105 protein-coding genes, 2 tRNA genes and 1 pseudogene (2 of these 108 running past the window's edge) are annotated in these 115343 nt (G+C 39.1%); 67 read left to right on the top strand and 41 right to left on the bottom strand.

Annotated elements, in window-relative coordinates; genetic code table 11:
• Positions 1-1039 carry the 3' portion of an amidohydrolase gene (locus PS1M3_RS09005; protein ID WP_203983657.1) on the top strand. 344 nt of this gene lie to the left of the window's left edge, so only the last 1039 of its 1383 coding nucleotides appear in the window; the start codon falls outside the window, past its left edge; the stop codon is at positions 1037-1039.
• A 12-nt stretch (positions 1040-1051) separates the two neighbouring features.
• Positions 1052-2293 (top strand): amidohydrolase family protein, encoded by a 1242-nt coding sequence (locus PS1M3_RS09000; protein ID WP_138740829.1) that lies wholly within the window; start codon positions 1052-1054, stop codon positions 2291-2293.
• 145 nt (positions 2294-2438) lie between these two features.
• On the opposite strand, the gene PS1M3_RS08995 is transcribed toward PS1M3_RS09000, so the two are convergent.
• Complete coding sequence (locus PS1M3_RS08995) at positions 2439-4661, bottom strand: NADP-dependent isocitrate dehydrogenase (protein WP_010556375.1); 2223 nt, start codon at positions 4659-4661, stop codon at positions 2439-2441.
• A gap of 512 nt (positions 4662-5173) precedes the next feature.
• The gene (gene cspD / locus PS1M3_RS08990; protein WP_006792879.1) at positions 5174-5392 is read right to left on the bottom strand and encodes a cold shock domain-containing protein CspD; all 219 of its coding nucleotides are present in this window, start codon (positions 5390-5392) and stop codon (positions 5174-5176) included.
• Between the two features lie 208 nt (positions 5393-5600).
• Between cspD and clpS the strand changes: the two genes are divergently transcribed.
• Positions 5601-5909: an ATP-dependent Clp protease adapter ClpS gene (clpS, locus tag PS1M3_RS08985; RefSeq protein WP_021032429.1), complete on the top strand. Its 309-nt coding sequence runs from the start codon at positions 5601-5603 to the stop codon at positions 5907-5909.
• A 68-nt stretch (positions 5910-5977) separates the two neighbouring features.
• Complete coding sequence (gene clpA, locus PS1M3_RS08980) at positions 5978-8239, top strand: ATP-dependent Clp protease ATP-binding subunit ClpA (protein WP_010556376.1); 2262 nt, start codon at positions 5978-5980, stop codon at positions 8237-8239.
• 192 nt (positions 8240-8431) lie between these two features.
• On the opposite strand, the gene infA is transcribed toward clpA, so the two are convergent.
• The 4 genes from infA to trxB all read right to left on the bottom strand — a co-directional run bounded on the left by infA (position 8432) and on the right by trxB (position 11203).
• Complete coding sequence (gene infA / locus PS1M3_RS08975) at positions 8432-8650, bottom strand: translation initiation factor IF-1 (protein WP_002962494.1); 219 nt, start codon at positions 8648-8650, stop codon at positions 8432-8434.
• A gap of 90 nt (positions 8651-8740) precedes the next feature.
• Positions 8741-9445, bottom strand: a complete 705-nt coding sequence (locus tag PS1M3_RS08970) for an arginyltransferase (RefSeq protein ID WP_203987298.1) — start codon at positions 9443-9445, stop codon at positions 8741-8743.
• Positions 9438-10154, bottom strand: a complete 717-nt coding sequence (gene aat, locus PS1M3_RS08965; protein WP_008128404.1) for a leucyl/phenylalanyl-tRNA--protein transferase — start codon at positions 10152-10154, stop codon at positions 9438-9440. Before aat ends, PS1M3_RS08970 begins: the two co-directional genes overlap by 8 nt.
• A 98-nt stretch (positions 10155-10252) precedes the next feature.
• Positions 10253-11203, bottom strand: coding sequence for a thioredoxin-disulfide reductase (trxB, locus tag PS1M3_RS08960; RefSeq protein ID WP_006792874.1), 951 nt, complete (start codon positions 11201-11203; stop codon positions 10253-10255).
• A gap of 289 nt (positions 11204-11492) precedes the next feature.
• Here trxB and pssA point away from each other — a divergent pair, with 289 nt between their 5' ends.
• Positions 11493-12818 (top strand): CDP-diacylglycerol--serine O-phosphatidyltransferase, encoded by a 1326-nt coding sequence (pssA, locus tag PS1M3_RS08955; RefSeq protein ID WP_203983655.1) that lies wholly within the window; start codon positions 11493-11495, stop codon positions 12816-12818.
• 69 nt (positions 12819-12887) lie between these two features.
• Here pssA and ald read toward each other — a convergent pair whose 3' ends face one another.
• Positions 12888-14009 carry an alanine dehydrogenase gene (ald, locus tag PS1M3_RS08950; protein ID WP_006792872.1) on the bottom strand — a complete coding sequence of 374 codons (1122 nt, stop codon included), beginning with the start codon at positions 14007-14009 and terminating at the stop codon, positions 12888-12890.
• A 142-nt stretch (positions 14010-14151) separates the two neighbouring features.
• On the opposite strand from ald, the gene lrp reads away from it, so the two are divergent.
• The 6 genes from lrp to serS all read left to right on the top strand — a co-directional run bounded on the left by lrp (position 14152) and on the right by serS (position 20932).
• The gene (lrp, locus tag PS1M3_RS08945; RefSeq protein ID WP_006792871.1) at positions 14152-14631 is read left to right on the top strand and encodes a leucine-responsive transcriptional regulator Lrp; all 480 of its coding nucleotides are present in this window, start codon (positions 14152-14154) and stop codon (positions 14629-14631) included.
• Between the two features lie 157 nt (positions 14632-14788).
• Positions 14789-17287 (top strand): DNA translocase FtsK, encoded by a 2499-nt coding sequence (locus tag PS1M3_RS08940; protein ID WP_008127237.1) that lies wholly within the window; start codon positions 14789-14791, stop codon positions 17285-17287.
• A complete protein-coding gene (gene lolA, locus PS1M3_RS08935; protein WP_008127235.1) occupies positions 17284-17910 on the top strand; it encodes an outer membrane lipoprotein chaperone LolA in 627 nt (208 codons plus the stop codon). Before PS1M3_RS08940 ends, lolA begins: the two co-directional genes overlap by 4 nt.
• Positions 17903-19246 (top strand): replication-associated recombination protein A, encoded by a 1344-nt coding sequence (locus PS1M3_RS08930; protein WP_008127233.1) that lies wholly within the window; start codon positions 17903-17905, stop codon positions 19244-19246. Before lolA ends, PS1M3_RS08930 begins: the two co-directional genes overlap by 8 nt.
• Positions 19239-19619 carry a fluoride efflux transporter CrcB gene (crcB, locus tag PS1M3_RS08925; RefSeq protein WP_010556384.1) on the top strand — a complete coding sequence of 127 codons (381 nt, stop codon included), beginning with the start codon at positions 19239-19241 and terminating at the stop codon, positions 19617-19619. The genes PS1M3_RS08930 and crcB overlap by 8 nt, the downstream gene beginning before the upstream one ends.
• 8 nt (positions 19620-19627) lie before the next feature.
• Positions 19628-20932, top strand: a complete 1305-nt coding sequence (gene serS / locus PS1M3_RS08920) for a serine--tRNA ligase (protein ID WP_008127231.1) — start codon at positions 19628-19630, stop codon at positions 20930-20932.
• A 228-nt stretch (positions 20933-21160) separates the two neighbouring features.
• On the opposite strand, the gene PS1M3_RS08915 is transcribed toward serS, so the two are convergent.
• Both PS1M3_RS08915 and PS1M3_RS08910 read right to left on the bottom strand, forming a co-directional pair.
• Positions 21161-22123, bottom strand: a complete 963-nt coding sequence (locus PS1M3_RS08915; protein ID WP_203983647.1) for an integron integrase — start codon at positions 22121-22123, stop codon at positions 21161-21163.
• A 221-nt stretch (positions 22124-22344) separates the two neighbouring features.
• The gene (locus PS1M3_RS08910) at positions 22345-22638 is read right to left on the bottom strand and encodes a hypothetical protein (protein WP_203983645.1); all 294 of its coding nucleotides are present in this window, start codon (positions 22636-22638) and stop codon (positions 22345-22347) included.
• Between the two features lie 107 nt (positions 22639-22745).
• Here PS1M3_RS08910 and PS1M3_RS08905 point away from each other — a divergent pair, with 107 nt between their 5' ends.
• Complete coding sequence (locus PS1M3_RS08905) at positions 22746-23267, top strand: DUF6882 domain-containing protein (RefSeq protein WP_203983643.1); 522 nt, start codon at positions 22746-22748, stop codon at positions 23265-23267.
• A gap of 880 nt (positions 23268-24147) precedes the next feature.
• On the opposite strand, the gene PS1M3_RS08900 is transcribed toward PS1M3_RS08905, so the two are convergent.
• Both PS1M3_RS08900 and PS1M3_RS08895 read right to left on the bottom strand, forming a co-directional pair.
• A complete protein-coding gene (locus tag PS1M3_RS08900) occupies positions 24148-25191 on the bottom strand; it encodes an IS110 family transposase (RefSeq protein ID WP_203983636.1) in 1044 nt (347 codons plus the stop codon).
• Between the two features lie 477 nt (positions 25192-25668).
• Entirely contained in the window at positions 25669-26823 is a 1155-nt protein-coding gene (locus PS1M3_RS08895; protein ID WP_138740772.1) for an IS110 family transposase, read from the bottom strand.
• Positions 26824-26963: 140 nt separating this feature from the next.
• Here PS1M3_RS08895 and PS1M3_RS08890 point away from each other — a divergent pair, with 140 nt between their 5' ends.
• Both PS1M3_RS08890 and PS1M3_RS08885 read left to right on the top strand, forming a co-directional pair.
• Positions 26964-28211 carry a hypothetical protein gene (locus PS1M3_RS08890; protein ID WP_008130145.1) on the top strand — a complete coding sequence of 416 codons (1248 nt, stop codon included), beginning with the start codon at positions 26964-26966 and terminating at the stop codon, positions 28209-28211.
• 124 nt (positions 28212-28335) lie between these two features.
• Positions 28336-28698, top strand: coding sequence for a hypothetical protein (locus PS1M3_RS08885; protein WP_008130143.1), 363 nt, complete (start codon positions 28336-28338; stop codon positions 28696-28698).
• 82 nt (positions 28699-28780) lie between these two features.
• On the opposite strand, the gene PS1M3_RS08880 is transcribed toward PS1M3_RS08885, so the two are convergent.
• Positions 28781-29041, bottom strand: a complete 261-nt coding sequence (locus PS1M3_RS08880) for a hypothetical protein (protein WP_033025520.1) — start codon at positions 29039-29041, stop codon at positions 28781-28783.
• Positions 29042-29142: 101 nt separating this feature from the next.
• Here PS1M3_RS08880 and PS1M3_RS08875 point away from each other — a divergent pair, with 101 nt between their 5' ends.
• Entirely contained in the window at positions 29143-29478 is a 336-nt protein-coding gene (locus tag PS1M3_RS08875; RefSeq protein ID WP_033025517.1) for a hypothetical protein, read from the top strand.
• Positions 29475-30128: a hypothetical protein gene (locus tag PS1M3_RS08870; protein WP_008130140.1), complete on the top strand. Its 654-nt coding sequence runs from the start codon at positions 29475-29477 to the stop codon at positions 30126-30128. Before PS1M3_RS08875 ends, PS1M3_RS08870 begins: the two co-directional genes overlap by 4 nt.
• Positions 30129-30623: 495 nt before the next feature.
• On the opposite strand, the pseudogene PS1M3_RS08865 reads toward PS1M3_RS08870, so the two are convergent.
• Both PS1M3_RS08865 and PS1M3_RS08860 read right to left on the bottom strand, forming a co-directional pair.
• Positions 30624-31394, bottom strand: a pseudogene (locus PS1M3_RS08865) (IS110 family transposase); the annotation flags it as partial.
• Between the two features lie 114 nt (positions 31395-31508).
• Entirely contained in the window at positions 31509-32690 is a 1182-nt protein-coding gene (locus PS1M3_RS08860; protein WP_008127250.1) for a PQQ-dependent sugar dehydrogenase, read from the bottom strand.
• On the opposite strand from PS1M3_RS08860, the gene PS1M3_RS08855 reads away from it, so the two are divergent.
• Positions 32675-33127 carry a hypothetical protein gene (locus PS1M3_RS08855; RefSeq protein ID WP_008127252.1) on the top strand — a complete coding sequence of 151 codons (453 nt, stop codon included), beginning with the start codon at positions 32675-32677 and terminating at the stop codon, positions 33125-33127. The two genes, PS1M3_RS08860 and PS1M3_RS08855, sit on opposite strands and share 16 nt — an antisense overlap.
• Before the next feature lie 80 nt (positions 33128-33207).
• Here PS1M3_RS08855 and PS1M3_RS08850 read toward each other — a convergent pair whose 3' ends face one another.
• A complete protein-coding gene (locus PS1M3_RS08850) occupies positions 33208-34407 on the bottom strand; it encodes an Nramp family divalent metal transporter (RefSeq protein WP_008127254.1) in 1200 nt (399 codons plus the stop codon).
• A gap of 281 nt (positions 34408-34688) precedes the next feature.
• On the bottom strand, positions 34689-35951 hold the full coding sequence (locus PS1M3_RS08845; protein WP_008127256.1) for a valine--pyruvate transaminase: 1263 nt from the start codon (positions 35949-35951) through the stop codon (positions 34689-34691).
• Positions 35952-36186: 235 nt separating this feature from the next.
• Between PS1M3_RS08845 and PS1M3_RS08840 the strand changes: the two genes are divergently transcribed.
• A complete protein-coding gene (locus PS1M3_RS08840; protein ID WP_138741004.1) occupies positions 36187-37227 on the top strand; it encodes an endonuclease/exonuclease/phosphatase family protein in 1041 nt (346 codons plus the stop codon).
• Between the two features lie 158 nt (positions 37228-37385).
• Positions 37386-37805: an MAPEG family protein gene (locus PS1M3_RS08835; protein WP_008127262.1), complete on the top strand. Its 420-nt coding sequence runs from the start codon at positions 37386-37388 to the stop codon at positions 37803-37805.
• A gap of 58 nt (positions 37806-37863) precedes the next feature.
• Here the strand turns inward: PS1M3_RS08835 and PS1M3_RS08830 are convergent, their stop codons facing one another.
• Both PS1M3_RS08830 and PS1M3_RS08825 read right to left on the bottom strand, forming a co-directional pair.
• Positions 37864-39711: an ABC transporter ATP-binding protein gene (locus PS1M3_RS08830; protein WP_033025012.1), complete on the bottom strand. Its 1848-nt coding sequence runs from the start codon at positions 39709-39711 to the stop codon at positions 37864-37866.
• A gap of 141 nt (positions 39712-39852) precedes the next feature.
• Complete coding sequence (locus PS1M3_RS08825; protein ID WP_138741002.1) at positions 39853-40686, bottom strand: hypothetical protein; 834 nt, start codon at positions 40684-40686, stop codon at positions 39853-39855.
• A gap of 285 nt (positions 40687-40971) precedes the next feature.
• Here PS1M3_RS08825 and PS1M3_RS08820 point away from each other — a divergent pair, with 285 nt between their 5' ends.
• Positions 40972-41376, top strand: a complete 405-nt coding sequence (locus PS1M3_RS08820) for a GFA family protein (protein ID WP_008127269.1) — start codon at positions 40972-40974, stop codon at positions 41374-41376.
• On the opposite strand, the gene PS1M3_RS08815 is transcribed toward PS1M3_RS08820, so the two are convergent.
• Positions 41377-42180 carry a hypothetical protein gene (locus tag PS1M3_RS08815; RefSeq protein WP_138741001.1) on the bottom strand — a complete coding sequence of 268 codons (804 nt, stop codon included), beginning with the start codon at positions 42178-42180 and terminating at the stop codon, positions 41377-41379. It lies immediately after the preceding gene.
• Positions 42181-42472: 292 nt separating this feature from the next.
• Between PS1M3_RS08815 and PS1M3_RS08810 the strand changes: the two genes are divergently transcribed.
• From PS1M3_RS08810 to PS1M3_RS08800, 3 genes are all read left to right on the top strand, one after another.
• Positions 42473-42886: a hypothetical protein gene (locus PS1M3_RS08810; protein ID WP_138741000.1), complete on the top strand. Its 414-nt coding sequence runs from the start codon at positions 42473-42475 to the stop codon at positions 42884-42886.
• Between the two features lie 527 nt (positions 42887-43413).
• Entirely contained in the window at positions 43414-44802 is a 1389-nt protein-coding gene (locus tag PS1M3_RS08805) for a M28 family peptidase (RefSeq protein WP_008127277.1), read from the top strand.
• A gap of 117 nt (positions 44803-44919) precedes the next feature.
• Positions 44920-45363: a DUF4826 family protein gene (locus tag PS1M3_RS08800; RefSeq protein ID WP_006792842.1), complete on the top strand. Its 444-nt coding sequence runs from the start codon at positions 44920-44922 to the stop codon at positions 45361-45363.
• A 42-nt stretch (positions 45364-45405) separates the two neighbouring features.
• Here PS1M3_RS08800 and PS1M3_RS08795 read toward each other — a convergent pair whose 3' ends face one another.
• From PS1M3_RS08795 to mnmA, 5 genes are all read right to left on the bottom strand, one after another.
• Positions 45406-45864, bottom strand: a complete 459-nt coding sequence (locus PS1M3_RS08795) for a GNAT family N-acetyltransferase (RefSeq protein ID WP_008127279.1) — start codon at positions 45862-45864, stop codon at positions 45406-45408.
• Between the two features lie 16 nt (positions 45865-45880).
• Positions 45881-47038, bottom strand: coding sequence for a cupin domain-containing protein (locus tag PS1M3_RS08790; protein ID WP_008127281.1), 1158 nt, complete (start codon positions 47036-47038; stop codon positions 45881-45883).
• Between the two features lie 87 nt (positions 47039-47125).
• Positions 47126-48496, bottom strand: coding sequence for an adenylosuccinate lyase (purB, locus tag PS1M3_RS08785; protein ID WP_006792839.1), 1371 nt, complete (start codon positions 48494-48496; stop codon positions 47126-47128).
• A gap of 31 nt (positions 48497-48527) precedes the next feature.
• The gene (hflD, locus tag PS1M3_RS08780; protein ID WP_008127287.1) at positions 48528-49130 is read right to left on the bottom strand and encodes a high frequency lysogenization protein HflD; all 603 of its coding nucleotides are present in this window, start codon (positions 49128-49130) and stop codon (positions 48528-48530) included.
• On the bottom strand, positions 49130-50230 hold the full coding sequence (gene mnmA, locus PS1M3_RS08775) for a tRNA 2-thiouridine(34) synthase MnmA (RefSeq protein ID WP_008127289.1): 1101 nt from the start codon (positions 50228-50230) through the stop codon (positions 49130-49132). The genes hflD and mnmA overlap by 1 nt, the downstream gene beginning before the upstream one ends.
• A gap of 343 nt (positions 50231-50573) precedes the next feature.
• On the opposite strand from mnmA, the gene PS1M3_RS08770 reads away from it, so the two are divergent.
• A complete protein-coding gene (locus tag PS1M3_RS08770; RefSeq protein ID WP_008127290.1) occupies positions 50574-51845 on the top strand; it encodes a sensor domain-containing diguanylate cyclase in 1272 nt (423 codons plus the stop codon).
• A 192-nt stretch (positions 51846-52037) separates the two neighbouring features.
• Here the strand turns inward: PS1M3_RS08770 and PS1M3_RS08765 are convergent, their stop codons facing one another.
• From PS1M3_RS08765 to PS1M3_RS08735, 7 genes are read right to left on the bottom strand one after another with little or no spacing between them, the layout of a single operon-like run.
• Positions 52038-52475 (bottom strand): NUDIX domain-containing protein, encoded by a 438-nt coding sequence (locus PS1M3_RS08765; protein ID WP_008127293.1) that lies wholly within the window; start codon positions 52473-52475, stop codon positions 52038-52040.
• Positions 52468-53151 (bottom strand): pseudouridine synthase, encoded by a 684-nt coding sequence (locus tag PS1M3_RS08760; protein ID WP_008127295.1) that lies wholly within the window; start codon positions 53149-53151, stop codon positions 52468-52470. Before PS1M3_RS08760 ends, PS1M3_RS08765 begins: the two co-directional genes overlap by 8 nt.
• Complete coding sequence (locus tag PS1M3_RS08755) at positions 53151-53480, bottom strand: TusE/DsrC/DsvC family sulfur relay protein (protein ID WP_006792832.1); 330 nt, start codon at positions 53478-53480, stop codon at positions 53151-53153. Before PS1M3_RS08755 ends, PS1M3_RS08760 begins: the two co-directional genes overlap by 1 nt.
• Before the next feature lie 3 nt (positions 53481-53483).
• Entirely contained in the window at positions 53484-53750 is a 267-nt protein-coding gene (locus PS1M3_RS08750) for a DsrH/TusB family sulfur metabolism protein (RefSeq protein ID WP_006792831.1), read from the bottom strand.
• Entirely contained in the window at positions 53747-54103 is a 357-nt protein-coding gene (locus tag PS1M3_RS08745) for a DsrE family protein (RefSeq protein ID WP_008127297.1), read from the bottom strand. The genes PS1M3_RS08750 and PS1M3_RS08745 overlap by 4 nt, the downstream gene beginning before the upstream one ends.
• Positions 54100-54453 (bottom strand): sulfurtransferase complex subunit TusD, encoded by a 354-nt coding sequence (gene tusD, locus PS1M3_RS08740; RefSeq protein ID WP_006792829.1) that lies wholly within the window; start codon positions 54451-54453, stop codon positions 54100-54102. Before tusD ends, PS1M3_RS08745 begins: the two co-directional genes overlap by 4 nt.
• Before the next feature lie 55 nt (positions 54454-54508).
• Positions 54509-55174 (bottom strand): Bax inhibitor-1/YccA family protein, encoded by a 666-nt coding sequence (locus PS1M3_RS08735; protein ID WP_008127301.1) that lies wholly within the window; start codon positions 55172-55174, stop codon positions 54509-54511.
• Positions 55175-55423: 249 nt separating this feature from the next.
• Here PS1M3_RS08735 and PS1M3_RS08730 point away from each other — a divergent pair.
• The 26 genes from PS1M3_RS08730 (at position 55424) to PS1M3_RS08605 (ending at position 88144) form a co-directional block, all read left to right on the top strand.
• Positions 55424-55514 (top strand) — tRNA-Ser (locus tag PS1M3_RS08730).
• Between the two features lie 51 nt (positions 55515-55565).
• Positions 55566-55656, top strand: a tRNA-Ser gene (locus tag PS1M3_RS08725).
• A 270-nt stretch (positions 55657-55926) separates the two neighbouring features.
• A complete protein-coding gene (locus PS1M3_RS08720) occupies positions 55927-56766 on the top strand; it encodes a LytTR family DNA-binding domain-containing protein (RefSeq protein ID WP_203983633.1) in 840 nt (279 codons plus the stop codon).
• A gap of 118 nt (positions 56767-56884) precedes the next feature.
• Positions 56885-57688 (top strand): CPBP family intramembrane glutamic endopeptidase, encoded by an 804-nt coding sequence (locus PS1M3_RS08715; protein ID WP_203983631.1) that lies wholly within the window; start codon positions 56885-56887, stop codon positions 57686-57688.
• A gap of 20 nt (positions 57689-57708) precedes the next feature.
• A complete protein-coding gene (locus PS1M3_RS08710; protein WP_006792825.1) occupies positions 57709-57957 on the top strand; it encodes a hypothetical protein in 249 nt (82 codons plus the stop codon).
• Between the two features lie 170 nt (positions 57958-58127).
• Positions 58128-58508: a hypothetical protein gene (locus tag PS1M3_RS08705; protein WP_008127308.1), complete on the top strand. Its 381-nt coding sequence runs from the start codon at positions 58128-58130 to the stop codon at positions 58506-58508.
• A gap of 128 nt (positions 58509-58636) precedes the next feature.
• Positions 58637-59095 carry a GAF domain-containing protein gene (locus tag PS1M3_RS08700; protein WP_010556413.1) on the top strand — a complete coding sequence of 153 codons (459 nt, stop codon included), beginning with the start codon at positions 58637-58639 and terminating at the stop codon, positions 59093-59095.
• Positions 59095-59373 (top strand): hypothetical protein, encoded by a 279-nt coding sequence (locus tag PS1M3_RS08695; protein ID WP_058405538.1) that lies wholly within the window; start codon positions 59095-59097, stop codon positions 59371-59373. Before PS1M3_RS08700 ends, PS1M3_RS08695 begins: the two co-directional genes overlap by 1 nt.
• 15 nt (positions 59374-59388) lie before the next feature.
• The gene (proQ, locus tag PS1M3_RS08690; RefSeq protein ID WP_006792821.1) at positions 59389-60036 is read left to right on the top strand and encodes an RNA chaperone ProQ; all 648 of its coding nucleotides are present in this window, start codon (positions 59389-59391) and stop codon (positions 60034-60036) included.
• A gap of 25 nt (positions 60037-60061) precedes the next feature.
• Entirely contained in the window at positions 60062-62086 is a 2025-nt protein-coding gene (gene prc, locus PS1M3_RS08685) for a carboxy terminal-processing peptidase (protein ID WP_006792820.1), read from the top strand.
• Positions 62087-62265: 179 nt separating this feature from the next.
• Positions 62266-63729 (top strand): Na+/H+ antiporter NhaC, encoded by a 1464-nt coding sequence (nhaC, locus tag PS1M3_RS08680; protein ID WP_006792819.1) that lies wholly within the window; start codon positions 62266-62268, stop codon positions 63727-63729.
• 46 nt (positions 63730-63775) lie between these two features.
• On the top strand, positions 63776-66370 hold the full coding sequence (pepN, locus tag PS1M3_RS08675; RefSeq protein ID WP_203983629.1) for an aminopeptidase N: 2595 nt from the start codon (positions 63776-63778) through the stop codon (positions 66368-66370).
• Positions 66371-66592, top strand: a complete 222-nt coding sequence (locus tag PS1M3_RS08670; protein ID WP_008127316.1) for a DUF2835 domain-containing protein — start codon at positions 66371-66373, stop codon at positions 66590-66592.
• A 253-nt stretch (positions 66593-66845) separates the two neighbouring features.
• Positions 66846-68942: a DUF1302 domain-containing protein gene (locus tag PS1M3_RS08665; protein ID WP_203983627.1), complete on the top strand. Its 2097-nt coding sequence runs from the start codon at positions 66846-66848 to the stop codon at positions 68940-68942.
• 13 nt (positions 68943-68955) lie between these two features.
• Positions 68956-70320 carry a DUF1329 domain-containing protein gene (locus tag PS1M3_RS08660; RefSeq protein ID WP_008127319.1) on the top strand — a complete coding sequence of 455 codons (1365 nt, stop codon included), beginning with the start codon at positions 68956-68958 and terminating at the stop codon, positions 70318-70320.
• 128 nt (positions 70321-70448) lie between these two features.
• The gene (locus PS1M3_RS08655) at positions 70449-71444 is read left to right on the top strand and encodes a YCF48-related protein (protein ID WP_008127321.1); all 996 of its coding nucleotides are present in this window, start codon (positions 70449-70451) and stop codon (positions 71442-71444) included.
• Complete coding sequence (locus PS1M3_RS08650; RefSeq protein WP_008127323.1) at positions 71444-73765, top strand: RND family transporter; 2322 nt, start codon at positions 71444-71446, stop codon at positions 73763-73765. The genes PS1M3_RS08655 and PS1M3_RS08650 overlap by 1 nt, the downstream gene beginning before the upstream one ends.
• Before the next feature lie 208 nt (positions 73766-73973).
• Complete coding sequence (locus PS1M3_RS08645) at positions 73974-78815, top strand: NAD-glutamate dehydrogenase (RefSeq protein ID WP_138740992.1); 4842 nt, start codon at positions 73974-73976, stop codon at positions 78813-78815.
• Between the two features lie 120 nt (positions 78816-78935).
• Positions 78936-79946: a quinone-dependent dihydroorotate dehydrogenase gene (pyrD, locus tag PS1M3_RS08640; protein WP_138740991.1), complete on the top strand. Its 1011-nt coding sequence runs from the start codon at positions 78936-78938 to the stop codon at positions 79944-79946.
• A 122-nt stretch (positions 79947-80068) separates the two neighbouring features.
• The gene (locus PS1M3_RS08635) at positions 80069-80599 is read left to right on the top strand and encodes a cell division protein ZapC (protein ID WP_008127330.1); all 531 of its coding nucleotides are present in this window, start codon (positions 80069-80071) and stop codon (positions 80597-80599) included.
• 90 nt (positions 80600-80689) lie between these two features.
• Positions 80690-82807: a bifunctional 23S rRNA (guanine(2069)-N(7))-methyltransferase RlmK/23S rRNA (guanine(2445)-N(2))-methyltransferase RlmL gene (gene rlmKL, locus PS1M3_RS08630; protein WP_203983625.1), complete on the top strand. Its 2118-nt coding sequence runs from the start codon at positions 80690-80692 to the stop codon at positions 82805-82807.
• Positions 82800-83039, top strand: coding sequence for a glutaredoxin family protein (locus PS1M3_RS08625; protein WP_006792808.1), 240 nt, complete (start codon positions 82800-82802; stop codon positions 83037-83039). Before rlmKL ends, PS1M3_RS08625 begins: the two co-directional genes overlap by 8 nt.
• Positions 83040-83054: 15 nt before the next feature.
• On the top strand, positions 83055-84968 hold the full coding sequence (locus PS1M3_RS08620; protein WP_203983616.1) for an ABC transporter ATP-binding protein: 1914 nt from the start codon (positions 83055-83057) through the stop codon (positions 84966-84968).
• Between the two features lie 11 nt (positions 84969-84979).
• Positions 84980-86725, top strand: coding sequence for a DUF3466 family protein (locus tag PS1M3_RS08615; protein ID WP_203983614.1), 1746 nt, complete (start codon positions 84980-84982; stop codon positions 86723-86725).
• 76 nt (positions 86726-86801) lie between these two features.
• A complete protein-coding gene (locus PS1M3_RS08610) occupies positions 86802-87302 on the top strand; it encodes a transposase (protein WP_203983612.1) in 501 nt (166 codons plus the stop codon).
• The gene (locus PS1M3_RS08605; RefSeq protein ID WP_138922293.1) at positions 87212-88144 is read left to right on the top strand and encodes an IS3 family transposase; all 933 of its coding nucleotides are present in this window, start codon (positions 87212-87214) and stop codon (positions 88142-88144) included. Before PS1M3_RS08610 ends, PS1M3_RS08605 begins: the two co-directional genes overlap by 91 nt.
• 75 nt (positions 88145-88219) lie before the next feature.
• Here the strand turns inward: PS1M3_RS08605 and PS1M3_RS08600 are convergent, their stop codons facing one another.
• On the bottom strand, positions 88220-88723 hold the full coding sequence (locus PS1M3_RS08600) for a DUF2062 domain-containing protein (RefSeq protein ID WP_058428833.1): 504 nt from the start codon (positions 88721-88723) through the stop codon (positions 88220-88222).
• Here PS1M3_RS08600 and PS1M3_RS08595 point away from each other — a divergent pair.
• Genes PS1M3_RS08595 through tcdA form a run of 7 tightly spaced genes read left to right on the top strand, consistent with a single transcriptional unit; the run spans position 88703 to position 96194 of the window.
• Positions 88703-90970: a DNA internalization-related competence protein ComEC/Rec2 gene (locus PS1M3_RS08595; RefSeq protein ID WP_203983610.1), complete on the top strand. Its 2268-nt coding sequence runs from the start codon at positions 88703-88705 to the stop codon at positions 90968-90970. The two genes, PS1M3_RS08600 and PS1M3_RS08595, sit on opposite strands and share 21 nt — an antisense overlap.
• A gap of 60 nt (positions 90971-91030) precedes the next feature.
• A complete protein-coding gene (msbA, locus tag PS1M3_RS08590) occupies positions 91031-92776 on the top strand; it encodes a lipid A export permease/ATP-binding protein MsbA (protein ID WP_203983608.1) in 1746 nt (581 codons plus the stop codon).
• A 27-nt stretch (positions 92777-92803) separates the two neighbouring features.
• Positions 92804-93784: a tetraacyldisaccharide 4'-kinase gene (gene lpxK, locus PS1M3_RS08585; protein ID WP_203983606.1), complete on the top strand. Its 981-nt coding sequence runs from the start codon at positions 92804-92806 to the stop codon at positions 93782-93784.
• On the top strand, positions 93774-93971 hold the full coding sequence (locus tag PS1M3_RS08580; protein ID WP_006794732.1) for a Trm112 family protein: 198 nt from the start codon (positions 93774-93776) through the stop codon (positions 93969-93971). Before lpxK ends, PS1M3_RS08580 begins: the two co-directional genes overlap by 11 nt.
• Positions 93959-94720: a 3-deoxy-manno-octulosonate cytidylyltransferase gene (gene kdsB / locus PS1M3_RS08575; protein WP_203983603.1), complete on the top strand. Its 762-nt coding sequence runs from the start codon at positions 93959-93961 to the stop codon at positions 94718-94720. The genes PS1M3_RS08580 and kdsB overlap by 13 nt, the downstream gene beginning before the upstream one ends.
• Positions 94721-94727: 7 nt before the next feature.
• Positions 94728-95396, top strand: a complete 669-nt coding sequence (locus PS1M3_RS08570) for a TIGR01621 family pseudouridine synthase (protein WP_203983601.1) — start codon at positions 94728-94730, stop codon at positions 95394-95396.
• On the top strand, positions 95397-96194 hold the full coding sequence (gene tcdA, locus PS1M3_RS08565; protein ID WP_203983599.1) for a tRNA cyclic N6-threonylcarbamoyladenosine(37) synthase TcdA: 798 nt from the start codon (positions 95397-95399) through the stop codon (positions 96192-96194).
• Between the two features lie 6 nt (positions 96195-96200).
• Here the strand turns inward: tcdA and PS1M3_RS08560 are convergent, their stop codons facing one another.
• From PS1M3_RS08560 to PS1M3_RS08550, 3 genes are all read right to left on the bottom strand, one after another.
• A complete protein-coding gene (locus PS1M3_RS08560; protein WP_203983597.1) occupies positions 96201-96617 on the bottom strand; it encodes a SufE family protein in 417 nt (138 codons plus the stop codon).
• Between the two features lie 33 nt (positions 96618-96650).
• On the bottom strand, positions 96651-97877 hold the full coding sequence (locus PS1M3_RS08555; protein ID WP_203983595.1) for a SufS family cysteine desulfurase: 1227 nt from the start codon (positions 97875-97877) through the stop codon (positions 96651-96653).
• Positions 97878-97987: 110 nt separating this feature from the next.
• Positions 97988-99274, bottom strand: a complete 1287-nt coding sequence (locus PS1M3_RS08550) for a citrate synthase (RefSeq protein ID WP_006794726.1) — start codon at positions 99272-99274, stop codon at positions 97988-97990.
• 421 nt (positions 99275-99695) lie between these two features.
• On the opposite strand from PS1M3_RS08550, the gene sdhC reads away from it, so the two are divergent.
• From sdhC to sucD, 8 genes are all read left to right on the top strand, one after another.
• Positions 99696-100073 (top strand): succinate dehydrogenase, cytochrome b556 subunit, encoded by a 378-nt coding sequence (sdhC, locus tag PS1M3_RS08545; protein ID WP_074210168.1) that lies wholly within the window; start codon positions 99696-99698, stop codon positions 100071-100073.
• Complete coding sequence (gene sdhD, locus PS1M3_RS08540) at positions 100064-100411, top strand: succinate dehydrogenase, hydrophobic membrane anchor protein (RefSeq protein WP_006794724.1); 348 nt, start codon at positions 100064-100066, stop codon at positions 100409-100411. The genes sdhC and sdhD overlap by 10 nt, the downstream gene beginning before the upstream one ends.
• Positions 100412-102184 (top strand): succinate dehydrogenase flavoprotein subunit, encoded by a 1773-nt coding sequence (gene sdhA, locus PS1M3_RS08535; protein WP_203983593.1) that lies wholly within the window; start codon positions 100412-100414, stop codon positions 102182-102184.
• Positions 102185-102194: 10 nt separating this feature from the next.
• Complete coding sequence (locus tag PS1M3_RS08530; protein ID WP_006794722.1) at positions 102195-102911, top strand: succinate dehydrogenase iron-sulfur subunit; 717 nt, start codon at positions 102195-102197, stop codon at positions 102909-102911.
• 90 nt (positions 102912-103001) lie between these two features.
• A complete protein-coding gene (gene sucA, locus PS1M3_RS08525) occupies positions 103002-105821 on the top strand; it encodes a 2-oxoglutarate dehydrogenase E1 component (RefSeq protein ID WP_203983591.1) in 2820 nt (939 codons plus the stop codon).
• A 3-nt stretch (positions 105822-105824) separates the two neighbouring features.
• Positions 105825-107336 (top strand): 2-oxoglutarate dehydrogenase complex dihydrolipoyllysine-residue succinyltransferase, encoded by a 1512-nt coding sequence (odhB, locus tag PS1M3_RS08520; protein ID WP_203983589.1) that lies wholly within the window; start codon positions 105825-105827, stop codon positions 107334-107336.
• 176 nt (positions 107337-107512) lie between these two features.
• Entirely contained in the window at positions 107513-108679 is a 1167-nt protein-coding gene (gene sucC, locus PS1M3_RS08515; protein WP_006794719.1) for an ADP-forming succinate--CoA ligase subunit beta, read from the top strand.
• Positions 108679-109551 carry a succinate--CoA ligase subunit alpha gene (sucD, locus tag PS1M3_RS08510; protein WP_008127375.1) on the top strand — a complete coding sequence of 291 codons (873 nt, stop codon included), beginning with the start codon at positions 108679-108681 and terminating at the stop codon, positions 109549-109551. The genes sucC and sucD overlap by 1 nt, the downstream gene beginning before the upstream one ends.
• 61 nt (positions 109552-109612) lie before the next feature.
• On the opposite strand, the gene PS1M3_RS08505 is transcribed toward sucD, so the two are convergent.
• The gene (locus PS1M3_RS08505; RefSeq protein WP_203983587.1) at positions 109613-110683 is read right to left on the bottom strand and encodes a DUF3083 family protein; all 1071 of its coding nucleotides are present in this window, start codon (positions 110681-110683) and stop codon (positions 109613-109615) included.
• A 218-nt stretch (positions 110684-110901) separates the two neighbouring features.
• Here PS1M3_RS08505 and glnS point away from each other — a divergent pair, with 218 nt between their 5' ends.
• Positions 110902-112560 (top strand): glutamine--tRNA ligase, encoded by a 1659-nt coding sequence (gene glnS / locus PS1M3_RS08500; protein WP_203983585.1) that lies wholly within the window; start codon positions 110902-110904, stop codon positions 112558-112560.
• A gap of 102 nt (positions 112561-112662) precedes the next feature.
• On the opposite strand, the gene fur is transcribed toward glnS, so the two are convergent.
• Positions 112663-113106: a ferric iron uptake transcriptional regulator gene (gene fur / locus PS1M3_RS08495; RefSeq protein WP_006794887.1), complete on the bottom strand. Its 444-nt coding sequence runs from the start codon at positions 113104-113106 to the stop codon at positions 112663-112665.
• A gap of 120 nt (positions 113107-113226) precedes the next feature.
• On the opposite strand from fur, the gene PS1M3_RS08490 reads away from it, so the two are divergent.
• Positions 113227-113988, top strand: coding sequence for an IS5 family transposase (locus PS1M3_RS08490; RefSeq protein WP_024600859.1), 762 nt, complete (start codon positions 113227-113229; stop codon positions 113986-113988).
• Between the two features lie 184 nt (positions 113989-114172).
• Here the strand turns inward: PS1M3_RS08490 and fldA are convergent, their stop codons facing one another.
• The 4 genes from fldA to PS1M3_RS08470 form a co-directional block, all read right to left on the bottom strand.
• Entirely contained in the window at positions 114173-114700 is a 528-nt protein-coding gene (fldA, locus tag PS1M3_RS08485) for a flavodoxin FldA (protein ID WP_039037073.1), read from the bottom strand.
• A gap of 14 nt (positions 114701-114714) precedes the next feature.
• Complete coding sequence (gene ybfE / locus PS1M3_RS08480) at positions 114715-114993, bottom strand: LexA regulated protein (RefSeq protein WP_002962928.1); 279 nt, start codon at positions 114991-114993, stop codon at positions 114715-114717.
• Positions 114994-114995: 2 nt separating this feature from the next.
• Positions 114996-115217 carry a DUF2788 domain-containing protein gene (locus PS1M3_RS08475; RefSeq protein ID WP_006793041.1) on the bottom strand — a complete coding sequence of 74 codons (222 nt, stop codon included), beginning with the start codon at positions 115215-115217 and terminating at the stop codon, positions 114996-114998.
• Positions 115218-115312: 95 nt separating this feature from the next.
• Positions 115313-115343: the 3' end of an alpha/beta fold hydrolase gene (locus tag PS1M3_RS08470; protein ID WP_058428843.1), read on the bottom strand. 737 nt of this gene lie beyond the right edge of the window; 31 of the gene's 768 nt are visible here — the last part of the coding sequence; its start codon lies beyond the right edge, outside the window; it ends in the stop codon at positions 115313-115315.

The following is a 115343-nucleotide window of genomic DNA, read 5'->3' as shown; positions in this document are numbered from 1 at the left end:
ATCGGTAGAATCACATCAAGATGGTAATGAAATGACCAGCCCAAATACGGCCGAAGTTTGGGTAGAGCACTCTGTTTGGCCGCAAGATCCAGGGTTTAACCGTGCGCGCGAAGGCGGTATTACCTCGTTACAAATCTTGCCAGGCTCTGCTAATTTATTTGGCGGGCGTGGTGTTACGCTTAAAAACGTGCCAGCACACACAATGCAAGGAATGAAATTTCCTGATGCACCGTATGGCCTTAAAATGGCGTGTGGTGAAAACCCAAAACGCGTATATGGTCGTAAAGGTGTATTACCTTCAACACGTATGGGTAATATGGCTGGTTACCGCACTGCGTGGATTGGCGCGCAAGAATATAAGCGAGCATGGGATAAGTACGATGCAGAATACGCAGAAGGTAAAAATCCTGAAGCCCCGAATCGAGATATAAAGTACGATACATTACGCGGCGTTCTTGAAGGCGAAGTAATGATCCACAATCATTGTTACAAAGCCGAAGAAATGGCGATGATGATTGACCTTTCTAAAGAATTTAATTACCACGCGGGTACGTTCCATCACGGTATTGAAGCATACAAAATTGCAGATTTGTTAGCTGATAATGGCTCGTGTGCTGCATTGTGGCCAGACTGGTGGGGCTTTAAAATGGAAGCCTATGACATGGTTCAAGAAAACGTTGCCATTGTTGATGCGGTTAAGAACTCGTGTGCCGTTGTTCACTCAGATTCAGACACAACCATTCAACGCTTAAATCAAGAAGCGGCTAAAGTAATGTATCGTGCTAATGAAAATGGCTTTGATATTTCAGAAGAGCATGCAATTAAGTGGATCACCACTAACGCAGCAAAATCATTAGGTATTGACGATAAAACAGGCTCGTTAGAGGCAGGTAAACAAGGCGATGTGGTTATTTGGAACCAAAGCCCGTTTAGCGTTTACGCAAAAGCTGAGCAAGTTTTTGTTGATGGTGCAAAAGTTTACGATAGAAACGATAGCACTTATCAGGCAACCAGTGATTTTATGTTAGGTCAAAAATAAGGAGCACCCAGAATGAAAAATTTATCACGTTCGTTTTCGCTATCTCTGGTTGCTGCCGGATTACTAGCCTCTGGTGCTGTAGACGCACAGTCATTGGCTATTATTAATGCAACTATCCATACATCAACAGAGCAAGGCGTATTAAAAGGCGCAAGCATTGTTATGGATAACGGGAAAATTACAGCTATTAACCCGGCAGAAGTAAGTGCTGATGAAATTATTGATGCCAATGGTAAAATTGTTACCCCTGGTTTTATTGCAAGCAATAACCAACTTGGTTTAGTTGAAGTGGGTGCGGTTGCAGGCTCTCGCGATGCGGGTGACGACAAAGCGGGTATAGATTTTGATGTTAGCCTTGCATATAACGCACATTCAAGCTTAATACCCTATGCACGTAAAGGCGGCGTTACACGAGATGTAATTACCCCTTATGGCGGCGATAGTATTTTTGCAGGTTTGGCTAGTGTGGTTGATTTAAGCGGCAGCCTTGAAAGTGACGTTCAAAAACAAGCAGCGTTAGTTGTGCATTTAGGTGAGCGAAGAAAAGGCTCGCGCGCTTTTACACTGCAAACATTAATTAATAAGCTAGATGCCCATCAAACTAAATTGAGCAAAAAAGATAAAAAAGACGACGATAAACCAAGTACTGAAGACAAAGTAATGGCTAAAGTACTTTCTGGCGACATGCCATTGGTTATAAGCGTATCGCGTGCTGCTGATATTATTGAGCTTATTAAAGTGAAAGAGCAATTTGGTGTTAACTTAGTACTAAGTGGAGCACAGGATGCTGTTGTTGTTAAAGAGCATATTGCTAAAGCTAATATCCCAGTAATTATTAGCGCTATGGACAACTTACCAGGAAGCTTCGATTCTTTACACGCTAATTTAAATAATGCAGGTTTACTTGAAAAAGCCGGTGTTAAAGTACTTTTAACGGTTGGTGGAGATGCAAGTCACAATATTTATCAGCTTCGCTATGACGCAGGTAACGCTGTATCTTATGGCATGAGCCAACAAGGTGCACTGAAAGCTGTTACATCAAATGTTGCTGACGTATTCGGTATTAATGCGGGCAGTATTGAGGTGGGTAAAGCCGCTGATGTAGTGATGTGGACTAATGATCCGTTTGAAATAAGCAGTAACGTAAGTCGTATGTTTATTAATGGCACTGAGGTGTCTACACAGTCTCGCCAAGATAAATTACGTGACCGTTATACTACTGATTCAAACATGCCAAGAGCTTACACTAAGTAAATAGTAAGCGTTATATCAACCCGACAATTGGGATTTCATTAAGCGAGTTGATATTAACTTTAAAAGGTCGCATTAAGCGGCCTTTTTTAATAGGCATAAAAAAACCGCTTACTTTAAAAGTAAGCGGTTTTATTTTTACTATTTATTACACTAATTTAGCAAGGATATCGTTAAATGTAGTGCTTGGACGCATTGCTTCAAAAGCGGCTGCGTCATTAGGCTGGAAGTAACCACCTAATTCAACAGCAGGGCCTTGAGCATCGTTTAATTCGTTTACGATCGCGTCTTTATTTGCCTCTAGATCGCTCGCAATTTGAGTGAACTGTGCTTTAAGTTCGCTATCGTCATTTTGCTTAGCAAGTTCTTGAGCCCAAAATAAAGATAAGAAGAAATGAGAACCACGGTTATCAATTTCTTTAACTTTACGTGAAGGCGATTTGTTTTCAGCAAGGAAAGTACCCGTTGCTTTATCAAGCGTATCTGCAAGTACTTGAGCCTTGTTGTTACCAGTAGTTACACTTAAATGCTCTAGTGATGCTGCAAGTGCTAAAAACTCACCTAAAGAATCCCAACGTAAGTGGTTTTCTTTTTCAAACTGCTGAACGTGCTTAGGTGCAGAACCACCTGCGCCAGTTTCAAATAAGCCACCACCGTTCATAAGTGGGACAATTGAAAGCATTTTAGCACTTGTACCCAGCTCTAAAATTGGGAACAAATCTGTTAGGTAATCACGTAGTACGTTACCTGTTACAGAAATAGTGTCTTTACCTTCTTTAATGCGACCTAAAGAGAATAAAGTGGCTTCAAGTGGAGCTAAAATTTGAATATCTAGGCCAGCTGTGTCGTGATCTGGTAGGTATTTATTTACTTTTTTGATTAGCTGAGCATCGTGTGCACGATTTTCGTCTAACCAAAAAATAGCAGGAACGCCAGTAGCACGTGCACGGTTAACAGCAAGTTTAACCCAATCTTGGATTGGTGCATCTTTAACCTGACACATACGCCAGATATCGCCTTGCTCAACACTGTGCTCAAGTAGTGTATTACCCGCGGTATCAACTACACGAATAGTACCCGCTGCTTTTGCTTCGAACGTCTTGTCGTGTGAACCGTATTCTTCTGCTTTTTGAGCCATAAGGCCAACGTTTGGAACGCTACCCATTGTCGTTGGATCAAACGCACCGTGTTCTTTACAAAAATCAATAGTTGCTTGATAAACGCCAGAGTAACAACGATCAGGAATTACAAAACTTGTGTCTTGTAATTTACCGTCATTGTTCCACATTTGACCGCTTGAACGAATTGCAGCAGGCATAGATGCATCGATGATCACATCACTTGGCACGTGTAAGTTTGTGATACCACGGTCAGAATCAACCATAGCAATAGCAGGGCGGTCAGCATATACAGCTTGAATATCGGCTTCAATTTCAGCGCGTTTAGCATCGTCTAATGTTTGAATTTTAGAGTAAACATCACCTAAACCGTTATTAACATCAACACCTAGCTCTTCAAAAAGCTCACCGTGTTTTGCAAATACGTCTTTATAGAATACTTTAACAGCGTGACCAAATATGATTGGGTCAGACACTTTCATCATTGTCGCTTTCATGTGAAGCGAGAATAAAACGCCTTTTTCTTTAGCAGCATCAATTTCAGCAGCTAAAAAAGCCTGTAGCTTAGCAGCACTTATGCGAGAAGCATCAATTACTTCACCAGCTAGTAGTGGTGTGCTTTGTTTAAGAACAGTTGTATCACCGTTTGTAGCAACATGCTCGATGCGTACGTCAGTTGCTTCTTCGATAGTTGTTGATTGCTCTGAACCAAAGAAATCGCCTTCGCTCATGCTTGCAACGTAAGAGGCAGAGTCTTTGCTCCACGCGCCCATTGAATGTGGGTTATTGCGTGCGTACTCTTTTACAGAGCCAGGTGCACGGCGGTCAGAGTTACCTTCACGTAATACAGGGTTTACCGCACTACCTTTAACTTTGTCGTATGCAGCTTGAATTGCTTTTTCTTCGTCGTTTTTAGGCTCAACAGGGTAATCTGGAAGGGCATAGCCTTTTGCTTGAAGCTCTTTTATCACAGCGCGTAACTGTGGAACTGAAGCACTAATGTTTGGAAGTTTGATGATATTAGCTTCAGGTGTTTTTGCAAGCTCACCTAGTTCAGCAAGTGCATCACCAATACGTTGTTCTTCTGTTAAATAATCAGGGAAGCTAGCAATTACACGACCTGCTAATGAGATATCGCGAGTTTCAACTTCAACACCTGCTGCATTTGTATATGCTTGGATGATCGGTAGCAACGAGTAAGTTGCTAGTGCCGGAGCTTCGTCCGTTTTTGTATAGATAATTTTTGATGTCATCATCATTCCTAGATAGTCGGCCATTTGGCCTTATTCAACAATGCAAAGAAATCATTAAAGCTGAAAGAGTACATACCATAGTGTTTTAATACATACGTTCAGATAATGAATAGTTTGTTAGGTGTTGGTACTCGTGTAGCTTTACAGTTAAAGCAGAATAGTCACACCTGACGAACTGTGGTCATATTTATAGCTAAAAATATAATAAAAATAAATTAGCCTTTAGACTAGTATATTTTATGTGCTCAGCAAGTTGAGCTAATTGCTATGTTTTGCCTAATTTTTAGCATCAAGAGTGTAACAAGCTTGAATACAAAGGGCTAGAGTTTGAGCCTGCTCACAAGCAGTTAAACGGTCAACTCTTAGAATATTGGGGTATATGAAATAAAATCAAGGATGAGGGTTGAAAATAAAGAAAAAGAAACAATTTATATTGGTGTTGGTAAATAGAAGTGTGAGGAATTAAGCGAGGAGCCTAATAGGTCGCTCGCTTTAGTCGAATAAAACAACCGTCACTCTAAAATGTCGCCGTCTAAGGCAATATTTTTAGCGTGCAAGCCCTTAGGGCCTTGTTCTAATTCGAATGTTACATCTTGTCCAGCTTTAAGCGTTTTATAACCGTCCATTACAATTGTAGAGTAATGGGCGAAAATATCATTCTCGCAGCCGTCTTCAACGATGAAACCAAAACCTTTAGCATTGTTAAACCATTTAACTTTACCACAAGCCATACTTCTACATCCTTCAATAAGTTGACTAATTTAGTTATTCTAAACCATATTATTTGCTAGACTGATTAAGGATTAATCAATCTATGTTTGACTGTAGTTTATTTAATCAATCAGTCAAGCTTTTTGAGCTATTTTTTAACATTTTATTTATTTTTTATTCAAGTTTGCTTGAGTTCCTTAGACAAGACTATATTTAATTATGAGTGGTATGAAAGATTCAGGTGTTATCGATACAGTTCGCGACAGTGAAAAGCAAAAGCTACAGCCGCCGCGAAAATACAAAGTTGTTTTAAATAATGACGATTACACGCCGATGGACTTTGTAATAGAAGTTTTAACGACGTTTTTTAATATGGATAGCGATAGAGCAACCGACGTGATGCTTCAAGTTCACGAAAAAGGTAAAGGCATTTGTGGCGTTTACAGCGCTGATGTAGCTTATACCAAAGTTGAACAAGTTAACCGCTACTCGCGTGATAACGAGCATCCGCTGCTTTGTAGTTGTGAGCAGGAATAAATACCAACTAGGGTGATCACACACCTGTTTGTTGTGGTATACATTATTATCTCAGTAAGGGGTTGCCAATGCTAAACAAAGACTTAGAACTTACATTAAATGCCGCGTTTCGTGAAGCGCGCACTCGCCGTCATGAGTTTATGACTGTCGAGCACCTTTTACTTGCGCTATTAGATAACCCTTCTGCTTCAGAAGCGCTAAATGCGTGTGGTGTTAACATTTCAGGCTTAAAATACGAATTGCTTGAATTTATTGATGAAACAACACCGGTTATCCCCGATTTAGAAGAAGAGCGTGAAACACAACCTACGCTTGGTTTTCAACGAGTATTACAGCGTGCAGTGTTTCATGTTCAATCATCAGGTAAAAACGAAGTTACCGGCGTAAATGTGTTGGTTGCTATTTTTTCTGAGCAAGAAAGCCAAGCCGTTTATCTGCTGAAGAAAAATGATGTTTCGCGCTTAGACATTGTTAATTTTATTTCTCATGGGATTTCAAAAACCGATGATGATTTAGGCGACGATACGGACGACATAAACGAAGAAGTGCAAGAAGTTCAAAATGAAGAGGTCAGCAAGCTAGACAGCTTCACTACTAACTTAAATGCGCAAGCACGCGATGGTAATATTGATCCATTGATTGGCCGTGACAGTGAAGTTGAACGTGCGGTACAAGTGTTGTGTCGTCGTAAAAAGAATAACCCGTTGCTTGTAGGTGAAGCGGGAGTGGGTAAAACAGCGATTGCTGAAGGGTTAGCTTATCGTATTGTTAACGAGCAAGTTCCAGAAGTGATTGCAGATGCAGTAGTTTACTCGTTAGACATGGGGGCATTACTTGCTGGTACAAAATACCGTGGCGATTTTGAAAAACGTTTTAAAAGTTTATTAAAAGAGCTACAAGCAAAACCAGGCTCTATTTTATTTATTGATGAAATTCACACCATCATTGGGGCAGGCGCTGCATCAGGTGGGGTTATGGATGCCTCTAACTTGCTTAAGCCATTACTTTCAAGTGGTAAGCTCCGTTGTATGGGGTCAACAACTTACAACGAGTATAAAAATATTTTTGAAAAAGACCGTGCATTAGTTCGTCGTTTTCAAAAAATTGATGTACTTGAGCCAAGTGTTGCCGATACCACTAAAATTCTGAATGGCCTGAAAGATCGTTATGAAGAACACCATGGTATTCGTTACACACAAAAAGCGTTAAAAGCCGCGGCGGAGCTGAGTGCTAAATACATTAACGAGCGTCACTTACCTGATAAAGCCATTGATGTAATAGATGAAGCCGGTGCAAACCAGCGTTTGCAGCCAAGCTCTAAACGTAAAAAAACCATTGGTGTGTCAGACATTGAAATGATCATATCCAAAATGGCGCGCATTCCACCACAAAATGTATCGTCATCGGATAAAGAAACGCTTAAAAATATTGACCGTAATCTTAAAATGTTGGTGTTTGGTCAAGATCAGTCAATTGATGCACTTACATCGGCAATCCGTTTGTCACGTTCTGGGCTAACAAGTGAAGAAAAACCAGTGGGTTCTTTCTTATTCGCTGGTCCTACCGGTGTTGGTAAAACAGAGGTAACTAAGCAGCTTGCAAAATGCATGGGTGTTGAGTTTATTCGTTTTGATATGTCGGAATATGTTGAGCGTCATGCAATTAGCCGCTTAATTGGTGCACCGCCAGGTTATGTTGGTTTTGAACAGGGCGGTTTGCTAACCGAGGCTGTTATTAAGAACCCTCATGCGGTGGTTTTACTCGATGAGATTGAAAAAGCGCATCCAGATATTTACAACATTTTATTGCAGGTAATGGATCACGGTACATTAACCGACAACAATGGCCGTAAAGCTGACTTTAGAAATGTTGTGCTGGTAATGACCACTAATGCCGGCGTGCAAGAAACAACTCGCAAGTCAATTGGCTTTAGTGAGCAGGATCATACACACGATGCAATGGGTGAAATTAACAAAACATTTTCACCAGAGTTTAGAAACCGCTTAGATAACATTATTTGGTTTAACCATCTTGAACGTGAAGTTATTTTGTTGGTGGTTGATAAATTTATTGTTGAACTGCAGGCACAGCTTGATAAGAAGTCGGTTAATTTTGAATTGACCTCTAAGGCACGTGAATGGTTAGCTGAAAAAGGATACGATAAAGCGATGGGTGCACGCCCAATGGCGCGTGTTATTCAAGAAGAGCTCAAAAAGCCACTCGCAAACGAAATACTGTTTGGTAAGTTGGCTGATGGCGGCACAGTGAAGGTGTCGGTAAAAGACAAGAAAATCCGTTTTGATTACGAAAGTAGTTTAACACCAGCATAAACCGCATAAGACTCTAAATGGCTCGCTTGTAATACCGGGCCATTTTTTATTTTAGGCAACAAAAAACCCAGCAAAAGCTGGGTTTTTTGTTTATTAAATGTAATTGCTAGTCAAAGTCCATCAATTACATTTAATAAACGCTTAAAGCTAGTTATACACTAGCCAAAAACTAAATCTCGTTTACGCACTTACTTAGCGAGCACGGAATACGATACGACCTTTCGATAAATCGTAAGGAGTCATTTCTACCGTTACTTTATCGCCGGTTAAAATACGGATATAGTTTTTGCGCATTTTGCCTGAAATATGAGCCACAACTACGTGACCATTTTCTAGCTCAACTCGGAACATTGTATTTGGTAAAGTATCAAGGACAGTCCCTTGCATTTCGATTACGTCTTCTTTCGCCATGTTTAGCGTAACACCTCTTTAATAGTTAAACGCTGCAGATTTTGCCCAAAATACACCAATAAGTAAAGGCGCAGGGGCTATATTTGCAAATTAAATAGCCAGCCACTCATCATTAAGCTGTTTTTGTGCGGGTAAAAACTGAGTTTTATACTTCATTTTGGTGCACTCATCAATTTGATAGCCCAAATACACAAATTGTTTATTTTGCGCTTTAGCAAATTTTAGCTGCTCTAATATCATAATTGACCCTAGGCTATAGTGCTCAAAGTCAGGGTCAAAAAACGTGTAAATAGCAGAAATAGCGTTGTCCATACAATCGGTTACAGCTACACCTACTAAAGTGTCTTGATGCCAAAGTTCGATAAATGTGATTTCAAGCCAACTGCAAAATAAAAAGCTTTGAAATTGTTCAGGCTGTGGTGGGTACATGCTGCCGTCTTGATGGCGCATAGTTATATATTTACTGTACAGCGGATAATACTCTGCTCGTTCGCTAGTAGAGTAAGTGACCGTAAACTGGGTTTTTGCTTTGTTTAGTTTACGTTTTTGTGATTTTGATGGCATAAATTCTTGCGCTAAAACACGAACAGAGTTACATGCACTGCAAACGGGGCAGTGAGGGCGGTATATTTGGTTACCACTGCGCCTAAAGCCGACTGCTAACAAAGATTCGAACTTTTCTGAGCAATAATAAGTGGGATCTAATATGACTAATAGTTGCTCGCGCCTGTTGGGCAGATAACTACACGCAAATTCTTGGCTTAAACCAACACGGGCTGTTAGGTTTTCATTCATAGATTGCAATAAGTTCCTGTGGTTCCCACATAGTAGGATTAACTTTATAGGTAAGTGCAGTGTTAAGTTTAGCTAAAAAATCAGTTCGAGGAATAACTTTTGCTCCCAAACTCATCAAATATGGGTTTTCGAGTTGGCAATCAATAAAATGAGCGTCATGGTATTTTAACCAATTCACAAGCGCCCACATAGCTAATTTAGAACAATTAGTTTGATGATGAAACATCGATTCGCCACAAAACACACCATTTTGCATAATTCCATACAGTCCACCTGCAAGCTCTCCGTTGCGCCACACCTCTAAGCTATGCGCTACGCCTGCATGATGAGCATTTATGTAAGCACTAAGCATATCAGTAGTGATCCAAGTACCGTCGGTATCAATGCGTTGGTCACGGCATGCTTCAATGACTTCAACAAAGGCGTTATTAACTGTCACTGTTACGGGGTATTTTTTTAGGTGCTTACGTAAACTTTTACTAACATGAAACTCATTTAACTCCACAATGCCACGTTCACTTGGTGACCACCACATAATAGGTTCGTTATCGCTAAACCAAGGAAATATCCCATTAGTATAAGCATTGCAAAGGCGAGCTAGGCTCAAGTCACCACCCACAGCTAGTAGGCCGTCTGGAGAAACTAATGCATATTCTGGATTGGGAAATGCTATATCTGTATCACTTAGTTGGTATAGCTGGTTAGTCATAACGTGTTTACTTTTTATAATTTGTTTTAAAAGTGTAACTATATTTTAGGCGTAAAAAAAGGGGCTGATTGTTCAGCCCCTTTTATAAAAAATAAACGTTATAGGTTGTCTAAATAGCGCTCTGCATCAAGGGCTGCCATACAGCCTGTTCCAGCAGATGTAATCGCTTGACGATAAATATGGTCAGACACATCACCTGCAGCAAAAACACCTGGTACGCTTGTTTGCGTTGCGTTACCGTTAAGACCTGACTCAACAACTAGGTAGCCGTCTTTCATTTCTAGCTGGCCTTCAAACATATCTGTGTTTGGTTTGTGGCCAATTGCTATAAATACACCCGCCAAATCTAAATCTTCAGTAGCATCAGATGCTACATCTTTAATGCGAATGCCTGTTACACCCATTTGGTCGCCCAAAACTTCGTCTAGTGTACGGTTGTAGTGCATTACCACGTTGCCGTTTGCCGCTTTTTCAGTAAGACGATCAGCAAGAATTTTTTCACTACGGAAACTATCGCGACGGTGAATTACATGGACTTCATCAGCAATGTTAGATAAGTATAGTGCTTCTTCAACTGCGGTATTACCACCACCAACTACTGCTACTTTTTGGCCTTTATAGAAAAAGCCATCACATGTTGCACACGCCGATACACCACGACCTTGGAAGTTTGTTTCAGACTCTAAGCCTAAGTATTTTGCAGATGCGCCTGTAGCAATAATAAGCGCATCACATGTGTATGTACCTTGATCGCCAGTTAGTGTGAAAGGGCGTTTAGAAACATCAACTTTGTTTATGTGGTCAAACACAATTTCGGTTTCAAAGCGTTCAGCATGCTCTTTCATGCGGTCCATAAGTGCAGGGCCTGTTAAACCGTGTGCATCACCCGGCCAGTTTTCAACTTCAGTGGTAGTAGTCAATTGACCACCTTGTTGCATACCTGTAATTAAAACAGGGTTTAAATTTGCACGGGCTGCATACACTGCAGCTGTGTAACCAGCTGGGCCAGAGCCTAAAATTAGTAGCTTACTATGTTTTGCTTCAGTCATGATATTTTCCTAAACGATTCTATACGGTCATTAATGCGCTCGATTCTAAGAAAAACAAGGCAGAAGTAAACAAAATCTGAGATTATTTTTTTTAGTAAATCGAAAACCTGTTCATTTTTATGTACTAAACAAACATACTTTTATGCCTTGCAGGGTAAACTAGCTCAATAAATAGACTAACAAGCAACAAAACGTCGTTAATTCATGACCACTTTGATTTTTTTTGTTATGTTTTACCTAATTTTGATTTGTCACTGATAGATTATGTGACCTAAATGAATAGGCAACTATGTTATTTTGGCAGGAAAAACCCGCATTTGGGTTGACTTCAAAAGACGTTAACGTCTTAACCAATGCGCAAGATTACCGCACACAATTACTTAATTTAATCGCTAACGCAAAAAAGCGCATTTATATTACTGCGCTTTATTTGCAAGATGATGAAGCAGGCCGCGAAGTTTTAGAGGCATTACACAATGCGTCTTTAGCCAACCCTGCACTTGAAGTAAAAGTACTGGTCGATTTTCATCGTGCCCAGCGTGGGCTTATTGGTGCTGAGAAATCAGACGGGAACGCAAGTTTATACTGTGACTATCTAGAAAAATTTAAATCAAATGTACAAGTATTTGGTGTACCGGTAAAAGCGAAAGAGCTGTTTGGTGTATTACACCTAAAAGGTTTTGTAATAGACGACACGTTGCTTTACAGCGGTGCTAGCTTAAATAATGTGTATTTACAGCACAGTGACCGCTACAGGCTTGACCGTTACTTTTTAATTACGCAAAAAGGCCTGTGTGACTCTGTAATAGACTTTATTGAATCAAAGCTATTGAGTTCAGTGGCAGTGCCTCGTATCGACATGCGTCCGCTCAAGCGATTAATTGACTTTAAACTTGAACAAAAGCAATTAATGCGTGATCTAAAAGCAGCAAGTTATAAGTCGGCTGAGCAAGCAAGCAATAATGCGTTAAATATTCGCTTGTTTTTAGGGCTTGGGCGTCGTCATAACGAACTTAATCGTATGATCAAAGCCCTTTTTGATACAACAGAGCGTGAGTTAGTACTTTATACACCGTACTTCAATTTTCCTGCGCCGCTTATGCGTTCGTTACGCAGGCTTTTGAAACAAGGCAAACATATTACAATTGTTGTGGGTGATAAAACCGCTAATGATTTTTATATGCCACCTAGTGAGCCGTTTAGTAAAATTGGTGCGTTGCCTTATTTATACGAAACTATTTTGCATAAATTTGTTAAAACACAAAAACGCCATATAGATAACGGTAATTTGAATGTATACCTTTGGAAACACGACAATAACTCTTTCCATTTAAAAGGAATATGTGCAGATAGATCAAAGCATTTATTGAGTGGGCATAACCTAAACCCACGAGCATGGGGTTTAGACATAGAAAACGGGATATTAATTGAAGATCCTGAGCAAACTATCATGCAAGCAATTGATAACGAAAAGCATGAAATTCTTAAGCACTGTCGCCGACTAACAGGGCCAGACGATTTAGAAATCATGGAAGATTACCCTCAGCCAGTTAAAAAGTTACTTGGCCAAGCAAAACGGGTAAAAGTAGACTTTATTATTAAACGGTTTATTTAGATTGAATTTAAATTAGACATAAAAAAAAGCAGCTTTATAGCTGCTTTTTTTATTGGTACAAACGCTTAATTAAGCGTTTTCAACCGCTGTACGTGGGTCAACGTAATCCATGTTAAATGCTTCAGCAACTTCTTTGTACGTTACTTGGCCTTTAATTACATTTAAGCCTTTTAGGAAGTTAGCGTCGTCTAGCAATGCCTTTTTGTAACCTTTGTTTGCAAGGTTAATGATAAACGGCAATGTTGCATTGTTAAGTGCAAATGTAGACGTACGAGGAACAGCACCCGGCATGTTAGCAACACAGTAGTGAACAACTTCATCAACGATGAAAGTAGGATCAGCATGCGTTGTTGCTTTAGATGTTGCAATACAACCGCCTTGGTCAATAGCAACGTCAACAATAGCAGCGCCAGGCTTCATTGCTTTGATGTGCTCTGCTGTTACAAGCTTAGGAGCAGCAGCGCCAGGGATTAGTACGCCACCAATTACTAGGTCTGCTTCTAGTACGTGTTTTTCAAGTGCATCAGCCGTTGAGTAAATAGCTTTTACTTTATTACCAAATTGCGCGTCTAGTGCACGCAGTACATCGATATTACGATCAAGTACTACAACATCAGCACCTAGGCCTACAGCCATTTGTGCTGCGCTACGACCAACCATGCCGCCGCCGATAACAACAACTTTAGCCGGCTCAACACCAGGTACACCGCCTAGTAACATACCACGACCGTGGTTAGATTTTTCAAGGGCTTGTGCACCGGCTTGGATAGACATACGGCCAGCTACTTCACTCATTGGCGCTAAAAGTGGTAAACCACCACGAGAGTCAGTTACTGTTTCATAAGCAATACAAATCGCTTTGCTCTTAACAAGGTCTTCAGTTTGTGGAAGATCCGGTGCAAGGTGAAGGTAAGTGAAAAGAATTTGGTCTTCACGAAGCATTGCACGTTCAACTGCTTGTGGTTCTTTTACTTTTACAATCATGTCTGCGTTTGCAAAAACGTCAGCCGCAGTTGCTAAAATGTCTGCACCTGCTTGGGTGTAATCTTCATCTGTAAAACCAATACCCATACCTGCATTCGTTTCTACAACCACTTGGTGGCCGTGATTAACTAATTCACGAACACTAGCAGGAACCATACCTACGCGGTATTCATGGTTTTTGATTTCTTTAGGTACACCAATAATCATAACATTTGCCTTATTAAGAACGGATTGAAATTTTTCACTATTATATTCATGACAAGCCAGTGTGTCTCACCTTTTTTAAATACCAAGCTAGTGTTATTATCTAAATAATAAAAATAAACAGAGTAAAAAACTAGTGAGCCTTATGCATCAGTTATTAGACAGAATAGACCGTAAAATTTTGATGGAATTACAACATGATGGGCGTCTTTCAAATGTTGAACTGGCCCGACGAGTTGGCCTGAGCGCCACGCCCTGCCTAGAGCGCGTAAAAAAGCTTGAGCGAGAAGGTTACATACTCGGATACAAAGCGGTGGTCGATCCGGCTAAGTTAGGGCAGGGGTTATCGGTGTATGTAGAAGTTACGATTACCAAAACCTCGCCAGACGTATTTGACGAGTTTAGTGCAGCCGTGAAAAAGCACGAAGAAATAATAGAATGTCACCTAGTGTCGGGTAATTTTGATTTCTTACTTAAAACGCGTGTTAATGATATGTCAGAATACCGTGGTGTATTAGGAGACATTCTTTTAAAGTTGCCAAACGTGAGTGAAAGTCGAACCTATGTAGTTATGGAAGAAGTAAAAGGTGAAGACGGCGTAATTATTCGCCCTTACATTGCATAAGTTTAACTGTTAAAGGTAAACAGACTCAAATTTATAAAAACGTGTTCATAATCAGGCCATACACATTAAGATAAAGTGCATCAAATTGCATTTCCTGCTAAGGTATTTGACTGCTGTTGAAGTGTAATAAATAGAATAATAAGAGGGATAGGAAGTTATGCGCCTAAACGGTGTGCAAAGACTATTAGAAACAGGGCTGATTATCAGTACCTTTGCTGCAATATTTATTTTATGTGCCTTAATCAGTTTTGACCCGGCAGATCCTTCGTGGTCACAAACCGGCGAATTTAGAAACGTAAAAAATATTACAGGCACCGCCGGTGCGTGGGTTGCCGATATACTGCTGCTTACTTTTGGGTGGCTTGCGTATTTAGTTCCGGCGGCGATTCAGTTATTCGGCTATTTATTGTTTAAACAGCCGCACCGTATTTTACAGCTTGATTACACAACATTAGCCCTTCGCATTATAGGCTTAGCCCTGTTTGTGACCTCAGCTACGGCAATTAGCAGTATTAACTTCGACGATATTTATAATTTTTCATCAGGCGGGGTAGTGGGAGATGTCATTGCGACTGCCATGATGCCGGCGTTTAATTTTACCGGCACATCAATTTTGCTATTGTGTTTCTTTTTTGCAGGATTAACCCTTTTAACAGGCGTGTCGTGGGTTGATTTTGTAGATTACCTAGGCGATTTAATGGTTAGGTTGTATCGCTTTATTACTTCGTACATAAAAGGTTGGATAAACAGAGAACGAATTGCTGCAAACACAAACAGTGACAATGCAGATGCTCAGTTTAACGACGACCTCACTGAGCAGCTTGAAGCGCCAGTAGAGGCAAAAAACGACGCACCTCAAAAAGCCATTAATAAACCGCAAACGCCTTTTACAGAGCCACATATCAGCGACGACTACAGCCCATTTGATGAGCTTGACGATATACTCGATCAAGAAATTGGCTTTAGTGCAATAGATGATGAACCAATGGATACGGCAGCGGCATTAAACGCGCTTGATCAAAGCCAAGTTGTAGAACCTGAAAAACCAGTAACAACCGTGGTATCGCCAGCAAGGCCTATGCCAAAAGCAAAGCCTGCGTATCAGCCACCACCAACAGCAAAAGAAAAGTTTGAACAACTGCTTGACCAAGAGCCGCCACCAGGCCCATTACCGTCGCTTGATTTACTCGACAGACCCGATAAAGCTAAAAACCCAATTTCGCAAGAAGAGCTCGATGTTGTATCTCGCCTTGTAGAGACAAAACTTCTCGACTTTAACGTACAAGCTACAGTAGTTGGTGTATATCCTGGGCCTGTTGTAACGCGATTTGAGCTTGATTTAGCACCGGGTATAAAGGTGTCTAAAATTACCGGTTTATCAAAAGATTTAGCCCGCTCGCTTTCAGCTATTAGTGTACGTGTTGTTGAAGTTATACCGGGTAAAACTTACATAGGCATAGAGCTGCCTAACAAACACCGTGAAATAGTTCGCTTGTCTGAAGTAATAAATGCGCCTAAATTTGAGCAAAATCCATCACCGCTTACCATGGTGTTAGGTAAAGACATTGCAGGGCAACCTGTGTGTGCCGATTTAGGTAAAATGCCACATTTATTGGTAGCTGGTACAACGGGCTCGGGTAAGTCAGTGGGCGTTAATGTAATGATATTAAGCTTACTGTATAAATCGGGCCCAGATGATGTACGTATGATCATGATTGACCCTAAAATGCTTGAACTTTCGGTTTACGAGGGGATACCGCATTTATTATGTGAAGTGGTTACCGACATGAAAGAAGCGGCTAACGCGCTGCGTTGGTGTGTAGGTGAAATGGAACGTCGTTATAAATTAATGTCGGCGTTGGGTGTGCGTAATTTAAAAGGTTACAACCAAAAAGTACTTGATGCCAAAGAAGCGGGCTACCCCATTATGGACCCACTTTTTAAAGACACAGACGGTATGAAGGACGGCCCCGACGAGCTTGAAAAACTACCAAGCATTGTTGTGGTAATTGATGAGTTTGCCGACATGATGATGATTGTTGGTAAAAAAGTAGAAGAACTTATTGCACGTATAGCGCAAAAAGCACGTGCAGCAGGGATTCACTTAGTACTTGCCACTCAGCGTCCATCGGTTGATGTAATTACAGGCTTAATTAAAGCCAATATACCAACGCGTATGGCGTTTCAGGTATCAAGTAAAATAGATTCGCGCACCATACTTGACCAGCAAGGAGCCGAAAACTTACTCGGTATGGGTGACATGCTTTATTTACCGCCAGGTACAAGCGTGCCAGAGCGTGTGCATGGCGCATTTGTAGATGACCACGAAGTACACGCAGTCGTTAACGATTGGAAAGCGCGTGCTAAACCTAATTACATAGATGAAATTCTTAATGGCGATGCCACTGAAGATATTTTACTACCCGGTGAAGCAAGTGAAAGTGCAGATGAAGAGTCAGACCCACTTTACGACGAGGCGGTCGCATTTGTAATTGAGACAGGCAAGGTATCGGTTTCATCAGTACAACGTAAGTTACGCGTAGGCTATAACCGTGCAGCACGCTTAGTAGAACAAATGGAAACATCAGGTATCGTAAGTTCACCAGGTCATAATGGTGCTCGCGATGTATTAGTACCTAATGGAGCAAACCAATGAAAAAATTAAACAGTTTATTATTAGTATTAAGTGGCTTAATTGCCGCACCGAGTTTTGCAGACGACAGCCAAGCACTGCAAGACAAACTGGCAACACTTAAAAGCTTTAAAGCGCAGTTTGCACAAAAAGTAACAGACAAAGAAGGCCAAGCCGTAATGCAAGGCGAGGGTACAATCGCCCTTAAACAACCTATGATGATACGCTGGGAACAAACCAACCCAGACGATACTTTATTTGTATCTAATGGTGATAAAACCTATTACTTCGACAGTTTTGCTGAGCAAGTAACCATAATGAATACTCACAGCTTAATAGACTCAACGCCGTTTGTATTACTTACCTCAAAAGACCCTGCACAATGGGAAAAATACAGTGTTCAAGCAACAGACTCAGGCTATAGTGTTACGCCAAATAAAGGCGTAGAAAGCCAAGTAGAGCAGTTAGATATTACGTTTGTGGATAACCAAGCAGGCCTTGCAACATTAGTAGTGACAGATAACTCGGGCCAACTTTCATCGTTTACTTTTAACGATGCTAAAGTAAACACCGAGCTTGACGCCACAGTATTTGAATTTACACCGCCAGAAGGTGTTGAAATAGACGATCAAAGCCACGGTGAGTAATTTAGGCTTTAACTTTGGACCCGATGTACGCCCACTTGCGGCGCGAATGCGCCCAACAACGCTTGATGAATACATAGGTCAGCAGCATTTACTTAGTAGTGACAAACCTTTGCATCAAGCTATTGTTGCAGGGCGCTGCCATAGCTTAATTTTGTGGGGGCCGCCAGGGGTGGGTAAAACAACCTTGGCGCAAATTATAGCAAACCACGCCGATGCCGAGCTTATACAAATGTCGGCTGTGACCGCAGGCGTAAAAGATATTCGCGACAGCGTAACGCAAGCGCACGATAACCTACAAAGCCGCGGGCAACGCACTTTAATGTTTGTGGATGAAGTACACCGCTTTAACAAATCGCAGCAAGATGCATTTTTACCTCACATAGAAGACGGCACGTTTATATTTGTAGGCGCGACAACCGAAAACCCCTCGTTTGCACTTAATAATGCGATTTTATCGCGCGCACGCGTTTATGTTTTAAAGTCGCTTGCCGATACCGACTTATACACAGTAATAGAGCGCGCACTTGAGCAAGATGAGCAGCTAAACCAAAAAAACATTGTGATTGCCGATAACGCCAAAAAGGCGCTTTGCCAAGCAAGCGGCGGCGATGCCCGCAAAGTGTTAAACCTGCTTGAGCAAGCGGTTGATTTAACCACCGAGCATAACGGCACATACAACGTAGATGAGCACGTATTAAGCCAAGTACTGCCAACCCATTTAGCTAAATACGATAAAGGTGGCGATGAATTTTACGATTTAATCTCGGCTTTTCATAAATCGGTACGAGGCAGCTCACCGGATGGTGCGCTGTATTGGTATTGCCGTATTTTAGCCGGTGGCGGCGACCCACTTTATGTAGCGAGGCGTTTACTTGCCATTGCCACAGAAGACATAGGTAACGCAGACCCACGTGCGATGGAAGTGGCATTAAACGCTTGGGATATATTTCAGCGTGTAGGCCCAAGTGAGGGCGAACGCGCCATTGCACAAGCCACCTTATATTTGGCCAGCGCACCCAAAAGTAATGCGGTTTATATGGCGTTTAATCAAGCAAAGGCAGATGCCAAAAACGAGCCAAGTTACCCAGTGCCTGAGCATTTACGTAATGCACCAACCAACTTAATGAAAGACTTAGGTTATGGCGCCGAGTACCGTTATGCGCATAACGAAGAGGGCGCCTTTGCCGCTGGTGAAAAATACTTACCACCAGAAATGGACGGCAAGGAATATTACCTGCCGAGCGATCGCGGCCTTGAGCAAAAAATTAAACAAAAACTCGATTACCTAAAAGAGCGCGATGCGCAAAGCCCACTTAAACGATACGAAAATGATTAAACTTTATATGATGATCGCCCTTGGCGGTGCTTCAGGTGCTTGTTTACGGTTTTTTATTAGCGAAACCATGCTAAAACTCCTTGGTAGGGGATTCCCTTTTGGTACGTTGGCGGTTAATATTCTGGGTTCATTGTTAATGGGCGTTTTATACGGTTTGATAGATAAACAAATTATCACTGTAAGCCCCGCTAAAACCCTTATAGGTATTGGCTTTTTAGGTGCATTAACCACCTTTTCAACATTCTCAATGGACTCGTTGTTGTTGTTACAACAAGGTCACTTTATTAAAATGGCCCTCAATATCATCTTAAATGTGATGGTCTGTATTTTTATGGCTTGGCTGGGCCTTCAGCTGGTAATGCAAAAAGGTTAAAAACTAACATGTTAGATTCTAAATATTTACGACAAGACGTTGAGCAAACTGCAGCACGCTTAGCGGCTCGTGGCTACGAGCTTGATGTTGCAAAAGTGACAGAACTTGAAGAGCAACGCAAAACATTACAAGTAAAAACGCAAGAGCTTCAAAGTCAACGTAACGCCAGTGCTAAAGCCATTGGCCAAGCAAAAGCGAAAGGCGAAGACGCACAGCCGCTATTAGACGCAGTGGCAAATTTAGGCAGCGAATTAGACGCAACTAAAAAAGCGCAAGACGAAGTACTCAACGCGATTAACGACATTGCTTTAGCAATTCCAAATTTACCAGACGAATCAGTACCAGAAGGCGCTGATGAAGACGACAACGTTGAAATACTTACCTGGGGCACGCCTAAAAAGTACGACTTTGAAGTAAAAGATCACGTAGATGTAGGGCAAGACCTAAACGGCCTAGATTTTGAAATGGGCGTTAAAATTAGTGGCGCACGTTTTACAGTAATGCGCGGCCAAGTAGCACGTATGCACCGTGCACTAACGCAATACATGCTAGACACCCACACAGACACAAACGGCTATACAGAAATGTATGTACCGTACTTAGTAAACAGCGCAAGCCTATACGGCACAAGCCAATTACCTAAGTTTGCAGGCGACTTATTCCATACATTAGGCCTAGTAAACGACGACGGTGAACAACAAGCTGGCTTTAGCTTAATCCCTACAGCAGAAGTACCGTTGACTAACAGCGCACGCGACGAGATTTACGACGAAAGCGATTTACCGATTCGCTTAACTGCGCACACACCGTGTTTTAGAAGTGAAGCGGGCAGCTACGGTCGCGATACACGCGGCTTAATTCGCCAGCATCAGTTTGATAAAGTTGAACTAGTACAACTAGTTAAACCAGAAGATTCAATGCAAGCGCTTGAAGAGCTAACAGGCCACGCAGAGCAAATTTTACAAGCATTAGAACTACCATACCGTAAAGTAATTTTATGTATGGGCGACATGGGCTTTGGCGCAGCTAAAACATACGACTTAGAAGTATGGTTACCGGCACAAGATACCTACCGTGAAATTTCATCTTGTTCAAACATGGTTGATTTCCAAGCGCGCCGTATGCAAGCACGTTTTCGCCGTGAAGGGGCTAAAAAACCAGAGTTACTACATACACTAAATGGCTCAGGTTTAGCCGTTGGCCGTACACTAGTTGCCATACTAGAAAACTACCAACAAGCCGATGGTTCAGTAGTAGTACCAGAAGTATTACGCCCATACATGGGTGGACTTGAAGTGATTGGTAAAGCGTAAGGTTTAGCTATTAGTTTTTTGGCTATAAGTTTTAAGTAGAAAAGCCGCTGTTTTAAACGAACAGCGGTTTTTTTGTTTTAGGAAAAGGTTCGAGGTTAAAGGTAAAAGCTGAGATATTAATTCGCAGTGAAATTCATTGTGTAAGAATCGGCTTCATACATTATCGACGCTATTTTTGTATAAGGCGTACTTTAACGCGTGACACACAATTAAAAACTTTTGCTGGTTTTATAATCTCGAAAATGGGCTTACAACACCATTGGCTCCTTGTTGTAAAACATGAGTATATATTTGGGTTGTTCGCACATCACTATGGCCTAATTGTGCCTGAACCGTACGAATATCAGCGCCACTTTGCAATAGGTGCGTTGCAAATGAATGGCGTAAGGTATGTGGTGTAACGTGTTTCCTAATTTTTGCATCGTCAGCAGCCTGTTTAACAGCGCGTTGTAATTGCTTTTCATCAATATGATGACGCCTCAGCTGCTTACTCTCAGGATCAATGCTTAATTTATGTGATGAAAATAAATATTGCCAACCTAATTGTCTGTTATGGTTTGGATATTTTTTACGTAACAAATGCGGCATGTAAGCGCCGCTATATAAGGGGTTTTTCAGATCTAATTGCAGGTAACTATCAACTAATTGTATTTGAGAACGTAATTGCGGTATGAGCTCTACTGCAAGCGTTACAACACGATTTTTACCTCCTTTGCCATCCCAAATTCGAATGCAGTTATAGTCAAAGTCAATATCGTGTACTCGTAAACGCAGTACCTCCATTAATCGCATACCACTGCCATAAAGTAGTCCACAGGGTAAATAATGCTTCGCAGAGCACACTTTAAAAAAATTATTTATTTCCTGCTGCGTTAAAACTACCGGTAGTTTAGTTGCTCGTTTGCTCTTAATAAAACCTAATGATAATGAGAGTGGCTTTTTAATCACTTCTTTAAATAAAAAGCTCAACGCATTTAAGGCTTGTGTTTGAGTATTAGGGGCAACATCTTGTTGGTTGACTAAATGATTTAAAAAAAGTTCGACCTCATTATCTCCCATCGTTGTTGGGTGCCTCATAGAGTTAAAACGAATAAACGAAGCTATCCAGTATAAATACGCTTTAATGGTACTTTTAGCATAACGCTTTAGATACATTTGTTCGGCTATCATAGTTAAAAAAGGTGATTTCATGATATGAATCTCTAGCAAAATTTAACTGTATATATAGACAGTGCATATTGTTTTGTCCAATATTACTGATCTCCACCATTTCGGTGTATTTTCGCACTGATTAAAAATAATTATCAGTTAACTAATTGTTTACAGGTGTTTATTTGATGGTTAAGATAAATGCATTGTAATATATGGACATTTGTCGGTTTATAAAACGACAAATGTCGTAGACAAAATTGTTATGTTTCTTCGTGGATACCTTCAGCCAATTTTGCAACACATAGATCAAATGCTTCTCTCGGTGAGGCGGCGCATTCAATCAATACCGTACCATCGTTTTGGTTGAAGAAATCACTGGCATCGAAGTAATCGCTATCACCACCAACCAGGTCTTCCCATTTTTCATCAAAGTCCCACTCAATTACTGCACAGCCAGCAGCAAGCCACCCTCCGCCGTACCGTCCTGCCATTACACGTATTTCTCCACTACAGAAATCCATGTATTCCCACATCTTTTTTTCTTCTACAGACATATCTGCCTCCTTAGGCACAAAACATAACAACGCATAGCAGCGGGACTGCGCTACGCTTGCCCCTGTCTGCCAGGTTAGGGGTACAAAAGAATAACCATCGAGGCACTATGAAAAGAATTATCGCAACAATAATTGCAACACTAGGAATCGGAGCGCAGGCTGAGGAAATGGACCCACAAAAATACATAGCCCAAAGTTATTCTGGGTTGCAGGATGTCACTCAAGCACACTCTCGGTCGTGGGGTTTAGGCCAAGAAATTAATTGGGGCGTAGATCAAAGTACGGGGCTTATTTCATTTATTTTTGAAGGTGGCAAAAAAGCAGAAGCTCCTGTTCAAATTATAGGTACATATTCTTCATCTCAAGGTACATTCATGTGGGGCTGGGAACACCCATCGGTTCAGCCTAGTATTGGTGAGGCCGCAGCCTTAGTTAAAAATTTTGGCGAAGAGCACGGTTTATCTAAATTAACTTCTCAGCCCGTAAAACTTACTGAGCAGGAAGCATGGGAATTTACGGCATTGGCAATGCGTCTTTCAAATGCAAACGGCGCATATCGTGCAAATGCAGGTGGTGGCACATGGGTATATATGACATTTGGCAAAGTATCATTGTCGCAAAACCCCTAACAAATCAATCAAAGTCGCCTGCGGCTGGACGCGCTAACGCGCGCCCTTTATTGAGGCGTTAGTTGCCGCAAAAAATAGTATAAATGTATTTTTTACTTGCGGTGTTTTACTTAAGGATTTTGCGTTTGTGTCGTTTCTTTTTTGTGGTAAGTTAAATGCAATAAAATCAGCTTTAGCTTTTTGCCAAACTGTTTTCGCCTAAAGGGATTTAGTATTTATCGCTCAATTCCTTTCGGTTATTTAATTTATGTTGGCGTAATCGCTTAATTAGTTTTTTCGTAATCGGCTCAAATTCACGGTAAGTGTACTATTGCGGCGGGGTATTTTTGGATCCTTCCGCAAAACTATTGAATATTTTTAAAAATGGTTGGTTGGGCAATTACAGTTACAAGCAACTAACACATATGAGCCTTAACTCTGTCAATAGGCATTAGTTTTCTTTTTGACCGTTTTTATAAATTGACGGTCAATTCTAAATCAATAAACAAATTCGTTTACTTCGTATGTCGATGCGGCTGTTAAGCAAGTAGCTTACGGCAAACACATATAGAGGCTCTCTTATTGCGATCTCATCGCAGCCAGCTTTTTCCCATATCCTTTTGGGGTTGCTGGGGCACTAGACATTCATCGGTTAACCTCATCATGGCACTATTCAAGGCGGCTGGTTTCATCATTATGATCCAGTTAGTTTCAGGCTCAAGTCAGGTGTAAGCGACTTTGTTTATTGTATTAATGCACGCGTACTGAGCGTCTAATCAAGACAAGTGGCTTAGGTCTGTAGGCATATAATCAGGTTAAACCTTGTTGGTTATTAACTCACCCAATTGATTGATGCTCAGCCTTATATCCAGTTAGATGTTCAGCTCACTCAATACCGTGACTAACTCTTTAAGAATTTTGCTTCATCGAATACCGTCTCTTTTTTAAGCATATAATAAACACAGCGACCAAGCTTATGCGCAAGCGCTGACAGTGCTTTGGCTTTACTCATTCGTTTTTGTAGTTTTTCGAGGTATTTGTTGGCGTTGTGATTGTGACGCAGCAGCAATACAGCGGCTTCGGAGAACGCCCATTTTAGATGTGCATTGCCAATTTTGTTGCCTTGGGTGCCATAGGTTTTGCCGGCAGACTCTGCTTTACATTTGACTAACCGACTATATGAAGCGAACTTTTGTACGCTTGAAAAGCGATTAATGTCACCAATCTCATAAATAATGGTAAGTGCGAGAATGCGGCCTATACCATTTATTGTTTGCAAGATATTAAGGTGAACAGGATTGTGTTGCTTGGCCATTTGTTCAATATAATGCTCTAAAGGCTTAAGCTCGCTGTGATAGCAATCGAGTATGGCCATATTTAAATTAATGGATCGTTGCACAACGGGGTCAGGGAAGTAGTAGCGCATCTTTTCTCTGTCGCAGACGTTCTTTAAATTCACGTTGTGGGCAGGTAAATTGTACTGGCTGGCGGTATTGGCGACATGGGCTTTTAAATCAGCTCCGTGGCGAACAATTTTAGTTCTTCGGCGTAATAAGTCGCGCGTAGCACGCATATCTTTGTCATACACATAAGCAAGTGGAAAGTTCCCCCCACGGATGAGTTTGGCAATTTTATATGAATCTATTTTATCGTTTTTGGCTTTACCGCCATGAATCGCCTTCATATATAACGCATGACCGAGAATAAAGTCGATAGTGTGTTCTTTACAAAAGTCAGCGACCCAATACCAGCAATGCATGCATTCTACGCCAACCACAATATCACCGATATACGGTTTTAGTAGTTTTAATAGTGCTTCTGGGTCATCTTTAATTTTCTTGTGAACAAGTATAAGTCCTGTATTATCAATGATACAGACGTAAAGTAATCGCGCGTGTAAATCGATTCCACAATAATATGGATGCATGTTATTGTAAAAGTTCATTGAGCTTTCTCCTGTAAGGTTGGTTGCCTTTTCAGCGTAGCGAATAATCGCGATGCTGGGGAGGAGGCTCAATGAGTATCAAGGCAATCAATAGGACGCAAAACGCTTGGCTTGCGCTCCTTCGTCGCTAATTATAGCCAAGCATTTGTGCGCCCATTATTGAGGCGTTGGTATGACTCCCATTGTCAAGTTAAACGCACTGATCCTTGCCTAACTTTTAAGCCATAATTATTTTAGCTCGAATTAGAGCGAGTTAATACATAGGATGAAGCAAGTAATGTCGTCGGTTATCTTGCTGATATTCGTTGGTTATTACTATTTCTAGTAACAGAGCAGACCTTACTTATTTCGTCGTGGCACCTGTCTTCAGTCTATGTTCGTGGTTCAATGCAGCGTTAGCTGCATTGCCATCCTAACGCCGTCGGTGGTTGTGCCACACCCGATGCTTGATCCCATGCATTAACTCTAATTCTTTTATCATGCGGGTACTCTTGCCAATCTAAGTTTTTTATTCACTGGCGTAAGCACCACTTCTCTTGCAATAGCCCATATGTACGCAATCATTTCTCGGGCAATGGCGGTAACAACCAGATTGTAGTGTTTCCCTTTGGCTATCATTTTTTTATAGCGTTTGCAGAGCCTAATCTGTGCTTTCCACGCAATATCAATAATGTCCTTTGGTAAACCTTCTTGTCGTTTTTGCATATCTGTGGATATATTTGCTGCATAGCGATAAGTATGTGCACCTTCCACAAGAAGGCGCCTTGCTCGGCCGTTCCCGCATTTTGTGATGGCGCCAATATGGCGTTTGCCACCACTCGAGTGTTCACTGGGTACAAGACCGAGATAACTCATTAATTTGCGGGGATGGTCGAAACGCGATAAATCGCCAAGCTCAGCAACAACGCCAGTGGCGACCAACAAACGGACACCACGCATAGCTTGTATTGCTTTTACTACAGGATAATAACGCCACTGGTGAACGTGGTGTGTTAGTTCATTATCTAGCCGCTCAAGTCGGCTTATTCGTTCGGTAATTGTGTGTAAAAATTCTTGTAAGACGATGTGCTGAGCGGGGTGTGGCAACACAAGCTCAGTGAGCCAACGTAAATGTTTTTGTGACCAATTCGCAGTGCCTTTGTAATTAATATTATTGCGAAGCAGCAGCGCCTTTAATTGATATTTGGCATCTTTTAAATCCTTCATGGCTACTTCGCGTGCACGAGATAAATCACGTACAGCTTCATCTTCAGGCTCAGGAACATAGATAGGTGTTAAATCTTCAGACTTAAGTAATTTAGCAAGCTTAAGGGCATCACGTTTATCGGTTTTAATTTTCTCACCAGGTTTTTTAGGAATAAGAGAAGGTGCAACCACATAACAGCAATGGCCAAGGCTGGTAATTAATCGGTAAATCCAATAACCACATGGGCCAGCTTCATAAACAAAATGAAGTGTTGCGCCAGGGTATTTCGATTCGAACTGGCGAACAAGCTTTTGAACGGCCATTTTGGAAGACGAAACTCGGCCAAGATGAACAGGTTGCGCACCTCTATGTTCTTCAATATAGGCAACTTCATTGAATTCTTTATGTGTATCAAGACCGATAAAAAGTATGCTATGTTTATTCATGTTAGCCTCTGCTGTTTAGTTAATTGACAAACTAATTATGGCTCTGGCTTTGAATTAAGCTAACCCACGAAAAGCGGAGGCTAACACCGTGTGGGAGTCATTATGTCTATGTAAATATACAAATAATTAAGAGTGGGGATATGAGTCAAGATTTAAAATCAATAATTGATGGTTATAAAAGTGATGAGGAGACGGTTTATAATAGCTGGTTCGTAAATAATGACGAACGACTAAAAGCATTTAGAACTATCCGTAGGGGTGTATTTGATGTAATACAGGATATTAAAAATGGAAGTTTTGGGAATGATTTTAAAGGTTCATCTTTAGAATTTGTTTTAAACTGTATCACGGAACAAAAGCAAGTATTTAAAGGAGCATCGCATCCCTTTTACTGGAAGCCAAAATTACGAATACCTGATATTTATGAAAATGAGGAAAATAAAGTTGCATTTGGCCAATTCTTGGAAAAATGCATAAATGCCACAAAAGAAGAACAAATAATTAAGGAAATAATCTTATTAGATCAACGGAAAATTAAAGGATTAGGTCCAGCAGTTGCAAGTATTCTTTATTTTTTACATCCCACTATCATACCTCCATGCAATACTGCTATTGTTAATGGATTCAATACGCTCTTCAAAGATAAAGTAAAGCTCGGGTCGTGGTCAGATTATCTCAGGATGAGAGAAATTATAATAGAGAAAAATGATGAACTAAAGTCTGAGTTATCGAATGACTTGGGTGCTTTTGCAGGGCTTTTATTTGATGTTGGCGAAAAGAAATTACTGATAAGTGACGATCATCTTTCTGATGAAGAACGAACAAAAATAGAAAAGAAAATAAAAAAACGGCACAAAGAAGTTGTAAGTGAAATGGAGGAAGAAGATCTCCACACTGAAATGCAACATCGCATTCTCACTATCGGAAATTCAATTGGTTATGATGTTATTGCCGCAGCAAACGACAAATCAAGATGTCATAATGGTAATAGCTTGTCTTTTATCTGCGTAGATAAGTTTCCAGAAATAGATGTTGATAAAGACACTTATAAAACAATAACACTTATTGATGCAATTTGGTTTGAAAAGGATTCAAATAAAATCACTTGTGCTTTTGAAGTGGAAAAAAGTACATCCATCTATTCTGGGATATTAAGATTAACTGATCTTTATTATTCATTTCCAAATAACCTACCATCTTTGTACCTTATCATTCCTGACAAGCGGGAGAAAGAAGTAATATTGCAGCTACAGAGGCCATCGATTAAAAATAGTGACATTGAAATTCATTACATACTATTCAGTGATTTAAGAAAAGATTGTGATGCAATTTGCAAGTTTGGAGAAGATAAAGATATTCTCAAAAAAATATCAAAGGTGGTAAATTGAAATTATTACATAACAAACTCATCCAGCAGACTGCCAAAAGTGTCGCGAATTTTGCAAAAAACGCAAAAAGTCGCGCCACTTTCGTCAGCGGCTGATGAGGGCGTTATAACCCATTGGAGATGTTGTGCTAGTTTGGGATGAAGTAGATGTTCTCGCTGTATTAGAAACTGAACCAGTTATAGAAACTGATTGTATTTGGTATACGTACAGTGTGAAAAAGGACGGCCTTGAATTAAAAATAACCATTTACCAATATGATGGTGATGTTTATTTTGAATTGTTCTCAGATGGAATAGATAATTCAATATTCTCAATGAATCTTATGGATTGCGCTGGCGTTAAAAGGCGTTTTGAGAAAAGTGGAGAATATCTAGAATTTGCACCATCAGGCTGTTTTAAAACTAGCAGGTATGATGGCGAAATGAGTATTCCTTATGGTGTACGAGTTTCAATTAAGCCATCAATAAAAGTAGAACTTTATGGGTGATGTTATAACAAGTGCATCAAAGATCACCCGCAAAAAGACTACGGGCTAGGACGCGCTAACCGCGCGCCCTTTATGCAAATCGTTATAACTGCTTAATCCAATACTGGTAGCTCGTTTGTCCGTCCATATTTTTCTGGCCTACCCAATACACAATATGGCATTCTTTTTTATGAATTTTATTAAATGAACGCGCCAATGATTCGCCGTGAGATTTTGGCGTAATCGGGCGATCAATAAGAAACAATCCTTTGAATGTAAAACCGCATAGCTCAAGGTGTCTTTGCCTATCTGTCCTGCGCGCGCCACGATTGAATTTATTGAACGTTTCTATTTTGTTTTTCATCACAGCTCCGATTAAAAGTTATAACAAGGCCATCAAAATTGATGCCTCGTAAACTCGCCACACATTATGGCTATGGTTAGGTTTCATAAAACGAGGGCATCATGACAATTACAAATCGATCTAATAATCTTGATTTAATACGTTGGATGAGTGGAGGGCATGAGCCTACTGCTGGTAAAATGGCTCATATTACTAATGCTAATTATGTTTCTAAGATGGCAACAGGAGAAATGGATATATCCGACCATGTTGCTAGAAGTATTGAAAAAGCGTTTTCTCTTCCAGAATTTTGGATGGATAGAGACAATGAGAATGCTATTAAAATGCCAAAAGAAGATTATGAATTACATTCAACTTTACAGGGGTTACCTCAGAATTCTAAAAACATCCTAAGATCATTTCTTCTATCACTGGAAGCAGGTGCAGTTGAAATATGAGCAAAATAATCAAACAAACGTCTCTTCTGTTCTTTATTCCATTTCTATTTTTTCCTTCGTCAGCATCACTAGCTGACGAACAAGTCGATAGAATCGCAAAATTTATTTCAGAAAGTGCTGCAAAAATTGCAGGTGAGGGAAAGGTAGGTGCCAATGTTGTGATGGAATGGAAGTTGAACAAGGAGGTCATTGAGGTTTCTTCATACGAAGGTGATAAGAGAGTGGCTGCTTTAGAGACCGCTATATTGTATTTGGGAGAGAATGAAAAAATTATATTTCCCGAAATAAAAAGTAGTGATCATGCAATGGTATTCTTGGCTTCAAGGCTTATTGCCCTAGAATATCTTTCATCACTTATTGGTTCGTCTGATAATGACTTGGTTCTTAAAGATTATCTAAATGGTGAAATGTTAGATATTAAAATGATGCTTAATGGTACTGCTGATTTCGGAGCTATGTATCTTAAATCGCGCAAAATGCGAGATGATAAGAGAGCATTGTTTCTTTTTCAAAATAAAGAGTTCATAAAAGAAAAACTTGCTTTAATGATGGAAAAACCAAATATATCAAACTTTGTAGCGAATAAGACAAGTTTAATTTCATTGGTGCAGGCATGTGGTTCAATCCCACAGTCATGTTCAAAGCTATGAGCATCAAAACCTAACACATATGAGCCTTAACTCTGTCAATAGGCATTAGTTTTCTTTTTGACCGTTTTTATAAATTGACGGTCAATTCTAAATCAATAAACAAATTCGTTTACTTCGTATGTCGATGCGGCTGTTAAGCAAGTAGCTTACGGCAAACACATATAGAGGCTCTCTTATTGCGATCTCATCGCAGCCAGCTTTTTCCCATATCCTTTTGGGGTTGCTGGGGCACTAGACATTCATCGGTTAACCTCATCATGGCACTATTCAAGGCGGCTGGTTTCATCATTATGATCCAGTTAGTTTCAGGCTCAAGTCAGGTGTAAGCGACTTTGTTTATTGTATTAATGCACGCGTACTGAGCGTCTAATCAAGACAAGTGGCTTAGGTCTGTAGGCATATAATCAGGTTAAACCTTGTTGGTTATTAACTCACCCAATTGATTGATGCTCAGCCTTATATCCAGTTAGATGTTCAGCTCACTCAATACCGTGACTAACTCTTTAAGAATTTTGCTTCATCGAATACCGTCTCTTTTTTAAGCATATAATAAACACAGCGACCAAGCTTATGCGCAAGCGCTGACAGTGCTTTGGCTTTACTCATTCGTTTTTGTAGTTTTTCGAGGTATTTGTTGGCGTTGTGATTGTGACGCAGCAGCAATACAGCGGCTTCGGAGAACGCCCATTTTAGATGTGCATTGCCAATTTTGTTGCCTTGGGTGCCATAGGTTTTGCCGGCAGACTCTGCTTTACATTTGACTAACCGACTATATGAAGCGAACTTTTGTACGCTTGAAAAGCGATTAATGTCACCAATCTCATAAATAATGGTAAGTGCGAGAATGCGGCCTATACCATTTATTGTTTGCAAGATATTAAGGTGAACAGGATTGTGTTGCTTGGCCATTTGTTCAATATAATGCTCTAAAGGCTTAAGCTCGCTGTGATAGCAATCGAGTATGGCCATATTTAAATTAATGGATCGTTGCACAACGGGGTCAGGGAAGTAGTAGCGCATCTTTTCTCTGTCGCAGACGTTCTTTAAATTCACGTTGTGGGCAGGTAAATTGTACTGGCTGGCGGTATTGGCGACATGGGCTTTTAAATCAGCTCCGTGGCGAACAATTTTAGTTCTTCGGCGTAATAAGTCGCGCGTAGCACGCATATCTTTGTCATACACATAAGCAAGTGGAAAGTTCCCCCCACGGATGAGTTTGGCAATTTTATATGAATCTATTTTATCGTTTTTGGCTTTACCGCCATGGAAATAAAGGGGTCAAATCTTGACTTCAGACATCAAACTGCAAATAGCTAAAGCGTCCTAATATAACCCATTATATTTCTCTAAAAGCGAAGCGCCTCAAATCCTCTTTGTGAATTAATCAGCTTTAAACAACATCAGCTCAGCATTTTTTCCATCGGTTAATATGGCTACATTACCTTGAGTAGTTACAAATACATCTCTTAATCGTCCTGTTGCTTCTGGAAATACATGCGACTGGGCGAATTTACCATTCGCTAAATTAACGCTGTAGAGTTTTTTATCTACAAGCGTGGTAATGAGCACATTTTTTTGAAGCGAAGGGAATGCGGCGTGTTTAGAGCCATAATACGCCATACCCGATGGAGCGATTGATGGCGTCCAATCTACGCTTGGTTTTTGCATGCCCAGGTAGTCTCTAAATGGAGATATGCGCGCTTGCGAGTAATCGTCACCGTTTGTAATGACTGGCCAACCGTAATTATTTCCAGCCGTTAAATAATTTAGCTCGTCGCCACCTGCGGGGCCATGTTCGTGGCTTACAATTTGTTGCGTGTCATAGTCGTACACTAAACCTTGAAGGTTACGGTGCCCATATGAATACACTGCATGAGCTGTTGGGTTTTTGTGGTCAATAAAAGGGTTATTTTTGGGTGTTTTGCCATTTGCTGTAATGCGCAGTGTTTTGCCAAGTTGGCTGGTTACTACTTGTGCTTGCTCTCTGTAGTCAAAACCATCGCCACTTGAAAACAGTAAAGTGTTATCGGGGAGAATAAGGGCGCGACCAGAGTAATGTTGTGGTGTGTCTTTATCTGTGGCTACGTTGTAAATGATTGTTGGCGTTGTAAAACGTGTACCATTGAAAGTAGCTTTAGCTATTAAGAGCCTGTTTGCATCAAGATTGCCTTGGGCGTAGGTAAAAATAACTTCTTTGGACTTAGCAAAATTCGGCGTGAGTACTATATCAAGTAAACCACCTTGACCTGCAACGTATAAACCTTCAAGTGGTAATTTTATTCTACTTTGCTCGTTATTTTTAATAACCACTACGTGGCCGTCGCGTTCGGTTATTAACCATGTACCATCGGGCAGTTGCACCATACTCCAAGGCGAGTTTAGCTGTGTAGCGAGTGTTTGCGTTGTATATTGTTTTTTAGGTAATGCATTGTTTGCATTGACGTTAAATGAGAAGAGTGCGAATAGTATAAAAAGCGAGATGCATTGTTTACCGCGCAAGCCTTTGCTACTGTATAAAAAATTATTTAGTTTAAATTGAGATAACCATGTTGTTTTTAACACGCATACTCCCTTCATTTTTAGTTGCTTGGTTACTAACGTTTACGCTTGCTAGCTTGTTTCATAGCCAATACGTTGTCAATCAATTAGTTAATGTAGGTGTAGTGGTAGAGTTTGCTGACCGTGTTAATTTAACACTCGACGATTGGTTTGGTTTACTTCCTACTTATGGTGCTATTATTGCCTTTGCACTCACTATTGCTTTTTTAGTGACTTGGTTTATTAATAAAAAATTAAAAGCACATAGTACTGGGCTGTTTGTTATAGCGGGTATAGCCGCTTTTGCGACGGCGCTCATTGCGATTGAGTCTATTATGAATATAACCATTATTGCTGGCGCAAGAGGGTGGGGTTTTTATTTACAGTTGGTTGCAGGCGCTATTGGCGGTTACGCGTTTGCACAACTAATTAAAGTAGTTGAAAACACAAAGTTAAACTAAGTGTTTTTTAAGGCTAGTTCCTTAGCTAAAGCCGCTGTTTAATGAAAACCACGGCTTTTTAAAACCCTTTTTATACTTTATTAAAAAATTAAACCAATGAGTTTGTAACTACTTAAGCCAAAAATAAGCATTAACACAGGTAGAGTAACAAGGTTTAAAATAAACGAGTTGGTAAATTTCCCCATGACCGACTTTTGATTTACTAACCACACTAAGTAAATAGTGATAACAGGAAGTAATAAACCATTAGCCGCTTGGGCAAATATTATAACCGCGACAGGGTCTAACCCAAGAGATGCTACCGCAGCACCAAATAATAAGATGATAATAGCAACGCTTTTAAAGCGAGTGCTTGCCATATCATTTGACCAACCTAACATACCACATACGGCATAAGCCCCAGCAAGCGGCGCGGTTATTGCGCTAGTTAACCCTGCGGCAAACAACCCTATAGCAAAAAAGTAATGGGCTGCATCACCGAGCAAGGGCTCTAGTTGTACTGCCATGTTTGCTGCGCTAATTTGCCCTGCGTTTGTTCCATAAAAAGCGACCGACGCGGTAGATAAAATAGCTAATGTGATTACACCGCCCAAAGTAATTGAAAGGCCAGTATCAACATTGGTTTGCTTAATTACTTTTTGTAAGTCACTTTTGCTGTCGTGCTTAGCTGCTAAAACACCAGAGTGCAAAAATAGGTTGTACGGCACTATGGTTGTACCAACCAACGCTAAAACAGTTGTTATTGAGCCTTCAGGCAAGCTTGGCGTAAAGCCTGACAATATATCCCCCAGTGATGGTGAAGCCATGATCAATGTAGATATAAACACCAAGCTCATTAAAATCACTAATACTATAAGTGCGTTTTCTACCACTTTATGTTTGCCGCTATAAAGTAAACCAGCACTTAAAAAAGCAATTAGAGGGGTCCATATTTGCGGATTAACGTTTGGAAATATGCCAATTAGTCCCATACTCGCACCACTTAAATTACCCGCTTCGTATGCTGCACTGCCAACACCTATGGCACTGATCACCAAAAATATAGCTAACGATTTAAATAGCGGGGTTTGAATATTTGCCCTAAGTGCTTGCGCTAAGTCTTTGCCTGTTGCAACGCCAAGGCGTGCCGCCATTGATTGCAGTAATATAGTGGCAATAACTGAAAATAGTAATGTCCAAATAAGCGCAAAACCAAAGTTTGCGCCTGCTACACTGGCTGTGGTGATTGTACCTGGCCCAATAAAGGCAGCAGTGACGAGTAATCCTGGACCTAATCGCATAATTTACCTTAATAGTGTTATTGCATGTTGCTATTTAAAGTTACACCTAACGTTTAAAACCAATAATTATACGCGAAGCCTGTTGTGTATTGCCGCCACTTAAATAAGTACGGTGCAGCTATTGCCGCTTATTTACGGGGGCTTTTATGTAAGCATATGCTAAAAAAGGTCGAGTAGGATACCAATTTATATATAAATTTAAAGGGGATAGAACGCGTTTGCATAAACTTTAAACGAGTATGAGGCCATCAATTAAACTTATAATGACACTGTATGAATATTTACATTATGAGTGCTTTAATTGCTTCTAGGCCTTTTTTGAGCGTTGCTTCATCGGTGGCGTAATTAATACGCACGCATTGATGTTTGTGCTCCCAGCTATCTTCAATACCTATAAAAAAGTTGTGGCCAGGAATTATATACACATCTTGTTTTTTAAGTTTTTGGTAAAGCTGTTCGCTGGTTATTTTTGAATCTTTAAACCATAGCCACATAAAAAATGCGCCTTCTACCTTATGTAAATAAACAGGTAAGTCATCAAATATTTCATCAAATAGGCTAACAGCGACCTGTGCTTTATTTTTATAAAAAGGCAAAATGGTATTTTTACACAGAGGCAGTAGTTCATTATCTTTGATTAAGCGAGTGACTAAGCTTGGCCCAAAACTATTAGGTGATAACACCATAGCGCCATTAACGCGGCTAATTGCTTTAATAATCTCGTTATTGGCAACCACTATACCGGTGCGCAGGCCTGGCAAGCCCAGTTTTGAAAGTGACATACATAATATAATGTTTGAGTTCCAGGTTAGGTTTGCATCGGTATAAATACAGCCAGGGAATGGGTCGCCATAGGCGTTATCAATGATAAGGGGGATAGTGTATTGCTTTGCGAGTAAATCTAGTTGATGAACTTCATCGTCGGTAATCACGTTACCCGTTGGGTTGGTAGGGCGCGACACACATAATGCGCTTATGCTGTTGTCGTTGGCAAGTACAGCCTTAACCGCATCAAAATCAATTACATATTTAAACTGTTTAGAGCCGTTTGGTGTATTTAGTATTTCTATTTCGGGTTTAATGGCCACAAACATATCGTCAGTTAAACCTTGGTCGGCATAGCCTACGTATTCTGGCGCGAGTGGAAAAAGTACTTTTTTATGGCTGCCATTAGCCATTTTGCCTGCAAATAGGTTAAATAAAATAAAAAAGTTAGCTTGGCTACCATTTCCTAATGCAATATTGCTCGCTGTTAAATTCCACGCATATTCTTGTGTTAACTGATTGGCAAGGGCTGCTCTAAACTCATCGTTACCCGTTGGGCCATCGTAAAGGCCCATTATTTGCGCTATTTTATTATTTTTTACTAAATGATTTAGCTCGTTAATGAACGCTGTGTTTACTTGTGGCACAGAGGCGGGGTTGCCTCCGCCAAGCATCACTAAATTAGGGTTATTACTGCTTTTAGCATTACCAAGATCTTCCATTAGCTGTGTAATACCATTGGGTTGAGTAAATTTGCTGCCAAAGTGTGAATAGTCCATAAAACCTAATACATTTAATAAATTAGGCAAAGAGTATAACGTAAAAAAACGGAGTAAATTTATAGATGAGAATAATTCACGACTTATACATATGGCCTTCCTGCGTTATAATCATTGCAGTATTAAATGTAGGTGTTTAGTTATCAATAACCCAAATAAAATAAACGACGACTCAGTCAACTTGCCCACAGAGCCTGTAATTAATAATACCGAGCTTAAAATAGCCACCTTTAATTTGTTTAACTACCTTGAACCACCTAACGCTTATTATGAGTTTGAACGCATATACACCGCTGAACAATGGGCAAGAAAACAGCGCTGGATCACCGAATACATAAACGAGCAGCAGCCCGATGTAATTGGTTTTCAGGAAATATTTAGTATTGAGTCACTTAAAGAATTAATGCTAAACCAAGGTTATAACCATTTTGCTGTAGTTGATAAACCCCATGTTATAGATGATTTTATTTTTAAGCACCCTGTTGTTGGTATTGCCTCTAAATACCCGATTGTTGATGTAATAGCAGTGGAGCATGATGAGGAACTAGCATGCTCACTTGGTTTAACACAGGCGTTTTCATTTAGTCGTAAAGTACTCAGGGCCACAGTTACGTTACCTCACTTAGGAGATACAGATTGCTATGTTGTACACTTTAAATCTAAGCGGGGCATGCTTGAGGTAGACGAACACAATAAAGCGGTAACAGCCGAGCAAAACATTGTCGATATTTTAAAAGCGAATGTAGCAGGGAGTTGGGGCTCAACAATTCAACGCGGCAGCGAAGCGACTTTAATTATGATACAAATGATCACCCGACGAGAAGTGACTCAAAACCCCATGGTATTAATGGGCGATTTTAACAACGACCTTTCTGATGGTGTACTTAACCACCTGTTAACCAATACATTAAGGTTTGCACCCGCAATGGATGCCAAAGCCTACCTAGCTAAGTACTGTTTGTATGACTCGTGGGCATTATTTGAAAAACTAGTAATTACCGCTGATGATGCTCAGCAAGCAAGTAACAGTGATGGTGAAAACACTGCTCAAACAGCACCACTAACGCGTAAAGCAACTCACTACTTTGGTACAAGCAGCTCAGTGCTTGATTATATTTTACTGTCGTGCGAGTTTGACCCAAGCTACGATGATAGTTTTTTTGAAGTAAGTAACCATAATACGTACGACAGGCATTTAATTAACCCCGAATATGAGCGAGACGACTTAACCACTGACCATGGCGTTGTGTGTATTACTTTAAACCTCAGAACTTAAAAAGCCCGTTGTAAAATGGCACTTGGTAATATGTAGTTATTACAAAAGTAATTTCCAACATATTGCAAGCTACTGAATAAATAGAGTTTTTATTTGGTATTTAATTTGCACAAGTAATGCAGCTTTAATTACTTAGTTTTAAAATAAAGGATTTAACAATGAATGACGTGTCTTTATCTGCTTATTTAGGGTTCTACTTTTACTTAATTATGCTGGTGGTGCAGTGGGGTGTTGCGACCTTTAGCAAGGCCAAGGAGCCCGGTGCTGTGCCGGGTAAAATTAGCGACGATTTATCGCACGATAGCTTTATATTTAGAGCGTACCGTACGTTTCAAAATACATTAGAAAATAGCGCATTATTTATAGGCACGGTGTTATTTGCATTTGTAATTAATTACCAAAGCGCAATTTTTGCAATGTGTGTGTGGGTGTATGTCGTTGCGCGTTTAATTCACATGATTTTATACTATGTGATTGCAACAGAGAAAAACCCAAGCCCGCGTACGTATTTCTTTTTAATTAGCTTTATTGCCAACATTGTGATGTTGGTACTAATAGGTTTTCGTTTAGTAGCTTAATAAATAAAAACCGACGTTTTAGTGTTAGTACTACTACGTCGGTTTTTTGTATTAAGTGTTATTCTACCCCAATAAATCCACCAGTTTGATGAGCCCAAAGGCCTGCATATATGCCCCCTTGTGCAATGAGTTTATCGTGTGAGCCTTGCTCAACGACGCCACCATTATCTAACACGATGAGTCTATCCATTTGTGCAATGGTAGACAGCCTATGCGCTATAGCGATAACCGTTTTTCCTGTCATTAAATCATCAAGGCTTGCTTGAATAGCCGCTTCAACTTCTGAATCAAGTGCGCTGGTCGCTTCGTCTAAAATAAGAATAGGGGCATTTTTAAGTAACACTCGTGCAATGGCAATACGTTGGCGCTGACCACCCGATAGCGTTACACCACGTTCGCCAACCTGTGCCTCAAACCCTTTATTGCCTTTTGAGTCTTCTAAATCGCTAATAAAATCGAGCGCTTTAGCTTGTTTTGCGGCGTTTAACATTTCAGCTTCGGTCGCGTCGGGGCGACCGTATAAAATATTATCTTTAACAGAGCGGTGAAGCAGAGAAGTGTCTTGCGTTACCATAGCAATATAGCGGCGAAGACTTTCTTGGCTTACGTCAGTAATATTTTGCTCGTCAATTTTAATTGTGCCAGAGTCGGTATCATAAAAGCGCAGCAGTAGGTTAACAAGCGTTGATTTACCCGCGCCAGAGCGGCCAACTAAACCAATTTTTTCACCGGGTTTAATATTAAGATTTAACCCATTCATTACCGGGCCACGGTTAGTTTCGTTGGCGGCTTTGCCATAATTAAAATGTATATCTTTAAACTCAATACTGCCTTGGGTTACTTCAAGGGTGTTTGCGTTTGGTTTATCGTCTACTTTTATTGGGTTTGATAATGTTTTCATACCATCGGTTGCGGTGCCAATATTTTCAAACAGGCTGCTTATTTCCCACATGATCCACTGCGCCATACCGTTTAATCTAAGCGATAAACTAACTGCAACGGCTATAGCGCCAGCACTAATTGCACTCATTGACCATAAGTAAAGCGATAATGCGGCAACACTAAATACCAATAAATAGTTAAGCGTATTAATAGCAAAGTTAAGGCTGGTTACTAAGCGCATTTGTTTATATACGGGTTGTAAAAATACATCCATGCTTTGCTTGGCGTATTGCTCTTCGCGTTGGGTGTACGAAAAAAGTTTAATAGTTGAAATGTTAGTGTAGCTATCAACAATACGGCCCGTCATTTCTGATCGCGCATCGGCTTGTGAGCTGGCAATTTTTTTAAGTTTAGGCACAAAGTAAACCTGTATTGAAGCATATAAGGCAAGCCATACAAGCAAAGGGATCATCAAGCGCCAGTCTGCTTCAGCCACTAAAAACACCATAGCGCCAAAATAAACCACTATGTACATAAGTACATCAAGCAGTTTCATTACCGCCTCGCGAACGGCTAAAGACGTTTGCATTACTTTGGTAGCAATGCGCCCTGCAAATTCATTTTGATAAAAGCTTACACTTTGGCGTAGTAAATACCGATGCGCTGACCAGCGAATCGACATAGGGTAATTACCTAATAAGGCTTGATGCAAAATAGCGGCATGAAAAAACACCACAATAGGCAAAACGACTAACAGCATAACAGCCATTTTTATTAGTTCAGTTTTTTGCTCTACAAATAGGGTTTGTGGTGTATGGGTACTTAGCCAATCAACCAATTGGCCCATATAACTAAATAACGATACTTCTAAAATAGCTAACAGCGCTGCACTTATCGACATAAGCACTAACGAGAGTTCCATGCCCTTAGTGTAATGGCGGCAAAACGCAAATAAAGTAGAAGGCGGCTGAGTGGGTTTTTCCTCAGGAAATGCGTTGGTCATTCTTTCAAAGAGTCGATACATTTTAAAAACTTAAATAGCAAATAATGTGACGTATCATACCATTTAAGTATTTTTAAATGCAGTTTTGTATTAACTAACATGAGCTTTAGTTGAGAGATTTTATATCTAAAATTCAGGTTAGTTATTACTTATACAGGCTTTTTATCTAACAGGGTTTGAAAGGTTAATGCCTCGGCTCATATATAAGTCGTCGTATTTTAAACCGCCGTTACCATAGGGCTTTTTAGCCGGACCAGTATTTGTGTTTGCCAAAAAGTAAATAAGTGGTTGTTCACGTCTCATTCTAAATTTTGCATTTTTATACACGAGTGTTTGCGTTGTAAACTCACCGCCTTGAACATACACATTGTATTGTTGGCCTTGCATTTTTGTAGGCGCGTTATTCACTACATACCAGATGCTGTACCATTGATTTGTGTTAAGGGGCTTTGCTGATTGGGCGGCGTTGTAGTTTTGAATGTTGCTATAACCTTTATCTGTTTTGACCATTAAAGCGCCATCGTTTTTAAATCCATTCGACTCGGCTTTGTCTGTTACACGTAAGGTAGGTTCAAACGCATTGTAACCATGCTTTTTAATTTCATTGGGTTGTAAGTTACTTAAGCCAAAAGCGTGATTGTTAGGAAACGTTTCTACATTTATGCGCGTAAAAAATGTATAAGTTTCTCCCACTTCAACTACTTTTGGTAGCTTAGTAAAACTGAGTGCTTTTCGATTACCAATAATGCCTTCGGCGGCTGGTTTTTTTAATAAGTAATGATTTGAGGATTCAGCCTCTCGTGAAATTTTTGTCACTTGTGGGTTGGCTATGTATGGATTGGTTTGATTGTCAGTATCAGCTTTTTGCCATGTTAGCGTTTGCGTTTCAAAATTATCGATTAACAGCCATTGATTTGTGGAAGGGTGTTGGTGATTTTGGCTGCATGCTACTAATGTGATTAACCACATTGGCAGAAGAACGTTTTTATGGCGCATTGTTTGCTCTTTATTTAATTGTTATTGATAGCATAAACAGGAAAAAATGGTTATTGGTAATAATTTTTTGTTGAATGACTTAAGTTTTACATTACCAAATTACGGTTTATTTATAACCAATAACTGATTTATTGTAAACCAAAAAAATTTAACGCGCTTAAGTTTAAGCAAAAGCTATATAAATTTTGTAGTCGCGCTCAGTAAATAACTAAAACTTATTCATATCAAATAACTTTATAGTTAACATACGCCTGTGCTTATTTTTGAAATTAATAAGGAAGTGTTATGTATTTAGGCTCTTGTTTGTGTGGAAAAGTAAATGTGAAAATTACAGGCAATATTACCAGTATTATTCACTGTCACTGTTCTTTGTGTAGAAAAAATAGCGGAACAGCGTTTGCTACAAATGGTTTTGTAAACGCTGATGAGTTTTTAATCACTCAAGGGCAAGACTCATTAAGTGGATACGCGTTTAAACCCGGTAGAACACGGTATTTTTGTGCCTGCTGTGGTTCGCCTATTTATAGCGAAAATAACAGTGATAAAAGCCGTTTTCGTATTCGATTAGGTTTACTGGATTCAGATATTGCAGAAAAACCTATATCTCATAATTTTGTTACATCAAAAGCGAATTGGGAACAGTTAGAAACCAGTTTGCCTTGCTATGAAAAGCATGAACCCGGTCGCTAATTAAAAAGATTCAATGTGGTAAATATGATTAATATCTTGATATAAATTGGGAGCAAGATGTTTAAAAACGTCAGAATCTTGAATATTGTCGACGCTAATGTGTTTTAGTGAGCTAGGGCTTAAAACAATAACAATGTTTTTATACTCATTAAATTCAACAAGTGCGATTGCTTTAAAGTACTTTCTTAACAAGGCCAACAACAGCTGTAACTCTTGACCTGTTTTAGGGTTTAAGTTGAGTGTTATTTGACTGCTTGAATTGCAACAGCGCGTCATATTTTGCCAAAAAAGAGCGCTGTTTAAAAATGGCTGGTGGTACTCTCCACTGAATATGTCGATGGTGATCACATCGTATTTAATTTTACATTGCTGAATAAATTGCTCTGCTGACTGTAAAAATACAGAGTGCGGTTTTGGCAAATAAAAATGTGTTTGTGCAATTTCAACCACATCAGGGTTAATTTCAACGGTGTTAAAGGTGTGTAGAGTATTTAAAAATTTTGTTTTATTGAATAGATAATAGATAACTCGCTCAACGCCCGCGGTTCCCAACCCTAAATTTAACATTTTAAGGTTGGTTACTGGTTTTAATAAAAACAGGAGCATGCTCTGATTTACAGGTACCAAAACTTGCTCTGATTTGCTTTTACTCATTACGCCCTGAATAACAGCATCTTGTTCACGTTTTTCGTCTAGTGTTAACCAACGGTATTGCGCGTTTTCATAAACATAGATAGGACCAAGCGTGGTTTGCTTAAATTGTACAAGGTTACATTTTAACGTTTCATTTTTTAACTGGCGCATACTCTTACTTTTTAAATTGACTACTTAATCGGAACTCTGATTAAGTGATTTACTAACGTGTTAAATCATGATGATAATTAAATTTTACTAGTCTGGGATTTTTAATAAAAACAAGGCGAATTTACCGGCAATAGGTGCTTGGGATCGCTCTATTATCCAGAATCTAAGTTTCTTAGTTTGGCACGAAAATAAAAAGTTTACTTAAGTTATTTGGTTATAAGTTTATTGATTTGCTTTACCGTGTAGTATTTGGGTTTAAATTAAATCATTTAAAACATTCAAGGAGAGAAAAATGGGATTAATTTTAGGCCCTGTGCTGTTAATTTGGCTCGCTATTTTTATTTACTCAATTCGACTCGGTTATTTGCTTATTTATAAAAATATGGCTTTAGACATCACGCTAATTACTTTCACCGTTGCTTTAGTTGGTGCTATTGCCTTTGTATTTTATGGTTACAGGCAATTTATAAATGAAACGTCATTGTGGGCATTTGAAATACCCAGCTATTTTGTATTCAACAAGTTTGCAATATTCACTGTTGTTTTGGCTTTATGTTTACATTTTTTTTCTACTAGTATGCAAACAAGCACAGCCGTTAATTGTGTGGTGTTTATACTTATATTTATGTTTTCTGCTGGGGTGTTACTAAGTGTGGGGTTACATGACCATTTTATAGGTTATAACAATATCCAACTTACTCATTAATTCTAGGGTAGAAGATGAGATCGTTTATTTGCGCTTTACATTTTGTGTGTGCTCAATGGTTGAAAAAAGTTGACCCAAATAATACGTACACGGGGCACAAGGCGAGTGTCCTAATCGGTATGGTGCTATCTATTTATATTGGTTTATTAGCTCTTTTCTTTTGTTTTGATTATGTAAAATTACTTACTGATTCCGTTAGAAATAATTTAATCGTGTTCAGTACACTTTATTTAGCGTTAATTTTAGGGGGTATGCATTTAGCGTTGGGTAACGCTGTGGATTATAAAAGTAGAGTTCGTGCAAGGTTGAATACAACAGTGCTTAGGCATTACACGCTTGGGTTAAAACTTTGGATATTTGGTCTGCTACCTTACTTTATAGCTTTGGTAACTATTTTTATATTGAACTCGAATTAGTACTATTCTTTTCTGCGCTTTAGCGTGCTTATTTTCGTATCTACCTCAAATTAATTGCGATATTCAAATACATAGGTAATTGTAAACCAATAAAAATAAGGAGCTACATAAATGCTTAAACCATCAATTAAATTATTAAAGCTAAGCATGCTTGCGTTTGCTTGCTCAGCATCAAGTGGCGTTATTGCGGCTGATATGCAATATAAAGATCAACAAAATCTGCATGATATTGCGGGAAGTGTGTCAGCAGAGCGAATTGGCAGCGATATTCAAACGCTGGTGGACTTTGGTACACGTCATACACTTTCAGAGACTAAATCTGACACTCGAGGTATTGGTGCTGCTCGACGTTGGATTAAAGCTGAGTTTGAAAAAATATCCGCACAATGTGGTGGTTGCCTAGAGATTATTGAGGTATCAGACACTATTTCAGGCGAAAAACGCATACCTGATCCTGTTGAGGTGGTAAATATTGTTGCTATTCAGCGCGGCAGTACTGAACCAAATAGAATGGTGATGATGTCGGGTGATATAGACTCACGTGTAAGCGATGTAATGGATTTTACTAGTGACTCTCCTGGCGCTAATGATAATGCATCGGGTGTTGCTGGTGTTATTGAAGCGGCACGCGTACTGAGTAAATATAAATTTAATGGCTCTGTCGTTTACGCTGCGTTATCAGGGGAAGAGCAGGGGTTATTTGGTGGTAAAATTTTAACCGCGCACGCTCAAAAGAATAACTGGCAAGTACATGGTGTTTTAAATAATGACATGATTGGCAATATTACCGGTATAAATGGAGTGACTGACAATACAACCGCACGTATTTTTTCAGAAGGTACACGTGTTGTTGAAACAAAAGCACAGGCTCGTACTCGTCGATTTACGGGTGGTGAGGTTGATTCTGCAAGTAGAAATTTAGCCCGTTATATTGACACTGTTGCAGATAGGTACATCCCCAACCTTGATACAATGCTTGTTTACAGGCTAGATAGGTTTGCACGGGGCGGGCACCATCGCCCATTTAACGATGCTGGGTTCGCAGCAGTGCGCATAATGGAAACAAACGAGCATTATGATCGTCAACACCAAGACCTACGCACAGAAAATGGCATTACATATGGCGATACGATTGACGGGGTTGATTTTGATTATGCAGCTAAACTAACATCACTCAATGCGGTAACTATGGCATCTATGGCTTGGGCTCCAGCCCCTCCTAAAGACGTTAAAATTACTGGCGCAGTAAAGGCTAGTACTTCGTTTTCGTGGCAAAAAAGTAATGATGACACAATTGCCGGTTATAAAATATATTGGCGTTACACAAGCGAGCCGCAATGGCAGTTTAGTAAATACGTTGGTAATGTTTCTGATTTCACACTTGAGAATGTAGTAATAGACAATTATTACTTTGGTATTTCATCTGTTAGTCATGATGGTTTTGAGTCGCCCGTTGTGTTCCCTGGGGATGTTGGTTCGTTTGACCATAATATAAAATAGCAATTTGTATAAAAACAAAGCAGTCAGAGTTTTTAAAGTGCAAGCAGCCTGTTTTATGCTTGCACCTTATTTACTAAGACCTTACAGTGTTTAAAAAGAAGTAATAAGGTCATTACAATGGAACAACAACAAAAACAATTAACACCTGAAGAGCAAGCACTAGCTGAGCAACAACGTGTTGCATGGCAACGTGGATGTTTTCAAACAGCACAAAAGTATTTAGCAGAAAAAGGCATTATGCCTAAATCAGTAGTTGAGCAAGACAGCAGGTTTTTAGCCCCTATTTGCGCAATGTGGAAATTTAAAGCGCAAAACGGAAAAACGTATTGGGTTGTTACAGGGCAATTACCAACAGACCATGCTGAAGTGGGTGCAGCGTCAGATGCGCGTGATGCTATGCGTTATTTTTCATTGCAATGGCAGTTAAAAGCAGATCAGATAATGAGTGCGGGCGCGCGCGATAAAACACAGGCAGACTTTGCTAACCTATTAGTGAAAAGAGCACATGGCCTTTACGAGTTATACGATAACGACAAACTGTGGGCTCACGAACCAAAATAATCCAAAAAGGGTAATCAATCTTTGATTACCCTTACAACTTAATTAATGAACTAGTGTGAAAGGTGTTGTATCAGCACACCTAACAGGGCATTTCATTCTTTGCCTAGGTATACCTGCCTCCATAAACACATTACCTTGTTTTATAAAGCCGTTACGTTTAAATCGTTCAACTTCGTGTAGAACACAATTAACGCTAATAGATTCAATACCTTGTTCTACTGCTATGTCAAAAATATAATTAAGTAACGAGCAGTAAACATTTCGGTTTCTGTGATCAGGCAGTACAGCTAAGCGTCCAATTAAGCCATCATTACATAGGCGGGCTGTTGCGACGGGACAAAAGCTGTCGTCTGTAACAAGCACATGCAAAGCTAATTCATCGAGGTTATCGAATTCAACGCGTTTAGGGATATGTAATTCGTAAACAAATACGCGCTCCCTTATTTGTTGCAACTCATTTTTTTGTCGATCCCATTCAACTTTGTTTATACGATAACCCACAATTGCCTCCTACTTGTTACTCTTGGTTTGCGTTAAACCAAATGCCTTCATTAACAAGTATAGTAAACATCTGAACAAAAACTAGACTATTTTGAGTGTTAGCTAATTCATTAGTATTAAACTCGGTTTCGTCCGTTAGTAATTTTACTGCTGCTATGTCCCCGATAGGAAGAGTGAAATTGTCACCATTAATACTTACTAAAAGCTCATTTTCACACTGCTGATAAATTGCTCGTGTTCCACCTACACGTTCAAAAATAGTATCTGGCTCTGCCAATTCGTTTGCTATTTGATCTTGGGTAAAAGCAGGTTCTACTGGTGCCAAGTCCATTTCATGTTTGGGTTGGCTTAAGGTTTTGCCAAGCCATTGCTTGAATAGACCATCATCTTCTAGCATTGAGGCGATAAGATGCTTAACCTTTTCAGCTTCATTATTTGTAAGCTCACCTTTTGAGGCTCTTGTAACTAAGTTGTGGTCTGTGTAGCGTTTTTGACCGCTTTCAGTGTCAATAACATGATCGGCAAAGCTTGATAGTAAATCTTGCTGATTTGGTGCTCTAAATCCAACAGAGTAATTAAGTGCATTTTCAACCGCGTAGCCTTCATGCGGGCAGCCTGGTGGAATATATAAAATATCACCGGGCTCTAAAATGCAGTCTATGACTGCTTCAAAGGCTTCAACTTGCAATAATTTTTTATTTTGAGCAAATTGCTTAAGAGTTGGGTCGGGTAGGCCAACTCGCCAATGACGCTTTCCTTCACCTTGAATAATGAAAACATCGTATTGATCTAAATGCGGGCCAACACCACCATTAGGGGTAGAAAAGCTGATCATTAAATCGTCAATGCGCCAGTTAGGGATAAATCTGAACGGTTCTAGCAGCTGGGCTGCCTCTGGATGCCAGTGGTCGACTGCTTGCACTAATAACGTTGAATTTTCCTCTGTGAGTAAATCAAAGTCCTCGAATGGCCCTTGATGGGTTTGCCAGTCGTTATTGTGATTTGTAACAATACGCGATTCAATAGAGTCTTCCATTGCTAAGCCAGCAAGTTCGTTTGCATCAAGTGGATCTTCAAAGTGACTAAACCCTTGTTTGATCAAAAGAGGTTTTTTTTGCCAAAAGTGGGTTAAAAATTCTTGTTCAGATAAATCGTTTATTTTTAATTGATACATACGTTTGCCTGCCGGTAATTGCTTTGCTTTATATACAAAAAAAGCGAAAGGATAACCCTTTCGCTTTTTGATAGTGGTGATTAATAATTAAACTAAATCATCAATAAATTCAACCGCACGGCCAATGTAATTAGCCGGTGTTAGTTTTTTCATTTCTACTTTAGCAACTTCAGGAAGATCTAAACCATCGATGAAGTCAGCCATTATTTCTTGATTTACGCGCTTTCCACGGGTTAAATCTTTAAGTTTTTCGTATGGCTTTTCAATGCCGTATTTACGCATAACTGTTTGAATAGGCTCTGCGAGCAATTCCCAGTTCTGGTCTAGCTCTTCAAGTAAACGTGGTTCGTTAACTTCAAGCTTGCTAACACCTTTAAGCGTTGATTGATATGCAATAAGCGCATAACCCATACCCACACCAAGGTTACGTAGCACTGTCGAATCGGTAAGATCACGCTGCCAGCGAGATACAGGCAGTTTTTGTGCAAGGTGTGCAAAAATTGCATTTGCTAAACCTAAGTTACCTTCTGAGTTTTCAAAATCAATAGGGTTAACTTTGTGTGGCATAGTTGATGAGCCAATTTCGCCAGCAATGGTTTTTTGCTTAAAGTGGTTAAGGGCAATGTAACCCCAAACATCACGGTCAAAATCAAGCAAAATAGTATTAAAACGTGCAATTGCATCAAATAATTCTGCAATGTAATCATGTGGTTCAATTTGTGTGGTAAACGGGTTCAATGTTAAGCCTAGGCTCGATACAAACTTATCTGCATGAGTATGCCAGTCGTAATCTGGATAAGCACTAAGGTGAGCATTATAGTTACCAACAGCGCCATTTACTTTACCAAGCATTTCTACTTGCGCAATTTGATCGCGTTGACGCTTTAAACGCATGTATACGTTTGCAAACTCTTTACCCATAGTTGATGGTGTAGCAGGTTGTCCGTGCGTACGAGTCATCATTGGCACTGCTTTATACTCAATAGCTTTTTCTTTGATGGCGTTGAGTAATTGGTCACAGTATGGCAGTAATACGCTGTCACGTGCTTCAGTTAACATTAAACCATGTGATAGGTTGTTAATGTCTTCTGAGGTACATGCAAAGTGAATAAATTCGTTAATAGCATGTAGCTCTGCGTTATCAGCTACTTTTTCCTTTAAAAGGTATTCAACGGCTTTGACGTCGTGGTTAGTTGTTCGTTCAATATCCTTAACGCGCTGCGCGTCGGCTTCACTGAAGTTATCAACAATAGCGTTTAAAAGTGCATTTGCTTGGTCGCTAAATGCGGGCACTTCTTTAATGTCGCTTGCTGCAGCTAACGCTTGCAACCAACGCACTTCAACAATTACACGGTATTTAATTAATCCAAATTCGCTGAAAATACTGCGTAGTTCAGTGGTTTTGCTGCCGTAGCGACCATCAACTGGCGAGATAGCCGTTAACGCTGAAAGCTCCATAATAACTCCTAAATTTTTGTTTGAACGATAATTAAATTTTTGCTTTAGCAATGGCGATTATTTTTCTTTTTGCAAAGAAAAAATGACGGCGTTTACCACCCATTTGTCGCCACAATACTGCACTTCTGATGCCGGCAAGTAGTAATGCGCGGATTTTATTTTGAGTGAGTTGCTGTTTTAATAACTCGGGTTTACCATAAACCTGTATTCGGTGCCCAAGGGGGCTTAGCACCGACGAGTATATATCTGCCAAACCGGCAACAACGGTGTCATCGGTTATAGCAAAATGGTCTAAACGACGATGAATATCATCAATACGTTTACCTAATTTGTTTAAGCTTTTGTCGTTTGCGCTAAGTGCTCGCTCAAGCTGCATTAAGCCACCTACATATTTTACAATCTCAACGTCTTTCTGAGCGCCCGCTGATAGCTGTTCCATCAACGTTTTGTAGCCATCTCGTAAATTATGAGTGCCTTGATATACATCTTCGGGTGATGCTGGCGATGTTTGTACAATACTAGACAGCAATATGTCTAAATCGTGTTCATTATTACTGCCGTATTGCGCTATTTTTTGTACTTGTTTAGCGGCTTGGCACATAGCGGCAAGCGCCATAACTTGGTGTTCATTCATTACTTGATCACCGAGTCAATAATACCGCCGCCTAAGCAAACTTCTTGCGCATAAAATACCGCAGACTGACCTGGTGTAACCGCTTTTTGAGGTTCATCAAATAACACACGGGCCATACCGTCATCACCAACAAGCAAAGTACAGTTTATATCTTCTTGACGGTAACGTGTTTTAACTGTGCAACGCGTTGTTCCTTTTGGACCTACACGGTCTACCCAGTGAAGTTGGTTAGCATTTAAACCATTACTATATAGGCGAGGGTGGTCTTTACCCTGGCCAACAATAAGTACGTTACGCTCGACATCTTTGTCTACAACGTACCAAGGTTCGCCTGAGCCTTCTTTCATGCCGCCAATTAATAAGCCTTTTCGTTGGCCAAGTGTGTGGTACATTAAGCCTTCGTGCTCGCCAACGTTATTACCATCAGTGTCTTCAATAACACCTGGTTGTGCAGGTAAAAACTTTTGTAAAAAGTCTTTAAACTTACGTTCACCAATAAAACAAATACCAGTGCTGTCTTTTTTGTCATGTGTAATTAAATCTTGCTCTTCAGCAATACGGCGAACTTCTGGCTTGGCGATATCGCCCACAGGGAATAGCGTTTGAGCAATGTGTTCATGACTTAAAGTGTATAAAAAGTAACTCTGGTCTTTGTTGTTATCTAAACCACGGCACATTACATATTTGTCGTCCCGAAGCTCACGACGCACATAATGGCCTGTCGCAATAAAGTCAGCTCCGAGTGCTTGTGCAGCAAATTCTAGGAAGGCTTTAAATTTGATTTCCTTATTACACATAATATCGGGGTTAGGCGTGCGGCCTGCTTTGTACTCTTCTAAAAAGTATTCAAATACGTTATCCCAATATTCAGCTGCAAAGTTAACAGTATGAAGTTCGATACCTAACTTGTCACACACGGCTTGCGCATCTTTTAGGTCTTCTGCAGCGGCACAATATTCGTCATTGTCGTCTTCTTCCCAGTTCTTCATAAACAGGCCTTCTACTTGGTAGCCTTGTTGTTGTAACAAATATGCAGATACTGAAGAATCAACACCGCCGGACATACCAACGATGACTTTAATGTGACTATTTTCGCTCATGAATAATTTCGCTTATACAGATTACTGTTAACTTGGAAAGGCCGCGATTATAGCATGTATTTTGTTTGCGCTTAAAGAGACTAACAAGGCAAACCTTACAATTAGTGAGTAATTTATTAATATAATAAATAGCTAAGATACCTAAGGCGCTTACATAATATTTTTTTGATAAAAGTTGATTCTAATTCTACGCTTAACATACAGAACAAAATACGAGCCATATGTTAAAAATTAATAATAAGTTCTTTAAAAGTGATTAGAGTATATATACACTCATTAGTAATAAAGTTTGATGGGTTAGCCTATTCAATAAGCTGTAAAATATAATCAATGGAATGAATATATGAATCACGCATACAAAATTAATAAAATTAGATCGTTTGTAGAACAAAACAAACACCAAGTAAATCTTATCTCAAATAAGCTTTTAATCATAAACCTGCAAGAATTAAAAAAGTCAGCCTACCACCTTTTTTATGAGCTAATAAAACTCAAGCATGCTCAGCAAGCTCAATCCCATCACCAAATCAGTGATTTGTTTAATTTAATTAAAAACACTACAAAAGTGCTTAGCCTCGAAATGAAGCTTTTAGATAAATTAGAACACTGGTGGCTAGAATGGTATTTTGCTTTACAAATGCATGAACAATTGAGCGCTGAAAGCAAAGAAATGCCGATGAGCTTTTTATCACGCAGTACCTTAAACCCAATGCGAAAACATGAGATAAGTCACTATGCTAAATTATTTTCAGTGCTCCCTATGCCAGTGTGTAATGTGTGTAGCAAAACCGGTGATATTATTAGGGTAAACCAACGGTTTGTAGATGTGTTTGGTTATACTGTTGAGGATGTGCCTAACCTACATGCATGGTGGAAAAAGGCCTACCCAGATCCGCACTACAGAGTGCAAGCTCAAAATTTATGGTCTGAAGCTTTGAAAAAAGCGAAAAGTAGTAATGACGATATACCTGCCAATAACTACACAGTTGCACGTAGTGATGGCACTCAAGTGGTTATGGAGGTATCGGGCATAAAGATAGGCGAAGAATTTTTAGCCGTATTTAAAGATGCAACCGAGCGAATAGAGGCTGAGGATATTTTAAGGGATATGGCGTTTTTGGACTCATTAACCAAAATTGCCAACAGGCGTCGATTTGATGAAAAACTTGCTCATGAATTTGATAAAGCGAAGGAGTGTGAAGGGGCAATATCGTTAATAATTATTGATGTTGATTTTTTTAAACAGTTTAACGACCGTTACGGACATTTGGCTGGGGATTCTTGCTTATATGAAGTGGCTCAAACTATTGCATCGACAGTAAATCGTCCTGAAGACTTTGTTGCCAGATATGGTGGTGAAGAGTTTGTTGTATTGCTCCCTGATACTGATAAGGAAGGTGCATTATTTATTGCTGAGCAAATACAAAAGGCCGTTGAAGCTTTAGCAATTGTGCATGAAGATACCTACAGTGGCTTTTTGTCAGTGAGCATGGGCGTTAACTCAACGGCTAGTTCCCAAGACGATAAGGTAAGCTTTGTTAGAGGAGCCGACAACGCACTGTATTATGCAAAAGACCAAGGCCGAAACTGTATTGCATTACACTCTGAAAGTTAGATTAAATTTTTATTACAAAGGTTTAGGTGAGGTGGTAGCGATGGCGTGAAAGTTTTGCTCTATTTTTACTTATCCTTACATGGATGCAAGTCAGAAGAATAGGCTGGAGCAATTACACACCCCACGTCACTAAGTAATCCCTCTAGGCAGAGTAAACTTTAAAACACACCATTAATATGCCTTAAATTTTTATTAGTTGTAAATAGTATCTAGGCTTAATAGCGGACGCGTTACCGAGTCATCAATGCACTTTTGAACGAGCGGGCTTCGCAGTGGTAAAGATTTAACTTTCTCTAGGTTGAACCAATGGGCACTTATAATATCATCATCAATAGGGTTAAGTTGTTGGTTGGTGCCACTAGCATCAAATAAAAAACAAAACCTTAGGTAATGAACGCCGTTGTCAGCGTACAAGTTATAAACACCTAAAAAGCCTGTAGGGGTGAGCGATAAACCTGTTTCTTCATATAATTCGCGGCTTGCTGCTTGAGCTAGTGTTTCGTTCTTTTCTAAATGACCAGCCGGTTGATTATAGCAAATTTGCTTAGTAAATTTATCGCGTTCTTTTACTAATAAGTATTCGTTATGGTTTTTAACTATTGCGGCTACTGTTACATTTGGTTTATGCATTAATGCTACCTTTAATGATTTTATATTCACCAGTATTAATGTCGTCTAAAGTGTAATTACCTATGCTGTAACGAATTAGCCTAAGAGTAGGGTGGCCAATGTGAGCTGTCATTCGGCGAACTTGTCTATTTTTACCTTCATTAATGGTAATACTGAGCCATGAGGTAGGTATAGACTTTCGTTCACGTACAGGGGGAGTTCGTTGCCAAATGTTAGGCTCTTCTATCATTTTTACATTAGCAGGCAGTGTGAGCCCATCTTTAAGCTCAACGCCTTTACATAAAGCTTGTATTGACTCAGTCGAAGGCTCACCTTCTACTTGAACCCAATACGTTTTATTGGTTTTTTTATTAGGTGCTGTTAATGTATTTTGTAGTTTACCGCAGTTTGTGAGCAGCAATAAACCTTCGCTATCGCGGTCTAATCGTCCTGCAGCATATACATCCTTGATAGGAATAAATTCAGCTAGCGTCTTTCTGTCTGCATCGTCTGTAAATTGGCAAAGCACATCAAATGGCTTGTTAAAAAGTACAATTTTTTTGTCTTTAGCGTCTATTTGAGGCTTTATTTCTCTTTTGTTTGTAGGCTTTTTAATTGCACTTCTAGAATACGTGCGACCCGTATTGCGTTTATTTGATGAAACGGGTGTTTGCTTGTTACTCGATTTACTTCTCATTAAATACACCTAGCTGGTTTTGGTAATCCAGCAATTTTGGTGGCTTGTTTAGCAGGGCCCTTTGGAAACAATTTATAAAGGTAAATACTATTACCTTTATCTTCTCCGAGTGCTTTTGCCATGGCTTTTACTAGCATGCGGATGGCTGGGCTTGTATTGTATTCAAGATAAAATTCGCGGACGAAGTTAATCACTTCCCAGTGTTGTTCGCTAAGCGAAATGTTTTCTTGCTCTGCAATAATAGGGGCTAGTTGCTTTGACCATTGTGTATGGTCGAGTAAATAACCTTGTTTATCTGTGTCTATTGTTTGTTGGTTAAATTCAAGCATGGGTTACCAAGTAATTAATTGCGTAGAGGTTAAAGTAAGAGACACAAACTCGTCATAGCTAATGGCAGTGTCGTTATTTGATAGCTTAATTGCACGAACGAGTGCGTCCTCTTCAAGTACTAAGAGGGTATCTGAAAATTGTTTAAATTGTTTATTAGCAAAGCATGCGTCACCTAAAAGCAATATACGGTCATCAGCACAAATTAAGTTTTCTAGCTGGTTAGCAGAATAGTAATTTAATGGTTTTGAAAAAATATGTAGTGTGCTCATAAGGTCACCACGTGATGTTGCTTTTTGATAAGTGTTTGTTGTTCACCAAATGTAACCGCGTGCGCGTCTATGAGTAAATCAGTTTTACTTAGGCCATAATCAAGGAGCGATTTTTCACATACATAGATGTTTTCTACGTCATAAACTTCTAGCGTTTTTATGTTTTTAAAAAAATCTTTAATACCTATGGTGGAAGGGGTTTGATTCTTTTTTAATGCTAAAACAGCGGGGCCACTAAATAACCAGCTTATGTTTTGATCGACAGCTGCAAAAATTAACGTCATATCGAGGGCATCGCGCAGGTTAAGATCATCAAATGGGCTACTTTGACTCATTACTAATACATTAATCATTTAAATTGCACCCATTTATCAGCGTCGCTTACAAGCATTGCGAATTCAGCTAAACCTGCAACAGAAAATACGCCTGTGTTTGACGTATCTAAGCCTCTTTTTTCTGCCGCGGTTACACACAGCATAAGATTAATATTTTGACTTGATAGCGCTTGCCATAATGCGCTAATTTGAAGTTCGTCAGAGGCTAAGTCAAAATGTGTTGATGCATGATAAACGCCTTGCTGATACAAAAATATTGCGTCTATGGTGTGCCCTTGAGATAAACACGCATTAGCAAACTTAATTATGCGTTGACTGGTGTCGTGATCTGATGGTGGTGTGTGTAATGAAAGAACAAATCGTGCCAAAACAATTCCAATAAAAAAGCCCCAATAAAGGGGCTATTTTAACAGAACTATTTAATTAGTCATCACTTGCGCCAAGTAGGTGCAGTAGTGAAGTAAATAGATTGTACACATTTAGGTATAAAGATACTGTAGCGCGAATGTAGTTAGTTTCTCCGCCGTTAATAATGCGGCTTGTATCAAATAAAATTAAGCCAGACATAATTAATACAACCGCAGCGTTAAGCACCATAAACATTAAAGAACTACCGATGAATATGTTAACAATGCTTGCAACAATAACCACAATTAGGCCAACCGTTAAAAAGCCGCCCATAAAAGAGAAGTCTTTTTTGGTGTTGAGCGCATATGCAGATAGACCAAAGAAAATAAGTGCTGTTGAACCAAGAGCTTGCATTATAAGCATTGAGCCATTAGGCATGGCAGCGTAATGGTTTAACATTGGACCTAAACCAGCCCCCATTAAACCTGTGAAAGCAAATACCCAAAATACACCAGATGCGGTGTCAGCTTTTTTGTTTACAACAAATAATAAACCAAACGAAACCAGTGTGAACACAATTCCCATAAAGTAAGGTAATTGTAGTGCCATTGAGATACCGGCAGTCACTGCACTAAATGCAAGTGTCATCGCAAGTAAAAAGTAGGTGTTTTTAAGTACCTTGTTTGTTTCAATGGTAGACATTACCGGTTTAGCGGTATTGTACGATTGATTAAACGCCATTGTAGAGCTCCTTTAAGTGAAACGTGTGTTTCGATAATTTAACTAAAATTAGATTACCAACTCTTATATGTTTGGGCAAACCTTTGTGGATCAATAGACATTAATTTTTTAATTAAAGTTCATTTAACCACCAAAAAGAAAGTTTTTGTTTTATCTTTGAACAAATTAATTGTTTTTTAAGCACTTAAGCAATTTTTTTAAAAAAAAGCTTCACAAAGCCAACGGGTTTCCCTATTATGCAGGCCGTGCGGAGAGATGGCAGAGTGGTCGAATGCACCGGTCTTGAAAACCGGCATAGGTTTGTAGCCTATCTAGGGTTCAAATCCCTATCTCTCCACCACTTATTACAATAACTATGAGTACACTCTTACTTGTAGTTTATAGCACTTTAGGAGAGATGGCAGAGTGGTCGAATGCACCGGTCTTGAAAACCGGCATAGGTTTGTAGCCTATCTAGGGTTCAAATCCCTATCTCTCCACCACTATATTAAAGCCCGCTAAACAGCAGGCTTTTTGTATTGGAAACAACATTCCTCACTTAATTATGACCCGCTTTTTATCCACGAGTCATATCTAAAGTTCATTGAACGCTAATATGTATATTTTACATCACGAAACAATGTTTATTTAGCTTCATGTTTGACTTTCTTGCCGATTAAAAATCACTATAAAAAGAGTTTAAATGCAATAGAATGCGCATACTAATGTGTGTTACTTTTAAATATCTCAAAACTAAAGGTATATAAAATAGGATGTTGTGGCTAAAAGATGACTTAGAATCAAGGAAGTTAGTTATATATCGTGCTGTTATGTTCTCGTTTATAACACTTTTTGTACTTTTTATTTTTCAACCGTTTGGTACTTCAAACGATAGCGAACCCTATAAGTTACTCCGGCTATCTGGATATGGGTTAGTCACCTTTTGTGCTTTGCTCCTATCGGGTGCAATTGAAATCGCATTACTCAAAATAAACTTTAATGATAAGTTAAAACATTTAACTATTATTCCTTTTACATATTTACTGATAACAGCATTATTTAATCACGGGTATTTTGTGGTTGCAGTGCTGGGGTCTTGGCACTGGCAAAATCAATTACTCTTCGTGGGATATATATTTTGTATTGGTGTATTTCCCCTTATATTTTTACTTCTGGTAAACCGGCACGTAAAAAATTTAATACCCTCAAGCGCAGCTGACGAAAATCAAACGCGGTTAGAAGAAACTGCGTTAGAGACAATCTCACTTAAAGGCGAAAATAAAAATGATGAGGTTAAAGTTGCTCACCATCACATCTTATTTATTAAATCTGCTGATAATTACTGTGAAATCACCATTTTTGATGGTGATAAAATAGTTCAGAGTTTATTACGAACATCACTTACAGGATTGTTAAGACAACTACCTCACAATACATCTGCTATAAAATGCCACCGTTCTTATGCGATCAACTTACAAAGCGTTAAGCATTATAGTGGTAACGCAGGTGGGTTACAGTTATCACTTAATGAATCAAATGTTACAATACCAGTGTCTCGCACCTACGTTAAAACAATAAAAGACACTTTGTTGTTAGTCCCAAAAACATGTTAACCACCCCAAAACAGTGAGTTTTATACCTTAAACTGCAGCTAAGCCCTAATGAGTCGCTTTGTGCTTATGCTATTGCCAGGATTAAGTTGAATTTAACAACTTAACGAGGAAAAGAGGTATGAAACACGCTATGCATGCGTTTCTAATAATTACTATATTTATATTTTGTCACTACGTAATGAGGCATTTTTGGGGAGATGGTTGGTCTAGCTGGTTATCTAATATTGATAACCAAACTGATATTTTATTCATTCCCGCTAAATTTACCTTTTTATATGGTCCGTTAGTTGCTGCTGCCATTGTTTTGTTTAAACAAGAGAGGTTGTTTGAGTCAATAGGACTTAGCTTTGATGGATTCATTAATTATACACTTGCAGCGTTGCTCTGTTGTATTCCTATGACTCTAGGGTATGCATTTTTAAGTAGTGAACTTCATCTTTCGATATCAGCGATCATTACGGGTTCGGTTTATGCCGGTTTTTTTGAAGAGGTTATCTTTAGAGCTGCATTATTTGGTGTGCTATTTAAATACTGCCGTTGGGGCTTTATACCTGCATCGTTAGTTAGTTCTGTGATATTTGGTATGGGGCACATTTATCAAGGCAATGACCCTTTATCTGCAGTGATGGCAGTTACGGTAACAACGATTGCAGGGACTTGGTTTGCGTGGCTGTATTGCGAATGTGGATACCGTATTTGGTTCCCAATGTGGATGCATATTTTTATGAATGCGGCTTACGGGATCTTTGGGATGTCAGGTGGGGCAGCAGGGGATTTACAAGGTAATCTATTTAAGGCAACAGCAATTGTATTAAGTATTGTGTATGTAGAGATGCTAATTCGAAAAGGTAAACCACGCGAAGTAGTTTTATCTAAATTGCTTCAAACCCGAGCTCATTTAGCTGCGTGTGCAGTAAATTAATATTAAATGCAGGAGTTATTATGTTCGAATTATTTATGGTTATTATTGTATTTAGCTCACCCGTTCTGTTATTGGCAGCCCTTAAGCGCTACTTCAGTTATAAAACCTCAAAGGTTGAGACACAAGCAAAATTGCAAAGTGCTATTGATGCTTCAAAGATCGTAGCATTAGAAAAACAATCAAAAGTCTTAAACGAAAGGCTGGCGGTGCTAGAAGAAATTGTAACTTCTCGTCGTTTTGAACTCTCAAGCCAAATAGCTCAGTTATGACAACTGAGCTATTTTGAGCTTAAAACTTTACGCTTATAAAAAGTGATGAGTTGATGGCGTAATGTGGTTTATTTTTGTTCGTAATTTACGACCATAGTCTCTGTTTCTAACTTTGGGTTCTTGGTGCATGCTTATAAATAGAGTTTAAGTGTGTTGTTAAGGACTATTAAATGAAACACCAATTAGCAAAAAGCGTTGCGCTTTCATTACTTTCTCCTGTGATTGTGGGTAGCCTATTAGGTATTTATTATTCAATAACGCTACAAGGTGAATTTGTCTCTATATTTTTTTCATTATTGATGACAGCCATATCTAATGCGCATATTGTTGGCTTAACAATGGCTGCATTTGTTGTCCCAGGCTATTTATTAATGTTTAAATATTCAAAAGTAAACTATTCCGGTGTTTTAACGCTTGGTTTACTTGGTGGTGCTATTTTTAGCTTTCTTTTAAGTGCCTCCACAGGCGAAATATTTTTGATTAATAGTGTTATGTCGGCAATAGCGGCAGGGCTGTTTTTATTTGGTCTTCGTAAAACTTCAAAATCATAATCGCGTCTTTATTAACCAAGGTCGCTTTTAAACTACGGAAATTCCTTTTTTTTACCTGCAAAAGGTTCCAATTTTTCATCACAAAGAGTACCTTTAGCTACTGTATGTTTAATAAGAAGTAGTTTGGTATGCAAAAGCACGATTTTTACCAGTCATTAGTTAAACAAACTGAATCGCTGATTGCCGGTGAGTCGAATGTAATTGCTAATATGGCAAATATAAGCGCGCTGTTATTTACCTCTTTAGATGATGTAAATTGGGCGGGCTTTTACTTTATTGATTCGCCGTCAGAATTAGTGCTAGGCCCATTTCAGGGTAACCCAGCATGTATCCGTATTCCAGTTGGAAAGGGTGTATGTGGAACGGCTGCAGCTACGTTGCAAACACAACTAATTGAAGATGTTCATGCCTTCGATGGGCATATTGCCTGTGATGCAGCATCGAACTCTGAGATTGTTGTACCTATCATGAAACATGGTAAAATATTTGCAGTGCTAGATATTGATAGTCCTAGTATTTCTAGATTTGACACTGATGACAAAGCGGGATTAGAAGCATTAGTTAAATGCTTTGAGGCTAGCTTGTAATGAAAGATTTGCTAAATGTTCAAGACTACCTATTTGCTTTACAAGATGTAGGCGACTGGGAAGGCGAAGAAGAACATGTAGCGGAAACGCTCAATGATTTGATTCACATTGCTTGGGACAAACTCCCAGATGATTTAGATTGTGAATCAATCGATGAAATAATAAATGGTATTTGGGAACACCTTCGAGGTGATATGGCTGTACTTGAAGCCGATTTCGAAGAACTGGTCGACTGGGTAATACACTATGTTGATTCGTCCCTTGATGAAAAGATGTGAAAAATAGGTTCTAAAATGGAAACCACAAACAAGCTAAAAGATATTAATGAAGTATTGGAGTTCTTGTACCAAGAATTTCCACAATGTTTTAAACAAAAAGACGGTATCAAACCGCTTAAAGTCGGTATTTTTAAAGATATTGCTGAGCGTATTGAAGGGTCTGAAAAAGTAAGCAAGACTCAAGTTCGTCAAGCACTAAGAAAATACACGTCTAACTGGCGTTATTTAGAAGCTGTGACAAAGTCGGAGTTTCGTATTGACCTTGATGGCAATGAAGGTGAAAAAGTTGAGCAAGAGCACATTGATCATGCTCAAAAAGCACTAGAAGAAAGCCGTGCAAAAATGGCGAAGCGCAAAAAACAACAGCGTCCACGTCAAGACTCAGATTCTAAAAACTTTAAGAAGAAGCCTGCACATGCAAACAAGGGCGCTGATAAAAATGCGTCAGCTAGCAAAGCAACTAAATCTGCACCCGCTAAACGTTCAGGTAAAATTGAACCTTTACCAGCAACAGAGGTCAAGGTTAATAACAAGGTTAAAGTTAAACTAGGCCAAGCACTTGTAAATGCAGTAATCACTGAAGTAAATAAAGACGACGTTCATGTTGAATTAGTGACTGGTATGCAAGTTAAAACCAAAGCAGACAGCTTATACACTGTTTAAGTTGTACATAAATTAAGGAGTTTGTATGAGTAAAAAGTTTACGCTCATTCCGGTAGTTGCAGCCCTGTTTTCAGGTTCATTATTTGCTGCTGTAGAGCCTGTCACCATTGATGATTTACCTCTACTCAAGCAAGAAAGTCAACATGGCACTGCCAGTAAGCGCGTGGCAAGCTTATTTACTCGTTCACACTATATCCCGGTTCGATTTAACGATGAACTTTCTAGTAAAGTGTACGATCGTTACATCGAATCCCTTGATTTTAATAAAAGCGTTTTTTTAGCCAGTGATATTGCATCCTTTGAGCAATATCGCGATAGCTTTGACAACGCTTTAACTACCGGCAAGCTAGGCTTTACCTTTGATATTTTTAATTTAAGCCTAAAGCGCCGTTTTGAACGTTACGAATATTCACTTTCTTTATTAGAAAATGAAATGACGTTCGAAAAACAAGATGAATACTTTTTTGATCGTGAAGATGCAACGTGGCCAACATCGCAAGCAGAGCTAGACGAGATCTGGCGAGAGCGTGTTAAGTATGATGCACTGCGATTAAAAATGACTGGTAAAGATTGGGAAGGAATCAAAGAGGTTCTTACCAAGCGATACAAAAACGCTGAAAAGCGTCTAGTTCAATCTAACTCAGAAGATGCATTTCAAATTGTTTTAAATTCTTTAGCTCGCACGATTGAGGCGCATACGTCTTACTTATCACCAAGACGTGCTGAACAATTTAAAATGGATATGGACTTAGAACTTGAAGGCATTGGTGCTGTACTAACTCCTGACGAAGATTACACCGTAATTCGTAGTCTTGTACCAGGCGGTCCCGCAGACAAAACCGAACAAATTAAAGCAGATGACCGTATTATTGGCGTAGCACAAGACGGTGAAGATTTTACCGATGTGATTGGCTGGCGTTTAGACGATGTTGTAGATTTAATAAAAGGCCCTAAAGGTACGAAAGTACGTTTGCAATATTTGAAAGGTGCAGATGCTCATGGCACACCTAAAGTGGTCGAAATTACTCGTGACAAAATCCGTCTTGAAGACAGAGCTGCAAAGTCAGAAGTGTTTGAAGCTAAATATTCTGATTTATCAAGCAAGATTGGGGTTATTGAAATCCCAGGTTTTTACAATAATTTGTCTAAAGACGTAAAAGTTGAGTTAGCTAAATTAAAAGAGGCTAAAGTAGACGGTATTATTATCGACTTACGTCAAAATGGTGGTGGTTCGTTATACGAAGCGACCCAGCTTTCTGGCTTATTTTTCGATCAAGGTCCTGTTGTACAAATACATACTCTAAATAACCGAATTGAAGAGCAAAGAGATCGTGACGGAGTTACTTATTACGACGGGCCATTAACGGTTTTAGTTGATCGTTACAGTGCGTCTGCATCTGAGATTTTTGCCGCTGCAATGCAAGATTATGGTCGCGCTGTTATTATTGGCGAACAAACATTTGGTAAAGGCACTGTGCAGCAACATAAAGGTCTTGCAAGAGCGTATGATCTTTACGATAACCCATTAGGTAGCGTGCAATACACCATAGCTAAATTTTACCGTATTAATGGCGGCAGTACTCAGCACAAAGGTGTTATTCCTGACATTTCATTTCCATCGGCTATAGATCCTGCCGAGTGGGGTGAAAGTAAACAAGATAATGCACTTCCTTGGGATAGCATTGTTAAAGCAAAATATAAAAAGTTAGGAAATTTAACTCCAGTTATTCCTTACCTAGAAAAGCAGCATAAAGATCGTATTAAATCTGAACCTGAGTTCGGCTACGTGTTTGATGATATAGCGTTGTACAACGAAGAAAAAGATCGTAAAACGATTTCTTTAGTTGAAGCCACGCGTATTAAAGAAAAAGAAGAAGGTGAAGCGCGTGCATTAGTTCGTACAAATGAGCGCTTGAAACGATTAGGTAAAGATCCGGTTGAAAACCTAGATGATGTACCAGATGTAATTGATGAGCTTGACCCGTTCCTTGAAGAAGCGGCCTTAATTACTCAGGACTACATTAACTTTGGTCGCATCGCCAAAAAGTAAAAACTGGTTTTACCACTACAAATAAGGCGCTCGTGCGCCTTTTTTGCTACCTATCACAGCCTAAATTGTTATAATCTCTAACTATTAAAAATTGAGCCGGCTTAGAAATGCTCAGTTAATACGCACTAAGTGCTAAAAATAATAATTAAACACGCTGTATGTGTGTAGGAGTCTCAACTTTGAACCCATTGGATGATAAACCAGTAAAACCTGCCTCATTTCTTGATGCATTAATTCCTATTTCAGTTTTAATTTGCTTGTTAGGGGCTGCGGTTTACTTATTTGGTGACAACTCGTCATCTGGACCAAACCAAATTGCACTTTTATTTGCAACCTTCGCAGCTGCTCTAATTGGCCTAAAAAACGGCTATACGTGGAAAAAGCTTGAGCAAGCTATGATAGAGGGGATAACACTTTCTCTTGGCGCTATACTCATCTTATTAATGGTAGGTGCTTTGATAGGTACTTGGTTGTTATCGGGCACAGTACCAACGCTAATATATTATGGCCTGCAAGTAATTAACCCTAGTTGGTTTTATGCAGCAAGTTGTTTAATTTGTGGCATTGTGGCTATGAGCATTGGTAGCTCGTGGACCACTGCAGCTACAATTGGTGTTGCTTTATTAGGTGTTGCTACGGGTCTTGGTTTAGATCAGACAGTTACAGCTGGTGCTGTTATATCTGGTGCGTATTTTGGTGACAAACTAAGCCCACTCTCTGAAACAACTAACTTAGCGCCCGCAGTGGTTGGCTCTGACTTATTTGAACATATTCAGCATATGCTATGGACAACAGTTCCTAGCTTTGTGATTGCGCTTATTATATTTATATTTATGGGCTTTAACGCAACGGCTTCTAATGAGGCTGGGCGTTTAGACGAAATTACGCTAATTTTGGAGCAAAACTTCAATATTGGTTTTGAGATGCTCATTCCTTTAATTGTGCTTTTAGTGCTAGCAATTAAAAAAATGCCTGCTTTTCCTGCTATTTCTATTGGTGCTGTGGTTGGTGCTGTTTGGGCTATGCTATTTCAGTCTGACTTAATTGGTTCTCAAATTGATACTTCTCAAGGCGAAGTGGTTGGGTATTTCAAATTAGTATGGACGACATTTTTTGACGGTTTTAGCATCGATACCGGTGATGACAAAATGGACTCACTACTTAGCGGTGGTGGTATGGCGGGAATGTTAACAACGACGTGGTTAATTATGACTGCGCTTATGTTTGGCGCTATTATGGAAAAAACAGGCTTGTTAGACATTTTCGTAAAAAGTATTTTAAAAATAGCGAAAAGTACAGGCTCTTTAATTGCCTCTACCATTGCAACGTGTATTGGTACTAATCTCATTGCAGCCGATCAATATATTGCTATTGTGGTTCCTGGACGTATGTTTAAAGATGAATATAAAAAGCGCGGTTTAAAGCCGGTTAATTTATCTCGCACCTTAGAAGATGGAGGTACGATTACCAGTCCACTTATTCCTTGGAATACATGTGGTGCTTACATGCAAAGTGTACTTTTAATAAACCCTTTCGATTACGCACTTTACGCTTTCTTTAATTTAATTAATCCCGTTTTAGCTGTTATATATGCGTATCTCGGTATTAAGATTTTACGTATTAAGCCGAAACAATCTGCCTAAATTTAGTAGCGCCTCTTCATATAGAGGCGCTTTTTTTGGAGTAATTATGACCGACTCAAAAAAACCTCAAGCTCAATATCTCAAAGACTATAAAGCACCAAATTTTTTAATAGACCACACAGACTTAACGTTTGATCTTCAGCCTACAAATACAACGGTAACAAGCGTACTGACGTTAACGCGTGTTGGTGATAATCAATCACCTCTAATACTAGATGGCATAGATTTACGTTTAACGTCCTTATCGATAGATGCGATTGAGATAACAGATTATAGCGTTGTTGATGAACAGCTAATTATTAATAACTTACCAGAACGTTGTAAATTACGTATTGTGACCGAGATATCTCCTGAGACAAATACATCTTTAGAAGGTCTTTACTTATCTGGTGGAGCCTATTGTACACAGTGTGAGGCACAGGGCTTCAGAAAGATAACATATTACATGGATCGTCCTGATGTGTTGTCTACGTTTGATGTGACTATTATTGCTGATTCAAGATACACGCATTTATTGTCTAATGGTAACCAAATTGACAAAGGTGAGACACCTGACGGCCGTCATTTTTCTAAATGGCAAGACCCATTTAAAAAACCAAGCTATTTATTTGCATTAGTTGCTGGTGATTTTGATGTATTAAACGATACCTATACAACTAAAAGTGGCCGAAAAATTGATTTAGCATTATTTGTAGATAAGGGTAATTTGCCTAAAACACCGCATGCGATGCAATCACTTAAAAAATCTATGCAATGGGATGAGGAGCGTTTTAATTTAGAATATGACCTTGATATATACATGATTGTAGCCGTAGATTTCTTTAATATGGGTGCAATGGAAAACAAAGGCTTAAATATATTTAACAGTAAATGTGTTTTGGCCAATCAAGAAACAGCAACGGATAAAGATTACCATACTATTGAGTCTATAGTAGGTCATGAATACTTTCACAATTGGACTGGTAATCGTGTTACGTGCAGAGATTGGTTTCAGTTATCACTTAAAGAGGGGCTAACTGTATTTAGAGACCAAGAGTTTAGTAGTGATCTTGGATCGCGTGCACTCAACCGCATTGATGCTGTTAAGGTGATGCGTACGCATCAGTTCAGTGAAGACGCAGGGCCTATGGCGCATCCTATTCGACCCGAAAAAGTTATTGAAATGAATAACTTTTATACCGTAACAGTATACGACAAGGGTGCTGAAGTAATAAGAATGATGCACACCTTGCTTGGTGAGGTTAACTTTCAAAAAGGGATGGCGCTTTACTTTAAACGTCATGACGGCCAAGCAGTTACGTGTGACGACTTTGTCAGTGCTATGAGTGACGCATCGGGTGTTAATCTAGGGCAGTTTAAGCGTTGGTATAGTCAGGCGGGCACACCTCGTTTGAATGCTATAGAGCATTACGACAGTGCCTCAAACACCTACACACTAACCATAGAGCAAAAAGCACCGATTAATCAGCCCGATAACAAACCGTTGCACATCCCGTTTGCTATTGAGTTGTTGGACGAATCTGGCAATAGTATCGAATTACAGTACAAAGGTTTAAAAGTTAGTAATGTGCTTGATGTTACCGATAAAAAGCAGAGTTATACTTTTGAGAATGTGACTTGTAAACCTGTTGCCGTGTTGTTAGAAGACTTTTCTGCTCCGTGTATCCTAACTCAACAAACAACTGAGCTTGAGCTTTTACATATCATGCGTTTTGCACGAAGTGATTTTTCACGTTGGGATGCACAGCAACAATTGTTCATAAAAGCAGTAAAAGCAGCAATTAACTCAGATACACAATTTCAATTAAGTGACGAGATAATTGAAGCCTTGCGTGTTTTAATTGTTTCAAAACAAGGCGATTTAGCGTTAATTGCAGAGTTATTAAAATTACCTAGCTTTGACACTTTAGCCGCAGAATTTGAAATTATTCCTGTTGATGAAATTATTCGTGTTGTAGCACAGTTCGAAATACAAATTGCCACAAGCCTTAATGATGAGCTTATCGCATGTTTTGGTTCATTACATGACGATGGCAGCATAAGCGCCGAAGCGGTTGCTGTGCGCTCACTACAGCAAATTTGCCTGCATTATCTTGCAAAGGTGCCGAGCAAACAAACAGATAAATTTATTAATCTAGCTGCTAGCTCGTCAAATATGACCAATGTATTGGGGGCACTTAGCGCTGTGGTTAAAGCCTCTCATCCACTTTGTGATGATTTATTGTCGCACTTTGATAGTCAATGGCGACATGATGTACTTGTGATGGATAAGTGGTTTGCGCTTCAAGCAATGCAAACAGGTGAAGATGCTATTATTAATATTAAGTCATTATACGAGCACCCAAGTTTTGATTTTTCTAACCCCAATAGAGTCCGTGCTTTAGTGGGGAGTTTTAGCTACTTTAATACTCAGCAATTTCACCGTGCTGACGGGCAAGGATATGAATTTCTTGGTGATTTACTTGTTAAGCTGAATGCAATAAATCCACAAAATGCGTCAAGAATGCTAACACCATTTATGTCTTGGAAACGTTATGATAAAACACGTTCAGCGCTTATGAAAACGCAATTAGAACGTTTATCTAATTTAGATGGACTAAGTGACGACTTATTCGAGAAGGTTGAAAAAGCGCTTAATTAAATGCTTGAATATTACTTTAATTTAAGATTGAGCTATAACGACTGTATGGATTACTACCACGGTCGATATAGTTCTGTGCAAGTGGTTGAAGAGGGCGGAAAGTCAATTCGGTTTTCTGCCGATCATTTAAGACCGTTTGTTACAAGTTTAGGTGTCAGAGGGCGTTTTAGAATGTTACTCACCCCTGAAAATAAATTTATTCGTATTGAACGAGTGGCTTAGAGCGCTATTTTTATGTTATAAAACCATAAAAATATTGTCTTTTTGTTAATTTCAATTTGTTCTATTGTTAAATAACGTGTATAAATTATCTGGTATGACGTCTTACCAATACGTAAACGTCAGCTGACACACTATATATATGACAGATTGAATGCGACTATTTGTAATTTATACAATTCGCTTCTATCGTTACGATTACACTAAAAACAATAACTTGATCACACAATATGACCCGCGACAGGGGGGAACCACAATGATAAGAAGATCGCTTTTTGTTAAAAACAAAATCGCTATAGGTTTAGCAGCCGCTAGTTTAGCTTTAACTACAGCAAGTTCACAGGCTGTAACATTTGACGCCGGAGGGTTTGATATAACCTTCGATTCAACTTTTTCTTACGGCCAAAGTATTCGTGTAGAAGATAGAGACTTTAGCTTAATAGGTAAAAGTAATAACCCTGCTTTTGATTGGACTGGTTACAACCCAGCCTTAAACACTATTTACTCATCTCAAGATGTATGGGCTCAACCTGGCTCTTATTCAAATAATGGTGATGCTGGTAATTTAAATTTTGACAGTGGTGACTCATTTTCAAAACTTTTGAAGGGAACACACGACCTTTCAATAAATAAAGATAACTACGGTTTGTTCACTCGCTTCATGTATTTTTATGACTTTGCGTTGATGGATGGTGACTTTGCCTATGCAAACCCTACATCAGGTCAAAGCGTAGATCCTTGTGATGATGAAGATACAAAAGAACAGAGCTGTGCAGACATTCGCCTACTTGATGCATTTGTTTGGGCTGATTTCGACTTAAACGACGGCAAAAACCCACTTTCAGTACGTCTTGGTCAACAAGTTGTTAACTGGGGTGAAAGCACGCTTATATCTCATGGTATAAATGTTAACCCTGTAGATATCGATAGATTGAAAGCGCCAGGTGCTGAGCTTAAAGAAGCATTCATACCTGTAGGCATGCTTTGGGCATCGCTTGGCATTACTGACAACATTACCCTTGAAGGTTTCTACCAATACCAATGGCAAGAAACGCGTTTACCAGCAGCTGGTACGTATTTTTCGACTAATGACTTTGCAGCAGAAAATGGTTATCAGCAGAATGTTCAATTAGGTTTTACGTCTAATCCTGATATTGATGTCGCTTTTTTAACAGATAGCCTGAATAACTTAACATCTGATTTTGCATTGGCCGCAGCAGCACAAGGTATTGATCCTTCAAGTGCAGAAGGAAGTGCTTTATTAGCTCAAATGTATCTTGCATACCCAACTAAAGTTGCTTTAAAAGGTAAAGGAGATAATGGTAAAACAGAGCCTGAAGATGGCGGTCAGTATGGTTTACGTTTAGGTGTATTTTTACCTGAATTTAATGATACTGAAATTGCACTCTATCACGTGAATTATCATAGCCGTCGTCCGCTTATATCTGGTCGCGTATCAAACTTTTCACAAGCTGCAATTGCCCAAGATTTAGCGATGATCATGACAACAGAAATCACGTCAGATAATGTTGCTGATTTAACTGCTTTTTCTAAAGCTGAAAACGAGTACCCTGAAGATATTAAGTTATATGGTTTAAGTTTTAATACGACTATTGGCGAAACAGCGTTTGCAGGTGAATTTGCTTTTCGCCAAGATGAACCGCTACAAATTGATGACGTAGAGTTACTTTACACAGCTATGCCTGAGCAATTGGCGGTTGCTGGTATTCGTCCTGATTTTGCGGGTATTTCGCAAATGAGTATAGGCGATGCGGTAAGCTCAGTTGGTGCAGGTGAAGTTGCCAAAGGCTACATTGAACGCGACACATCACAAATTCAATTTACAGCAACACATTTATTTGGTCCTTCATTAGGTGCTGATAGCTGGGCTGTAGTTGGTGAAGTGGGTGTAGTTAAAATTCACGATATGCCTGGCTATGACGAAATGCGTTTAAATGTATCAGGCACTGGCCGTAGTGGCACAATAACAGGCCCAGGTACTACTGATTATTCAACATTGCAACTTGGTCTATCAAATGGCGCTGAAGAGAAATCATTCGCTACAGCATCGTCTTGGGGTTACCGCCTAATTGCGAAAGGCGATTACTTCAACTTTTACAAAGGTATTAACTTTTCACCACGTTTTGTATTTTCTCATGACGTAAACGGTAATACACCAGATCCTATGTTCTTATTTATCGAAGATCGTAAATCTTTAGGTGCTACGATGAACTTTAACTACCAAAATGCGTGGTCACTTGATGTGAGCTATAACTCGTTTTGGGGCGGTGGCGGTGTTAATACATTCTCAGACCGCGATTACGTTTCTTTTAACTTAAAATATTCTATTTAGGGGTAACATTACTATGATTAAAAAACCTACCCTCATTGCAGCAGCTTTTGCTAGCTTGTTTGCAAGTAATGCTACTTTAGCAAAACTATCAGCTGAAGAAGTAGCGCGTTTAGGTCAAGATTTAACGCCAATGGGCGCCGAAAAAGCAGGTAACGCTGACGGCTCAATTCCAGCATGGAACAATGGTATTACTGCAGCTCCTGCAGGGTACGATGTTGGCATGCATCACCTAGACCCTTTTTCAAGTGATAAAGTGCTTTTCACTATTGATAAATCAAACATCGATAAATATAAAGCTAACTTGAGCCCAGGCCAAATTGCTTTGTTTGAAGCGTATCCAGACACATTCAAAATGCCAGTGTATGAGACACGCCGTTCGGCCTCATATCCTCAGTTTGTTTATGATGCAACTAAAGAGTTTGCGCCTACTGCCGAATTGATTGAAGGCGGAAACGGAATTAAAAATACGGCTATTGGTATTCCATTTCCCATCCCTAAAACAGGTTTAGAAGCAATTTGGAACCATTTATTACGTTTTAGAGGTGAGTCAATCGAACGTTTTGGTGGACAAGCTGCACCTACAGCATCAGGTTCTTACAACTATGTTGGTTTTGATGAACAGCTACTTGTTAAATATTCTGATCCAAGTGCTACACCTGCCGAGCTGCAAGATTCAAACATATTGTTTAAGTTTAAACAGAGTGTTACTCAACCGGCACGTCTTGCGGGTACTGCATTACTAGTACATGAAACAATGGACCAAATATTAACGCCACGCCAAGCATGGACATATAATTCTGGTCAGCGACGTGTTCGCCGTGCACCAAACGTTGCTTATGACGCACCGGGTACTGCAGCAGATAGCTTACGTACTACTGATGACTTTGATATGTTCAATGGCTCACCAAACCGTTACAACTGGACGCTTAAAGGTAAGCAAGAGCTTTATGTTCCATATAATAGCTACAAGCTTCACAGTGACAAGCTAGAGTATGATGACATTTTAAAGCCTGGCCACATCAATCCTGAGCATACTCGTTATGAAAAGCACCGTGTTTGGGTAGTAGAGGCTAACCTTAAAGATGATACGCGTCACATTTATAAAAAACGTGTGTTTTATATAGATGAAGATAGCTGGCAAGTAACGGTAACAGACATTTACGATAACCGTGATCAGCTTTATCGTGTAGCAATGGCTTACGGTCTTAACTACTACGAAGTACCCACTCAGTGGAGTACGTTAGAAGTTTATCATGATTTGAATTCACGTCGTTATTTAGCAATTGGTTTAGATAACCAAGAAAAAATGTACGATTTTTCAAAATCATTTAATGATAATGAATTTACATCTAGCGCCTTACGTCGCGCAGGTAGATAAATTAAAACTAGGCACCTAATTTTAAGTTAGGTGCCTTTTTCCTTTCTCATCGCGTTTGTCTTTCAACGCAAAAACTTTCCTCGTTTACAAAGACAAACACTCCTTTCAGTTCAAGGCGATTAAAATTTATGAAGTATTTGGTATGTGCCAGCCTGATTATAAGCGGTGCGAGTTTTGCTCAAGATACACCAAAAAACGCAATTAGTGCGCCTAATGCACAAAAAACACTATTAACTGACATTATCAATACAGGCAATGAATTAGTTGCTGTAGGTAAACATGGAACAGTTATAAAAAGTACAAATGGTGAAATGTGGCAACAAGCAGAATTAGTGCCTACGCAAGTGTTATTAACCGCTGTTGATTTTAGTGATGAAAACAACGGTTGGGCATGTGGGCACGATGCCACAATTATTAACACTGTTGATGGTGGTAATAATTGGCAATTACAACAGGCTAAGCCTTCTTTAGATAAGCCGTGTTTAGATATTTTATTTAAAGATAAATTAGAAGGCTTTGCCGTGGGTGCGTATGGCATGTTTTACCATACCACCGATGGTGGTAAACAGTGGGAAAAACGATTTTTAGATTCTCTATTGTTCAGTGAAGACAGAGATTATTTAAACGACTTAAAAAACAATGATCCTGAAGGATACGAGGCCGAAACAGCATCAATCCTGCCACATTTTAATCGAATTGAACAAACTTCTGAAGGCTTAATGCTTGTTGGTGAGATGGGCTTACTAGCGAGAAGCACAGATAACGGTAAAACTTGGCTGCGTCTTGAAGAAATATACCCAGGTTCTTTCTTCGCTTTTAATTCAGATAATTCTCAAGAAGTAGTCGCAGGGCTTAGAGGTAATGTATTCAGCAAGCAGCGTGATGAAGATGAGTGGCTTCACCTTGAGAGTACTAAAGCTGCTACTGTAAACAGTATTATTAATTACAATAACAAACAGTGGTTAATGCTAGCAAATAGCGGGGTGATTTTTCACTTACAGGATGGTTTATTAACTCATGAGCAACTTGCCGATGGTAAAGCGATACTTGGTGGTGTGATTAAAAATAATAAATTGGTAATGGCTACTGAAGATGGCATTAAAGTGAAGGAGTTGACCCCTTAATGCATACTATTTTAGATTTTATAGAAAAAGCGATTTTTAGACATCGCTTAGTTGTGCTTATAAGTTTTGCAATTATTACTTGTTTGCTTATTTTTAAAGCCACGCACATTCAACTAGATGCTTCGTTTAATAAAAATATCCCTTTAAATCACGAATACATGAAAGTGTATACCAAGCATGAAAAGCAGTTTGGTGGTGCGAATAGTATTTTAATTTCAGTGTGTGATGACAGTGGTAACATATTCAATCCAGAATTTTTTACTCAGTTAAAAGCTGTTCATGATCAGCTTTATTTTATACCCGGTGTAAACAGACCGCTCGTAAACTCTATATTTGCTCCTAGCGCCCGATTTGTCGAAGTGGTTGAGGATGGTTTTGCCGGTGGCCCAATTATTCCTGCAAACTTTAAGGCAAACGAACGTGGCTTAGCCGTTGTTAAAGAAAATATAGAAAAAGCAAAAGTTGTTGGTCGTATGATTGCAAGCGACTATTCGTGTGCAATGGTAACAGCGCAATTATTAGAAACTGACCCACAAACGCAAGAAAAGTTAGACACCTTAGCCTTTGCAGAAAAGCTCGAAACAGAGTTAAGAGAGCCTCTGAGTACGGACAAAGTAAGTATTCATATTATCGGTTTTGCAAAGATGGCTGGTGATATTGCAGAAGGGGCTAAAGGCGTTGTGTTATTTTTTGCAATTGCCATAGCCTTCACATTTATTATGGTTTGGCTGTTCTGTGGAAGCTTAAAGCTTACAATCTTACCCATTGCATGCTCGATCATTGCGGTTGCATGGCAGTTAGGGTTGCTTTCAAGCCTTGGCTTTGGACTTGATCCAATGTCGATATTAGTTCCATTTTTAGTATTTGCTATTGGTGTTAGCCATGGCGTACAAATGATAAACGCGATAGGTAAAAAAGTAAGCGAAGGGAAAAGTACGCGAGTTTGCTGTCAATCAAGTTTTAGAGCGCTTTTAATTCCAGGTGGTATTGCTCTTTTATCAGACACTGTTGGCTTTTTAACTTTGTTGACGATTGATATAGGTATTATCCGTGAGCTTGCAATTACTGCTAGCTTAGGTGTTGCGGTTATTATATTTACTAACTTAATTCTATTGCCTGTTTGGGCTTCATACATGCAATTTGAAAATAGCATTCATATTCAATCAGGTGACGCTAACAAGCCAAATATGCTTGATAAAGTTAGGGATTTATTGGTAAAAGCAACCGATCCTAAAGCAGCTAAAATCATTATTGGCTTTACGCTTGTTTTATTTGCTTTTGGTTACTGGCAAGCTGATAAAATGCGGATAGGTGATTTGCATGCAGGTGCTCCGTCACTTCATCAAGATGCTCGCTATAATCAGGATACTTTTTTAATATCGGACAGGTACACTATTTCATCAGATATTTTAAAAGTGATAGTTGAAGCTTATCCAGCAGCATGTACAGAATATGATGTAATGGAGCGCATTAGCCGTTTTCAATACAAAGTTGAAAATGTTGCAGGTGTTCAATCTGCAGTTAGTTTAAGTTCGGTTGCTCAGTCTGTTAATGCGGGTTACAACGAAGGTAATTTAAAATGGCAGAGCTTGCCGCGTAATTCGGCTTCATTAGTGCAGTCAACTGCGCGTGTTGAAACAAGCACAGGGTTACTGAACGGTGATTGTTCTGTGATGCCTGTTATTATCTTTTTAGATGATCACAAAGCGCAGACTATCGACCGCGTTATTGCAAGCGTTAAACAGTTCGCAAATGAAGAAGGGACAGAAAAGCTTGCCTTTAAATTAGCGTCTGGTCCTGTCGGCGTAATGGCCGCTACAAACGAGTCAGTGTCTGAGGCTCAAATACCAATGATGCTATATGTATACGGTGCTGTTATTGCATTATGCTTACTGAGTTTTAGAAGCGTAAAAGCGACTATTGCTGTGGTGTTACCGCTTTATATAGTATCAACGCTTGCACAAGCGTTAATGGTACAGCTAGAAATTGGCCTAACAGTATCAACCTTACCAGTTATTGCCCTAGGGGTAGGTATTGGTGTGGATTACGGTATTTATATACTTTCGTCGATGATGGGGCAGCTTAAACAAAATGTACCATTGTCGATTGCTTATCGTAATGCACTCATTGAACGCGGTAGTGCGGTACTATTTACCGGTATTACTCTCGCCATTGGTGTAAGCACATGGATTTTTTCAGATTTGAAATTCCAAGTTGATATGGGAATACTTCTTACCTTCATGTTTTTAGTGAATATGTTAGGTGCAGTGCTGTTATTACCTGCAATTGGAAGTCTTCTGTGGACCGACCAGAAAAAATAATGTGAATAATATTGCTCCTAAATGGCCACTATTGGCCATTTATATCTATAATTTGTGAATAGATGACCAAATAGCTGAAAAGCTTGAAATGTTTTCATCGAAAAAGCTGTTTATTAGCTGTAAAAGGGTTAGAATTTATCTGACTCCACACTAATAAATGGCTGTACAAATTCCTGCTCTTGAGCAGTAATAGATTAAGGAACATACAATGACACGAAATGAAGGCCAAGCCTCGGTTATCCTAGATAATGTCTGTAAGCTTATCCAGAAAAAAGTTCACGCTGATAATGTGTTACTCGTTGAGAAATTCGCCAAAGCCTTGTACAGCAATATGTCTAAAGAGGATTTGGCAAATCGAAACGACAGTGACTTATACGGTGCTGCACTCAGCCTTTGGAATTCGCTAGAAAAAAATACTACTGACGACGCCGTTATTCGCGTTTTCAATCCCGAAGTGGCAAAAGATGGCTGGCAGTCATCACATACCATCGTAGAAATTATTGCTAAAGATATGCCGTTTTTAGTTGATTCTGTTCGTATGGCCATGACTCGTGAAAATATCGCCTCTCACTTATTACTTCATAGCCCTCTTAAAATTCAACGCGACGACAACGCTAAAATCTCAGGCTTATCTAATTTAAAAGCAGAGCAAGAATCTACATCTACAAAAACAGTTTTTTTCATAGAAATTGATCGCCAAACAGATTCGTCTGCCATTGAGTCTTTCAAAAAAGAATTAGAATCCGTACTTGTTGATGTGTCTGTTGCTGTTGAAGACTGGCAGCCAATAAGAAAAAAACTAATTGAAGTAAGTAAAGAGCTACCTAAGCGCCGCCACGGCAAAAATAAAAGTGAAGTGGCAGAAACCGTTGAATTTTTAGATTGGCTAGTTAGCGATAATTTCACCCTTATGGGCTATCGTGAATACGAGTTAAGTCCTGTTCAGGGGGACTATCAGCTTAAAGGTAAAATGGATACAAGTTTAGGGTTGTTAAAAAACTCTACTGAAGAGCATACTCGCTTGCTTTCTGAGTTACCTGAGGTGGCTCGCCAGGAAGCACGCAGCAGTAATTTATTGATCCTAACTAAAACTAATTCACAGTCTCGTGTTCATCGTCCCGCTTATATCGATTATGTTGGTGTAAAACGTTTTGATGATGAAGGGAATGTTATTGGTGAAGACCGTTTTATTGGTTTATTTTCATCTAATTTTTATAATAATAGTGCTGCTGATGTTCCTGTTTTAAAAAGCAAAATTACTCGCATAATGGATATGTGTGATTTTGCAAAAGGCACACACGCTTACAAAGCGGTATTAAATATTTTAGAAACTTACCCGCGTGATGAGTTAGTACAAGCACGCGAAAATGAGTTACTTGAAGTTGCAACCGGTGTATTACAAGTGCAAGAGCGTGATATGTGTCGCTTATTTGTGCGAAAAGATGCCTATGGTCGCTTTTTCTCTTGTATGGTTTATGTTCCTCGCGAGCGCTACAACACAGCCCTGCGCAGGGAAACTCAAGATATTTTAGGCAATGCATTTAATTCTGACGAAAAAGTCGAATTTACCACTTACTTCTCCGAGTCAACACTAGCACGTACTCATTACACTGTTCGTGTGACTGACAACAATATCGAATTTAATGTGAAAGACATCGAAAATAATTTAATAGAAGCTGCCCGTACTTGGGAAGACAAACTACAATCTGCACTTTTAGAGTCTGCAGGTGAAGCGCGTGGAAATGATTTAAACCGTAAATATTGTAACGCGTTTGCCCGTTCATACAAAGATGAAGTGTTACCGAGTGCCGCAGTAGTAGATATTGAAAAACTAGAGCTATTAAGTGAAGAAAACAAGCTTGAGATGCTTTTTTATCGCCCTCAAGAAGAGGCGAATACAAATATTGTCCGTTTGAGCTTATTTCATAAAGATGAGCCAATTCATTTATCAGATGTAATGCCAATGCTAGAAAACTTTGGTTTACGTGTAATAGGTGAAACACCTTACTCGGTTAAAACAAGCGATGGCAAAATCAACTGGATCATGGATTTCTCTATGCTGATTGACAGTAAAGGGATGGATGATTTTGATAAAGTGTCTGCTCGTTTTCGTGCGGCTTTAACCAATGTATGGAATAACCGTTTAGAGAATGACGGTTTTAACCGTTTAGTGCTAATGGGCGGCTTAACGGGTCGTGAAGCCTCTATTTTGCGTGCTTATGCTAAATACATGCGCCAAATTGGTGTTACTTTTTCTCAAACATATATTGAAAGTACGTTTGCTAACTACCCACATATTGCGTCTCAAATCGTTAACTTATTTGCTAAACGTTTTTCTGTTAAGAGCCCTGCGAGTTCTAAAACACTGGACAAGTTAATAGCACAAATTTATCTTGAGCTTGAAAACGTAGCCAACCTTGATGATGACCGCATTATACGTTTATACGTAGATATGATTGTGGCTACGCTGCGCACTAACTACTACCAAAAAGACGCTCAGAACCAGTTTAAATCTTACGTATCATTTAAAATACAACCTAGTTTGATCCCTGACGTACCGTTACCGTTACCTGCTTTTGAAATATTTGTTTATTCGCCTCGTGTTGAAGGCGTACATTTACGCTTTGGTAAGGTAGCTCGCGGTGGCTTACGTTGGTCGGACCGTCGTGAAGACTTCCGAACAGAGGTTTTGGGATTAGTTAAAGCGCAACAAGTTAAAAATACCGTAATTGTACCTGTTGGCTCTAAAGGTGGATTTGTTTGTAAACAGCTACCATCAGAGCGCGATGCTTTCATTAAAGAAGGCCAAGAGTGTTATAAAATCTTTATTAGAGGTTTGCTAGATATCACTGACAATATTGCACGTGGTGAAATAGTGCCAGCAAGTAATGTTGTTCGTCATGATGAAGATGATGCGTATTTAGTAGTGGCTGCCGATAAAGGAACAGCAACGTTTTCTGATATAGCTAACGGTATTGCAAATGAGTACAACTTTTGGCTTGGTGATGCCTTTGCATCGGGTGGTTCTGTAGGTTACGACCATAAAAAAATGGGCATAACCGCTAAAGGTGCATGGGAGTCTGTTAAGCGTCACTTCCGTGAGATGGATATTGACTGTCAAAGTACTGATTTTACAGTAGTTGCCATTGGCGATATGGCTGGAGACGTATTTGGTAATGGTATGTTGCTGTCTAAGCACATTCGTTTACAAGTTGCATTTAACCATATGCATATATTTGTAGACCCTAATCCTGATGCCTCAAAATCGTATGTAGAGCGTGAACGTTTATTTAATATGCCTCGTTCTTCGTGGGAAGACTACAACAAAGATCTTATTTCAGCCGGCGGTGGTATTTTCTCTCGAGCTGCAAAATCGATTACCCTTAGCCCAGAAATGAAAAAAATGCTGGGTACAAAAAAAGCAAGCATGACACCTAACGAGTTAATGAAAGCATCATTAATGATGGAGTTTGATTTGCTCTGGAATGGTGGTATTGGTACATACATCAAGCACACAAAAGAGACCGATGCTGACGTTGGCGACCGTGCAAACGACGCGCTACGTATAAATGGTAAAGAACTGGGTGCTAAAGTGCTAGGTGAGGGTGGTAACTTAGGTGCTACGCAACTTGGACGCATAGAATTTGCTGAACAAGGCGGACGCGTAAATACTGACTTTATTGATAACGTTGGCGGCGTTGCTTGTTCAGATAATGAAGTAAACATTAAAATTTTACTTAATGGTTTAGTTGCTGAAGGTGATTTAACACTTAAACAACGTGATGAACTGCTTTATTCTATGACTGATGAAGTGTCAGAGCTGGTATTGAAAGACTGTTATCGTCAAACACATACAATTTCAATCACGCAATCTCGTGGTACATCGACACTTAAGGAAAAAATTCGCTTTATTCATGCCCTTGAGAAAGATGGCAAATTAGACCGTGCTATAGAGTTTATTCCAAGTGATGAAGAGTTAGCAGAGCGAGCAGCATCAGGCAAAGATCTAACGCGTCCTGAGTTATCAGTATTGGTTTCATACGCTAAAATGGTGTTAAAAGATTCGCTTGTAACGGATGAAATTACAGAAAACCCGTATTATCGCCAATTACTTGTTAAATCATTCCCACGCCCACTACGTGAGAAATTTAATGATGCCATGAATAATCACCCACTTCGTAAAGAAATTATAGCGACCAAACTTGCTAATAATATTGTTAATGACATGGGCTTAAATTTCATGGTTCGTATGCACGAAGAAACAGGTGCTAGCGAATCTGAAATTGCAATGTGTTACTCAATTGCCAGTGAAATTTTTGAAATGCGTGATACGTGGTCATCAATCAGCGCTTTAGATAATAAAATTCCAGCGGCTGTACAAACAGAAATGCTTTATCAGCTTCGTAGAACTGTTCGCAGAGCAACTCGTTGGTTCTTGCGTCATCGCAATAAATCACAAACGATTGAGCAAGGTATTGAGTACTTCTCACCAACATTTAGTGATTTGAGCGATAACTTGAACACTTATATTGTTGAAAAGGAAAGTGCTCGCATAGATGAAGCTGCAACTAAGTTAACTGATAGTGGAGTACCATTAGATATAGCTAAGCGCATCGTTTCATTATCTAGCTTGTTCTCGGTGATGGACTTAGCAGAAATTGCTAATAATTCGCGTAGAGGCATTGCTATGGTGTCTAATACTTACTTTAAGCTAGGTGCAAGAATGGGCTTACATTGGTTCTTAGATCAAATAACTAACCAACCTGTTGCTAACCATTGGCAAGCGTTGGCCCGTTCATCTTATCGTGAAGAGTTAGATTGGCAGCAACGAACATTGGCTCAGGTTGTTTTAAATAGCTTTGAAGCAGATGAAAAAGACGTTGATTACCAAATTGATGAGTGGATGGATAAGCAGGAATTATTACTTACTCGTTGGAAGCAAATGCTGGCTGAGTTTAAAACGTCGCAAAGTCATGATTTTGCCAAGTTCTCAGTGGCATTGCGTGAACTAATGCTATTGAGTCACAATTGTGATACACCAGCAAAATAAAATAATTTTGCGCATTATTATTTATTAACTAAGTAATAAGCTAATTATTAAAAATGTTATATAATACCTCAGCCTTGTCTGAGGTATTTTTTTGTCTGTAATTTAAAGAGGAATATATTCATGTTTTACGATTTAGCTCGCCGTTTTATGTTTACCCGTGATGCGGAGTGGGCACATGAATTTGCTCTTAATAATTTAAGCCGCTTTGCTAATACGCCTTTGAGTGCCGCATGGTCGCAATCTGTAGCAAATAAGCCCGTTAACTTTTTAGGTCTTGAATTTAAAAATCCGGTTGGCTTAGCTGCAGGTTTAGATAAAAATGCAGAGTGCATAGATGCATTTAGCCAAATGGGTTTTGGTTTTATAGAGGTGGGTACTGTTACACCTCGCCCGCAAGCAGGTAACGATAAACCCCGTATATTTAGATTGCCAGAATCAAACGCTATTATTAATCGTATGGGTTTTAATAATAAAGGTGTTGATAATTTAATTAGTAATGTAAAAGCAGCAAAGTACAACGGCATATTAGGTATTAATATAGGTAAAAATAAAGATACCCCTAATGAGCAAGGTAAAGACGATTACATACACTGTATGAGAAAAGTTTTTGAGCATGCCTCTTATATTACCGTGAATATTTCTTCACCAAACACACCCGGCCTGAGAGATTTACAATACGGTGCTGCACTTGATGATTTATTGCAAAGTCTTAAAAATGAGCAGCTAGATTTAATTTCAGAACATAATAAGCAAGTTCCTATGCTTGTTAAAATTGCGCCGGATCTTGATCCTATTCAAATCGAACAGGTAAGTGAATCACTGCTAAACAACAAAATTGACGGGGTAATTGCAACTAATACTACACTAGAACGAAGTGATGTGATCGGTCAGCAGTATGCTGAGGAAGCCGGTGGTTTATCAGGACACCCTGTAAGAACACGTTCTACAGAAGTAGTTAGTGAATTAAGACGATTAACAAAAGGCCAGTTACCTATTATTGGTGTTGGCGGAATTGATGATGCTAATTCAGCTAAAGAGAAGCTTAATGCGGGTGCTAGTTTAGTCCAAGTTTATACAGGTTTTATTTATAAAGGCCCTGAATTGGTAAAATCGATCGTAAACGGCTTATAAGGATCAGTTATCTAAGCTTTTGATCGTTCGATAAATGTTCTAAGCATTTATGTATAAAATGGTCAAAAGCAGTTATACTTTGAACTGATACTATTTTTAATAAAGCCCACAAGGAGGAGCAAATGTTACAAGCATCAAAGCAATGGCAGTGGATTGCTTGTCCTAATAAAAATCGTTTATTACTTGATTTGAACGATGAAATGCAGCTTTGCACACCCTATAAAATAAGGCAGCTAACAGATTTAGTTATCAAAAACCCTAACTTTAGTTTAGAAGATGCTGCATTTTACGAACAAGTTTATAATTATCTGGACGGGTTTGAAATCTGGTCTGGTGCACAAATATGTCAAATAGCATTAAATGCTACAGCGGTTAAGTTTCATTTAAAACCTGTGCTAGCAAAAAGCTGGTTTTTTAATGAATATACCGGCAGCCAACCAAGTGTTGAAGCAGTCGTTAAATTAGTCTCTAAGGCGCAAACGGGCGACTTTTTGATTGTCGATCACTGTAGTGATGCCTCGGTTTGCTTAAATTTAAGCGAGAATTTTCAATTAGACGAAAATTTATCTCTTGCTCAATTTGAAGTTATCAAAATTTTAAATAATCGCGTTCATCCCATCTTACCTCAGCAAATTAAATTTAAAACTGCCTAAGTAATTTACGCTATTAAGCATGTGTTATGGCGTGTTTGTCCCTCAACCTATGGTATAATCCTGCGCAATTAGCTATTAAGGGTTACTACTTTGCAATTTATCGCACTTACTTCTATCGGAATCGAAAATTTATTGGTTGATGAGTTAACAGAACTTGGCGCTGCTGTGTCTAAGCAAACTGTTGGTTCTGTTCGTTTTGAGGCTGACTCATTACTGGCGCAAAAGGTTTGTTTATCAAGCCGTTTTGCAACGCGTGTGCTTATGCTTATCGAAGAAAAAGAAGGCGTTAATGATAAAGATAGCTTGTATAAATTTGCTCGTTTTCAACCTTGGCAAGAATGGTTTGGCCCAACGCAAACATTTGCTGTAGATTTTAACGGTACTAATGATTCGTTAAAAAATACACAGTTTTCTGGTTTAGTAATTAAAGATGCAATTGTTGACTACTTTAATGATTTGTATGAGCAACGCCCTAATGTTGATAAACAGGATGCCAATGTTCGTGTTGTTGCACGTTTAAATCGTCACGGTGTTTCTTTATATATTGACTACTCAGGGCCAAGACTATCTGAACGTGGCTACAGACAGGGACAAGGTAAAGCGCCAATAAAAGAGCATTTAGCGGCTGCAATTATTAAACGCAGCGGATGGCTAGATAACGTTAAACAACCTCTGTTTGACCCATGTTGTGGTGCGGGTACTATTTTAATAGAAGCCGCAGGTATGGCACGTAATGAAGCGCCAGGTTTGTTTCGTGAAGGCTTTGCTTTTGAGCGTTTACCTAGTTTTAGAGTGGCAAAATTTAAAGCGTTAAAAGAAGAGCTGCTTGCAAATATAACCGACCCGAAACTTTGGCTAATAGGCCACGACTACGATGCTCAGGTATTAAGTAAAGCCATTGATAATGCAAAGCGTGCCGAGCTTGATGACATAATTAAATTTAAGCAAAGCGACGCAACAAAGTTAACCGCAGTAGCTAAATTACCAGGTGTGGTTATTTCAAATTTGCCTTATGGTGAACGTATTGGCTCTATGGCTGAGTTAGTTGATTTACACCGTAATTTAGGTGTCGGCTTTAAAAAGCATTTTAACCATTGGAAACTGGCGTTATTGGGCATGGATGAGAGTTTATTTAAACTTTTAAAGCTTGTTAAATTAAAACGTTATAAATTTAAAAATGGTCCATTAGATGTAGAGCTTAACTTATATCAACTAGATGACAAGCAAGTCAGCTTGACGACTGATGACAAAAAAGCCCTTAATTATGAAGGTTCAATGTCGTTTGCTAACCGTCTTAAAAAAAATAAACAAGGCCTTAAAAATTGGTTAAAGCAAAACAAAGTCGACGCGTATCGCGTTTATGATGCTGATATTCCGGAATACAATGTGGCGGTTGATATATATAACGACAGCGCTGTAATTTTTGAGTACGCGGCACCGAAAGAAATAGATGAAAAAGTGTCTGATAAGCGTCTTCAGGACGTCATTAGCTTAACAGCGCAACAACTAAACATAGCACCTGAAAACATAGCCGTAAAAGTTCGCAAAAAGCAAAAAGGTGAAGAGCAATACACCCCTATGGCTAAGCAAAATAGAACGATGGTTGTTGAAGAGTTTGGTGCTAAATTTAAGGTTAATTTATTTGATTATCTAGACACGGGGTTATTTTTAGATCATCGTTTGGTTCGTCGCTACATTCAAGAAAATGCCAAGGACAAACGTTTTTTAAATTTATTTGCCTACACAGGAAGTGCATCAGTTCATGCAGCCATTGGTGGGGCAAAGGCTATAACCACAGTTGATTTATCCAAAACCTATTTAAAATGGGGCCAAGATAATTTTGATTTAAATAATATTAGCAACACGCGTTACCGTTTTGAGCAAGCAGATTGCCTTAAATGGCTAGAGCATGCGACTGCGCAATATGATTTAATCTTTCTTGACCCTCCAACATTTTCAAATTCAAAGCGAATGAAAGATGCGTTTGATGTGCAGAGCGATCACATTAAGTTACTCACTTGGGTTAAAAAAATTCTTAGCCCGTCTGGAACATTGATTTTTTCTAACAACAAACGTGGCTTTGTTATGGATGAAGTTGGATTGATTGGTTTAGGTTTAAAAGCCGTTAATATTTCTGAGAAAACACTCTCACCAGACTTTAAGCGTAATAAAAAAATTCATAACAGCTGGTTAATTACTCATGGCTAAGTGGACTTTATACCATACGGAAGGGTGTCATTTATGTGAACAAGCCCACGCACTAATAACACCGTTATTAATGAGCGAAGGCAGTTTATTGTTAACAGACATAATGACTGATAAACAGCTTATTGCGCAATATCAGGTAAGTATTCCTGTTTTAAAAAATGAACATGGCCAACAATTGTTTTGGCCTTTTACTGCAGAACAAGTGCAAATATTTTTAGCACTGGCAGATTAAGAGCATTGTAGAATTATGGATTTAATAAGAATTTCGAAAGCACAGCTTGCCTTTGGTACACATGCGTTACTTAACAACGCAGATGCTGTTATTGAAAGTGGTGAGCGAGTTTGTATTGTGGGGCGTAACGGCGCAGGTAAATCAACGCTGTTAAAAGTATTAGACGGCCAAGTAATATTGGATGATGGTGAAATAAACCAGCTCGGTGGTTTAAAGATCTCTCGTCTTGAACAAGATCCACCTAAAGGGGCCAGCGGTACCGTATTTGATTATGTTGCCCAAGGTATGCCAGAAATTGCTAATTTACTTATCGATTATCACCATGTGAGTAATGAACTGCAAACTGAATGTACCGATCAATTATTAAATAAACTTGAGCGCTTATCTAATAAGCTAGAAGCCGCTGATGGCTGGCGCTTCGATAGCCGTATTCAATTAGTATTAACTAAGCTTGAGCTGACACCTGATGCTAAACTTGAATCGCTTTCAGGTGGATGGTTACGTAAGGTTGCACTGGCACGTGCATTAGTTAGTGAGCCAGACTTGTTGCTATTAGACGAACCAACAAACCACTTAGATATGACAAGTGTAATGTGGTTAGAGCAGTTCTTAAAAGACTTTAAAGGTGGGATTGTATTTATATCTCACGATCGTGCGTTTATTCGTGCAATTGCTACACGTATTTTGGATTTAGACCGCGGCAAACTTATTTCATATCCAGGTGACTACGCCACTTACCTAGAACAAAAAGCGCATGACTTAAAAGTAGAAGAAAGTCAAAATGCACTCTTTGATAAACGATTAGCTGAAGAAGAAGCGTGGATCCGTCAGGGCGTAAAAGCCCGAAGAACTCGTAATGAAGGCCGTGTTCGTGAATTAAAACAATTGCGTAATGAGCGTAAGCAACGAGTTGATCAAGTTGGTAAAACAGATTTCAATATTGAAACCGCAGACCGCTCAGGTAAATTAGTTTTTGAAGCTAAGCATTTATCTCATGCTTTTAAAGAGAAAACGATTGTAAGCGACTTTTCTACTTTAGTTATGCGTGGCGACCGTATCGGTTTAGTCGGTCCTAATGGTGTGGGTAAAACAACTCTATTAAAACTAATGTTTGGTGACTTAGCACCTGACAGCGGTGAAACTAAGCAGGGTGTTAATCTAGAATTTGCTTACTTTGATCAATACCGTGAAAAGTTAGACGAAGAAGCAACAGTACAAGACAATGTTGCAGAAGGTAAGCAAGAAGTCATGATGGGGGGGCGCTCTCGTCATGTATTAGGTTACTTACAAGACTTTTTGTTTCCACCTGCGCGCGCTAGAACACCCGTTAAGGCCTTATCTGGCGGCGAAAAAAACCGATTATTACTTGCTAAGCTATTTTTAAAACCATCGAATATCCTGGTATTGGATGAGCCAACCAATGATTTAGACATTGAAACACTTGAGCTGTTAGAAGACATTATTAATCAGTATCAAGGTACAGTGATTATTGTAAGCCATGACCGTGAATTTATCGATAATACATGCTCTAGTGTATGGGCATTTGAAGGTAACGGAAAAGTAACGGATATAGTCGGCGGTTATAGTGACTATGAAGCTTATGTAAGTTATTTAGCAGAACAAGAAAAACAAGCTGTTCAACCAGCTGCAAAAAAAGTAGAGAAGCAACCGACCCCTGCTGCAAAGCCAGCCGCTAAAACGAATAAGCTTTCTTACAAATTAAAACTTGAATTAGAGCAGTTGCCTAATAAAATGGAGCAACTTGAAGCTGACGTAGAAGCCCAGCAAAATGTGGTAGGCAATCCTGACTTTTTTAAACAAGACAATGACATAACAACCAAAGCATTGAACCATTTAGCACAACTTGAGTCTGACCTTGAAGCCGCTTTTGAGCGATGGGAAGAACTTGAAGAATTACAGAATCAGTAGTAAGGACTAAAATGAAATATAAATTACTCGCTGCCAGTATCCTAGCGACATTGAGTACATCAGCTATTAGTGCAACATACCAATTAAGTGAATTAGGCACACTCGATAATGCAAAATTTTCTTACGTTACTGATGCAAGTGAAAGCGGGCACATAATTGGTTTAGCAAATGGATTATATAACTTACCCATAGATACCAGTTATATTGATTTTACAGATAATACAATCGAGAATGCTTATGACAGCGAAGTTTCAATTTTCGAACTAAGTGATAAGGTAATTACTTTTACACTTGATGATATAGAGAATAATGATGCAGCTTTGACTAATCCTGATGCGCATAATTTTATGGTTAGATTTTTATCTGGTTTATCGACTAATTTTGAATATCAAAAACTAAATTCGTTTACCGGTATTAGATTTAACGAAAATGAAGTTGTTGAACAGTCTCTTTATGATGTTTCTTCAGTAGACTATGATGGTTTAACTCGTTCCACTTTTAACGTTTACAACGCTGTGAGCGAAGATGGAGTTTCAGTTGGTTGGGGGAGTGCACCCTATGACAAAGTTTCTTTCACACCAGAGGATGAAGATGAAGCTGAGACTTGGTTTACTCATGATTTTATCGAACGAGGAATTGTAATAGGTGCTGATGGCACAGAAGTACCTCTTGTTCCTGAATTCAATGAATACGGGGGTACAAGCCGAGCCAATGATATTGTTAAAACTAATACCGGTTATATTGTTGTAGGCAATGTGTCAACGGATATTAACTTTGAAAGATTAGAAGATATTGATGAAAATTGCGATGGCGAAGATGAACCTGTTTCTTCTTGTATTAATCTATTAAATAGCAATTTTCTTGGCGGAATTTTTAACAAGCGAGCTGTCAAGTGGCAGTTGGATGATTCCCTTAATATTACTTCTGTAGAAGAACTTGGGTTAGCTTTAACTCCAGATGAATATGAAGTGGAAGAAGACACATTTACCAGTACTGCTTTTGCAGTAAATGCAAATGGTGTTGCAGTAGGCTCCTCACATACACGTTATAAAAATAATGATAATACATTTGTTACAATGCCTGTGTACTTCAAAGATGGCGAAGTTGTTACTTATATTGACCAAGAAAATGACTCTAATCAGACAGGGATTTCTTCAGCAATAAATGATGAAAATATTATTGCTGGTTATGTAACTCGAATAGTTGAAAACACTCGGGTAAGAAAATTCTTTTATCATGATATCGCTACTGGTAACACTGTTTACCCTACAAACTTCTTTTTAGCAGCAAACTCGACTGCTAACGATATCAATAATCAAGGTTATATTGTTGGTGAGAGTGAATTAGGTGGATCGGACAGTTCACGAGATAAAGCCGCATTTATTTATAAAATTGGTGAAGATAAAATAACTAACATTAATGACTTTTTACCATGTTATGAATCAGATGGTGAAACTGATTACCCATACACAGTTGTTGAAGCTAATGTTATTAATGAGAATAACGAAGTGTTTGGTGTTGCCACCAAAACAGTAGAAAAGCGTGACACACTTGGTGGTGTAGTGACCGATATTAACGGTAATATTGAATTTGAAACCGTCGCCGTTGCAGTTAAACTAACACCTCTGGAGAATGGTGAAATTGAAAATTGTGCACCGCCAGAGGCCGAATTTTTTGAAAGAAGTTCAGCCAGTACCTCTTGGTTAGCGTTATTTCTATTACCATTAATTGGTATTCGACGCGTATTTCGTTTTTAATTATTTTTAAATAAAAAACCCAGCTTTCTGAAGTGACCCCCAATAGTTGGACAATCCAATTACTGGGGGTCTTTTTATGTCCAAGTACAAAAGAATATTTAAGTTAAAGCTCGCACAACTTGCTGAGCAGGAAAACTCTGAAGCATTAAGTAAAAAGTACAATATTAGCGCTCGGCTTATTCGTTATTGGTTTCAGGTCTACCTGCTTAATGGGTCAAAGAGTTTTATCCATAAACAGTTACCTTATTCAGGCGAGTTCAAAATTCATGTGCTCGAGACGATGGAAATTAATGATTGGTCTTTGGGTTATACTAGCGCCTATTTCGACTTATCATCCCCAGGTATTTTATTTCAATGGCAAAAGCTTTATGCTCACGGGGGTATAACCCAACTAAAACCACAGAAAAAAGGTAGGCCTCGCGTGACGAATCATTCTTCAACTCCTAAACCATCAGCAGACATGTCTGAAAAAGAGCTCAGGGAAGAATTGGATTATCTACGTGCAGAGAACGCAGTCTTAAAAAAGTTAGAAGCCTTGGCTCAGGCCAGAAAGAAAAAAGCAAAGACAAAACGATAGTTGTCGAAGAGCTCAAGGCAAAATACAGCTTACAACACTTATTAAAGGTCACAGGGCTTCCCAAGAGTGTGTATTATTACCATCGTAATACACTGGTTCAGCCCTGTTCCAACACTGATTTATGCGAAAGAATACGTGATATCTATCACAAGCACAAAGGACGATACGGCTACCGTAGGGTAACTTGCACGCTAAGAGCAATGGGTTTGATGGTTAATCATAAGCGCGTGCAACGCTTGATGGGCGAACTTGGCTTGAAATCAAAAGTCAGACCTAAACGCTACACCTCTTACAAAGGTGAAGTCGGTAGAATCGCTGAAAATGTTCTCAAACGTGAATTTACGGCAAAGAAGCCCAATCAAAAATGGGTGACCGATGTCACTGAATTTAAAGTCAATGGAGAAAAGGTATACCTGTCACCGGTAATAGACCTATTTAACCAAGAAGTGGTCAGCTATGAGGTAAGGACATCTGTCACGCTACCACTAGTGACTGACATGCTTAAAGCCGCAACAGCAAAGCTGTTGAAGCATGAGAGACCACTCATCCACTCAGACCAAGGTTGGCAATATCAAAATAAACGATATCAACAACACCTGAAAAAGCATGGGCTAATTCAAAGCATGTCTCGAAAAGGAAACTGCTTAGACAATGCCGTTGCAGAAAACTTCTTCGGCATATTAAAAACTGAGATGTATCACAATGAGACGTTCAAGGACGCAAATGAACTCATTGAAAACATCAAAGAATACATCGATTATTACAACAACGAACGCATTAAGCTAAAACTAAAAGGCCTGAGTCCGATACAATATCGAAATCAGGCCTTGGTTGCCGCTTAGAAATGAGTCCAACTTATTGGGGTCACTTCATTCTAGCCGGGTTTTTTTTCGTCTATACTATTCAAAGGATCGATATTATTTGCGTGCAGCTCTTGCCTTTACGACAGAGCGGCGCCATAAAATATCAATGCCAAAATAGCCTATGATTGATGCTATAGAGGCACATACAAGTGAGCCAACTAAGAATGCAGGGCCAATAGTTTCGATACTCTGCTCAAACCAAGTCCAGTTAAGCTCAAAAGCAAAGTGTTGTTCTGGTTGATTTAAAACAAGAGTACCAACGAGGTAAGACCCATAAAAAATAGGTGGCATGGTTAACGGATTAGTAAGCCAAACAAGTGTTGCTGAGATAGGTAAGTTAACTCTAAATAAAATAGCAGTCGCTGCGGCTAATACCATTTGAAAGGGAACAGGGATGAAAGCAAAAAATAAACCAACCGCAAAGGCTCCTCGAGCAGAACGTCTGTTTAAGTGCCAAAGATTTGCATCTTGCAAAAGCTTACCAAAAATTTTTAACGATTTGTGATGTCTTATTTTATTCGGATCGGGTAAAAATCTTTGGATAGTTTTCTTAGCCATTTAAAGCAACCATTTACATCAGTGTGGATCAGTCTTGGTTTTGTAATTGGCTGTATTTCAACCGTGTTTTATTACGAAACTCTCGAATTTATTATTATTACAGTGTCCATTGTAATAATAGGCGCTTATTTTAAGCCGTTTTTGTCTTTATTGTTAGGCTTTATTTGTGGAATTTGTATCGTTATAGCGCATTATCATATTTTTTATAACTTTGAGCACATAATTAATGATGAAAAGTACGCATATCCAGTCGAAGTTGTAATACAAGAAGTCATCTCAAACAAAGCTCCCCAATATGTCAAAGCAAAATTAGTACGTATTAATGGAAAATACTATTCTAATTTGAGTGCACCTAGCGCGATGTTAAGCGTTAATTTAGATCAGCCATTGCGTGCTAATGATCGTTTTGTGGCAAGTGTTAATTTAAAAAAATTTAGAAGTAATAAGAACTTTAATGTATTTGATAACGAACTGTATGCATTTAAGCAGCGAATTTTCTTTAAAGGCAAAGTTCTTAATAAAGAATTAAAAATCAAAAGCACTTCAGAACAAAATAGTGTTCAAAGTTATAAAAGCTTCATTAAAAATACATACGAAAATACAACACTAAATTGGCTTTACTATGCTTTATTAACAGGGGATAAGACGTTAATGACACCGAGTGATAAGCAGCTGATGCAATCACTGGGTTTAAGCCATTTACTTGCTATTTCAGGCTTACACATTGGGTTGGTGTTCGGTTTTGGTTTCTTCATTACAAAATGGGTATTTATCCACGTTAAATTGTTTAATAATCAAACGATCAATTTTTCAATTGCTTACAGTGCGATTGGTTTTGTATCAGCGTTTGTTTATGTCTATTTAAGTAACTTTTTGGTTTCAGCGACTCGTGCACTAATAATGCTTGGCTGTTATTTACTTCTATATTATTTTCAAAGGCAGCTAATGAGATGGCGCAGTATTTTGTTTGCGCTTGTTATTGTACTCGCTGTTAATCCGTTCAATACCCTTAATCCTGGATTATATTTTTCATTTTTTGCAGTCGTGGTTATTTTTTTAGTTATTAAAAATGTACCTCACTTTACCAATTCATTTCTAAAGGTACTTTTTGCATTAATTACTATTCAGGCTGCACTATTTATTGGTTTACTGCCTCTGTCTTTTTACTTTTTTAATGGCGTGAGTGTTGCTGGTTTAGTCATAAACTTAGTCGCAATTCCATTTCTTTCATTTATTTTAATGCCTTGTTTAATTTTATTAACGGCTATAAGTTCCGTATTTGATATTAGTATGGTGATTATTTTTATCGATAGCGGTCTAGCTTTTATTTTTACCTGTTTAAATAAATTACCAGCAGGTTTTGGTTGGCTAAACATAGGAATTATTGGTCTAAGTGTCATTATTTATGCTTATCTTACTCTTTTAATTTTTTATTTTTCGCCATATAGGCGGCTCGCTTTTTTACCTTTAGCCATGCTCTATATTGATTATTTACTTGCTGATAAGCCTACATGGAAATTACATGTATTCGATGTTGGGCACGGTCTTATGGCTCTTATTGAAAAAGATGATAAAGGGTTTATTTATGATTTTGGACCTAGTTACTTTAATCGTTTTAGCCGTGCTAAAAGTATTTTGTTACCTTTTATTGATATAAATAATATTGCAGTGACTCATTCTGTAGTTAGTCACCTTGATAATGACCATTCCGGTGGTTTATCTCATTTTATCAGCGCAGGTTTAAAGTTTTCATTTAATGAATTTCACCCTAATGGACCCTCAAAGGGGTGTATTCCAAACGAAGTAAACATGGCTGGGCTAATAATTAAAAGCTTTCCATCCCCCTTGTATGGTAATGAAAATGATGAGTCTTGTGTAATAAAGGTTTCAGATAAAGAGCACAGCGTTCTATTTACAGGCGATATTTCAAAAAATAGAGAGTCGCAACTGATAAACTCTAGCGATAGTTTAAAAAGTACAGTGTTACTTAGCCCTCATCACGGTAGTAGTACGTCATCAAGTAAGAAATTTATTACTGCAGTTATGCCACAGATTGTTATTCACTCAAGTGCTTACAAAGGGCAGTGGCAATTTCCTAAAACAGAAGTTGTTGAGCGTTATAGAAACATTAATGCCTTGCAGTATGTTACTGGGCAATACGGGCAAATTACGGTGGAGTTTTACGAAGAGACTGTGACTGTTATTACAGCACGAGACTATCAAAGCTACTGGTTTATAAAAGATTGACGTTTTGTTTTAGTTCTAGCAAGGATACAATAGGGTCTGTAATTGAATAAAGAGAGTATTATGGATCAAAGTACTACACAAATTTACAAGCGTTTAATTTCTTACGTAGGTGCTTACAAAAGCGTGGCAATAGTTGCAATTGTTGGCATGATTGGCTATTCCGGTATGGATGCTTTATTTATTCAATTAATGAAGCCTTTTATTGATGAAGGTTTAAATCAACGAAATAACGAAGTATTAAAATACGCCCCTTTTGTAGTAATAGCTTTGGTTATTGGTCGTGGTATTTTTAATTTTATGTCATCTTATTGCCTAAGCTATGTAGGCTCGCAAGTTGTTCGTTCACTCCGTCAGGAATTATTTGAACATATATTACATCTACCTGTTTCATTTCACGATAAAAATTCAACAGGTGACCTAATTTCTAAAATCACGTTTGATACAGAACAAGTTCAACAAGCAATAACTAAAGCATTACTGATTGTAGTACGAGAAGGGGCATTTGTTGTGTTTCTGCTTGGTGTAATGTTCTATACAAGCTGGCAATTATCTCTGATATTTTTAGTTATTATTCCTTTAGTTGCAATGATCGTTGCAATAGTATCTAAGCGTTTTCGTCATATTTCTAAAAATATACAATCAGCTATGGGGCAAGTAACAAGAAGCTCAGAGCAAATGCTCAGTGGCCATAAAGTGATTCATGGTTTTGGCGGTCAAGAGAGAGAAATTAATCAATTTTCTAATATTAACAATCATAACCGACAACAACGTATAAAAATGGATGCTACAAAGGCATTAAGTGTTTCGGTTATTCAAATACTTGCAGCGAGTGCTATGGCCGTTATTTTGTGGGTGGTATCAATGCCTTCAATGATAGACAGCATTAGCTCAGGCGACTTTGTTGTGCTTATTTCATCGATGATGATGTTACTTCGTCCGCTAAAACAGTTAGCTAACGTTAATAGTGATATGCAGCGCGGTATTTCTGCGGCGCAAAGTATATTCTTAATACTTGACGAAAGTATAGAAAAAGATACAGGCACAGTATCTGTAACAAAAGCCAAAGGTTTAATTGAGGTCAAAAATGTGACTTTCAAATATCCCACAAAAGATGAGCCTGTATTAAATAACTTAACGCTTACAATTCAAGCCGGCGAAAGTATTGCGTTAGTTGGGCGTTCGGGTTCAGGTAAATCAACAATTTCTAATTTATTACCACGTTACTATGATTTAGACTTACCAGGTCAAATACTGTTAGATGGTATTCCTTTAAATGATTATAAGCTTAGAGATTTGCGACGCCAATTTGCGCTAGTATCGCAACAGGTTGTGCTGTTTAACGACACTATAGCTAACAATATATGTTATGGAATTCAGCGAGATATTACAGATGCTGAGTTATTGCAGGTAGCTGAGCAGGCGCACGTGTGGGAGTTTGTAAAAGACTTACCTGAAAAGCTAAATACCATGGTAGGTGAAAACGGAGTGATGCTCTCTGGTGGTCAACGTCAACGCATTGCTATAGCTAGAGCTATTTTAAAAGATGCCCCTATTTTAATATTAGATGAGGCAACATCTGCATTAGATACAGAGTCCGAAAAACTGATTCAACATGCGCTTGATGACTTAATGAAAGATAAAACATCAATTGTCATTGCACATCGATTATCTACTATTGAAAATAGCGATCAAATTTATGTTATCGATAATGGCCGTGTTATTGAAAGTGGCGATCACACTAGCTTACTCTCAAACGATGGAACTTATTCAGCGTTGTGTAAAATGCAGTTTGGCGAGCAACCGTGAATAAAATAGAAAAAAGCTGGTACGAACGTGAATAAAATAGAAAAAAGCTGGTACGAACCAGTTGGACTTATTACATTACTTTTTTTGCCATTGTCAGCTTTATTTTGGCTAATTTCGATTACCAGAAAGCAGATGTATCGTTTTGGAATATTTAAGCAATTTAAAAGCGACATACCTATTATTGTTGTTGGTAACATTAGTGTGGGTGGAAATGGTAAAACACCATTTGTATTATGGCTTTATGACTTTTTAACAAAACAAGGGTTGTCAGTTGGAATCATTAGCCGAGGTTATGGTGGTAAGGCGAGTAATTATCCTTTAATTGTTAAAGATAATACGCCAGCTGCTGAGGCGGGTGATGAGCCTAAACTTCTGTTTCATCGTCTAAAATGCCCAATTGCGATAGGGCCAAACCGACAACGCAATATTGAGTTACTAGCCCGTGATTATAATTTAGATATCATTATCTCTGACGATGGTATGCAGCATTACAAAATGGCACGCACTATTGAATGCTGTATCGTCGATAGTGAACGCCAATTTGGAAATGGGTTGCTAATGCCTGCAGGACCATTACGTGAAACTTCTGCACGTTTGAAGTCGGTTGATTTGATTGTTGAAAACGGAGGGCATAATAGTAATAACTACACATTAGAGCCCGCAGCGCTCAGGTCAGTAAAAAGTTCTTCTCCTGTTAGTGAATCGATTAAAAATGGCCATGCAGTAAGCGCAATAGGTAATCCTAAGCGTTTTGAAAATACCTTAAAAAAACAGGGGATAACTTTATTATCTTCAAATCACTTTAGGGATCATCACCTATACAGAGCCGAAGATTTTACCCAATTTGGTAACGATAATATTCTAATGACCGAAAAAGACGCCGTAAAATGCAGCGAGTTTGCCAAAGATAATTGGTATTATTTACCAGTAAATGCAAAGCCAACACAGGCTGTAATAAATAAATTAACTTTAATATTAAAAGAAAAAGGGATCCTAAATGGCCTTTGATACTAAATTACTCGACATAATTGCATGCCCTGTATGTAAAGGAAAATTACGTTTTGATAAAGACAACAGTGAACTAATTAGTACTGCTGCAAAACTCGCATACCCTGTTAAAGATGATATTCCGGTATTACTTGAAAATGAAGCAAGAGAGTTATCGTTAGAAGAGGTTGAAAAGTGGAATTCGTAGTCGTTATACCTGCGCGCTATGCTTCAACAAGATTACCAGGAAAACCGCTAGCAGATATTTGTGGTAAACCTATGATTCAACATGTTTATGAGAAAGCATGTTTATCAGGTGCAAGCCAAGTGATAATTGCAACCGATCATCAAAAAGTATTTGATGAGGTTAGTAAGTTTACTAATGATGTTGTGATGACGCGTGAAGATCACCAGTCAGGCACCGAGCGCTTAGCGGAGGTAGTTGCTTTATTAAATTTAGATAGCAATACCATAGTTGTAAATGTTCAAGGTGATGAACCATTACTAGCTCCCGATAACGTTTTGCAAGTAGCTAAGTTGCTAAATGAATCATCAGCACCCATGGCCACATTAAGTGTTGCCATTGAACATAAAGACGAAATATTTAATCCTAATGCAGTCAAGGTTGTTAGCGATATAAATAAAAACGCGTTGTACTTTTCACGTGCAAGCATTCCGTTTGATCGACTTGCGATGTTAGACGAAAAAAGAGATTTAGAACTTTCATCATTTCAACGTCACGTGGGTATTTACGCTTACAGAGCAGGGTTTATTAATCAATATATTGCACTTAGTGTTTCACCTATAGAGTTATTAGAGTCATTAGAGCAACTGCGTGTTTTATATCACGGTTATAGTATTAAAATAGAGCAGGCAAAAGTAGCTCCGCATGCAGGTGTTGATACCGCTGAAGATTTAGCAAAAGTAATTGCGTTTTTAAAAAATAAAAACGCGTGACCTTTGAATGAACTTAATATTAAACGTGGTATGTGAGCATGCTGATTTTTATGTTGTCGAAAAACCAGCAGAACTCAGCTTTCATTCAGAAGATGGACCTGGCTTTGTTGTGCTAGCTGAGCGACAATTTAATGAGAAACTTTACGCAGTTCATAGACTAGATAAAGTAACTTCGGGTCTAATTATTTTAGCAAGAAATAAAAGCGCTGCAGCAACGTTTACGGAGCTTTTTGCACAACATTCTATTGATAAATTTTATCTTGCTATTACAGACTCTAAACCTAAAAAAAAGCAAGGTTGGGTTAAAGGAGACATGGCTAAGTCGCGCCGTGGTACCTATAAGCTATTAGCATCTAATTTAAATCCTGCAATTACTCGTTTTTATTCAACTAGTTTTAAAGCGGGTTTTAGAGCGTTTATTTTAAAACCTTTTTCGGGTAAAACACATCAGCTAAGAGTTGCTTTAAAAAGCATAGGGTCCCCAATATTGGGTGATATTGCTTACTCAGGTAAGGCTTCAGATAGAACATATTTGCATGCTTATGCATTGAGCTTTACTTGGAAGGGTGAGAACTTACAATTTACTCTATTACCTAGTAACGGTGATGCGTTTTTAACCTTGCTACAACATGATAATTTTCAAGCATGGCGTTCGCCATGGGAACTGGACTGGTAAATGAGTGAAAAAATAACTGACATCCGCTTTGGTGGCATTAAACGTTTATATGGTCATCAGCAATTTGATTGGCTTCAAGAGGCTCACTTTTGTGTTGTTGGCATTGGTGGAGTGGGGAGTTGGGCAGCTGAGGCGCTTGCGCGCACCGGTTTAGGTAAAATAACGCTCATAGATCTTGATGATATTTGTGCGACCAATGTAAACCGTCAAATCCATGCCTTATCTGGAACGATTGGTCATGCTAAAGTCGATGCAATGAAAGCGCGTTGTGAACTTATAAATCCAGAATGCAACATTGATGTCATTGATGACTTTATAACACTTGAAAATATTAAAGAGCACATTCACGGCTTTGACTATGTAATCGATTGCATTGATGCGGTCAAAGAAAAAGCAGCACTCATTGCCCATTGCAAGCGAAATAAAATGCCTATTATTACCACTGGTGGTGCTGGTGGTCAAACCGACCCCAGTCAAATTACATTCGGTGATGTAGCTAAAACAACGCAAGATCCTTTACTTGCAAAGGTGCGCTACATATTACGTAAACAGTATAACTTTAGTAATAACCCTAAACGAAAATTTAATGTTGATTGCGTTTACTCAACAGAGCAATTAGTTTATCCAGGGAGTGATGGTAGTGTTTGCCATGCAAAGCAAAGTGCAGGTGGCAGCATGAATATGGATTGCAATAACGGTTTTGGCTCTGTAACGATGATTACAGGAAGTTTCGGCTTTTTTGTAGCAGCCAAAGCTATTCGCAAATACCTAGATAAAAAGCAACGTTTGCAGGTTTAGCACTACTTAGCTTATTTTTTGCTGTGCCATGGTTTGGATTCTATCAACCATGGCTTTAATTCCGTTACCACGTGATGTACTTAAGTGGCTAATAAGACCTAGCTTATCAAACTCCTCATACGCATCTGTTTTCACTACTTGCTCTGGTGTCAGTCCGTTATATAAAGATAAAATAATTGCTAGCAAACCTTTTACGATACGTGTATCTGAATCACCAATGACTACTAACGTATTTTCTTTTAAATCAAATTCAACAAACATCCATACCTTGCTTTCACAGCCGGGAACTAGTGAAGCTTCTGTTTTTAAAGCATCAGGTAAAGCGGGTAAAGTTTTGCCTAAAAGCATTATTTCACGATACTTTTGCTGCCAAGAAGACGCTTTTTCAATTGACTCAGTGGTTTTTTTAAACGTATTTGTCATGAGTTATCCTAATAAAATATATAAAAGCGACGTTTAATCTAATAAGGCGATACATTCTTTGAGTGAGTTGATGAATATGTCAACATCTTCATAGGTATTGTAAAAACAAAAGCTGGCTCTTAAGGTGCCATTTATTCCTAAATGAGTCATAAGCGGTTGCGTACAATGGTGGCCTGCTCTGACTGCAACGCCATAACCGTCAAGTAATGTTGCCAAATCGTAAGGATGCTCATCTTTAAAATTAAAACTTAGCGTGCCAATATTATCAGATAGGTTACTGTAAATTGTAATACCTTTGATGGTTACCAGTTTTTCAGCCGCATAATTAAATAGTTTTTGCTCATACTTTTGTAATTGTTCGTTTTGTAAGGCGTTTAAATAATCCAAAGCCGCAGAAAAACCTACTACGCCAGAAATATTAGGAGTACCTGTTTCAAATTTTGCAGGTGCAGGGCGATAAGTACTATGCGTAAGGTACACCTTATCTATCATTTCCCCGCCAGTTTGATACACATCTAAAGAATTAAGTTCTTGATATTTGCCATAAAGTACACCTAAACCTGTGGGGCCAAGCATCTTGTGGCTTGAGCACACGTAAAAATCACAGTTTAAGATATGTAAATCAGGCTTTAAGTGCATTGCGCCTTGAGCGCCATCTATTAAAACGAGTGAATTTACTTCTTTTGCAGCAGTAATAAGGGGCTTTAAATTTGTGATATTACCAAGCATGTTAGATGCTTGTGTAATTGCAAACAAACTAGGTTTATACTGCTTAATAAAATCACAGCATTGTTTAATATTTAATGTTCCATCATCATTAACTGGTAGTGCTAATAATTTTGCGCCTGTTTGCTCACTAAGTACTTGCCAAGGCACAATGTTAGCATGATGTTCTAATACTGAGATAATAATAGTATCGTTTTGGTTAAATCGGCTTCGTAAACCATTACTTACTAAATTTATTGCCTCTGTAGCACCCTTAGTCCAAACAATTTCTTTACTTGATACATTAAAATACTTGGCTGTTTTGTCACGAGCTTGCTCGTATAAGCTTGTTGCACGCTCGCTCAATGTGTGACGGCCGCGATGTACATTTGCATTTTGGCTAGTATAAAATTCGTTTATAGCGTCTATGACTGATTGGGGTTTTTGAGTGGTTGCTGCAGAGTCTAAGTAAACAAGTGGATTAGCATTTATCTGCTGCTTTAAAGTAGGAAAGTCATTTCTAATTTTATTAATATCAAATTCTAAAGCAGGCATAGCTCTTCAACATGGTCATTTTGAGGCGCAAATTGTAATGGGTTTATAATAATTCTCAAGTATTGAACACAAAAAAGGCCGCAAAAGCGGCCTTTTTAAACTAAATAATATTAGCGCTTGTCGGTAGATACGTAGTCACGGGCAGTGTAACCAGTATACATTTGACGAGGGCGGCTGATCTTATGACCAGGCTGAGAAAGCATTTCGTCCCAGTGAGTGATCCAACCAACAGTACGTGCCATTGCAAAAATTACAGTGAACATGCTTGTTGGAATACCAATCGCTTTTAAGATAATACCTGAGTAGAAATCTACGTTAGGGTATAGTTTCTTCTCAACAAAGTATGGGTCTTCAAGGGCAATTTGCTCAAGCTTCATTGCAATATCAAGAAGAGGATCTTGAATGTTTAGCTCTTCTAATACTTCGTGACACGTTTGACGCATTACTGTTGCTCGTGGGTCGAAGTTTTTGTAAACACGGTGTCCAAAGCCCATTAGACGGAACGGGTCTGACTTATCTTTTGCTTTGGCTACGTATTCATCGATACGATCAACTGAGCCAATTTCTTCTAACATGTTTAAACATGCTTCGTTAGCACCGCCGTGAGCAGGGCCCCATAAAGAAGCGATACCAGCTGAAATACATGCATATGGGTTCGCACCTGAAGAACCAGCAAGGCGAACTGTAGATGTAGAAGCATTTTGTTCGTGGTCTGCGTGAAGCATGAATATTTTGTCCATTGCTTTAGCAGTAATAGGGTTTACTTTGTACTCTTCAGCTGGAACAGAGAACATCATGTGTAAGAAGTTTTCTGCATAGCTTAGGTCATTTCGTGGGTAAACAAAAGGCTGGCCAATGTTTGTTTTATAAGCCATTGCAGCAATTGTAGGTAATTTAGCAACTAATCTAATAGCACTTGTTTTGCGTTGTTCAGCATCAGTAATATCTAAATCTTCATGATAAAAAGAAGATAGAGCACCCACAACACCACAAAGCATTGCCATTGGATGTGCATCAAAGCGGAAACCTTGGAAGAAATTTGCAATTTTTTGATCTAGCATTGTGCTGCGAGTAATTTTCTCTGCAAATGCATCGTATTGCTCTTTAGATGGTAACTCACCGTTAAGAAGTAAGTAGCAAAGTTCAATATAGTCTGATTCTTCAGCAAGTTGCTCAATGGGGTAACCGCGGTGAAGTAAAACACCTTTACCACCATCAATGTAGGTGATTGCAGATTCACAAGAACCAGTCGACATGAAACCTGGGTCATAGGTAAAGTGGCCATGTGAACCTAACGTACGTACGTCGATTACATCTTGGCCAGCAGTGCCTTGATAAATTGGAAGTTCGATTGGATCAAGTCCATCAATATGAACTGTGGCTTTTTTATCTGCCATCGCTATGTATCTCCTATTAAGATATCTATTCTGATTTTTAGATTTTTAAAGTTCTGAAATCTGTTTTAAGCACATCTACGCATTTTAACGTGAAAGAGGGGGTTAAAGTCAATTTTTATAAACATTATGCACATTTGTATAATAAATATTCTGTATCATATATGTATTATACTATTGGCTAATTCGCAAACATCTCTAAATAAACAAGAATTGTAAAAAGCCTTATGGGTATATATACTAACGGAGGTTTTAAAACCGTATTGTATTTGGGTAAAGATATTTTTACATTCAAAAAATTTACATTAATGTGAACTTTTAATGTTTAAATTCGTTTATCTTGATAGTTCCACCAGAAACATTTGGTGGGTTTTTAGAAAAGCAAGTAGATGAGCTCCAATGTGAGCAAGATGGGCAAGTAACTGTGAAAAAGCAAAGACCTGTAAATCTAGATCTAACAACTATATCTATGCCGGCAACGGCTAAAGCATCAATTTTTCACCGCGTCACCGGTGTTGCATTATTTTTTGCTTTAACGTTTGTCATTTGGGCTTGGTCTGAGTCTCTCTCGTCAGCTGAAAGTTTTGAATTCGTCAAGGGTCTGTTTAACGGATTCATTGCCAAATTTATAGCTTGGGGCACTATTTCAGTACTAGGCTATCACCTTATTGGTGGTATCCGTCACATGGTAATGGATATGGGACACTGGGAAGAACTTGAATCAGGTAACCTAAGCGCTAAAATTGCAATGGCTCTTGGCGTTGTATTCGCTGTATTAGCGGGAGTGTGGATATGGTCTTAAATCAAGCAACTCTTAAACGTGATGGTGTACAAGATTACGTATCTTTACGTACCACGGCATTAATAATTAGCGCATATGCTATTTTTATTATCGGCTATTTTTTAGCGACGCCGGAAGTCACTTTCGAAGCCTGGACAGGCCTCTTCTCTAACCTAGCTATGAAAGGGTTTACGCTAGTAACCCTAGTATGCATTATGGTTCATACCCGCATTGGCCTTTGGCAGGTTTTAACAGACTATGTTAAAAACTCAAAGTTACGCGCATTTTTAGGGTTTGTTCTAAACCTAATGGCCGTTGCTTACGTAGCTATTGGTCTAATTGTATTATGGGGTGTTTAAGTGAAATATTCTGTTCGTGAATTTGACGCCGTAGTAATCGGTGCAGGTGGTGCAGGTATGCGCGCTGCCTTGGCTATTACTGAATCTGGCAAAACGTGTGCACTAATATCGAAAGTATTCCCAACGCGTTCACATACCGTATCCGCTCAAGGTGGTATTACAGTAGCGCTTGGTAATTCACACGAAGATAACTGGGAATGGCATATGTACGATACCGTTAAAGGTTCCGATTTTATCGGTGACCAAGACGCTATCGAGTATATGTGTCAAACTGGGCCAGAAGCAATTACTGAATTAGAAAACATGGGTTTACCATTTTCACGTTTTGAAAATGGCCGTGTATACCAGCGTCCTTTTGGTGGCCAATCAAAGAATTTTGGTGGCGAACAAGCAGCACGTACTGCAGCAGCAGCTGACCGTACTGGCCATGCTTTATTACATCTTCTTTATCAACAAAACGTTAAAAATAAAACAAATGTATTCTCTGAGTGGTATGCACTTGATTTAGTTAAAAATGATAACGGCGATGTTGTTGGTTGTACTGCAATTGAGATTGAAACAGGTGAGATCACTTACTTCAAATCAAAGGCGGTTGTACTAGCTACCGGTGGTGCTGGTCGTATATACGCTTCAACCACAAATGCTCACATTAACACTGGTGACGGTGTTGGTATGGCTACACGTGCTGGTATTTCTATGCAAGACATGGAAATGTGGCAGTTCCACCCGACAGGTATTGCAGGAGCAGGTACACTTGTAACTGAAGGTTGTCGTGGTGAAGGTGGTTATCTTTTAAATAAAGATGGCGAGCGTTTCATGGAACGTTATGCACCTAACGCAAAAGACTTAGCTTCTCGAGATGTTGTTGCACGTTCTATGATGACAGAAATTCGTGAAGGCCGTGGTTGTGATGGTCCTTGGGGTCCTCATATCAAGCTTAAGCTTGACCACTTAGGTGAAGAGACACTTAACCTACGCCTTCCTGGTGTTTGTGACCTTGCAAAAACATTTGCTCACGTAGACCCAGCTAAAGAACCAATTCCAGTTATACCAACATGTCATTATATGATGGGTGGTGTACCTACTAACGTGAATGGTCAAGTGCTTCAAATCAATGCTCAAGGCGATGAAAAAGTAGTTGAAGGTTTATTTGCTGTAGGCGAAATTGCATGTGTATCTGTGCACGGTGCAAACCGTCTTGGTGGTAACTCATTACTTGATTTAGTAGTGTTTGGTCGTGCTGCAGGTAATTTCTTAGGTACATACCTCAGAGATGTTGAAGTATCAAAAGCTGCCTCTGATTCAGACTTAGAAGCGTCTCTTGCACGTTATAATCGTTGGGAAAACTCAACAGCTGGTCAAGGTGAAGATCCTGTTCAAATTAAGAAAGATCTTCAACAATGTATGCAGCTTAATTTCTCGGTATTCCGTGAAGGTGATTCAATGGCGACTGGTCTTCAAGAACTTAAAGAAATTCGCGAGCGTTTACAACATGCTCGTCTTGACGATAAATCGTCAGACTTCAACACGCAGCGTATCGAATGTCTTGAACTTGATAACTTAATGGAAACAGCTTACTCAACAGCAGTAGCTGCGAACTTCCGTACAGAAAGCCGTGGTGCACACTCTCGTTTCGACTTCCCAGATCGTGATGACACGAACTGGTTATGTCACTCAGTATACAATCCTGTTACGGATGAAATGAGTAAGCGTGACGTAAACTACGCGCCTAAGACGCGTGAAGCATTTCCACCTAAAGCACGTACATACTAGGAGCGAGACGATGGCACAAGTACAATTTTCAGTTTATCGTTACAATCCAGATGTTGACAACGCACCGCGTATGCAAGATTACACCTTGCAAATTGACGATGGTCACGACATGATGGTTCTGGATGCACTTTTATTATTAAAAGAGCAAGATCCTTCACTTTCATTCCGTCGTTCATGCCGTGAAGGCGTGTGTGGTTCTGACGGTGTTAACATGAATGGTAAGAATGGTTTAGCATGTATTACTCCTTTATCTACGTTACAAAATAACGGTAAAGGTACAATAGTAGTTCGTCCTCTTCCAGGATTACCTGTGGTACGTGACCTTGTTATTGACATGAGTCAGTTCTACACTCAATACGAAAAAGTTAAACCTTATCTAATTAATGACACGCCTGCTGCAGGTGAACGTCTTCAGTCTATTGAAGAACGTGATAAATTAGACGGTTTATATGAGTGTATTTTATGTGCATGTTGTTCAACATCGTGTCCTTCGTTCTGGTGGAATCCAGACAAGTTCATTGGTCCAGCAGGCCTTCTTCATGCTTACCGTTTCTTAGCTGATAGCCGAGATACAGCAACAGAAGAGCGTTTAGCAGACCTAGACGATGCGTTCAGTGTGTTCCGTTGTCACAGTATCATGAACTGTGTTAGCGTTTGTCCTAAAGGTCTTAATCCGACCAAAGCGATTGGGCAAATCAAATCTATGTTATTAAACCGTTCAGTTTAACTACATAGAAACGTAAGATGGCTAGTTTTCATTACTAGCCATCTTGTTATTATAACTATTAATTTCTGCGCTAAAGAAAAGGGCTTATAAATGCACGAAGGTGTGATGAAGGCATGGTTAGAATCTTCACATTTAAACGGCGGTAACGTTGCTTATGTAGAAGAGCTTTATGAAGCGTATTTAGATGATGCGACTTCTGTGCCAGATGAATGGCGAGAAGTGTTCGAACAATTACCAAAAGTTAATGGTGTGGATGTTGAAGTTAAGCATTCAGAAGTTCGTGCACAGTTTGCACAGCTTGCAAAAAACAAGCATAGAGAAGTAGTGGTAGCAGAGGGTAGCGGCGGTGACCTTAAACAGGTTAAAGTTCTGCAACTTATTAATGCTTTCCGTTTTCGTGGACACCAAAATGCAAACCTAGATCCATTAGGTATTTGGGAACGAGAGCGTGTTCGAGATTTAGAGCTAGATTACCACGACTTGTCAGAAGCTGATTTTGAGCGAGAGTTTAATGTAGGGTCTTTTGCAGTTGGTTCAGACTCTATGCCTTTAGGTGAATTATACCAAGCACTTAAAACTACATATTGTGGTTCTATCGGTGCAGAGTATATGCACATCACATCTACAGAAGAAAAGCGTTGGTTACAACAACGTTTAGAATCTGTTCAATCTAGGCCTAAATTCGAAAAAGAAGAAAAGCTACGTATCCTCAAGGGGTTAACTGCAGCTGATGGTCTTGAAAAATATTTGGGTGCTAAGTTCCCTGGTGCAAAACGGTTCTCACTAGAAGGTGGGGATGCATTAGTACCTATGCTTAAAGAGCTAATTCACCGAGCTGGTGAAAGTGGCCAACAAGAAGCCGTAATTGGTATGGCTCACCGCGGACGCTTGAACGTTTTAGTGAACGTTTTAGGTAAAAATCCATCAGAGCTTTTTGATGAATTCGCCGGCAAGCATAAAGATACATTAAGTTCTGGTGATGTTAAGTACCACATGGGTTATTCATCGGACTTTGCCACTAAAGGTGGCAACGTTCATATGGCACTTGCTTTTAATCCTTCTCACCTTGAGATAGTTAACCCTGTAGTTATGGGTTCTGTACGCGCTCGTTTAGATCGTTTAGGTGACACTACGGGAATAAAAGCATTACCGATCACAATTCATGGTGATTCTGCTGTAACAGGTCAAGGTGTAGTACAAGAAACGTTTAACTTGTCTCAAACTAATGCGTTTAGTTGTGGTGGCAGTATTCGAATTGTTGTTAATAACCAAGTTGGTTTTACTACTTCTAAACAAGACGATGTTCGTTCTACAGATTACTGTACTGATATCGCCAAAATGGTTCAGTCACCAATTTTCCACGTTAACTCTGATGATCCTGAAGCGGTTGCATTTGTTACACAAATAGCACTTGATTTTAGAAACAAATTTAAGCGTGACGTAGTTATTGACTTAGTTTGTTATCGTCGACATGGCCACAATGAAGCTGATGAGCCAAATGCTACTCAGCCTTTGATGTATCAAAAAATCAAAAAACACCCAGTTCCGCGCCTTATTTATGCAGATCAACTAATCGCTGAAGGCTCTTTTTCAGAACAAGAAATTAAAGCACTTGCCGATGAATACCGTAATGGGTTAGATGACGGTAATTGCGTTGTATCTGAAATTCAACCAGAAACCTCTCATTCTTCAGATTGGGCTAAATACGTGGGCCACGATTGGGATGTTGATTACGACGCAAGTGTTTCGGTTGAAAAGCTCAAAGAACTTGGCGAAAAGGTAGCGAGCTACCCTGAAGAATATAAAGCTCAGTCGCGCGTTAAAAAGATTTACGATGATCGTAAGTTAATGGCCACTGGTGAAAAACCGCTTGATTGGGGAATGGCAGAAACACTTGCTTATGCAACTATCGCAACCGAAGGCACTGACATTAGAATGACAGGCCAAGATTCTGGTCGCGGTACCTTCTTCCATAGACATGCCGTTGTTCACAGTCAAAAAGATGGTGCGACTTATCTTCCTTTACAACACTTAAGTGAAGATCAAGGCGCTTTCCAAGTTTTCGACTCTGTACTGTCTGAAGAAGCAGTAGTTGCATTTGAGTATGGTTATGCGACTGCCGAACCAACTTCTCTTGTACTTTGGGAAGCTCAGTTTGGTGACTTTGCAAATGGTGCGCAAGTTGTATTTGACCAATTTTTGAGTTCAGGTGAGCAAAAGTGGGGTCGCTTATGTGGTCTTACTATTTTGTTACCACACGGTTATGAAGGCCAAGGTCCAGAGCATAGCTCTGCACGTTTAGAGCGTTTTTTACAGCTTTGTGCTGATCACAACATGCAAGTTTGTGTTCCGTCTACACCTGCGCAAGTATATGCAATGTTACGACGTCAGTCAGTAAGACCTTTACGTCGTCCATTGATTGTTATGACGCCTAAATCGTTACTACGTCATCCTCTTGCAGTTTCATCACTCGAAGAACTTTCAAACGGTGTATTCCATAATATGATCGACGAAGTTGATGATATTAAACCTGAGAACGTTGAGCGCGTTGTTTTCTGTAGTGGTAAAGTTTATTACGAGTTACTACAAGAGCGTCGTAAGCAGGAACAAAATAATATTGCCATCGTTCGTGTAGAGCAATTATACCCGTTCCCACATGACGAAATGAAAACTATTATGGAAGGTTACCAACACGTTACTGATTTTGTATGGTGTCAAGAAGAGCCACAAAACCAAGGTGCATGGTACTGTTCTCAACACCATTTTGTTGACGCAATTCCACAAGGTGCTAAGTTGAAATACGCTGGGCGTAAAGCATCTGCATCACCAGCGTGTGGTTACATGTCAGTACATACTAAAGAACAACAAGCGCTCGTTGCTGACGCGCTTACTATAGAGAATAAAGGATAAGCGATGAGCACAGAAATTAAAGTTCCTGTTCTTCCTGAGTCGGTTGCAGATGCTACCGTTGCTACATGGCATGTAAGTGTTGGCGACAAGGTAACTCGTGATCAGAACTTAGTAGATATTGAGACAGACAAAGTAGTGTTAGAAGTAGTTGCACAACATGACGGTGTAATTACAGAAATCTCTCAAGAAGAGGGTGCTACCGTACTTGGTGATCAAGTTATGGGTTTACTTGGCGATGCTGATTCAGCGCCTTCAAGCGAAAGCACATCTTCAAGTGAAGCAGAAAAATTAGAAGACGCGCCATCGGCGCCATCAGCACCAGCATCAGAAGGTAAAGAAGTGGAAATCAAAGTACCTGTACTCCCAGAATCAGTTGCAGACGCAACAATTGCTACATGGCATGTTCAACCAGGAGACGCAGTAACGCGCGATCAAAACCTGGTAGATATCGAAACAGATAAAGTTGTTCTTGAAGTAGTAGCTCAAGAAGACGGTATCATGGGCGACATCATTAACGCTGAAGGCGATACTGTTCTTGGTGAGCAAGTAATCGGCTCAGTAAAAGCAGGTGGTGCACCTGCAGCTCCTGCTGCTAAAGAAGAGGCGGCTCCTGCTGCAGATTCAACTGATAGCTCAGATGTATTAACTCCATCTGTTCGTCGTTTAATTGCTGAAAAAGGACTAGATGCTTCTAAAATCAAAGGAACTGGCAAAAATGGTCGTGTAACTAAAGAAGACGTTGATACGTTCTTGAAAGCACCGGCACCATCAGCGAAGAAAGCAGAAGCTGCTGCTCCAGTTGCGCCAATGGGTGATCGTACTCAAAAGCGTGTTCCTATGACACGTTTACGTAAAACGATTGCTAACCGTCTTCTAGAAGCTAAAAACTCTACTGCAATGTTAACTACGTTTAACGAAGTTAACATGAAGCCAATCATGGACCTTCGCAAGCAGTACCAAGAAGTATTCGAAAAACGTCACGGTATTCGCTTAGGCTTTATGTCTTTCTACGTGAAGGCAGTTACTGAAGCACTTAAACGCTTCCCTGATGTAAATGCGTCAATTGATGGGGACGACATTGTCTACCACAATTACTTTGATATCAGCATTGCTGTTTCTACACCTCGTGGTCTAGTAACACCAGTTCTTAAAGACTGTGATAAGTTATCAGTTGCTGAAATTGAAAAAGGCATTCGTGAATTAGCACTTAAAGGCCGTGACGGAAAGCTAACGCTTGACGACATGACAGGTGGTAACTTCACTATTACAAATGGTGGTGTATTCGGTTCATTACTATCTACACCTATCATTAACTTGCCACAGTCTTCAATTTTGGGAATGCACAAAATTCAAGACCGTCCAATGGCAGTAAATGGTAAAGTTGAAATTCTTCCTATGATGTATTTGGCACTTTCTTACGATCACCGCCAAATAGATGGTAAAGAATCTGTTGGTTTCTTAGTAACTATTAAAGAGTTACTTGAAGATCCAACTCGCTTATTACTGGATGTTTAATCAAGTAGTATGAAATATAAGCTGTGAACCACAATTCACAGCTTTTTTTTTGCGCCTTTGGTCGTACTGGGGTTTTCATGTTAAGCCTTGGCAACTATACTAGGTGCGCAATTTGGGATAGTTGTTTATTGAATAAATATTCAGCTCTTTTAGTATAAAAAATTGGATAAAGCATCATGAATTTGCATGAGTATCAGGCAAAACAACTTTTTGCCGAATATGGTTTACCAGTTTCTCAAGGTTTCGCTTGCGATACACCTGAAGAAGCTGCAGCAGCTGCTGAAAAAATCGGCGGTGATATGTGGGTTGTTAAAACTCAGGTTCACGCAGGTGGACGTGGTAAAGCTGGCGGTGTAAAGCTAGTTAAAACTATCGATGAAGTTAAAGCGTTTGCAGCTAACTGGTTAGGTAAAAACCTAGTTACTTACCAAACAGACGAAAATGGTCAGCCAGTTGCTAAAATTTTAGTAGAAAGCTGTACAGATATCGCCAACGAATTGTACTTAGGTGCAGTAGTTGATCGTGCTTCTCGCAAAGTTGTTTTCATGGCGTCTACTGAAGGCGGTGTTGAAATTGAAACTGTTGCTGAAGAAACACCAGAACTTATCCACAAAGCTGAGATCGATCCACTAGTAGGTCCTCAAGCTTACCAAGCACGTGAACTTGGTTTCAAATTGGGTCTTAACCCAACACAAATGAAACAGTTCGTTAAGATCTTCATGGGTCTTGGTAAAATGTTTAACGATTTCGATTTCGCGTTACTTGAAATCAACCCGTTAGTAATCACAGACGAAGGTAACCTTCACTGTCTTGACGGCAAAATCGGTATCGATGGTAATGCACTTTACCGTCAACCAAAAATCCGTGAGTTCCACGATCCATCTCAAGAAGATGCGCGTGAAGCACATGCAGCAAGCTTTGAGCTTAACTACGTAGCACTAGATGGCAACGTAGGTTGTATGGTTAACGGTGCAGGCCTAGCAATGGGTACTATGGACATCGTAAACCTACACGGTGGCAAGCCAGCTAACTTCCTAGATGTTGGTGGCGGCGCGACTAAAGAACGTGTTTCTGAAGCATTCAAAATCATCCTTTCTGACGACAATGTTAAAGCTGTTTTAGTTAACATCTTTGGCGGTATCGTACGTTGTGACATGATTGCTGAAGGTATCATTGGCGCAGTTAAAGAAGTTGGCGTAAACGTACCTGTAGTTGTACGTTTAGAAGGTACTAATGCTGAATTAGGTCGTGAAGTTCTTAAGAGCTCTGACTTAGACATCATCGCTGCTGAATCATTAACAGACGCTGCTGAAAAAGTTGTTGCTGCTGCGGAGGGCAAATAATGTCTGTATTAATCAATAAAGATACAAAAGTTATCTGTCAGGGTTTCACTGGTGGCCAAGGTACTTTCCACTCAGAGCAAGCGCTTGAGTACGGTACACAAATGGTTGGTGGTGTTAGCCCAGGTAAAGGCGGTCAAACGCACCTTGGTCTTCCTGTATTCAACACAGTACGTGATGCAGTACAAGAAACTGGCGCAACTGCTTCAGTTATCTACGTACCAGCACCTTTCTGTAAAGATGCAATCTTAGAAGCAATCGATGCTGGCATTGAGCTAATTGTTTGTATCACTGAAGGTATCCCTACACTTGATATGGTTGACGTTAAAGTTAAACTAGATCAAACAGGTACTCGTATGATCGGTCCTAACTGTCCAGGTGTTATCACTCCTGGTGAGACTAAGATTGGTATCATGCCTGGTCACATCCACAAGCCTGGTAAAGTAGGTATTGTTTCTCGCTCTGGTACTTTAACGTACGAAGCGGTTAAGCAAACTACAGATGCTGGTTTTGGTCAGTCTACGTGTGTTGGTATTGGTGGTGATCCAATCCCAGGTACTAACTTTATCGACGTTTTAGAAATGTTCGAAAAAGATCCACAAACTGAAGCAATCGTAATGATTGGTGAAATTGGTGGTACTGCAGAAGAAGAAGCTGCAGAGTACATCAAAGCTAACGTAACTAAACCTGTTGTATCTTACATTGCTGGTGTTACTGCACCAGAAGGTAAGCGTATGGGTCACGCTGGCGCAATCATCGCAGGCGGTAAAGGTACTGCAGATGAGAAATTTGCTGCATTAGAAGCTGCTGGCGTACAAACTGTACGTTCACTTGCTGATATCGGTAAAGCACTTAAAGAGAAAACAGGCTGGTAATCAGTTTATTTAATCTTTGAAAAGGCTCGCATTTGCGAGCCTTTTTGTTTTGAGCACTTAATTAAAACGGGTAACTGATATGTTGAAAAAACCTGACAGTTAGATCTTGTCTTTCTTTATTTATATCTAGCTCATCACAAAGTTGAAAAATCGTTTTTTCAACCTGATTCATAAATTTGCCATAACCAATTTCTTGCTTGTTATGATTGGCAGCTGCAATAACAAAATGAATTGTTTCAACTAATCTTTGTTCATCGTAAAAGCACTTTAGCTGTGTTTTATTTGAGTCTATGTCAAAGCTCAGCTTTTGAAGCTCTTCGTTTCCTTCGTTAATATCCACTTTACTATTTCTAACAATAGGTTTGGCACCATTAGCTATTAATGCCCCATGTGTTAGCTTATTAAGCTCGCAGCACCGTTTGAAGCTATCTAAAAAGTAATTATAAAATTGTTTAAAATCGCCATTATTAATTAAAGTTTGAAATTGAGTTTTAATAGCCCTTGATACAGGGATAGAAAATGTCGTGTATGTCATCTCGGCATGGTTTATAGGTATTTCACATTGGCGATTTTGATATCTTGGGTACAAACTTCTTAATTTGTAGCCGTAGGTTTCTTTGTTACCTTTATCTTTAGCAAATAAGTCGTAAGTTAAATGTTGATGATCACGCACTTTAAATTGGGGTTGATCAATAAATAATTGTTCTTGCATCACTGTTAATACTTTTTGGACTTTTTTGTGAAATACAGCGGAGTTAGCTCGTATATCATCACCCGTAGCTAAAAAGAGTAAGCGTACCTTTTTACTTTGCGTGTTCGTTGAATAATAGAGTTTATGTGCCTCGTGATAGCGTGGGTTATAAAATATAAGCATTTGCTTATTAGTTTCTAACTGATATGACTCATCATGAAATCTGACAACAGGAAGTTTGTCGTTTGCTAAAATATGCACGTTATGGAGTTCATATTCATCGCATGCTGCAAATAATTGGCGTGCTATTCTTTCGTAACAACAGTTTATTGAGTTGAAGCTTGAGTAAAAACTATCGTTAGGGGTAATTTCTGCGAGTAAGTAATGATTAGCACGTGCATTACTAGGTATATAAACACGGTGCTGGTTAAGTGTAGCCATCTCTTAATCCTTATAAAGTACGGTATTGACGCACTATAAAGCGCTTCTATGAATTAAATATTGCGCTAAAACAAACTTTATTCGTTAAAAACAGATTAGATGAATTAAAGTTAATCAATAAGTAAGATAAACCGTAATCTATTGCTGTATGTTAGTGACTGTTTTTGTAATAATGCATTAGTTTTGTAATTAAGTAATATTTAGAGGATCGTACTCCTATGGCGGAAATTGAGAATCGCCCAAGTAACTTTATTAGAACCCGAATTGATGAAGACTTAGCAAGTAAAAAGCATGCTGCAACGCACACGCGCTTTCCACCTGAGCCCAATGGTTTTTTACACATAGGCCATGCAAAATCAATTTGCTTAAATTTCGGTATTGCAAAAGATTATAACGGTTTATGTAACTTACGATTTGACGATACAAACCCAGAAAAAGAAGACATTAACTACGTTAATTCTATAAAAGAAGACGTTCAATGGTTAGGGTTTAACTGGGATGGTGATATAAAGTATTCTTCTAATTATTTTGATATTTTATACGGCTATGCTGTTGAGCTTATAAACAAAGGGTTAGCTTATGTTTGTTTTTTAACAGCAGACCAAGCACGTGAATACCGCGGAACTTTAACGGAGCCAGGTAAAAATAGCCCATACAGAGATACATCTCCTGAAGAAAACTTAGCATTATTTGAAAAAATGCGTGCGGGTGGTTTCAAAGAAGGCGAATGTGTTCTTCGTGCAAAAATTGATATGGCAAGCTCGTTTATGGTGCTTCGCGATCCAATTATTTATCGTGTTCGTTTTGCTCATCACCATCAAACTGCCGATAAATGGTGTATTTACCCAATGTACGATTTCACGCATTGTATTTCTGATGCAATCGAGGGTATTACGCACTCACTATGTACATTAGAGTTCCAAGATAATCGCCGTTTATACGACTGGGTACTTGATAACATCAGCATTGAATGTCATCCACAGCAAATTGAGTTTTCTCGCTTAAACCTCGAATACACAATTATGTCTAAACGTAAGTTAAATGACCTTGTTGTAAATAACTACGTTGAAGGTTGGGATGATCCACGTATGCCTACGATTGCAGGTTTACGTCGCCGTGGTTATACACCGGCTTCAATTCGTGAATTTTGTTTACGAATAGGGGTTACAAAGCAAGAGAATATGGTTGAAATGGGTATGCTAGAAGCGTGTATTCGTGATGACTTAAATGAAAATGCTCCTCGCGCGATGGCTGTACTGGATCCGGTTAAAGTGATCATCGAAAACTACGATGCAGATACCATAGAAACGTTATCGGTGGCTAATCATCCTAATAAGGAAGAAATGGGTCGCCGCGATGTGCCATTTACGCGTGAAATATTCATTGAACGAGAAGACTTTAAAGAGCAAGCAAATAATAAGTTTAAACGTTTAGTGCTCGATAAAGAGGTTCGTTTACGTGGCGCTTATGTTATTAAAGCTAATCGTGTAGAAAAAGACGAAAACGGTGAAATAACCACTATTTATTGTACTTACGATAATGAAACACTAGGCAAAAACCCAAGTGATGGTCGTAAAGTTAAAGGCGTTATTCATTGGGTATCAGCTTCTGAGGCTATTACAGCTGAAGTTCGTCTGTACGATCGTTTATTTAATGTGCCAAACCCAGCTGCAGCTGATGAGTTTGAAACAACATTAAATCCAGAATCATTAGTTGTTTTAACTAATGCTAAACTTGAGCCTTCGCTTGCTAATTCACAAGCAGAGCAGGGGTTCCAGTTTGAACGTACCGGTTACTTTTCAAGAGATTCTAAGTCAGAAAATGTTGTGTTTAACCAAACAGTAGGTCTTCGTGACTCATGGTCTAAAACACAATAAGCTTATTTTTACTGCGCCCGCTCACTTGTGGGTGTAGTAATACTTTAAATAATAGGCACAAAAAAACCTGCAAATAGCAGGTTTTTTTATAGCTAGGATATACTAACTATTTGCATCACTAAACGCTTTACATGCAGCTTTATCATCACACTCTCCATAAAGGTATAAAGAGTGGTTTGTTAAAGTAATTCCGTTTTCTTGAGCTATTTCAAGCTGGCGACGTTCAATCATCTCATCTTCAAACTCAACAACTTTTCCACACTTTAAACATACTAAGTGATCGTGGTGAGTACTACCCGATAATTCAAATACCGACTTCCCGCCTTCAAAGTGATGACGGCTTACAATGCCTGCATCATCAAATTGGTTGAGTACGCGATATACAGTTGCAAGGCCAATTTCTTCACCTAAATCCAAAAGAATTTTGTAAACATCTTCAGCACTGATGTGTTGGTTATCTGGAGACTGTAAAATCTCTAAAATTTTAATACGCGGTAAAGTCACTTTTAAACCGGCTTTTTTAAGTTCCAAGTTATGATCAGTCATTAAATCTGTCTCAATTTTATTTGGTTATACTAGGGCGTGTTGATCTTTGTGGTATGAAAAACAAACAGCATGAAGATAAGGTATAATTGAATTCGCCAGAAAACTTTACACCGAACCTACATGCCAAGATTAATGCTAACAGACGGGACATGGAATGTCTTATCAAAAGTAATGTACTTAAGTGGTCGAATTTATAATAAGCCCGACCATAGAAAAACGCTCGAAGGCATACTGTATAAGATGCGCACAGGTATTCCATGGCGAGATTTACCTTCTGATTTTGGCCGTTGGAGTGCTATCTACAGACGGTTTAATTTATGGTCCAAAAAAGGGATTTTGAATGAACTGTTTCGCGCATTATCTCGTGATGCGGACATGGATTGGGTCTTCATTGATGGCAGTATTGTCAGGGCTCATCAACATAGTTGCGGTGCAAGAACTGCTGACAATGAATCAATTGGAAAGAGCCGAGGTGGAAATTCTACGAAAATTCATCTTGCAGTCGATAGCGGAGGGTTGCCTGTTTATTATGAATTATCCTGTGGAAATACGCATGATATCGTCCATGCAGAGTCACTCGTAGCTAATTGCCCAACAAGTAATATGGTTGTCGCAGATAAAGGCTACGACAGTGAAAAACTGAGAGCGTTTGTTCGTGATAATAACGCTACACCCGTTATTCCACGTAAGGGCAACAGTTTAGTAGGCAATGAAGATATTGACTGGTGCATGTATAAATATCGGCACTTGGTTGAGAATGCATTTGGCCGTATTAAGCAATATAGAGGGATAGCCACGCGGTATGAAAAGCTTGAACGAAATTATCATTCAATGCTCGCTTTAGCATTTACTATGATGTGGCTACCAATGTGGGCTGATTGATATATGTACTACAAAGATCAACAGCCCCTAGACATCTTGCAAAGATGCTCACGATACATAAGCAACAAATAGGATAACGTGCCTAGGCCTCAAGTGCAAAGAAGAAATGATTTATATTGCAGTAAATAAAGAAAACGCTAACTGTTTGATAACTATTTAAACAGTTAGCGGTATATCGGATGGATTAGTCGGCAAGCTCGCTTAAACACATTTCATCAAATACTTGAGCAGACCATGCTTTTACGCGTTGCTCTGTGAGTTCTGGTTGACGATCTTCATCAATACCTAAACCGACAAAGTGATTATCGTCTGCCATACCTTTTGAGGCTTCGAAATCGTAGCCTTCAGTAGGCCAGTGACCTACAACAATAGCACCACGTTCAGTAACAATATCGTTGATCATGCCCATAGCGTCTAAGAAGTATTCAGCATAATCTTCTTGATCACCACAACCGAAAATAGCAACAAGTTTGCCTTCAAAGTCTACTTCTTCAAGCTCAGGGAAAAAATCATCCCAATCACATTGTGCTTCGCCGTAGTACCACGTTGGAATACCAAATAAGATTAAATCAAAATCTGCAATCTCTTCTTTAGAGCTTTTTGCAATATCATGCACAGCCACAAGCTTTTTACCCAATTCTTTTTGGATCATTTTTGCTACGTGTTCTGTGTTACCTGTGTCACTTCCGAAAAAAATGCCTACACTTGCCATGGATTTATAACCTTTTATGTATCAATAGCCAATCTTTCTTGTAAAATCGTTTCAATCAGCGCACTGCGGCTAATATTTTGTGCATCTGCCATATCACTTAACGCTTGATACAACTGCGATGAAACTTTAAATTCAACACGTTTTAAACCACGTGCTTTGTCTCTTTTTATTTGATTACGTTTATTAACCTTTAACTGCATATCCCGCGAAAGAGGATTGGTCTTAGGTCGGCCTGGACGCTTTTCGTATTCAAATAAATCGAGTGTTGTTCTATCTGTTTCTGACTTCGCCATGCCTAACCTACACCTGCGCCTTGCCAAAATACTTGAATAAGTCCTTTAGCAATAAAGCCTGAACAGCCTAAAAAGAGTACAGTCCATACTATATAGCGACCAAACTTAGGTACATTACCACTTTTAAGTACGTCTTTAATTGCCAAGCCGATGAATATCAAAATACCGGCTAAGCCAAAATACAACCCTAGGGTATCAAATTCGTTAATTAACTGACTGACCATCAACGTATAACCTTTAAATTAAACGGCGCGTACTATAGCACAAAAATATTCATATATTTAGTACGTGCATTCAAAAACAAGCGATTAAAATTACTTTAATTTTGAATTAAAAAGTCACTTATTGCC

Source organism: Pseudoalteromonas sp. PS1M3 (assembly GCF_016865405.1).
Classification (GTDB): domain Bacteria; phylum Pseudomonadota; class Gammaproteobacteria; order Enterobacterales; family Alteromonadaceae; genus Pseudoalteromonas; species Pseudoalteromonas marina.
Note: the sequence above shows the minus strand (reverse complement) of the source record. Positions and strands in the feature narration are given on the sequence as shown.

What these genes read in the sequence shown, in the direction of transcription:
- PS1M3_RS09000 (WP_138740829.1), top strand. Translation starts at nt 1,052, where the DNA reads ATGAAAAATTTATCACGTTCGTTTTCGCTATCTCTGGTTGCTGCCGGA.
- PS1M3_RS08995 (WP_010556375.1), bottom strand. Translation starts at nt 4,661, where the DNA reads ATGACATCAAAAATTATCTATACAAAAACGGACGAAGCTCCGGCACTA.
- cspD (WP_006792879.1), bottom strand. Translation starts at nt 5,392, where the DNA reads ATGGCTTGTGGTAAAGTTAAATGGTTTAACAATGCTAAAGGTTTTGGT.
- clpS (WP_021032429.1), top strand. Translation starts at nt 5,601, where the DNA reads ATGAAAGATTCAGGTGTTATCGATACAGTTCGCGACAGTGAAAAGCAA.
- clpA (WP_010556376.1), top strand. Translation starts at nt 5,978, where the DNA reads ATGCTAAACAAAGACTTAGAACTTACATTAAATGCCGCGTTTCGTGAA.
- infA (WP_002962494.1), bottom strand. Translation starts at nt 8,650, where the DNA reads ATGGCGAAAGAAGACGTAATCGAAATGCAAGGGACTGTCCTTGATACT.
- PS1M3_RS08970 (WP_203987298.1), bottom strand. Translation starts at nt 9,445, where the DNA reads ATGAATGAAAACCTAACAGCCCGTGTTGGTTTAAGCCAAGAATTTGCG.
- aat (WP_008128404.1), bottom strand. Translation starts at nt 10,154, where the DNA reads ATGACTAACCAGCTATACCAACTAAGTGATACAGATATAGCATTTCCC.
- trxB (WP_006792874.1), bottom strand. Translation starts at nt 11,203, where the DNA reads ATGACTGAAGCAAAACATAGTAAGCTACTAATTTTAGGCTCTGGCCCA.
- pssA (WP_203983655.1), top strand. Translation starts at nt 11,493, where the DNA reads ATGTTATTTTGGCAGGAAAAACCCGCATTTGGGTTGACTTCAAAAGAC.
- ald (WP_006792872.1), bottom strand. Translation starts at nt 14,009, where the DNA reads ATGATTATTGGTGTACCTAAAGAAATCAAAAACCATGAATACCGCGTA.
- lrp (WP_006792871.1), top strand. Translation starts at nt 14,152, where the DNA reads ATGCATCAGTTATTAGACAGAATAGACCGTAAAATTTTGATGGAATTA.
- PS1M3_RS08940 (WP_008127237.1), top strand. Translation starts at nt 14,789, where the DNA reads ATGCGCCTAAACGGTGTGCAAAGACTATTAGAAACAGGGCTGATTATC.
- lolA (WP_008127235.1), top strand. Translation starts at nt 17,284, where the DNA reads ATGAAAAAATTAAACAGTTTATTATTAGTATTAAGTGGCTTAATTGCC.
- crcB (WP_010556384.1), top strand. Translation starts at nt 19,239, where the DNA reads ATGATTAAACTTTATATGATGATCGCCCTTGGCGGTGCTTCAGGTGCT.
- serS (WP_008127231.1), top strand. Translation starts at nt 19,628, where the DNA reads ATGTTAGATTCTAAATATTTACGACAAGACGTTGAGCAAACTGCAGCA.
- PS1M3_RS08915 (WP_203983647.1), bottom strand. Translation starts at nt 22,123, where the DNA reads ATGAAATCACCTTTTTTAACTATGATAGCCGAACAAATGTATCTAAAG.
- PS1M3_RS08910 (WP_203983645.1), bottom strand. Translation starts at nt 22,638, where the DNA reads ATGTCTGTAGAAGAAAAAAAGATGTGGGAATACATGGATTTCTGTAGT.
- PS1M3_RS08905 (WP_203983643.1), top strand. Translation starts at nt 22,746, where the DNA reads ATGAAAAGAATTATCGCAACAATAATTGCAACACTAGGAATCGGAGCG.
- PS1M3_RS08900 (WP_203983636.1), bottom strand. Translation starts at nt 25,191, where the DNA reads ATGAACTTTTACAATAACATGCATCCATATTATTGTGGAATCGATTTA.
- PS1M3_RS08895 (WP_138740772.1), bottom strand. Translation starts at nt 26,823, where the DNA reads ATGAATAAACATAGCATACTTTTTATCGGTCTTGATACACATAAAGAA.
- PS1M3_RS08890 (WP_008130145.1), top strand. Translation starts at nt 26,964, where the DNA reads ATGAGTCAAGATTTAAAATCAATAATTGATGGTTATAAAAGTGATGAG.
- PS1M3_RS08880 (WP_033025520.1), bottom strand. Translation starts at nt 29,041, where the DNA reads ATGAAAAACAAAATAGAAACGTTCAATAAATTCAATCGTGGCGCGCGC.
- PS1M3_RS08875 (WP_033025517.1), top strand. Translation starts at nt 29,143, where the DNA reads ATGACAATTACAAATCGATCTAATAATCTTGATTTAATACGTTGGATG.
- PS1M3_RS08870 (WP_008130140.1), top strand. Translation starts at nt 29,475, where the DNA reads ATGAGCAAAATAATCAAACAAACGTCTCTTCTGTTCTTTATTCCATTT.
- PS1M3_RS08855 (WP_008127252.1), top strand. Translation starts at nt 32,675, where the DNA reads ATGTTGTTTTTAACACGCATACTCCCTTCATTTTTAGTTGCTTGGTTA.
- PS1M3_RS08850 (WP_008127254.1), bottom strand. Translation starts at nt 34,407, where the DNA reads ATGCGATTAGGTCCAGGATTACTCGTCACTGCTGCCTTTATTGGGCCA.
- PS1M3_RS08845 (WP_008127256.1), bottom strand. Translation starts at nt 35,951, where the DNA reads ATGGACTATTCACACTTTGGCAGCAAATTTACTCAACCCAATGGTATT.
- PS1M3_RS08835 (WP_008127262.1), top strand. Translation starts at nt 37,386, where the DNA reads ATGAATGACGTGTCTTTATCTGCTTATTTAGGGTTCTACTTTTACTTA.
- PS1M3_RS08830 (WP_033025012.1), bottom strand. Translation starts at nt 39,711, where the DNA reads ATGTATCGACTCTTTGAAAGAATGACCAACGCATTTCCTGAGGAAAAA.
- PS1M3_RS08825 (WP_138741002.1), bottom strand. Translation starts at nt 40,686, where the DNA reads ATGCGCCATAAAAACGTTCTTCTGCCAATGTGGTTAATCACATTAGTA.
- PS1M3_RS08820 (WP_008127269.1), top strand. Translation starts at nt 40,972, where the DNA reads ATGTATTTAGGCTCTTGTTTGTGTGGAAAAGTAAATGTGAAAATTACA.
- PS1M3_RS08815 (WP_138741001.1), bottom strand. Translation starts at nt 42,180, where the DNA reads ATGCGCCAGTTAAAAAATGAAACGTTAAAATGTAACCTTGTACAATTT.
- PS1M3_RS08810 (WP_138741000.1), top strand. Translation starts at nt 42,473, where the DNA reads ATGGGATTAATTTTAGGCCCTGTGCTGTTAATTTGGCTCGCTATTTTT.
- PS1M3_RS08805 (WP_008127277.1), top strand. Translation starts at nt 43,414, where the DNA reads ATGCTTAAACCATCAATTAAATTATTAAAGCTAAGCATGCTTGCGTTT.
- PS1M3_RS08800 (WP_006792842.1), top strand. Translation starts at nt 44,920, where the DNA reads ATGGAACAACAACAAAAACAATTAACACCTGAAGAGCAAGCACTAGCT.
- PS1M3_RS08790 (WP_008127281.1), bottom strand. Translation starts at nt 47,038, where the DNA reads ATGTATCAATTAAAAATAAACGATTTATCTGAACAAGAATTTTTAACC.
- purB (WP_006792839.1), bottom strand. Translation starts at nt 48,496, where the DNA reads ATGGAGCTTTCAGCGTTAACGGCTATCTCGCCAGTTGATGGTCGCTAC.
- hflD (WP_008127287.1), bottom strand. Translation starts at nt 49,130, where the DNA reads ATGAATGAACACCAAGTTATGGCGCTTGCCGCTATGTGCCAAGCCGCT.
- mnmA (WP_008127289.1), bottom strand. Translation starts at nt 50,230, where the DNA reads ATGAGCGAAAATAGTCACATTAAAGTCATCGTTGGTATGTCCGGCGGT.
- PS1M3_RS08770 (WP_008127290.1), top strand. Translation starts at nt 50,574, where the DNA reads ATGAATCACGCATACAAAATTAATAAAATTAGATCGTTTGTAGAACAA.
- PS1M3_RS08765 (WP_008127293.1), bottom strand. Translation starts at nt 52,475, where the DNA reads ATGCATAAACCAAATGTAACAGTAGCCGCAATAGTTAAAAACCATAAC.
- PS1M3_RS08760 (WP_008127295.1), bottom strand. Translation starts at nt 53,151, where the DNA reads ATGAGAAGTAAATCGAGTAACAAGCAAACACCCGTTTCATCAAATAAA.
- PS1M3_RS08755 (WP_006792832.1), bottom strand. Translation starts at nt 53,480, where the DNA reads ATGCTTGAATTTAACCAACAAACAATAGACACAGATAAACAAGGTTAT.
- PS1M3_RS08750 (WP_006792831.1), bottom strand. Translation starts at nt 53,750, where the DNA reads ATGAGCACACTACATATTTTTTCAAAACCATTAAATTACTATTCTGCT.
- PS1M3_RS08745 (WP_008127297.1), bottom strand. Translation starts at nt 54,103, where the DNA reads ATGATTAATGTATTAGTAATGAGTCAAAGTAGCCCATTTGATGATCTT.
- PS1M3_RS08735 (WP_008127301.1), bottom strand. Translation starts at nt 55,174, where the DNA reads ATGGCGTTTAATCAATCGTACAATACCGCTAAACCGGTAATGTCTACC.
- PS1M3_RS08720 (WP_203983633.1), top strand. Translation starts at nt 55,927, where the DNA reads ATGTTGTGGCTAAAAGATGACTTAGAATCAAGGAAGTTAGTTATATAT.
- PS1M3_RS08715 (WP_203983631.1), top strand. Translation starts at nt 56,885, where the DNA reads ATGAAACACGCTATGCATGCGTTTCTAATAATTACTATATTTATATTT.
- PS1M3_RS08710 (WP_006792825.1), top strand. Translation starts at nt 57,709, where the DNA reads ATGTTCGAATTATTTATGGTTATTATTGTATTTAGCTCACCCGTTCTG.
- PS1M3_RS08705 (WP_008127308.1), top strand. Translation starts at nt 58,128, where the DNA reads ATGAAACACCAATTAGCAAAAAGCGTTGCGCTTTCATTACTTTCTCCT.
- PS1M3_RS08700 (WP_010556413.1), top strand. Translation starts at nt 58,637, where the DNA reads ATGCAAAAGCACGATTTTTACCAGTCATTAGTTAAACAAACTGAATCG.
- PS1M3_RS08695 (WP_058405538.1), top strand. Translation starts at nt 59,095, where the DNA reads ATGAAAGATTTGCTAAATGTTCAAGACTACCTATTTGCTTTACAAGAT.
- proQ (WP_006792821.1), top strand. Translation starts at nt 59,389, where the DNA reads ATGGAAACCACAAACAAGCTAAAAGATATTAATGAAGTATTGGAGTTC.
- prc (WP_006792820.1), top strand. Translation starts at nt 60,062, where the DNA reads ATGAGTAAAAAGTTTACGCTCATTCCGGTAGTTGCAGCCCTGTTTTCA.
- pepN (WP_203983629.1), top strand. Translation starts at nt 63,776, where the DNA reads ATGACCGACTCAAAAAAACCTCAAGCTCAATATCTCAAAGACTATAAA.
- PS1M3_RS08670 (WP_008127316.1), top strand. Translation starts at nt 66,371, where the DNA reads ATGCTTGAATATTACTTTAATTTAAGATTGAGCTATAACGACTGTATG.
- PS1M3_RS08665 (WP_203983627.1), top strand. Translation starts at nt 66,846, where the DNA reads ATGATAAGAAGATCGCTTTTTGTTAAAAACAAAATCGCTATAGGTTTA.
- PS1M3_RS08660 (WP_008127319.1), top strand. Translation starts at nt 68,956, where the DNA reads ATGATTAAAAAACCTACCCTCATTGCAGCAGCTTTTGCTAGCTTGTTT.
- PS1M3_RS08655 (WP_008127321.1), top strand. Translation starts at nt 70,449, where the DNA reads ATGAAGTATTTGGTATGTGCCAGCCTGATTATAAGCGGTGCGAGTTTT.
- PS1M3_RS08650 (WP_008127323.1), top strand. Translation starts at nt 71,444, where the DNA reads ATGCATACTATTTTAGATTTTATAGAAAAAGCGATTTTTAGACATCGC.
- PS1M3_RS08645 (WP_138740992.1), top strand. Translation starts at nt 73,974, where the DNA reads ATGACACGAAATGAAGGCCAAGCCTCGGTTATCCTAGATAATGTCTGT.
- pyrD (WP_138740991.1), top strand. Translation starts at nt 78,936, where the DNA reads ATGTTTTACGATTTAGCTCGCCGTTTTATGTTTACCCGTGATGCGGAG.
- PS1M3_RS08635 (WP_008127330.1), top strand. Translation starts at nt 80,069, where the DNA reads ATGTTACAAGCATCAAAGCAATGGCAGTGGATTGCTTGTCCTAATAAA.
- PS1M3_RS08625 (WP_006792808.1), top strand. Translation starts at nt 82,800, where the DNA reads ATGGCTAAGTGGACTTTATACCATACGGAAGGGTGTCATTTATGTGAA.
- PS1M3_RS08620 (WP_203983616.1), top strand. Translation starts at nt 83,055, where the DNA reads ATGGATTTAATAAGAATTTCGAAAGCACAGCTTGCCTTTGGTACACAT.
- PS1M3_RS08615 (WP_203983614.1), top strand. Translation starts at nt 84,980, where the DNA reads ATGAAATATAAATTACTCGCTGCCAGTATCCTAGCGACATTGAGTACA.
- PS1M3_RS08610 (WP_203983612.1), top strand. Translation starts at nt 86,802, where the DNA reads ATGTCCAAGTACAAAAGAATATTTAAGTTAAAGCTCGCACAACTTGCT.
- PS1M3_RS08600 (WP_058428833.1), bottom strand. Translation starts at nt 88,723, where the DNA reads ATGGCTAAGAAAACTATCCAAAGATTTTTACCCGATCCGAATAAAATA.
- msbA (WP_203983608.1), top strand. Translation starts at nt 91,031, where the DNA reads ATGGATCAAAGTACTACACAAATTTACAAGCGTTTAATTTCTTACGTA.
- PS1M3_RS08580 (WP_006794732.1), top strand. Translation starts at nt 93,774, where the DNA reads ATGGCCTTTGATACTAAATTACTCGACATAATTGCATGCCCTGTATGT.
- PS1M3_RS08570 (WP_203983601.1), top strand. Translation starts at nt 94,728, where the DNA reads ATGAACTTAATATTAAACGTGGTATGTGAGCATGCTGATTTTTATGTT.
- tcdA (WP_203983599.1), top strand. Translation starts at nt 95,397, where the DNA reads ATGAGTGAAAAAATAACTGACATCCGCTTTGGTGGCATTAAACGTTTA.
- PS1M3_RS08560 (WP_203983597.1), bottom strand. Translation starts at nt 96,617, where the DNA reads ATGACAAATACGTTTAAAAAAACCACTGAGTCAATTGAAAAAGCGTCT.
- PS1M3_RS08555 (WP_203983595.1), bottom strand. Translation starts at nt 97,877, where the DNA reads ATGCCTGCTTTAGAATTTGATATTAATAAAATTAGAAATGACTTTCCT.
- PS1M3_RS08550 (WP_006794726.1), bottom strand. Translation starts at nt 99,274, where the DNA reads ATGGCAGATAAAAAAGCCACAGTTCATATTGATGGACTTGATCCAATC.
- sdhD (WP_006794724.1), top strand. Translation starts at nt 100,064, where the DNA reads ATGGTCTTAAATCAAGCAACTCTTAAACGTGATGGTGTACAAGATTAC.
- PS1M3_RS08530 (WP_006794722.1), top strand. Translation starts at nt 102,195, where the DNA reads ATGGCACAAGTACAATTTTCAGTTTATCGTTACAATCCAGATGTTGAC.
- sucA (WP_203983591.1), top strand. Translation starts at nt 103,002, where the DNA reads ATGCACGAAGGTGTGATGAAGGCATGGTTAGAATCTTCACATTTAAAC.
- odhB (WP_203983589.1), top strand. Translation starts at nt 105,825, where the DNA reads ATGAGCACAGAAATTAAAGTTCCTGTTCTTCCTGAGTCGGTTGCAGAT.
- sucC (WP_006794719.1), top strand. Translation starts at nt 107,513, where the DNA reads ATGAATTTGCATGAGTATCAGGCAAAACAACTTTTTGCCGAATATGGT.
- sucD (WP_008127375.1), top strand. Translation starts at nt 108,679, where the DNA reads ATGTCTGTATTAATCAATAAAGATACAAAAGTTATCTGTCAGGGTTTC.
- PS1M3_RS08505 (WP_203983587.1), bottom strand. Translation starts at nt 110,683, where the DNA reads ATGGCTACACTTAACCAGCACCGTGTTTATATACCTAGTAATGCACGT.
- glnS (WP_203983585.1), top strand. Translation starts at nt 110,902, where the DNA reads ATGGCGGAAATTGAGAATCGCCCAAGTAACTTTATTAGAACCCGAATT.
- fur (WP_006794887.1), bottom strand. Translation starts at nt 113,106, where the DNA reads ATGACTGATCATAACTTGGAACTTAAAAAAGCCGGTTTAAAAGTGACT.
- PS1M3_RS08490 (WP_024600859.1), top strand. Translation starts at nt 113,227, where the DNA reads ATGCCAAGATTAATGCTAACAGACGGGACATGGAATGTCTTATCAAAA.
- fldA (WP_039037073.1), bottom strand. Translation starts at nt 114,700, where the DNA reads ATGGCAAGTGTAGGCATTTTTTTCGGAAGTGACACAGGTAACACAGAA.
- ybfE (WP_002962928.1), bottom strand. Translation starts at nt 114,993, where the DNA reads ATGGCGAAGTCAGAAACAGATAGAACAACACTCGATTTATTTGAATAC.
- PS1M3_RS08475 (WP_006793041.1), bottom strand. Translation starts at nt 115,217, where the DNA reads ATGGTCAGTCAGTTAATTAACGAATTTGATACCCTAGGGTTGTATTTT.